Here is a 113,746-nt window from a genome sequence, read left to right on the forward strand (position 1 = left end):
GAACCGCTTTGACCAGCCCCAAGGCCCCCAGCCGACGCGTTCCAGAAGAAGATGCAATTTCCTGTCCATTGCGCCGCCGGTGCTCCCCTTGCTTCTCCCGCCCCGCATTCCGGGCGTTTGCGGATGATGGCACGGCGCGCCGCCGCCCTGCTGGGGCGCTGCGCGCTGGCGTTGCTGCTGGGCGCGCCGCTCGCGGCCGCGGCCCAGACTGCGGGCACGGCCGCAGCCGCCAACACGGCGTCGCTGCGCTTCGGCATCCTGCCGCTGGGCGGCGCCTTCGAATCGCGCAACGACTGGGAGCCGCTCCTCGCAGACCTGAGCCGCGCCATCGGCCGGCCGGTCAGCGTGCTCTCGGTCACTTCCTACGAGGCGCTCGAGCAGGCGATCCAGCGCGACCAGGTCGACATGGCCTTCCTGTCCGGCAAGATGGCGCTCGATGCCGTCACGCAGCGCCGGATGAACGTCGTGGCGCAGGTCACGCGCCACGACGGCCTGCCCGGCTACCGCGCGCTGCTGCTCACGCGCAAGACCGGGAAGTTCACCACGCTGAAAGACCTGCTGGCCCAGCCCGAGCGCTGGCGCCTGGCGCGCGGCGAGAGCCGCTCGGTGTCGGGCTTCATCGTGCCGCAGCTCCAGCTCTTCCTGCCGAACCACATTGCGATGGAGACGCGCTTCGCCAGCGAAGTGGTGGGCACGCACCAGGCGACGGCGCTGGCGGTGGCCAACGGCGAGGCCGACGTGGCCACCAACAACACGGCCGATTTCGAGCGCTTCAAGCTCCAGTTCCCGGCCGAGGCCGATCGGTTGCAGGTGATCTGGGAGTCGGAGCTGATCCCGCACGCGCAACTGGTGGTGCGGCGCGAGTACAGCCCCGAGTTCCAGAAGAAGGTGCAGGCCTTCCTGGTCGACTACGCGCGCGCCAAGGGGCCGCGCGGCGACGCCGAGCGCGCCGTTCTGAAGTCGCTGCACGACCTCGCCGGTTTCGTCGCGGCCGACAACAGTTCGCTGTTGCCGGCCGCCAAGCTCGCCTACCAGCTCGCCAGGCAGAGCGCCATGACCTCGCAGTGGGTCAACGAGGCGGCGCGCCAGGCCCGGCTGCAGCGCATCGAGAGCGGGTATGCCGAGCAGGTGGCGGCCTTGCGCAACGGCGCACCCTGAGCCTCGCATGAGGCGGTGCGTGCTGCGCGCGGCGTGGCGTTGCACCCTGGCTGCCGCGCTGGGCTGGCAAGCCGCTGCTGCGCTCGCACAAAGCCTTCGCGCCGAGCCGCCGCCGGCCATCCGCTTCGGCGTGCTGCCGGTCGGCGGTGCGGTCGAGTCGCGCGGCAACTGGACGCCGCTCCTTAACGACCTGAGCCGCGCGCTCGGCCGGCCGGTGAGCGTGCTCTCCGTGACCTCCTACGAATCGCTGGCCCAGGCCCTCCGGCGCGACGACGTCGATTTCGCGCTGCTGTCGGCCAAACTGGCGCTCGATGACGTCGCAGAACGGCGCATGAACGTGGTGGCCCAGGTGGCGCGGGTCGACGGCCTGCCCGACAGTCGCGCCGTGCTGCTCGCGCGCAAGACAGGCGCCCACAATTCGCTGAAGGAGCTGCTGGCCCGCCCCGAACGCTGGCGCCTGGCGCGCGGCGACAGCCGCTCGGTGTCGGGCTTCATCGTGCCGCAGCTCCAGCTCTTCCTGCCGAACGGCATCGCGATGGAGACGCGCTTCCAGAGCGAGATCGTCGACACGCACCAGGCCACCGCGCTCGCGGTGGCGAATGGCGATGCCGACGTGGCCACCAACAACACGATCGACTTCGAGCGCTTCAGGCAGCAGTTTCCGGCCGAGGCCGATCGGCTCCACGTGATCTGGCAGTCCGAGCCCATTCCTCCGGCCGTGTTCGTGATGCGGCGCGCCCATCCCCTCGCGTTGCAGAAGAAGCTGCAGGACTTTCTGGTCGACTACGGCCGCACCAAGGGGCCGCGCGGCGACGGCGAGCGCGAGGTGCTGAAGTCGCTGCATGCGCCCTTCGGCTACGTTGCGGCGGACAACACGGCGCTGCTGGCGGCGGCCGAGCTGGACTACCAGCTTGCGAAGCGGCGCGCGCTCGCCGCGAAGTGGGTCAATGCAGAAGCGCGCGCGGCCCGGCTGGAACGCATCGAGCGCAGCCATGCGGAGCAGGTGGCGGTGTTGCGCGACGGCAGGCCCTGAGCGCGGCCTCGGCCTCATAACACGAACGACTTAAGCGAGCTTTCACGCGGGATCCCGCCGCTGCGCATTCGGTCACGAAAGCGCGGAGATTCTTGCCGCGCAGCTTGATGCCTCGACCCTGGTCGCCAGAATGCGCGCCTCAGCAAGAAGAAGGGTCGGGGTCAGTGATGGTGTTCAGGGGAGGTCGAGGGCCAAAGGCCCACGAGAAAACGCGCGCCGTTTTTTTGCGCCGGGCACGCTGAGCGTGACCGCCAATGCGCAGCCTGATCAAACGCTGATCAATAACGCCGGCCAGCTCAATGCGGGTCAGCTCGACCTCCGCGCCTCGAACATCGCCAACACCAATAACGGCGAGATCGTCCAGACTGGCACCGGCGCCACCACCATTGCCACCTCGGGCGCCATCGACAACACCCAGGGCCGCATCGCCACCAACGGCCAGGACCTGAGCCTCTCGGCCGAGAGCTTCGCCAACACCGGCGGCAAGATCGAGCACGCGGGCAGCGGCAGCCTGAGCATTGGCGGCGGCAGCTACAGCGGCGCCAGCGGCCAGATCACCGGCAACGGGGCGCTGGTCGTCAACCTTGCGGGCGTCTTCAACCAGGACGGCGGCAGCACTTACGCCAAGCAGATCACCATCGATGCCGGCGCCTTGAGCAACCAGGGCGGCAAGATCGTCCAGGGCGAAGCGGGCGCCACGCGCATCACCGTGGTGGGCGCGTTGAACAACAACGCCGGCACCATCGCCAGCAACGGCAACACCGCCGTCGCCGCGGGCAGCCTGAGCAACCAGGGCGGCACCCTCCGTGCGGCCGAGACTTCGAACCTCGGCCTGACGGTCGGCGCCATGCTCGACAACAGCAACAAGGGCGAGATCGGCGCCGGCGGCAACACCACGCTGAATGCCGGCAGCCTGAACAACAGCGCCGAAGGGCGTATCACCGCGGTCGGCGATCTCGGCGCGACCGTCGCCGGTACCCTGACCAACGTCGACGGTACCCTGGTCGCCAACGGCAACACCACCGTCGAAGCCGCGAGCCTCGACAACACGCGCGGCACCACCGCAGCGGTCAACGGCGACCTGCGCGTCACCACCGCAGGCATCACCGACAACAGCACCGGCAGCCTGCAAGCCGGCGGTGCCACCGTGCTGAGCAACACCGGCCTGGACAACAGCGCCGGCAAGGTGTTCGGCAACAGCCTGAGCGTCGCCACGCACGGCCAGGCGTTGACCAACGTCCAGGGCACCATGGCAGCCACGACCACGGTCGATGTCCAGTCGGGCGCGCTCGACAACAATGCCGGCCTGATCCAGTCGGGCGGCGCGATGACCGTCGACACCCACGGGCAGGCGCTCACGAACACCAACGCGGCGGGCTACGCGACGGGGCAGGGCGGCATCACCAGCGCCGGCACGCTGACGCTGGACAGTGGGGCCCTGAACAACAACGCCGGCTTCATCGGCGCGAAAGATGCGCTGGTCGCCAATACCCAGGCGGTGACCAACGCTGCAGGCGGCATCGTGCTGGGCCAATCGACGGTAGCCATCAACACGCGCGGCGCTACCTACGACAACCGTGGCGGCCAGACCTTGGGCGTGGGCGACCTGAGCATCAACGCGGGTGCAGGCGCCATCGACAACACCGGCGCCCTGATCCGTTCGAGCGGCACGACCACACTCAACGCCGGCAGCATCGGCAATACCGCCACCTCCGGCGCCGAGGAGGGCATCGAGGGCAAGAACGTCGCAATCACCACGGCCAGTCTGACCAATGCATCGGGCGCCATCCGCGCCGACCTGAACGCCACCCTCACGAGCGCCGGCAGCGTCGACAACAGCGCCGGCGGCCTGATCTCCGCCGGCGATACGCTGTCCGTCGTCGACCCGAACGCAGCGAACCCCGGCGCCAAGACCCTCGCCGTCAAGAACACCGGCAGCACGCTCCTGGCCGGCAAGGCGCTCGCCGTCGATGCCGGCGCGCTCAGCTTCGACGGCAAGCTGCTGTCCAAGGGCGACATGCGTCTCGCGCTGAACCAGGACGTCGTGATCGCCGCGGGCAGCGAGACCATCGCCAATCGCAATCTGAGTCTCAGCACCAGCGGCAACATCACCAACAGCGGTCGGCTCGCGGCCGGCAACGAGCTGCTGCTCGCGGGCCGCAACATCGACAACACCGCCACGGGCGACATCCAGGGTTACATCACCACCCTGAACGCGAGCGGCACCGTGACCAACCGCGGCGTCATCGACGGCGTCGTTACACGCATCAACGCGAACACGCTCACCAACATCGGCACCGGCCGCATCTATGGCGATCAGGTCTCGATCGGTGTCGGCACGCTCAACAACCTGGCCGAGACCGTCAACGGCGTGACCAGCGCTGCCACCATCGCCGCGCGCTGGCGTCTGGACATCGGCGCGCAAACGATCCACAACCGCGACGGATCATTGATCTTCAGCGACGGCAATCTCTTCATCGGCGGCAGCCTGGATGCCGCAGGCCATGCCACCGGCGCGGCAGCCACCCTGAACAACCATGCGTCGACCATCGAGGCGACCGGCAACGCCGACATCAAGACAGCGGTACTGAACAACACCAATGGCGGTGTCACCTGGACCTTGCAGCCGGGCCCCAGCGAGCACTTCGTCGAATACATGACTCCCGGCAGCAGCCAGCGCTGGAAGGACAGCGAGGTCCTCTTCGGCTTCGGCGGCTACATCCAGTTCCCTGACACCGGCTGGAACGGCTGGACCGCGGCAGCCGCGTCCAACCCTCTCTTGCCCGGCAGCAGCCCCAACGTCCGTCTGCTGGTGCCTTCGCCCGATTACCCGCTCGAGCGCTTCCGCCCCTACTACCTCCAGAGCCCGGCCAACAGCGCCGATCGCAGCTACCAGACCTGCACGGGCGGCGAAGCCAGTACTTGCGAGACGACGGCCATGCCCGGCGCCTGGTATTCGCGCACCGACCCCATCTGGGCCACCTTCGGCGTCACGCCGCCCGCCGAAGACCTTCCGGCTGATTTCATCGGCAGGGTGCATCCCGACATCACCGTGGGCCAGGAGGGCGTCTGGGTCTCGAACGGCGCCGAGGTCGCGGAGAACGTGCTGGTGCCCTTTGACCACCCGGTCACCCAGGCCGAGTACGACCGGTGGCAGGCCTACCGCCAGGCCCACACGCAGTTGGACGAGGCCACGCTGACCTTCATCCACACCATGACGGGCGTGGTCCGGGGACCCGACGGCGACAAGCCATCGCGCCTCTATTCGATCTACGACGCCTTCGACTACACCGTCACCACGTCCACGCCGGTGCTGCAGAGCTCCGCGCCGGCCAGGATCCTCTCAGGCGGCGCGATGAGCATCCAGGTCGCCGGCGGCACCAACGACATGAGCCAGATCCTGGCCGGCGGCGCGCTCAGCGTGACCGGCGGCACGATCGCCAACGTCGGCCTGACGGTCGATGCGCCCACGGTTCAGACCGGAACGGCCGTTCACAGCTACGTCAAGGAACACACCTTCGGCAGCGACGAGCGGCTCTATCAGGTCGCGCCCTACAACCTCACGACGAACAGCACCGCGACCCTCGCGGCGGCACGCCAGGAAGGCCATGTGGCCATCGCCGGCAGCGGCGCCGGGACCGGCGCTTTGACCCTGGGCCAGACCGGCGCGGCAGCGCAGGGCAGCGGCGGCGTGGTGACTTACGCGCTCGGCGGCGATATCGCGAAATGGCTGCAAAAGCCCATCGACGGAGCGGCGCTTGGTGAGTTCTGAATCGCCTTCCGCTAGCTCGGTGGAACTCAAGCTGAACGGTCCCTGCGACCTTTGCGTCAGTGCTTTTCGCTGACGACAACCCCACCTCTGCCGGGCTTCGTACAGCCTGGCCTATCGATTTCAACAACCAGAAAGTGCATCGAATGAATATCAAGAAGTCAATCACCATCGCCGCGCTGGCATGTGCGGCAGTTGTCCTCACCGGCTGCGCGAGCTTGCCCTCGCCGGAGGCCATGAAGGCTGCGACCGCCAACTACCAGCTTCCGAAGCTGCCCGTCGCGGGCGAGGCAATGGTCTATGTCGTGCGCCCCTCGTCGGTGGGCAGCATGATCCGCTTCAATGTCTTCGTCGACGATCAGGAGCCCGCTTCCGAAATGGGCTTCACGCGAGGCAACCAGTACATCTACTTCACGCTGCCGCCGGGGCAGCACAAGATCTACTCGAAGGCCGAGAACTGGGCAGAAACACCTGTTTCGGTCAAGGCGGGCGAAGTGGTGTTCATCGAGCAGGAGCCGTCCATGGGCGTCATCATGGCGCGCAACAGCCTGGTCAAGCTCGATGAGCTGCCAGGCAAGTACCACGTGAAGAACCTGCCTGTCGGGACCGTCATCAAGACCGCAAAGTAGGTCGTTCTGCGCCCACGGGATTGCATCACCGGGGCGCCATGTGCAACTCAGTTTGTGCAATGGCGGGGCAGGAGCGAAGCCAATCGGCGCCCCTCAAACGCCCTGTATCACCGCCATGATGTTCCCCTCCGTATCCGTGAACCAAGCAGCCTTCGCCCCGCCCTGGTTCACGATGCCGTTCTCGTCCTTCCCCGGCATGTCGTAGTCCTCGAACACGACGCCGCGCGTCTTCAGTTCGGCCACTTCGCTCTCGATGTCCTCGACCTGCCAGAAAGCCTGGCTGGCCTTGGAGGTGCCGGCGTTGGGCGTCGGGTACAGGAAGCAGCTGGTGCCACCTGCGCACTCGTAGACGACACCGTCGTCCACTTCCGCCGTGGGCTTGAAGCCGAGCTTCTGCTCGTAGAACTGCCTCGCACGGGCGACGTCTTGCGCCGGGATGTACGCGTACATCGGTGACTTCTGAAGCATGGTTTTCTCCTGTGATCCGCGGGCCTGAAGACAAGCACCTACCATCGCGCTTTTGGAGCGAAAGCACAACCATGGACATCACCCTCCCGCTGCTCGGCATCGCCGGCGCCATGATCGTCGGCGCCATGAGCCCCGGCCCGAGCTTCGTCATGGTCGCGCGCACGGCCGTTGCGTCGCGCAGCGATGGGCTGGCCGCGGCGCTGGGCATGGGGCTCGGCGGCATCGCCTTCGCGGTCGCCGCGCTGGTCGGGTTGCAGGCGGCCTTTCTGGCGGTGCCGGCGTTGTACCTCGCGATCAAGCTGCTCGGCGGGCTCTACCTGGTGTATCTCGGCATCCGCATCTGGCGCGGCGCGAAGCAACCTTTGGACGTCGCCGAGGCGCAGGCGCCGGGCGGCAACCGGCAGCCCGGCCGGCGTGCGCTGCTGCTGGGCCTGGCCACGCAGATCAGCAACCCGAAGACGGCCGTGGTCTACGCCAGCATCTTCGCGGCCTTCCTGCCGCGCGACGTGCCCCTGTCGCTGGCGCTCGCGCTGCCCGTCGTCATCTTCTGCATCGAGACCGGCTGGTATGCCATCGTGGCCTTGGCGCTGTCATCGGCCGCGCCGCGCTCGGCCTACCTGCGCTACAAGACCTGGATCGACCGCGCGGCCGGCGGCATCATGGCGCTGCTCGGCGCCAAGCTCCTGTCTGCCGCGCGGGAGGTTTGAATCAAGAGAGTGCGCGCCTAGGCCCGATAGAAGTAGGGGTCGAGCACGGTGACTTCCGTGATGGTGTCCACCGGCAGGCTGTTGTCGCCCGCCGTCTCGCGGATCGCCTCCGGGTTCGGGCTGTCGTAGACGCAGAAGGACTTGCGATGGTCCTTGCTCACATAGGAGTGGACCCAGGTCACGCCTCTCTTGGCGTTGTTGGCGATCACCATGCCGCAGGCCCGCGCGCCGACATCGGTCACCGGGATCTCGAGGCCTTCGGGAAAGGTGCGTTCGACCAGATAGCGAGGCATGTCTGCTCCTTGGTTGAGTGGCTACGGCAGGAATGCGCCGTCGGTCTCAGCTTAGCCGGCCATGCCTTTCGCGTCTGCCCGGGACTTGCCTAGCGTTGGCATCGCTCCGAGTTCGGCCTACCTACGTCAACGATGGCCGCGCTCTGACAGGAAGGTTCGCGATTTCGTGACGTCATGGCGCCATGACGCATTCGCTTTCCTTTTCCATATCCGCTTACGGCTGGCGCCATGCGCTCGCAACCATCTTCTGTGCGTTGATCGCAGCCTGCGGCGGGGGTGGCGGCGGGGGCGGGGGCGTGGCGGTGCTGCCGCCGGGCTCTACAGCGTCGACCCAGACCCCGCCGAGCGCGCCGGCCGACGGAGCGCTGCCCTCGACGCTGGTGACTTCCGTCCCCCCCGACACCTACGGCGCTTCTTCGGAGGGCCACCAGGCCTTTGCACTGCTGAACGCGGAGCGCGAGCGCTGCGGATTCGGCCTTCTCGCGCAGAACGCCCAGCTCGATGCCGCTGCCAAAGCGCACGCGGACTGGCAGATCGTGAACAACCAGTTGACCCACCAGGAGACGCCGGGCACGTCCGGCTTCACGGGCGTGAACCCGGCGGACAGGGTCTCGGCCGCGGGCTATTCGGCCGGCGGCGTGGGCGACGAAATCTCCAGCCTGTACTACTCCGGCTCGATCGCGGGCACGGGCGTCTTCGGCGTGCGGGCGCTGCTCGCGCTGCCGTACCACCAGGTCGGCATGCTGGGCGGCTTTCGCGACATCGGGATCGCGCTGCGCGGCAGCGATGAACTCGGCACCACTGCCATCTTCGGCCCGCGCACCGTGCAGCAGTTCAACCTGGGCTTCACGCCGGCCGCCGGCCGCCAGGAGCCTGCCAGCGACCAGGTGCTCACCTATCCCTGCGAAGGGACCAGCGGCGTCTTTTTCGAGATCACCAACGAGACCCCCAATCCGGTGCCGGGCCGCGACCTGCGGGCCAGCCCGCTTGGCCACGGCCTGCTGGTGGCCGTGCGAACCGGACAGACGCTCGCGATCTCCTCGGCATCGATGCAGACGCTGTCGGGGAACGTGCCCGTGGTGCTCCGGCCGGCCATGACCAGTGACAACGATCCGAACGGCGTGTTGGCTGCCAACAAGGCGCTGATCATTCCCGACGCCTCCTTGATGCCGAACACTGCCTACGCGGTGAGGATCGCCGGCACCAACGACGGCGTGTCCTTCGCCAGGAGCTTCAACTTTTCGACCGGCGCCGGCGCGGCCCGGTGAGGCTTGTGAGGCACCCGGCACGATCCTAAGATGGGCCGGGTCGAATTTGCCAACGTCTGGAGAAGACCATGATGCCGATCGAGTCGAACGTCTCTCTTTCGCGGCGCACCGCGTTGCAGCTCGGGCTGGGTGGCCTCGGCGCGAGCATGCTGCCCGGATTCGCCGCCGCCCAGGGCGCCTGGCCCGCCAAGCCGGTCACGCTGGTGGTGGGTTATCCGCCCGGCGGGCAGACGGATTTCGCGGGGCGCATCCTCATCGCCGGCATGCAGAGCAGCCTGGGCCAGAGCGTGGTGATCGACAACAAGCCCGGCGTCAACGGCAACATTGCCACCGACTTCATCTCGAAGGCAGCGCCCGACGGCTACAGGCTGCTGGTGGGCAACGGCAGCAACATGGTGCTCAACCCGCACACCTACCGCAACACGCCGGTGGCGGATCCGCTCAAGCTCACGCCCATCGGCCTCACGCTGACCTCGTCGCTGATGCTGGTGGTGCCGGCCAGCCTGCCGGTCAAGAACCTCGAGGAATTCATCGCCTGGGTCAAGGCGCAGGACAAGGAGGGCAAGACCGTCGATTACGCGTCCGGCGGGCCCGGCAGCCTGGTGCAGACGGCGATGGAGCTGTTCCGCGAGCGCATCGGCAAGCCAAAGATGAGCCATGTGCCGTACAAGGGCAGCAGCCCGGCAATGACCGACCTGATCGCGGGGCGCGTCCCCTGCATGTTCGATGCCTCGTCCGTGGTCGCGCCCTTCCTCAAGTCCGGCCAGCTCAAGGCACTGATGGCGACCGGCCCCAAGCGCGTGCCGGCCTTCCCGGACGTGCCCACGGCCGCGGAGCGAGGCATCAAGGACTTCCAGGTCATCTCCTTCATCGGCCTGTACGGCCCGGCCGGCCTGAATGCCGACATCGTGAAGAAGGTCAACACGGCGATGAACAGCGCCCTCAAGGACCCGGGCGTGCAGAAGACCGTTGCCGACCGCGGCGACGAAGCCGGCGGCGGCACGCCCGAGCAGCTGGGGGCGCTGACGCGCGACTACTACAAGCTGCTGGGCGAGGTGGTCAAGGCCAACGACATTCGCGCCGAGTGAGGCGCCGGGCTTACTGGATCTTCACGATCTCCGCCTGCGGCTGCGCCTCGGGCGCCGCCGCGCCGGCGCGCATGAGCTTCTCGCCTTCGCGGAAGAAATACCAGCAGCCGTCGTCGGGCCTGCGCGCGTCGGTCAGCCGGCTCGGCGGCACGGGGTTGAACCTGGCGCAGAGGCTCCCGTCGTTCTTCAGCTCCCAGCGGCCCGAGCCGTTGCTGCTCGCGTTGCCGATGCTCTGGCTGTTGTAATAAATAAGGCCGCCGCTTCGCATGTCCCAGCGCATCAGGTAGCCCGCTGTGCTGTCCTTGAGGGTGTGCGTCTTGCCGACGAGGAGCTGCTCCACCTCGGCGCGGTCCAGGAACTTGCGCGCTGCCGAGGCGGGCGTGGTGCTGCTCGCGGGGGGCGATAGCGCGGCCACCTGTGGGGCCGGAAGTGCTGGCGGCTGTGCGGCCGGCTTTGCGGCCGGCTGTGGCGGCGGCGCCGGTGGCGGGATGGATGGCGGCGCCGTTGCGCGCCCGGCGTCGAGTTCACGTTGCGCGCGCTCGAGCTGCTTCTCGAGTTCGTTCGGCTCGAAGCGCCGACCCGCGGGCTCGCGAACCTGAGGCTGCCGCGCCGCCTCGCGGCCCGGCTGCTCTTGGGCCGGCGGCGGGTTGCGTTGCGGGTTGAAGCTGAAGTTCGAAGTCAGCGAGGTGTTGACCCAGGGCAGCTGGCGCTCACGGGTGTCGCGCAGCACCTTGACGCGCACGTTCTTGAACATCTGCTCGACCTCGAGGCCGGGGACCATCATCTCCACGGCCAGGTGCTTGGTGTAGACGCTGTTGCGGCCGCTCGGGCCGTCTTCGGCCGGTGCGCCGGGCGCCGAGGCGAACGCGATCAAGGTGCCGCGCGCACCCATCTCCGCCAGCCCGCCGGCGGAGCGGATGTTGCGCGTCTTGCCGGCGAAAGGATTGTCCCGGCAAGCATCGAGGATCACGATGCGCGGGTGCGAGCGTGCCTTCTCGATGCGACTCAGGAACAGCTCCTCGATGTCGACCGACTCGTCCTTGACCTCCTCCTGGTCGCGCAGGTTGATGTCGACCGGCAGCAGGTAGTTGCGGCCGTCGATCTGCACCCCGTGGCCGGCGTAGTACAGCACCGCGATGGCATCGTCCTCCTGCACCCGGCGCGCGAACTCGCGCAGCGCGCGCCTGAACTGCAGCACGTTGACATTGAGCTGCTCGTTGACATCGAAGCCCAGCTTGCGCAGGTTGTTCGCGATCAGCCGCGCGTCGTTCTCCGGGTTGTCCAGCGGCACCTTCGGATAGCGCGCATTGCCGATCACCAGCGCGATGCGCTTGTCGGCCGGCTGGGCCTGCGCAGGGGCGGCCGCCGTCAGTGCAAATAGGACAAACCCCACCACCAGCATCCCGAGCAGCCGGCACACGACCGCGCCCATGTCGGCTGGATCGTCGGCGGCACGTGGGGCGGACATGCCAACGAATATCCGCCCGCGCCATCGCCATGGCAATTCGTATTTCTGCAGGGGCTCGTGCTTCATTGCGCCTAGCCCCTTAGCACTATCCCGGTCGCTGCGCCTAGGCCATTAGCCAGATTTGCCTGGCCTCCGGTGCGCCGGAAACTAGATGTTTCCACCCAGGCGGGAGCCCCCGCCGTCGACGGAGCGCGGATGAGTTGGCGAACTAAAGTGGTTTGGAGCGAGGGGATGCTGCTGCAGCCTCAGCACCTGCAGCAAAGCGAGCGCCATGCCGATCATGCGCGGCATCTTCTGTTGCGAAGCACCACGCCATATGCCTGGGGTTTTGCCGAGCTCGAGATCGACCAGGCCGCGCTCTCGCTGGGCAAGCTGGCGCTGGTGCGCGCAGTAGGCGTGTTCGGCGACGGCACCGTGTTCGACATGCCGTCGGTCGATCCGCTGCCCGAACCCATCGACATCTCGAGCACGATGCGCGACGAGGCCGTCGTGCTGGCCCTGCCGCTGCGCCGCGCGGGCGCGCGCGAGGCCGATGCCGAGGCGTACGACGACCTGGTGCGCCATCGCGTGCTGGAGTCCGACGTGCCCGATTCCAACACCGCCGGCGAACGCACCGCGATGTTGCAACTGGGCCAGCTGCACACCCGCCTGATGCGCGCCGGCGACGCGACCGATGCCTGGACCACGCTCAATGTCTCGCGTGTGGTCGAGCGGCGCGTCGACAACCAGGTGCAGCTCGATCGCGTGCTGCTGCCGCCGCTGCTCGACGTGGCGGGTCATGCCGTCATCCGCGCGTGGCTCGACGAGCTGCTGGGCCTGTTGCGCCAGCGCGGCGAGGCGCTGGCCGGGCGCATGAGCCAGGGCGGCACCGGCGGCGTGGCCGAGATCGCGGACTTCATGTTGCTGCAGACGGTCAATCGCAACGAGGCCGTGTTCGCGCACCTGGCCAAGAGCGCCATGCTGCACCCGCAGCGTTTCTACGAACACGCGCTGGCGCTGGCCGGCGACCTGGCGAGCTTTCGCGATTCGCGCCGCGTCGCGCGCTTCGGCCCCTACATCCACGACGACCTGGCGATGAGTTTCAAGCCGGTGATGGACGACCTGCGGCGCAGCCTGTCGATGGTGCTGGAGCAATCGGCCATCCGCATCGAGCTGCACGACCGCAAGCACGGCGTGCGCGTGGCTGTGATTCCCGATGTCGAGCTGCAGCGCAACGCCACCTTCGTGCTCGCGGTCAACGCCCAGATGCCGAGCGAGGCGCTGCGTGCGCGCTTCCCCACACAGGTGAAGATCGCGCCGGTGGAGCGCATCCGCGACCTGGTCAACCTCGCGCTGCCGGGCGTCACGCTGATGCCGCTGCCGGTGGCGCCGCGGCAGATCCCCTTTCATTCGGGCGCCAACTACTTCGAACTCGACACGCGCAACAGCGATCTCTGGCGCCAGCTCGAACAGTCGGGCGGCGTCGCGATGCATATCGCGGGCGACTTCCCCGGCCTCGACCTCGCGTTCTGGGCCATTCGCTCGTAATCGTCTCGCCCGCGCCCCTGCCGGAGCACCACCATGACCACCCCGGACCCCTTCGCCGCCTTCGAGTCGGAGCGCACGGTCATCAAGCCCAAGCCGCGCGCGCCCGGGGGCAACACGCCGGCCGCGCCGCCCACGTCGATGGGCGGTGGCGCCGATCCGCTGCCGGCCGAAGTGGGCGAGCTGGGCTTGCTCAATCCGCTGGTGTCGTCCGCGGCGAAGCTGCTGGTGCTGATAGGCAAGCTGCGCAATCTGGCGCAAGCGCCCAACGTGCAGTCGCTGCGGGCATCGACGGCCGATGCGGTGAACCAGTTCGACACCGCCGCGCGCCGCGCCGGCATCTCCAACGAAACGGTGCTGGCCGCGCGCTACATCCTGTGCACCGCACTCGACGAGGCGGTGGCCAACACGCCCTGGGGCGTGCAGGGCGGCTGGAACAAGCAGAGCCTCCTGGTGCAGTTCCACAACGAGACCTGGGGCGGCGAAAAGATCTTCCAGCTCCTGGCCAAGCTCGCGCAGGACGTGCCCACGCATCGGCAACTGCTCGAGTTGATCTACAGCGTGCTCGCGCTCGGCTTCGAAGGCCGCTACCGCGTGATCGACAACGGCCGCGCGCAGCTCGACACCGTGCGCCAGCGCCTGGCCGACCTGATCGCCAAGGACCGCCCGCCGGTCGAAGCCGAGCTCTCGCCGCACTGGCGCGGGCAGGGCACGGGCTCGGCGCGCTTGCGCGAGTCGCTGCCGATGTGGGTGTTCGCGGCCGGCTTCGCGCTCTTGCTGGCGCTCGCATGGTTCGGCCTGCGGCTCACGCTCAACCACCGCTCCGACACCACCTACGCGGCGGTCTCCAGCCTGCGCGTGCCCAACTTGCAGATCGCGCCGCCCGCCATTCTGGCCAAGTCGCCGCGGCTCGCGAAGTTCCTCGAGCCCGAGATCAAGCAGGGCCTGGTCACCGTCACCGACGAGGCCGACCGCAGCACCGTGCGGCTGCGCGGCGACAGCTTCTTCGGCTCCGGCAGCGCCGACCCGATGGCGCAGTCGCTGCCGGTGCTGAAGCGCATCGGCGAAGCGCTGGCCGAGGTCAAGGGCGAGGTGCTGATCACCGGCCATTCCGACAACCAGCCGATCCGCTCGATGCGCTATCCGTCCAACTGGCATCTCTCGGCCGCGCGCGCCGATGCGGTGAAGGGCGCGCTCTCCAGCTTCATCGAGCCGGCCCGCATGCGCTCCGACGGCAAGGCCGATGCGGAGCCGGTCGCGGCCAACGACACGCCGGCCAACCGCGCGCGCAACCGTCGCGTCGACATCGTGCTCCTGAGCCCGCCGGACCAGGTGGCCGCCGAACTCGCGGGAGCGAAGCGATGAAAAAGCTCTTCGGATGGCTCTTCCATCCCCTCCTGTTGACCGCGCTGGCCCTCGTCGTCGTCGCACTGCTGATCTGGTGGATCGGCCCGCTGATCAAGATCGGCGCGCTGGCCCCGCTCGAAAGCGAGCTCGCGCGCGCGGTGTTGATCGGCATCATCGTGCTGCTGGTGGTGCTGCGCGCCGTCTACCGCCGCTGGCGCACGCGCAAGGCCAGCCAGCATCTGACCGACGGCCTCATGAAGGCGCCCACCGCGCAGCCCGCGGCGGCCGCCGACAACGGCGAGCAGAAGGTGCTCAACACGCGCTTCACCGAGGCCGTGGCCACCTTGAAGCAGATGCGCCTGCACGCGGCCGGCAAGAAGCCCGGCTGGCGCGACTGGCTCTCGCTCTCGGGCGGCAGCTACCTCTACGACCTGCCGTGGTACCTGTTCATCGGCGCGCCCGGCGCCGGCAAGACCACGGCGCTGATCAACTCCGGCCTCTCGTTCCCTCTGGCCGACAAGTTCGGCCCCGGCGCCATCCGCGGCGTCGGCGGCACGCGCAACTGCGACTGGTGGTTCACCGACGACGCGGTGCTGATCGACACCGCCGGCCGCTACACCACGCAAGACAGTCACCAGACGGAAGACAAGAGCGCATGGGAAGGCTTCCTCGGCCTGCTCAAGAAAGTGCGGCCGCGGCGCCCGCTCAACGGCGTGTTCCTCACCGTCAGCGTGGCCGACCTGCTGAGCCAGGGCACCGAGGCGCGCAGCACGCTCGCGGCCTCGATCCGCGCGCGGCTGCTGGAGCTCGACGCCAAGCTCACGACGCGCCTGCCCGTCTACGTGTTCGTGACCAAGAGCGACCTGCTCTACGGCTTCAGCGAATACTTCGCCGATCTGGGCAAGGAGCAGCGCGCGCAGGTCTTCGGTTTCACGCTGCCGGCCGAGGAGGGCGCGCAGGTCGACGAGAAGGGGCTCGCCACCGCCTTCCAGCGCGAGTTCGGCTTGCTGCACGATCGCGTCAACGACGCCTTGATCCAGCGCATGCAGCGCGAGACCGACGGCACGCGGCGCGCCGCGATCTTCGGTTTTCCGGCGCAGTTCGGCTCCATCGGGCCGTTGTTGTCCGACCTGCTCGAGCAGGTCTTCACCGGCTCGCGCTTCGCGCAGCCGCCGTGGGTGCGCGGCGTCTACTTCACCAGCGGCACGCAGGAAGGCAGCCCGATCGACCGTGTGATGGGCAGCCTCGCGCGCAGCTTCGGGCTCGAACGCGCCATGCTCCCGCCGCAGAAGAGCAGCGGGCGCAGCTACTTCCTCACCTCGCTGCTGCGCGACGTGGTGTTTCCCGAGCAGCGCCTCGCCGGCGCCGACGTCAAGCTCGAACGCCGCCGCAACACGCTGCGTCTGGCCGGCGTGGCCGCGATGACGCTGATCACCGTCGCCCTGCTCGCGGGCTGGGGCTACAGCACCTGGCAGAACATGAATTACCTGAAGGCCGTCGAGGCGCGCGTCGAGCCGGCGCGGCAGACGCTGGCAGCGCTGCCTTCGCGCGTGTCGAACCTGGTCGAGGTCGCGCCGGTGCTGCAGGCGCTGCGCAACATCTGGAAGGCGCCCGAGAACCGCGAAGGCGAGGAGCCGCTGTCGATGACGCTCGGCCTCTACCAGGGCGACAAGCTCGATGCCGCCGCGATGCTGGCGCACCAGCGCGCGCTCAACGAGGCCTTCCTGCCGCAGCTCGCCAAGCGCATCGAGGACCAGCTGCGCACCGCGCAGAAGGACAACCTCGAGTTCAGCTACGAGGCGCTCAAGACCTACCTGATGCTGCACCAGCCCGAGCGCTTCGATGCCGATGCGCTCAAGGCCTGGATCACGCTCGACTGGGCGCGCAGCCTCGACCGCGGCATTCCCGAAGAACAGCGCAAGCTGCTCGAGGACCAGCTGGACGTGCTGATCGCCCAGGGCCCGCCGCGCTCGCCGCTCAAGATGGACGAGAACCTGGTGCGCAACGTGCGCGCGGTGCTCGCGAGCTATCCGCTGGAGCAGCGCGTGTTCAGCCGCTTGAAGCGCCAGCGCCTCGGCAAGGACATCCCGCCCTTCAGCGTCGCGACCGCCGCCGGCCCCGCGGGCCCGTTGGTGTTCGAGCGCATCAGCGGCAAGCCGCTCGCCGACGGCGTGCCGGGCATGTTCACCTACGACGGCTACCACAAGCGCTTCCAGAACGAGGTCACGGTGCTCACCGGCCTGCTCGCCAACGAGGACCCGTGGGTGCTCGGCCAGGAGCGCGGCACGGCCGACCGCCTGCGTGACGCCGCCGCGCTCGGCGCACTGACCGACCGCGTGCGCAGGCTCTACCTCGAGGAGTACGTCAAGGTGTGGGAGGCGCTCCTGTCCGATGTGCGCCTGGTGCGCGCCACCGGCCTGGAGAAGAACATCGAGACCGCGCGCATCCTCTCGGGCACCGGCTCGCCGCTCGCCAGCTTCCTGCGCGCGGTGGTCAAGGAGACCACGCTGACGCCGGCCGAGACCAGCAAGGACGTGGTGAGCAAGGCCACCGAGACCGTGCGCAACACGCGCAAGGGCCTGGAAGACCTGTTCGGCGGCGATCCCAGCAAGCCGGCGGCCGCGCCCAGGCGCATCGAGAGCATCGTCGACGACCGCTTCGAGCCGCTGCGCCGCCTCGTCACCTCGCCCACGCCGAACGGGCCGGCGCCGATCGACGATGCGCTCAAGCTCTTCAATGAGGTCTACGTCTACCTCAACGCAGTCGACACCGCGGTCAAGAGCCGCAGCTCGCCGCCGCCCGGCGACGTGGCCGGCAAGCTCAAGTCCGATGCCGGGCGCTTGCCGGAACCGGTGCGCACCATGGTCGAGAACCTGAGCCAGGCCGGCGCCACGCAGGCGCGCGTGGCCGAGCGCGGCAGCCTGAGCCAGGACCTGCGTCCGGTGACCGAGTTCTGCACCCGCGCGATCGCCGGGCGCTATCCCTTCGTCACCAGCAGCAAGCGCGACGTGCTGCCCGAGGACTTCGGCCAGATGTTCGGTCCCGGCGGCCTGATGGACGACTTCTTCCAGAAGCGGCTGGCTGCGCTGGTCGACACCAGCACGCGGCCCTGGCGCTACAAGCCGGTGGCGGAGCAGGGCGCGATCACGGCGCAGGCGATCGCGCAGTTCGAGCGCGCGGCGCGCATCAAGGACATCTTCTTCCGCGCCGCCGGCCGCACGCCCGCCATGCGGCTGGACTTCAAGCCGGTCGAGATGGATGCCGGCATCACGCAGTTCATCCTCGACGTCGACGGCCAGCTCGTGAAATACGCGCACGGCCCGGTGGTGCCGATGGCGGTGCAATGGCCCGGCCCCAAGGGCAGCAACCAGGTGCGCGTGCAGGTCAGCCCGCCATCGACCAGCGGCAGCTCGGGCATGGCGGTCGACGGGCCGTGGGCCCTGTTCCGCGTGCTCGACGACGGCCAGCTCGAAGCCGGCGACGCGCCCGAGAAATTCTTCATCACCTTCCAGATCGGTGCCCGCAAAACGCGCTTCGAGGTGACGACCAACAGCGTGCAGCATCCGATCCGCTTGCGCGAGCTGCGGGAGTTCGCGTGTCCGGAGGGCTTGTGAATTCGCAACAGGATGCCGCTTCGAACATGGCGCCGGGCTGGTTCGGCAAGCTGCCCGGCATGGGCGACTTTGCGAGCCGCCGTCTGCCCGAGCCCTTCCGCAACGCCTGGGACCGCTGGCTGCAGCATGGGCTCACGCGGCTGCGCGCGCGGCGCGAAGACTGGACCGAGCGCTATCTCCAGGCGCCGCTCTGGTGCTTCGTGCTTGGCGAGGGCGTGATCGGCGCCGGCGGCTGGCTCGGCGTGATGATGCCCTCGGTCGACGGCGTGGGGCGCTACTTTCCCTTCACAATCGCAGCCGAGCTGGTGTCCTCGCGCCCCGAGCTGCATGGCGCTGTGCTGGCGCGCACGCAGCACTGGTGGACGCTGGCCGCGCAGGCCGCGCTCGAAGGGCTGGAGCACGATCTCGATGCGCAGCGCTTCGATGCGCGCCTGCAGGAATTGTTTGCGGGCTTTACGGCCGAGGCGGGCGAGGGCGACGGGCCGTCGCTGGCGCTGCCGGTGGCGCGCCACTCGCTGTGGTTCACCGATCCGGTGGCCGAACGAGGCCCGGGCATGACCAGCCAGGGCCTGCCGCAGGATGACCAGTTCGATGCGCTGTTCGGCTTCGGACCCGATGCCGCGGCGCAGGAAGGGGGGGCAGCATGAGCCGCCGGGCCGCTCCCAAGGTGAATACCGTAGCGCGTAGCGCGGAGGTTGCCTTATGAGCCCCGACGACGACCGGCCGCCAGGCACACCGCCGCAAGAAGGCGACGACCGCACGCAGGTCGTCACCGGCCGGCCTGCTGCGCCCACGCCGGACGAGGGCGCGACCGTCATCTCCGGCGGCGCCGCGCTGCCGGCGAGCGAGATGCCCACCGTGGCCGGCATCACGCGCGCCGAGAAGGCGCCGAGCAACGCCGAGGCCGGGTTGCTGCCGGTGGGCAGCCGGCTCGCCGAATTCGAGGTCACGCGCATCGTCGGGCAGGGCGGCTTCGGCGTCGTCTACGAGGCCTGGGACCCGACGCTCGAACGCGTGGTCGCGATCAAGGAATACCTGCCGACCTCGCTCTCGACGCGGCAGCTCGACGGCACGGTCGCGCCCTTGTCCGAACGGCACCGCGAGACCTTCGAGCTCGGCATGCGCAGCTTCATCAACGAGGCGCGCCTCCTGGCCCAGTTCGACCATCCCTCGCTGCTCAAGGTCTATCGCTTCTGGCAGGAGCGCGGCACCACCTACATGGTGATGCCCTTCTACCGCGGCGACACGCTGCGCCAGGCGCTGGCTGCCATGACGGGAGGCGTCGACGAAGCCTGGCTGATGCGCATCATGGACGGCGTGACGCAGGCGCTCGCGGTGATGCACCACGCCCACTGCTACCACCGCGACATCGCGCCCGATAACATCATCCTGCTCGAAGGCTCGGGCCGTCCCGTGGTGCTGGACTTCGGCGCCGCGCGGCGCGTGATCACCGACAAGACGCAGGCGATCACGGTCATCCTCAAGCCCGGCTACGCGCCGATCGAGCAGTACGCCGAGATGCCCGACATGTCGCAGGGCGCGTGGACCGATGTCTATGCGCTCGCGGCCGTGATGCACGTGGCCGTCTGCGGCCGCGCGCCGCCGCCCTCGGTCGCGCGCCTCCTGGCCGACAGCTATGTGCCGCTGGCAGGCAACGAGGCGCTGCTGCAGCGCTACAGCCCCGGGCTGCTCGCGGCCATCGATGCCGGCCTGGGCGTGCGGCCCGAATCGAGGCCGCAGTCGATGGAAGCGCTGCGTGCGGCGCTGGGTCTGGATGGCGACCGGACGGTGATCCGTGCGCCGGCGCCGGCACCCGCGGCGGCACCGGGTGGACGTACCGGCAGCGCGAGTCCTGCGGCACCCGCGCCCGCGTCGGCTCCCAAGGGCAAGGGCGCGGCCATCGCCGCCGTGGCCTCCGTGGCCGTCATTGCCGCCGCGGGCGGATGGTGGTGGTTCCAGGGCAAGCCGGCCGACACGACGCCGGCCGGCGCAGCGCCGCCGCCGTCCACCGAAGTCGCGCAGACGCCGGCGCCTCCACCTCCACCGCCCCCGCCACCACCCAAGGTGCGCACGCCGGGCGAGTCATTGCAGTCGCTGGCCGAAGGCGCCGCGCCGGGCTTCGAGGTGACGGCGAACCCGCGCAAGGCCGAGGTCGCGATCGGCAAGGACAGGCTGGGCTTCGAAGTGCGCAGCAAGCGCGAAGGCTTCGTCTACGTCTACCTGCTGTCCAGCGGCGGCGAGCTGTTCCTGCTGTTCCCGAACCTGCTCGACAAGTACAACAAGATCGGCGCCGGTGCTGCGTTGTCGCTGCCGCGCGCTTCGTGGCCGATGGACGCGGGCGGGCCGGCCGGCATCAACCAGTTCGCGGTGCTGGTCAGTGAGCACGAGCGCGACTTCAGCGCCTCGGGCATCCAGAACGACGGCGTGTTCCCACAGTTCCCGCTGCCCGTGCTGGCAGCGCTCGAGGCCGCGCGCGGCAGCGGGCCGCCGCCGCTCGCGGGCAAGCCGGTGTGCGCGCCCAACACACCGTGCAACGACGTCTATGGCAGCGCGTTTTTCAAAATCACCGAGAAGTAATCGTCTGTGGGGCAGCGGCCCGTCAGGCCCCGCCCCCCAGACCAGGAGTTCTTTATGAACAAGCCTTCCTCACTGCCCTTCGCTTCACCCGCCCGCTGGGGTGCCGCCGCCGTCGCGATGGCCGCGCTGGCGGCCTGCGGCACGATGCCGGGGGTCAGCTCCACAAGCTCCACACCGGCCACGGCCACGGCCAGTGCCCCCGCCGCCGCGCCCGCGGCAGCCGCGGCTGCGCAGGTCACGCCCGCGCCCTCCGCCTCGCGCCCGGCTTCGACCAGCGCCGGCGCCAGCGTGGCCGGCCAGTCGCGCACCTTCTCGACCCAGCTTGCCACCTACACCTCGGTGGGCTTCGACGCCGTGCCGGGCTGGGGCCGCGACGATTTCGCCGAAAGCTGGCCTGCCTTCCTCGGCAGCTGCAAGGTGCTGACCGGCCGCGGCACCGAATGGCGGCAGGTCTGCGATCGCGCGCGCGCCGTCGACGACAAGAGCAATCCGGCCATCCGCGGCTTCTTCGAGCGCGAGTTCTCGGCCTACCAGATCCGCGACGACGACCGTCGGCCCGACGGCGTGGTCACCGGCTATTTCGAGCCCGAGATCACCGGCAGCCGGCAGTACGCGCCGCCCTTCATCTATCCGGTGTACGGCCAGCCCGAGGACATGCTGTTCGCCGATGCGCGCAAGCTGCCGGCCGGCAGCGGCACGGTGGCGGCGCGCGTCGAAGGCCGCAACGTGGTGGTGCAGAGCGGCCTCAGCACGCGCGACATGGGCGCGCCGGGCCTCTATGCGCTCGACCTCTCGGCCATCACGCGCGACACGCTGGACCGCAAGGTACGCCTTCGCATCGAGGGCAGGCGCCTGCTGCCCTATTACACGCGCGAAGAGATCGAGACCAAGGGCGCGCCCAACGCGCGCGTGCTGGCCTTCGTGAACAGCGCCACAGCGCTCTACGAGATGCAGATCCAGGGCTCGGGCCGAATCCGGCTGCCCAACGGCGACGTGATCCGCGTCGCCTACGCCGAGCAGAACGGCCAGCCCTTCCGGCCGACGCTGGCGCAGTCCTCCTCGGGCAAGACGCGCAGTCCCGTCAAGGTGCGCGGCGGCGCGATCGAGCTCGAACTCGACGACGGCGATGACGACGAGGACAGCAACGACACCTCGGTGATCCGCACCCGCGGCTTCACGCTCGCGCGTCCCGTCAACAGCGGCGCGGTCATGGTGCCGGGGCGGCGCGTGGCCGGGCCGGTGATCGGCACCGGCATCAAGGACCCGAGCTATGTGTTCTTCAAGGAATCGCCGGGCAGCGGCGGCGGGCCGGTCGGTGCCTTCGGCGTGCCGCTGTCGGCCGGCCGCTCGATCGCCGTCGATCCGCGCAGCACGCCGTTGGGCTATCCGGTTTTCGTCTCCACGCGCGCGCCCGGCACCGGCACGCCGATGCAGCGCCTCACCATCGCCCAGGACACCGGCGGCGCGATCCGCGGCGCGGTGCGGGCCGACTATTTCTTCGGCAACGGCCAGCAGGCCGCGACCCAGGCCCGGCGCATGAAGGAGCGCGGCCAGCTGTGGATCCTGCTGCCGCGCGGCCTCGCGGTGGCGGCGGCCGCGACCTCGACCATTCGCACGCGTGGCGCGGCGGTCGGTGCTGACTTGCCGCAATGCCTTGTGCCTGAAGAAGGCGCGTGCGTCGATGACTAGGAACGCCGCAAGGCTGATGGGCGTGTCGGCGGGCGGTATGCCCTGTGCCGCCGGCCGACCCCTCACCCTAGCCCTCTCCCGGAGGGAGAGGGAACAAGGCAGAACGCTTCACGCGCAGGTCTTACTCCCTCTCCCTCTCCCTCCGGGAGAGGGCGGGGGTGAGGGCGCCGGGCCTTCGAAGCGCACGCAGCCGCCGCATACCGGGCGGACAGCCCAACGGGCAAAGACACCGTAGTCGCGAAACACACCATGCAGGAAACCCTGTCCTCGGAACAAAGCGTCGAACTCGTCCGCCTCTGGCGGCGCAGGCAGACGCTGTCCCCCGACGAGATGGGCGAGATGTACCGCATCGTCGGCGACGCGCTGCGCAGTTGCAACCCGCCCGAGCTGCGCGTGCTCAGCGAGGGCCGTCAGGAACTGGTGGCGCAGTTCATCTACGTCAAGGTGCTGCGGCTCGACGCCGATCCGGACGAAGCGGACGATGCCGCGCGCGGCGAGGCCGCAAGCCACAGCGCGCCGTCGAGCGCCTTCGCGCTGTGTGCCTACTTCCGGCGCTACCTGATCGACTGCACGCGCGCGAGCGCCTTCCGCCGCAAGCTCTCGATCGGCGACCAGATCACCGAGAGCCAGCTCGAGGCGCAGGTTGGCGCGGCCGACAACGCGCAAGACGAACTGGCCGAGCACGGCCTCAACGCGCCCTCGGTGCATGCCGCGGCGCGCGCCTTCATCGCGGGTCTGCCCGAGCCCGAGCGCATCCTTTTGTGCGAAGGCTTCGGCCGCGAGGCGGCGGGCGGGCTGTCGGGCGTGGCCTCGCGCCACGCCATCGCCTCCTACCACTACCGCGCCGGCCGGCTCGGCCTCGTGCACAAGCGCGAAGGCCTGCCGGCCGACTATGCGCGCACCACGCTGGGCCAGTGGATCACGCAGACCCTGGGCATCGCGATCGAGGCCGGCAACATGGGCGCGATCCTGCAGGTTTTCAAAATCCTGGGCGCTGAAGCGTCTTATGCCTGAAGACATAAGACTTTCAGGAACACGCACCATGCCCATCGATCTCTGGCCCCCGCTCAGCCTCATCCGCGGCACCCTGGGACGCGGCGGCGATCTCGCCCCTGCGGGCGAAGGCGCGGCAACGCTGGCCGAGCCCGCCGCGATGCCGGCCCGCCAATTCGACGAGACCCTTCTGCTGCCCTTGACCGAGCTCGCCCGCCGCCGCGAGGCCGTGGCCCAGCGCGCCTTTCCGGCCCGCTGGGCGCCGGGCCGCCTGGTGAGCGTGCTGCACGAAGGCCGGCTGCTCGGCGTGCTGCTCGACAAGTGCCTGCACGGCACGCTGTGGCGCGGCTGGATGGCCGCCAGCGAAGCCGACTGGGCCAGCGCCTACGACGTGCTGCTCGAGCCCGGCGACGAACCCTTCGAGCCGATGTTCGGTCTGATCCAGACCTGGAACGTGCTCACGATCGAACAGACGCCGCAGCTCTGCGCCCGCGTGCTCGGCGAGGTGTCGGCCACGCGGCTGGCCGCCATCCGTGCGGTGCACGACGAATGGGCCGTGCAGCAGCCGCTGGCCATCGAGCCCGAGCCCGGCCGCATCGCGCTGCGCACGGCCGGCGGCGTGTTCTCCGTGCTCTCGGGCACGCCGCTGGGCGTGGCCGATCCGCGTGCCGACTATCAGAGCCTCTACCTCGAAGCCGCCGCCCGGCTCGCCACGCCGCTGCAGGCCACGTCGAAGCCGGGCAGCCTGTCCGTCGCGGCGCCGGCCGGGGAGGGCTGGTGGTCGCGTGTGAAGGCCTGGTTCGGCGCCGACCGGGTGGTGCGGCCCGCGCTGGCGCTGCTGGCACTGGTGGTCGTGGTGCAGAACGCGACCCTGATGCGGCCCGGCGCCGGAGACGACTCAGTCCGGTTCCGTTCGGTGCAGGGCCCCGTCACTTCCGCCGCGCCGGCCGAGCTGAGCCTGCGCTGGAAGGCCGGCGTCGGCATGGACGATGCGAACGCGCTGCTGCGCTCGGCCGGCGCCGAACTGGTGGGCGGACCGGATGCCGAGGGCCGCTGGCGCCTGCGCTTCCTGGCCGATGCGGCGCAGGGCCGCGCCATGTTGGCGGGTTCGCCGCTGGTCGAATCGGTGGGGCCGCCGTGACGAGGCGCCGCCTGCGCACCGTGCTGCTGCTGGCCATGCTGGCCGCAGCCACCTGCGCGGGTGCGGCGCAGCGCGCCTTGCTGGTGGGCGTGTCGGAACTGGTCAACCAGCCTGCGTCGCTGTGGCTGCAGGCGCCGCGCAACGACGTGATGCTGATGCGCGAGGCCCTGCTGAAGCAGGGCTTCGCGGCCACCGACATCACGGTCGTGGCCGACGGCGTGAGCGGCGCCGCGCTGCCCGAGGCGCAGCGCATCCACGAGGCGCTGGGGCGGCTGCTGGAGCAGTCGCAAAGCGGCGACTTCGTGCTGCTCTATTTCTCGGGCCACGGCACGCGTTGGCGCGATGCGAGCAAGCGCTACCAGGAGCCGGACGGCTTGGCCGAGAACTTCCTCGCGCGCGATGTGCGCGGCGCGGTGGGCGGCAGCGGCGCCTTGCCGGGCGGCCTGCGCGACGTCGATTTCGACGGCTGGGTGCAGGCTTTCCTGGCGCGCAACGTGTTCGTGTGGTCGGTGTTCGACACCTGCTCGGCCGCCTCGATGACGCGCGGCCGCGCGCCCGCGAGCGCCGAGGTTGTTGTGGGTCCGCCGGACGACGAGGTGCGCTTTCGCGGCATCCGCGCCGACCTGCTCGCGCAAGGCGCGGCCGGCGCCTCCGCCGCCGCACCGACGGCACCCGCGGCCCCGGCCGTGCCTCGAGCCCGCTACGTGGCCTTCTTCGCATCCGAAAGCCACCAGGTCACGCCCGAGCTGCGGCTGCCGCGCAAGGGCCGCGACGCGCAGCCGCAGGGCCTGCTGACCTGGGCCGTGGCCGAGGCGCTGCAGCGCCGGCCCGCGACCTGGCGCGAGCTCTTCGACGGCGTGCTTGCGCTCTACCCGCCGGTGATCTCCGAACTCGAAGCGCGCTTTCCGCAACGCGAGCTGCCATCGCCCGTGGCCGAGGGCAATCTCGATGCGCCGCTGTTCGCCAACGGCCCTCAGCCGCTCGGCACGCGTCCGGTGTGGCGTGCGCAGCGCAGCGGCGCGAGCCTCGCGATCCAGGCCGGCCAGCTCGACGGGCTGGTGCCGCGGCAGGAGCTGCGCGTGCTCGCGAGCCTGGAAGACGGCACCCGGCGCAGCGCGGCCGCTGTGCTGGCGCAACTCGATCCGGCCGGCGCGCAGCTGCCGGTGCCGGCCGCGCTGCGCGATGTGCCGGGCAGCGCGCTGTGGAGCGTGACGCCGCTGGCCGAGCCGGCCGCCTTCGCGTTGCGCGTGCGCGCCGACAAGCCCTTGCCCGCGGGACTGAGCTTCGACTACCCCGCCTCCATTCGCCTGGCGCGCGCGGGCGAGGACGGGAGCGAAGCCGATCTGCGCTGGACCGATCTCGGCCCCGCCGGCCATCGGCTGGAGCTGCTCTCGCCCGCGCTCGGAACCGGCACGGGCCAGGTCGCGGCCGACCCCGCAGCCTTGCGCGAGCGGCTGCAGGGCTTCGCGCGTCTCAAGTGGCTCGGCGAGCTGAACCGGCTGGCCGGCGGCGCGCGCCTCGACGGCTTCGAGGCCGCGCTGGAAACCTGGCGTGCCGACCGCATGCTGCGCAGCGAGCCCCTCGCCCGCAGCGCCACGCCGGGCCCGCTGCTCGCGGGCGAGCGACGCGTGCTGCGCGTGCGCAATACCGGCGGGACTTCGCTCGACATGGTGATCGTCGGCATCGACCCGGAAGGCGGCCTGCGACCGGTGTACCCCGATGCCTCCGGCGCGAGCAACCGTTTCGAACGCGGCACGCGCGAGCTGCCGGCGGCCAAGCATTTCGAACTGCCCTGGCTGGCGGGCCCGGGTGCGCGCCTCTTCGTGCTGGCGACGCCGGCCGCGCCGCACAGCGCGCCGCGCCTGTTCGGCGCGGGCGTCGATCCGGCCCTGGCCGATCTGCGCGTGCGCGGGCAACTCGGTGCACCGAAAGAGCGGCAGGTCTTTGCCGCGATGATTTTTTTCTAGGAGATCGACATGGGCTGGACTTCTGATGGCTCGGTGGACCCGGACGAGGGCCTGCGCCTGCTCGACCTGGTCTCCGAAGAGGCGGGCGACGACTACTGGATGCTGCTCGAATCCAAGGGCAAGGCGATCGAAGGCGATTCGACGCGCCCCTTCGCGGACGGCAAGTCGCGCCTGGAGGTCGGCGGCTTCCGCTACCAGCTGGACGTGTTCTCGCCGCCGGGTTCCACCAAGGGGCAGCTGCGCGCAGCGGCGGTCTTCGTCGTTCGCGATTGCGATGCCGCGAGCGCTTCGATCGCGAGCCTGCTGCGCGACCAGGTGAACGACCTGAAGGTGGTGATCTCGGTGTACAAGGCCGGCGGCGATACCTCCAAAGACCTGCAGCCGCACCTGGAGCTGGAGCTGACCCAGGCGCGCCTGCTGAACCACACGATGCTGACCGCCGCCAAGTCGGCGCGGCCGCGCGAAATCATCCAGATCGAATACCAGGGGCTCGAGATCCGCTCCGCGCCGCAGAGCGAGACGGGCCTGCGCGGCGCCGTACGCACTTGCACCATCAAAAAGTGAGGCCGGACATGACGAACTCTGCCGAATTCCTCCAGGCCGCCGACCCCGCGGCCGCGCTCAAGGCACTGACGGATGAAGTGCGCGCTAAGCCCGCCGACAGCAAGTTGCGCGTCTTCCTGGCCCAGCTGCTGTGCGTGCTCGGCCAGTGGGAGCGTGCGCTCAACCAGCTCAACGTCGCGGCCGAGCTCGATGCGATGGCCATTCCGATGAAGCAGGTCTACGGCGAGGCCGTGCGCTGCGAGGGCCTGCGCGCCGACGTGTTCGCCGGCACGCGCACGCCGATGGTCTTCGGCCAGCCCGACGAATGGCTGGCGCTCCTGATCGAATCGCTGCTGCGCCAGGGTGCGGGCGACGCGCAGCTCGCCGAAGACCTGCGCGAGCGCGCCTTCGACGCCGCGCCCGCCACGCCGGGAACGCTCGACGGCAAGCCCTTCGAATGGCTGGCCGACGCCGACATGCGCCTGGGCCCGGTGCTCGAGGCCTTCGTGAACGGCCGCTACTACTGGATTCCCTATGCCCGGCTGGCACACGTGAAGCTCGATCCGCCCGAAGACCTGCGCGACTGCGTGTGGCTGCCGGCGCATCTGCAGTTCGAGAACGGCGGCGAGACGCTGGCGCTGGTGCCCGTGCGCTACGAAGGCACCGAGAAGAGCGGCGACGGCGCATTGCAGCTCGCGCGCAAGACCGAGTGGCGCGAGCTGCAGCCCGAGGTCTGGGCCGGGCTCGGCCAGCGCATGCTGAGCAGCAGCGATGGCGCCGAGCATGCGCTGATGGACGTGCGCGAGATCCTGTTCTCGACCGGCGATGCCTGAACTCACCGCACAGGAACGCTTGCAGCCCTCGCTGCTCGATCGCCTGGTCGACCATGCGCCCGGCGAGCAGCGCGAGAGCGACGACAAGCGCACGCTGACCCGGCAGGCGCTGCGCCAGGCCGTGCTGCGCGACCTGAGCTGGCTCTTCAATGCCACCGGCCATGGCCTGGCCTTCGACGACAAGCGCTTTCCGAATGCGGCGCGCTCGGTGCTCAACTACGGATTGCCTATGCTGTCCGGCCAGTTCACGTCCTCCGTTCAGCGTGTCAGCATGGAACAGGCTCTGAAGAACGCCATCCTGCAGTTCGAGCCCCGCATCCTGCCTCGCACACTCGAAGTTGAACTTGTCATGGAAGGCTCGGCACTTGATTCCCACAACCGCATCGGCCTTCGGATCCGCGGCATGCTCTGGGCCCAGCCCGTGCCGCTGGAGTTCTTGATGCGCAGCCGGATCGACCTCGAAGAAGGTCGTATCGAGATCGAGGACATGACAAGCCCTCAGCGGTAGCCCAGCCATGGACCCGCGCCTGCTGACCCTGTACGAACAGGAACTGCGCTACTTCCGCGAGAGCTCGGCGGAGTTCGCGCGCGCCTTCCCGAAGATCGCGAACCGGCTGGGCATCGAGGGCCAGGAGGTCGCCGACCCCTACGTCGAACGGCTGATCGAAGCCACCGCCTTCCTGTCGGCGCGCGTTGCCCTGAAGCTCGATGCCGAATACCCGCGCTTCACCGGGCATCTGCTCGACATCGTCTATCCGCACTTCATGGCGCCCACGCCATCGATGGCCGTGGTGTCCATGGCGGTCGACCCCGACGATGCCAATCTCGCGACCGGGCCCGCGCTGCCGCGCGGCAGCGGCCTGCGCGCGCGCCAGGCCGTGGGGCAGAACACGCACTGCGAGTTCCGCACCGCGCGGGCGCTGCGCCTCTGGCCGGTCGAAGTGCTGCGGGCGCAGTACTTCAGCTACGCGCCCGACCTGCCGCTCGCCCAGCATGCGCAGTCGCGCGAGATCCGCGGCGGCCTGCGCATCGCGCTGCGCGCCACCGCCGGCCTCAAGTTCGACCAGATCCTGCTCGACGAACTGCTGATTCACTTCGGCGGCGCCGAGGATGTGGCCTGGCAGCTGCACGAGTGCATGCTCGGCAAAGCCATCGGCGTGATGGTGCAGCCGCTGGCCGCCGGCGGCGCGGCCACGGGTGCGGCCGGCAGCGCGGTGCGCCACCTGCCCGCGAGCGCGGTGCAGCCCGCGGGATTCGAGGACGACGAGGCCTTGCTGCCCGTCACCGCCACCGGCTTCTCCGGCCATCGGCTGGTGCAGGAGTACTTCGCCTTTCCGCAGCGCTTCCAGTTCGCGCGCATCACCGGCTTGCAGCGCGTGCTCGCGTCGATGGCCGTGACCGAGGTGGAGATCGTGGTGCTGTTCTCGCGCGGCGATGCGGCGCTCGAAAAACTGGTCAGCGCCGAGAACGTGCAACTGCATTGCGTGCCGGTCGTCAATCTCTTCAGCAAGCGGCTCGACCGCGTGGCCGTGAATGAGGGCGTGAGCCAGTTCCACCTGGTGCCCGACCGCACGCGCCCGCAGGACTTCGAGGTGCACACCGTGACCGAGGTGGTCGGCCACGGCAACTCGGGCACAGCCGGTGCGGCGCTGGAACAGCCCTTCCTGCCCTTCTATGCGGCCTTCCACGGCGCGCGCCACAGCCACCCGGCCTACTTCACCACCACGCGCGAGCCGCGCATGCTGTCGGTCAAGCAGCGCACCGAAGGGCATCGCAGCAGCCACATCGGCTCCGAGCTCTACATGCAGATCGTCGATCCGCAACAGGCGCCTTACTCCGGTGCGCTGCGGCAGCTGGCCGTCACCGCGCTGGTGACCAACCGCGACCTGCCGCTCCTGATGCCGCTGGGCCGCGAGAGCGACTTCGACTGCATCGACTCGTCCCCGGTGCAGCGCGTGCGCATGGTTCGCGGCCCCTCGCGGCCGGTCTCGCCGGTGGTGGGCCAGGGCCTGGGCTGGCGGGTGGTCGACCACCTGGCTCTCAACTACCTGTCGCTCGCCGACAGTTCGCGCGAAGAAGGCGCCGCCGCGCTGCGCGAGATGCTGATGCTCTATGCCACGCATGCCGACGAGGTGCGTCAGAGCCAGGTGCGTGGGCTGCTGTCGGTGCGCGCCAGGCCGGTGGCGCGCCGGCTGCCGCTGGCCGGGCCGATCGCCTTCGGCCGCGGGCTCGAGGTCACGCTCGAGGTCGACCGCAATGCCTTCCACGGCCACAGTGCCTTCCTGTTCGGGGCCGTCATGGCGCGTTACCTGGCGCGCCACGTGGAGGTCAACCACTTCGTCGAGACCGTGCTCACGGCCTCGGGCAAGGGCGAGATCATGCGATGGAGGCCGCTGTGCGGGGCACGCCCGATCCTGTAGCCGTGCCGGCGGCGCGGCCCGAGAGCGTGGCCGAGCGCCTGCAGGCCTGCGCGGACCAGCCCTGGGCCTACGACTACTTCGCCCTCATGCGGCGGCTGGAGGCGCTCGCGGCGCCGTCGCCGCGCTGGGGCCGCGCGTTGCTGCCCGGCGCCGAGCCGGTGCGCGTGGGGCAGGAGCCATCGCTGTCCTTCGCGCCCGCGAGCTTCAGCCGCTTCGAGCCGGCCGGCGCGCATTCGCCGCCGCGGCTGCGCCAGCATTTCTTCGGCTACCTCGGGCCCAACGGCCCGCTGCCGGTGCACCTGAGCGATTTCATCCGCGAGCGCACGATCAACCATGGCGATCCGACCTGGCTCGCTTTTCTCGACAGCTTCGCGCACCGCTTCAGCCTGTTCTTCTACCGCGCCTGGGCCCAGGCCAGGCCGGCGGTGGGGCTGGACCGGCCGAAGGAGGACGCCTTCCGCCGCCAGGTGGGCGCGCTGGTCGGCATCGGCACCGCCGCGCGGCAGGAGCGCGACGAGATCCACGACGACGCGCGGCTGCACTTCTCGGGCTGGCTCGCACGTCGCGTGCACAACGCCGAGGGCGTGGAGGCGGTGCTGCAGAGCTACTTCGGCGTGCCGGTGCGGCTCGAGCCCTGGGTTGGGCACTGGATGACGCTGCCCGTGGAGGAACTCACGCGCCTGGGCCGCGGCGAAGCTTCGCGCTCGCTGGGCATGGGCGCGATGCTCGGCCGGCGCGCCTGGGATCGCCAGCACCGCGTGCGGCTGCACCTCGGTCCGCTCAGCCTCGAGCGCTACCGCATGTTCCTCCCGATCGGCTCGGCACGGCCCGCGTTGCAGCGCTGGATGCGGCAGCTCTTGGGCGACGAGCTGTACTGGGATGCAGAGCTGATTCTCGAAAAACATGAAGTGCCGCCCACGCGCCTGGGCCGGCAGCGGGGCAACGCGCCCCGGCTGGGCTGGTCCTCGTGGCTCGGCGAGTGCAAGCGCAAGCGCGATGCGCCCGATGTCCGCATCGATGGCGATGCCGCTCTTTCGCGCGCAGCACTTCAATAAAAAAACCCAGGGCCGTTCGTCTTGACTACATACGGAGAAGCTCATGAGTGAAATCAGCCGCACTGCCTTGTTCGGCAAGCTCAATTCGCTGGCCTACAAGGCGATCGAGGGCGCCACGGTGTTCTGCAAGATGCGTGGAAACCCGTATGTGGAGCTGGAGCACTGGTTCGCCCAGCTGCTGCAGTCGCAGGACTCCGACCTGCACCGCGTGATCCAGCACTACCAGCTGGACATCTCCGTCATCGCCAAGGACATGACGGCCGCGCTCGACCGCCTGCCGCGCGGCGCCACCGCGATCAGCGATTTCTCGCCGCACATCGAGAACGCGATCGAGCGCGCCTGGACCTACGCCACCCTGCAGTTCGGCGAGGCGCAGGTGCGCACCGGCTACCTGCTGGTCGGCATGCTGAAAACGCCGAGCCTGCGCAATCCCTTGCTCGGCCTCTCGAAGCAGTTCGACAAGGTCAAGGTCGAAGACCTGGCCGACAACTTCGCCAAGATCTGCGATGCCTCGCCCGAATCGAAGATGCGCGCGCAGGACGGCACCGGCATGGGCAGCGGCGCCCCCGGCGAAGAAAGCGGCGCGATGGCGCCGGCCGCCATGGGCAAGGGCGATGCGCTGAAGAAGTTTGCTGTCGACCTCACGGAGAAGGCGAAGAAGGGAGAGATGGATCCGGTGACCGGGCGGGACGAGGAAATCCGCCAGATCGTCGACATCCTGATGCGGCGCCGCCAGAACAACCCGCTGCTCACGGGTGAGGCGGGCGTCGGCAAGACGGCGGTGGTGGAAGGCTTCGCCCAGCGCCTGGCGCGCGGCGACGTGCCGCCGCAGCTCAAGGACGTGAAGCTGCTCACGCTCGACATCGGCCTCCTGCAGGCCGGCGCCAGCATGAAGGGCGAGTTCGAGCAACGCCTGCGGCAGGTGATCGACGAGGTGCAGGCTTCGCCCACGCCGATCATCCTGTTCATCGACGAGATCCACACGCTGGTGGGTGCGGGCGGCGCGGCTGGCACCGGCGATGCGGCCAACCTGCTGAAGCCCGCCTTGGCGCGCGGCAACCTGCGCACCATCGGCGCCACCACCTGGGCCGAGTACAAGAAGTACATCGAGAAGGACCCGGCGCTGACGCGGCGCTTCCAGGTCGTGCAGGTGCCGGAGCCCGACGAGACCAAGGCCATCCTGATGCTGCGCGGCGTCGCCAGCGTGCTCGAGAAGCACCACCGCGTGCAACTGCTCGACGAGGCGATCGAGGCGGCGGTGAAGCTGTCGCACCGCTACATTCCCGCGCGCCAGCTGCCCGACAAGGCCGTGAGCCTGCTCGACACCGCCTGCGCGCGCGTCGCGGTGTCGCAGCATGCGATGCCGCCCGAGGTGGAAGACTGCCAGCGCCGCATCGAGGCGCTCACGGTCGAGAGCGAGATCATCGGCCGCGAAGAGGCGATCGGCATCGACGTGAGCAAGCGCGCGCCGCAGGTGCAGGCGCTGCTTGCCGAATCCAATGCCGAGCTCGAAAAGCTCAATGCGCGCTGGAAGGAGGAGAAGGGGCTGGTCGACCGGCTGCTCGAACTGCGCGGCAAGCTGCGGGCGGGGAACAAGCCGGTGGATGCGTCGACGCCAGGGGATGGAGACCGCGCCGCCCTGCTCGCGGAGTTGCACGAGCTGCAAACCCAGATCAGCAGCGTGCAAGGCGAGTCCCCTCTGATCCTGCCCTCGGTCGATTCGCAGGCCGTGTCCTCGGTGGTCGCCGACTGGACCGGCATCCCGGTCGGGCGCATGCAGCGCAACGAGATCGAGACCGTGCTCAACCTGCCCAAGCTGCTGGGGCAGCGCGTGATCGGCCAGGACCACGCGATGGAGATGATCGCCAAGCGCATCCAGACCTCGCGCGCCGGGCTGGACAACCCGAGCAAGCCGATCGGCGTCTTCATGCTGGCGGGCACCTCCGGCGTCGGCAAGACCGAGACCGCGATCGCGCTGGCCGAGGCGCTGTACGGCGGCGAGCAGAACATGATCGTCATCAACATGAGCGAGTACCAGGAGGCGCACACCGTGAGCTCGCTCAAGGGTGCGCCGCCCGGCTACGTGGGCTACGGCGAGGGCGGCGTGCTGACCGAGGCCGTGCGCCGCAGGCCCTACAGCGTGGTGCTGCTCGACGAGGTGGAGAAGGCCCACTCCGACGTGCACGAACTGTTCTTCCAGGTTTTCGACAAGGGTTTCATGGAAGACGGCGAAGGCCGCAGCATCGACTTCAAGAACACGCTGATCCTGCTCACCACCAACGCCGGCACCGACATGATCGCCAGCATGTGCAAGGACCCGGAGCTGATGCCCGAGCCCGAGGGCATGGCCAAGGCGCTGCGCGAGCCGCTCTTGAAGATCTTCCCGCCCGCGCTGCTGGGCCGGCTGGTGACCATCCCGTACTACCCGCTCTCCGACGAGATGCTCGGCAAGATCGTCGAGCTGCAGTTGAAGCGCATCAAGAAGCGGGTCGAGGCGCGCTACCAGATCCCCTTCGACTATTCGGACGAGGTGGTCAAGCTGGTGGTCAGCCGCTGCACCGAGAGCGAATCGGGCGGCCGGATGATCGATGCCATCCTCACCAACACCATGCTGCCCGACATCAGCCGCGAGTTCCTGAACCGGATGATGGAAGGCAAGCCGATCGAGCGGGTGCAGGTGGGCGTCGACAACGGTGCGTTCAGCTATCAGTTCTAACAACCGTGAGGTGAACCGTCATGCCACACCATACCAACAAGGTGAAAGTGCTGAGCCCGCTGCTGGCCATTGCGTACTCCGACCTCAACGGCACGCGCGCGAACTATCCGACGACGGCGCAAAAGAACCTGCTGCTGAACGGCGCAGCAGCGGCCAGGCGGATCATGCGCAGTGCCGTCACCGAGATGGACCGCGTCGTGTACCTGCGAAGGCCGGAGGGCCAGCCCTTCACCAGCATCATGAATTACCACTTCGGCCTGGCCGCCAATCGCCTCAACCCGATGCTCAAGAGCAACGTGGTGGACAAGTCGATCAGCCTGAAGGCCATCGCCCAGAAGGACCGGCGAAGCATATTGAACAAGGCCCGAATGGGCATGCTGAGTGTTTCGTTTCACCTGAACACTGGCGTCTATCTGATCGATATCGACGCCGGCGTGAGAACCATCGCTGCCGGTTCTCCCGTTGCGGCAACCTTTTTCGACAACACCGACGAGGGCTATGTGCGGGGCGGTCCTACCCAGCCTCACACGGGCCTTCTATCGGGGTTCAGGAACGGGGAGATCCATATCTCGTTCGCAAAAATGCAGGCCGATGGATACACGGCCGACGCCGTCGCCAGAGTGATCATTCACGAAGCGTTCCACAAGTACTGGGCGGCATTGGACCATTGCTATGCATGGAACCTGGCGACCTACCGTGGGCTCAATTGCGAGCAGGCTGTCGACAACGCGGACAGTTTTGCCTGGGCCGCGTTCTCGCTGGACCAAGGGGCACTCATCGAAGGCGTGGACTCCCACGACACGCACCACCAGGCAGTCGCGGTGCCCTGAACGATGAAGCTTCCACCGGGTTACGAACCTGCCACCCATCTGCGCTTCGACGAAGCGCTGGCATTGGCGATGGCCATGCACCGAGCCAATCGCCTCGACGATGCGGCACAGCTCTATGAACGCCTCCTCGAAGCGGCGCCGGCCAATGCCGACGCGATGCACTTCAAGGGCGTGCTGGCGCACCAGCGCGGCCGCAGCGAAGAGGCGCTCGCGCTGATCCGCGGCTCGATCGCGCTGAATGCCGCGGTGCCCGACTGGCACAACAACCTGGGCAACGTGCTGCTCGAAACCGGCCAGGTCGACGCCGCCGCGGATGCCTACGAAGAGGCCGCGCGCCTGGCGCCTGCGCGCGCCGACATCCACAACAACCTCGGCGTGCTGCGGCGCGAGCAGGGGCGGCCCGAAGAAGCGGAGAGCGCCTACCGGCGCGCCATCGAACTGGATCCGAAGAACGTCGAGGCCCACACCAATCTCGGCCGCCTGCTCAACAGCCTGGGACGCGAAGAGGAATCGATGCGCTGCTTCTGCGAAGCATTGCTGCTGAAGCCCGGCCATGCGCCGGCGCGCGAGGCGCTCGGCCTGGCCTACTACACGCTCGGGCGCTTCGAGGAGGCGGCGCAGGTGTACCGCGACTGGCTGAAGGACGAGCCCGGCAACCCGGCGGCGCGCCATCATCTCGCGGCCTGCTCGGGCGAAGGCGTGCCGGCGCGCGCCGCCGACGACTATGTGGAGAAGGTGTTCGACGGCTTCGCCGACAGCTTCGATGCCAAGCTGGCGCACCTGCACTACCGCGCGCCGGAGCTGATTGCGCAGACCGTGGCCGGGCTGCTGGGCGCACCCCGGCGCGAGCTCGCCGTGCTCGACGCCGGCTGCGGCACCGGCTTGTGCGGCCCGCTGCTCGCATCCTACGCGCGGCGCCTGGAAGGCGTCGATCTGTCCGAGCGGATGCTGGCGCGGGCCCGGGTGCGCCAGGTCTATGACGCGCTGGCCAAGGCCGAACTCACGGCCTTTATCGAAGGCGCGGCGCCGGCCTCCTACGACCTCGTCATCTCGGCGGACACCCTGTGCTATTTCGGCGATCTGCGTGGGGTGGCCCAGGCCACGGCCAGGGCGCTGCGGCCGGGCGGCTGGCTGGTGTTCACCGTCGAAGCGCTCGATGCGCCGGAGGATGTGAAGGAGGCGGGCTTCCATCTGCACCACCACGGCCGCTACAGCCATCGCGACAGCTACCTGCGCGAGGTGCTCGCGGAAGCGGGGCTGGCCGTCGGTGCAGTGACGGCCGCGCACCTGCGCATCGAAGGCGGCAAGCCGGTCGACGGCTGGATCGTGTCGGCGCAGGCCTGCGAAGCGGCGGCCTCCCATTCGTCCTAGAAAACACAGAAAGAATACGCATGGCCGACACGCAATTCATCATCAAGAGCGACTCGCCCGTCAACGACGACCTGATGTTCTGGAGCGTGGTGGGCCAGGAAAGCCTGTCGCGTCCGGCGGCCTACGAGCTGACCGTGCTGTCGGCCAACGAGAAGATCGACGCCAAGGACATTCTCGGCCGCGCCTTCGACGTGGTGTTCGAGTTCCTCGATGCCGACGGCGCCAAGCACGAGCGCCATTGCCAGGGGCATGCGGTGCGCTTCATGCGCAAGGGCAGCGTGGGGCGCTATTTCGAATACCGCTTCACGCTGCGCTCGTGGTTCTGGCTGCTCACCAAGCGCAGCAACTCGCGCATCCTGCAGGACAAGCCGGTGCTGGACCTGCTCGATGCCGTGTTCGAGGACAGCCCGATCAAGCGCTTCAAGAAGATCAAGACCGACAAGGTCATCGGCACGCACGATGCGCGGCGCTACAGCGTGCAGCACCAGGAGAGCGACTACCAGTACCTCTCGCGGCTGCTCGAGGACGAAGGCGTCTACTACTGGTTCGACGCGCACGACGCGCCGGGCACGATGCACCTCGCCGACGCGAGCGACGTGGCGCACAAGAAGCTGCCGGTGACCGACACGCTGAACTACGTGGCCCCGGGCGCGAGCGAAGCGCGCTTCAACGAGATCAGCCTGTGGGTGGATTCGCGCCGCCTCGACACCGGCAGCTTCGCCTCGCGCGACAGCGACTTCAAGGCCATCCGCAAGAAGCTCAGCGCCGACAAGGGGGATCCCGACGTGCACGAGCTGGCCGATTTCGAGGCCTTCGAGTTTCCCGGCGGCTACTTTCGCGAAGCCGATACCGAAGACGCCGCCAAGGTGCGCACCGAAGAGCTGGTCGCGCGCCGTCGCCTGAACTGGGCCATCACGCGCTGGCCCGACGTGGCCGCCGGCATGAACTTCAGCTTCAAGGGCCATCCGGCCGGCGGCGCCGACGGCGACTACCTGATCGCGAGCTGTGCCTTCGTCGTGACGCATCCGGGCTACGAGAGCATGAGCGAGAGCGAAAGCCAGGTCGACCGGCAGGGCCAGCTGCTGCTCGAGCTGCTGCGCGAGGACCCGATCAACGCCAACTGGATCGAAGCGTTGCAGGACATCGTGCGCGGGACGCCGGAGCTGCACCAGCCGGTGCGCGGCAATGGTGTCTTCCTGCTCACCGTGCTGCCGGCAGAAACCGTGTTCCGGCCGCCGCGGCTGACGCCGCGCGTGACCATGCCCGGCCCGCAGAGCGCGATCGTGGTCGGCCCGAAGGGCGAGGAGATCCATGCCGACGACTTCGGCCGCGTGAAGGTGCATTTCCACTGGGACCGCTACGACGAGAGCGACGAGAAGTCCACTTGCTGGGTGCGCGTGTCGCAGCCCTGGGCCGGCAAGGGGTGGGGTGGCTATTTCATTCCGCGCATCGGGCAGGAGGTGATCGTCGATTTCCTGAACGGCGACCCGGACCGGCCGATCATCGTCGGGCGCGTCTACAACGACGACCAGCCGAAGCCCTTCGATTCGCACACGCAAAGCGGCTTTCGCACGCGCTCCACGCCCAAGGGCAGCGCCTCGAACTGCAACGAGCTGCGCTTCGAGGACAAGAAGGGCTCGGAGCAGGTCTTCCTGCACGCCGAGAAGAACCAGGACATCGAGGTCGAGAGCGACGAGACGCACTGGGTGGGCCACGACCGCAAGAAGACGGTGGACAACGACGAGACCAACCATATCAAGAACAACCGGACCGAGACGGTCGGTGTGGACGAGAAGATCGACATCGGCGCCAACCGCACCGAGACCGTCGGCGCGAACGAAGACATCACCATCGCGTCGAACCGGACCGAATCGGTCGGCGCCAGCGAGACCGTCTCGATCGGCGCGGCGCGGGATCACACCATCGGCGCCGACGACACGAAGACGGTGGGCGCCAGCGAGAGCGTCACCATCGGCGCCTCGCGCACCGACACGGTCGGCGGGTCGATGACCCAGACGATCGGCGGCTCGCTCTCGCAGACCGTGGCCGGCGGCATCACCACGACCACGGCCGGCGCCTACACCATCACCGCGACCGGTGGTTTGACGGTCTGCGCGCCGGGCGGCGTGAAATACATCGACAGCTTCTTCAGCCGCCTGGGCGGCAACCTGCTCGAGAACTACAACAACATCGTCAAGCTGACGCCGATGAGCATCGAGGGGACGGGTTTCAAGGCCGAGGCCTGCGGCATCAAGATCGACGAGGGCGGCCTCTTCAACAAGAAGGCCGGGGTGGCGCTGCTGCACCTGGGCAGCTTTCTCGAGAACGCCGGCCCGGTGCTGAAGAAGGCCGCCGTGGTGGTGGACAAGGCCGGCCTGCACCTGATCGGGTGAGCGGGCCGCCCGAGCGTCATGAGAATCGTCAAGCCCAACTGCCTCAGCGTGCTCCCACGATGCATCGAGCACAGGCGGGAGCTGTTCCTTTGCGTGTCGACCTTCGCGATGGTTCCGCTGCGCGAGGCAGCCATGCTGTGCTCCGAGCAGAAGCTGTGGACTGTGCTGCCGCAGGCCTTTCCGGAATTCGTCGAGGCGGGCGCGCCGAAGAAGGGCGGCGAGTTCCTGCTGGCGGGCGCGGTGCATGCGCCGCCAGGCTCGCAGGCGGCGAGCATCTCCTTTGGCATCCGTTTCGCCGGCATCGAGAAGATCGCGCTGGCGCACGGGCGGCGGTTCACCGACGGCCAGGCGATCGTCCATCAGGAGCCGCTCACCCGCGTCGCTCTCGATTGGGCGAATGCCTATGGCGGCAAGGAGTTCCCGCTCAACGTGCGCGGCTGCGGGCATCCCTCGTCCGTGCGGCCCGATGGCTATCTGCCCTTGCCGTGCATCGAGGCGGCGGACAAGCCCTGGCATCGGGATCCGGCGCGCAACCGGCCGATGGCCTTCGGCGTGCTCGACCTCGCGCATCCGGAACGCCTCGCCTGCGCCGGCACCTATGACGAGGCTTGGCTGAAGACCGAGTTTCCCGGCTTGGCGCTCGATGCGGACCTGTGCATCCACAACATCGCGCCCGCCGACCAGCGCAGCGCCTCGCCTTTCGCAGGCAACGAAGGCTACGAACTGGCTCATCTCTCGGCCTCGGAGCCCTTGCTGCGCGGTGCCTTGCCGGGCGTCGCGGTGCGCGCCTTCATCCAGCGCAAGAGCGCGGCGCACGAAATGGAAGAGCTGAGCACCGCGTTGCGCACGGTGGTCTTCCTGCCGGAGGCGGACCGGGTCGTGCTGGTCTGGCAAGGCCTGTGCAAGGTGGCGGAGGACGATGCCGGCGACATCCAGACCGTGATGGTGGCCGCCGAACACATCGGCCGCCCGCGCGCGCGCGGGCACTACAAGCAGGTGCTGCTGGACCGCGTCGAGTCCGAGGACGCAGCATTGCTGTCCTTGATGGACGAGCAGCTGCTGCCCGAGGACTTGCCCTTCGAAGGCCTGCTGCCGGCCGATTTCGATCTCAACCGCAAGCCGGCCGCCGACAGCTACGGCGAGCGCCTGCGCCGGCGTGCGGAAGTGCAGCTGAAGGCGGGCCGCGACGAGGTGATCGCCCTGGGACTCGATCCCGACGCGCATGCGCCCGCGGCCACGCTCGGGGCGCTTCCGCCCATGCCGCCGCTGCCCCAGCTCGGCGAGTTCATGCGCCAGCTCGCGGTGGACGGGCAGAAGCGGATCGAGCAGGGCAAGAAGGCGGCCGCCGCGATGCTGCAGGCCTCGGAGACGGCGTACACGCAACAGGGCCTTTCGTTCGACGTCGTTCGCGACGAGCTGGCGGGCGTCGGGCAGGGCGGGCCGCCCAAGCCGCTGAAGCCACAGACGATGGCCACGCTGAACGAGCTCCAGGGCGTGGCGAAGCGCAGCAACACGCCGCTGGACGAAGTGGACGAGATGCTGGCCGACGAGAAGCTGCACGCACGCTGGGACCGGCAGGATCGCGAGTTGCGCGACATCTATGTCCGCCATGCCCAGCACATGCATCCCGCGCCCGCCGCGACCGGCAGGTTCGCCGAGCGGCAGCATCGCTGGGTGGAAGAGCGGCTCGCGGCCGGCCACGGCCTGCGCGACCTCGATCTCACGGGCGCCGATCTGCGCCGCTTCGATCTGCGCGGCGTCGACTGCACCGGCGCCATGCTCGAAGCGGCGAATCTCCATGGCATGCAGCTCGCCGGCGCCAGCTTCGACGGGGCCGTGCTGGTGCGCGCCGATCTGGGCGAAGCCCTCGCGGCCGGCTGCGACTTCAGCAATGCCAATCTGGGGAAGGCGAACCTGCACAGCGTGGACGCCGCCGGCGCGGTGTTCGCCGGAGCGAACCTGTGGGAGGCGCGCCTCGAGCAAGCCGGGCTGGCACGCGCGATCGTGGGGGCTGCCCAGTTCTATCGCGCATCGTTGATCGGCATCGACCTCTCGCATGCGGAGCTCGCCGAGGCCCAGTTCCTCGAGTGCGACCTGTCGTCGGCCGACTTCAGCCACGCCAACTTCGGCGGCGCCCAGTTCATCAGTTGCAAGGCCGAGGGCGCGCGGTGGCTGCAGTGCACCGGCGGCACTGCCGTGTTCTACAAGTTCGCCTGCCGCGGCGCCGATTTCTCGAATGCCAGCCTGCCAGGCGCTCGTTTCGTCGAGGCGATCGATCTCGCCGGTGCCGTCTTCGCCGGCGCCACGCTGGCCGGCGCCTATTTCGGCCAGGGCAGCGACCTGAGCGGCAGCTGCCTCGACCGCGTGCAGGCGCGCCAGGCGGACTTCACCGCCTGCAACCTTGCCGGTGCCACCTTCAGGCACGCGGACCTGCGCGAGGCCAGCTTCCGCAAGGCGCTGCTGGGGCGCGCCGACCTGAGCGGTGCGAACCTGATGGACGCCATCCTGAGCAACGCCGAAGCCTTCTCGGCACAGCTGTGCGACTGCAACCTGTACGCGGCAGACCTGGCGCGCATCCGCGCCGATGAGCACACCTCCTTCGAGGGCTCGCTCACGAAGCGAGCCCGCATCTATCCGCGCTGGCGCCCACCTGTGCCTTCATCGCCATGACGCCGATGCAGAAGAGCGAACTCATGGCAAAGATCGAGAATGCCGACCCGGTGCAAGGCGCTTCGCTGCAAGGCGTCGATCTGTCCGGCGCCAGGCTGAGCGGCGCCGTGTTCGAGAACGTCGATTTCCGCGGCTGCGCGATGGCCGGTGCCAGCTTTGCCGACAGCATCCTGAGCAAGTGCCGCTTCGACGGCGCCAGCCTCCAGGGCGCGGTGATGACGGGCGCAACCTTCCATGAGTCGAGCGTGTGCGATGTGGATCTGTCGGAATCCGCCTGCGTGGGATTCAATGCGGTCCAGAGCCGCTTCGACGGCAGCAGCTTCAGCAAGGCCGACCTGACGGAAGCGAACTTCATCAAGTCGTCGCTGGCTGGCGCCCGGCTCGCGGGCGCAAGGGCGGTGCAACTGTCGCTGGTCGAAACGCGCACCGAGGCGATCGACCTCTCGGACCTGCTGTTCTTCAAGTCCGTGGTGGTGGAGGCCGATCTCTCGGCCGCCGACCTGAGGGGCTGCCGCATCGATCAATCGGTCATGAGCAAGGTGCGCCTCGCGGGCCAGCGGCTGGCGGGCGCCGACTGGCAGCGCAGCCAGTTCATGGAGGCCGATCTGGACGGCGTCGACCTGTCGGGCGCGCAGCTGCAGCAATGCAACTTCAAGGGCGCCAAGTTGACGGACGCGAACCTGGTCAAGGCCAAGGCCGCCAACACGCTGTTCATCGAATCGCGCTGCGAGCGCATGGACGGCAGCGGTGCGGATTTCTTCCAGAGCATCTGGAGCGATGCGCTGCTCGAAGACGCCCGCTTTGCCGGCACGCGGCTCGAGCAGGCGATGCTCCATCGCGCCAGGTGCCTGCGCGCCAGCTTCGCACGCGCCAACCTGGTCTACGCCGACTTTTCCCATGCCGACGTGTCCGGCGCCGACTTCGACGGCGCCAGCTGGGAACGCACGAAATTCCATCAGGCGCGGCGCATCGGCGTGCGCCTGCCTGCCGGCGCCAGCATCCTGTACGAGGATCCCGAGCTCGCCGCGGCCGAAGCATGGAGCCCCCTCGATCCGCCATCGCAAAAAAGGTGAACGCCATGGAAGTCATCGATCAACGCGAGCCCAAGCTCGCGGCGCCGTCCGCCGCCGCGGCCTACGTGGTCGGCAGCGTCGTGGAGACCGCTGCCGACGTGGTGTACGTCAGCTTCGACCGGCGCGTGCATGAAGCAACGCGCGCATTCAGCTGCATGGTGGTTCCGGAGCCGGGCGACGAGGTCGGCCTGTTTCGCGCGCCGGACGGTCGTCTCTTCATGACCGCGGTGCTCAGCCGGGCCTGCGATGCCCCCTTGACGCTCCATGCCCCGGAAGGCTTCGCGCTGAAGTCGGACAAGGACATCCGGATCGAAGCGCAGCAGGCCGTGCATCTGCAGGGCGCGACTTTCACCGGGCGGTTCGACAGCGCGCACTGGGCCGCGCGCCTGATGCGCGTGACCGGCGTCGAGTTCGTGCTGCGTTCCGCGGCGGCGCGGCTCTTCGCAGAGGCCGCGGAGGCAGTGTTGTCGCGCTTGCAGGTGTCGGCCGATCGCAGCTATCGTCATATTGCGCAGGCGGAGCATGTGCGCACCGGCATCCTCGACGTGAAGGCCGAGCACGTGGCGAACATCCGGGCCGGGACGATGCTGCTTTCCTCGCGCGAGTTGACCAAGGTCGACGGCGCCCAGATTCACGTTGGATGAAAGGATCGCCATGTTCGCGAACACCCAGATGGGCGGCCAGGACACCGGCTTCCCGGATGTCTGCCTGACGCCGACGCCCGGCGGGCCGGTGCCCACGCCCTATCCGAACATCGCCACGCGGCCGATGGCGGTCAATGCGGTCTACACGGTGCTGCTCAGCAACGCGCCGGCACACAACCTGGGAACCACCATCCCCATGACCAACGGCGACAACGCCGGCGTCGCCACCGGCGTGGCCTCCGGCACCGTCATGGGCCCGGCGCGCAACCTGACCGGCGCGTTCACGGTGCTGATCGGCGGCAAGCCGGCCACGCGGCTCAGCAGCGTGGCCTTGCAGAACAGCACGAACTGTCCTGGTGTGTCGATCGCGCCGAGCCAGGTCAAGGTGCTGCTGCTCGCGCCCTAGACAGAGAGTAAAGAGGCCACCAGGTGATACGGATCGCTGTTCTCAACGTCCGGGGCGCGCCGCCCGGGCAGCCGCTCGCCGCCAGCTTCGGTCCGGCCGGCGGCACCATCGGCCGTGCCGACACCAACACGCTGGTGCTGCAGGATCCAGACCGGACGGTATCTCGCATGCATGCGCAGATCTCGTTTCGCAACGGCGACTTCTACATCGCCGATCACGGCAGCAATCCCATGCAGCGCAACGGCCAGCCGCTGGGCTCGGGCAGCGAGGTGAAGCTGGCGGACGGCGATCGGCTGGTGATCGGCAGTTTCGAACTCTCGGTGCAGCACGCGGCGGCCGACGCGCCTGGCGCTGCCTCGCGGCCGGCGCCGCTGCACGTGCCGGCGGCCAGCGACGACGACCCCTTTGCCGACCTGCTCGCGGGGCTGGCGCCTGCAACGCCTGCCGCGCCCGCGGGCCGCGCGGCGCCGGCGGCGAGTGCGCCGGTGCCGCTTCCCGACCCCTTCGGCCCCGGCGCTGCCGGCGGCCGGGCCGCGGACACGGATCCTTTTGCCGACCTGCTGGCGCCCGCACCCTCCGGCGCACCAGCCAAGGCCGCGGCGGGCCTGGGCGCGCTCGACGACTTTTCGGACCTGGCCGCGCCGCCGGCGGGCAAGGCCGCCGGCATCGACGCGCTGTTCGGCGGCAGCGCAGGCCCCAGCGGCCTGGGCGGCGATCCGCTGGCGCTCTCGCCGCTTGCGGATCCGTTGCTGCAGCCGAACACGGCGGGCGGACTCGATCCGCTCGCCGCATTGAAGGGCCGCGCGCCCGCGACGCCGGCACCGCGCAGCGATCACGTGCCGATCGGGCAGTTCGGCTATGTGCCGCCGGTGGCGATCGCGCCGCCGGCAGCCTCGTCGCTGCTGGACGATCTGGATGCGCCGCTCGGCTCGCCGAGCTTCGACGACATGACGGGCGCGCGGATCGAAGCACCCGTACCCCCGCCGCTGGCCGCGAAAGCGCCGGGCTTCGCGCCATCGCCGCCGGCCGCGGCGGTGCCGGCCGATGCGCTGCTGGCCGCCTTCCTGCGCGGCCTGGGCAGCATGCACCCGATGCCCGAGGCGCTCACGCCCGGACTGATGGAACGCGTCGGCGTCCTGCTGCGTTCGGCGACCGAAGGCACGCTGCAACTGCTGCTCACGCGCCAGGAGTTCAAGCGCGAGGTGCGCGCCGAGGTCACGATGATCGCGGCGGAGGCCAACAACCCGCTGAAGTTCTCGCCCACCGTCGAGGTCGCGCTCGCGCATCTGCTGGGGCCCGGCGTGCGCGGCTTCATGCCGGCCGAGGCCGCGATGCGCGACGCCTTCGACGATCTGCGCGCGCACCAGTTCGGCGTGATGGTCGGCATGCGGGCCGCGCTGGCCCACGTGATCGAGCGCTTCGGACCGGAAGAGCTCGAAAAGAAGATCGCAGCCAAGTCGGCACTCGACAGCCTGTTCGCCGCCAACCGCAAGGCCAAGCTGTGGGACCAGTTCATCGCGCTCTATGCCGGCATCGCGAGCGAGGCAGAGGACGACTTCCACACCCTGTTCGGCAAGGCCTTCCTCGAGGCCTACGAAGAGCAGATGGCGCGCCTCAAATCCGGCGGCGGTTGAAGAGAACGAAAGAGGAGGGGCCGTGGACATAGAAATCGTCACCTTGTCGAGGCAAGGCGGCCGCAGCTACAACGAAGACGTGTTCGGCCACTGGAACGACGGCCGCTTCGTCGCCTGCCTGGTGGCCGACGGCGCGGGCGGCCACGGCGGAGGCGACGTCGCGGCGGCCATCGCGCGCAGCAGCGTGCTGGAGGGCTTCGCGGCAAATCCGGGGCTCGATGCCGAGATGCTGCGCCGGCTCATCGCGCGCGCCAACCTCGACATCGTGGCGCGCCAGGCCGAGGGCGGCACGCTGGCGGCGATGCGCTCGACCGTGGTGCTGGCCGCGGTCGACCTGCACGAGAACCAGATTGCCTGGGCCCACAGCGGCGACAGCCGCGCCTACCTGTTTCGCGCCGGCGCGCCGGTGGCGCGCACCGTCGACCACAGCCTGGTCCAGCAGATGGTGGCTGGCGGCATGCTCGACGAGGAGGGCGCTCGCCTTCATCCTCAGCGCAACATGCTGTTGTCGGCGCTGGGCTCGGTCGAAGAGCAGCCGGAGATCGCGGTCTCCGCGCCCATGCCCTTGATGGCGGGCGACGTGCTGCTGCTTTGTACCGACGGGGTCTGGGAGCCGCTCGGAGACGAGCGCCTGCTCGAGATGCTGCGCGCGGCGAAGGACGCGAGCCGATGGGTGGAGGAGATCGACCAGCAGGTCAGGGCCAACGCCAAGCCGGGCTACGACAACTACACCGCGTTGACGCTGTGGGCCCACGCCGACGGCATGGATGACGAGGTCACGCAGCCGCTGCCGCCCTAACCGCATGCGGGACGCTCTCCGAGCGCCCCGCCTCGATCCGGCCGCTCAAGCTTTGACGTTGGCGCGGATATCCCAGGCCGCCGTCTTGGCCGCATCGAGCGTACCGTCGGGCTTCTGCGGCTTGTACTCGTACTTGAACTTCGCGAAGTTGAGCGTGATGTTCTCGGTGAGGCGGTCTTCGCCGCCGCTGCCGCCGGTGGAGACGGCCGACACGAGCACTTCGTTCAGCGTGATCGTGAGGTACTCCTGTGCGTCCTCGCCCGCCTTGCGCACCACGAGCGTCGCATCGGCAAAGTGCTTGCCGTTGCAGCAGGCAAGCAGCAACGCATTGGAAGAGGAGTCGACGTACTTGGTGAAGGACAGGTCCTGGACGCTGACCTTGCCCGCGCCACCTCCGCTCCCCAGGTGCATGCTGCCCGACTGGCTGGCACCCCAGCTCCAGGCCAGCAAGTCGATCTCCTCCTTGTGCTTGCTGTCTTTCGACTCGCCCTTGACGTCGGCGATCTTGATAAACATGTCTACGGCCATGATGCCCACCTTTCAGTTTGTGTGAACCAAGAAAAATCAGCTTCCTCGCAGTGCGCCCCGCGGGCCAGCTCGGCAGCTGTAGAGAGAACGAACGGGTCGCTGCGTTTGCAACGATTTCGCGGAAATTTATTTGCCGCCCTTCGCCGACGGCAGCTTCGAGACCAGGCGCAGCGACACCGTCAGGCCTTCGAGCTGATAGTGCGGGCGCAGGAAGAACTTGGAGCTGTAGTAGCCGGGATTTCCTTCGACTTCCTCGACCACCACCTGCGCCGCGGCCAGCGGCTTGCGGGCCTTGGTCTCCTCGGAGGAGTTGGCGGGGTCGCCGTCCACGTAGTTCATGATCCAGTTGTTGAGCCAGCGCTCCATGTCGGCTCTTTCCTTGAAGCTGCCGACCTTGTCGCGCACGATGCACTTGAGGTAGTGCGCGAAGCGGTTGCAGGCAAAGAGGTAGGGCAGGCGCGCCGCGAGGTTGGCATTGGCCGTCGCGTCAGGGTCGTCGTACTCGGCCGGCTTGTTGAGCGACTGGGCGCCGATGAAGGCGGCGAAGTCGGAGTTCTTGCGGTGGATCAGCGAGAGCAGGCCGGCCTTGGAGAGCTCGGCCTCGCGCCGATCGCTGATCGCGATCTCGGTCGGGCACTTCTGGTCGACGCCGCCGTCGTCGCTCGGGAAGGTGTGCAGCGGTAGGTTCTCGACCGCGCCGCCCGACTCGATGCCGCGGATGCGCGAGCCCCAGCCGTAGAGCTTGTACGAACGGTTGATGTTGGTGGCCATGGCGTAGGCCGCGTTGGCCCAGCTGTACTTGCCGTGGTCGGAGCCCGACACCTCTTCCTCGAAGTCGAACTCCTCGACCGGATTCGTCTTCGCGCCGTAGGGCGTGCGGGCCAGGAAGCGCGGCATGCACAGGCCGATGTACTTGGAATCGTCGGACTCGCGCAGGCTGCGCCAGCCGGCGTACTCGGGCGTGCCGAAGATCTTGGTCAGGTCGCGCGGGTTGGCGAGCTCCTGCCACGACTCCATCTGCATCAGGTTGGGGCTCGCGCCGGTGATGAAGGGCGCATGCGCCGAGGCCGCGAGCTTGGCCATCTCGCCCAGCAGTTCGACGTCGGGCGGGCTCTGGTCGAAGTGGTAGTCGCCGACGATGGCGCCGAAGGGCTCGCCGCCGAACTGGCCGTATTCCTGCTCGTAGACCTTCTTGAACAGCGGGCTCTGGTCCCAGGCGGCGCCCTTGAACTTCTTCAAGGTCTTGTGCAGCTCCTTCTTGGAGATGTCCATCACCCGGATCTTGAGGTTCTCGTCCGATTCGGTGTTGTTCACCATGTAGTGCAGGCCGCGCCAGGCGCTCTCGAGCTTCTGGAACTCCTCGTTGTGCAGGATCTTGTTGATCTGCTCGGTGAGCTTCGCATCGATCGCGGCGATCATGGCCTGGATCGACTTGGTCACATCCTTGCCGATGACCTGCGTGTTGGCCAGCGCCTGCTGCGCCAGCGTGAGCACGGCCGCCTCGACGGCGCTCTTGGCCTCGTCGCTGCGCGGTTTGAACTCCTTCTGCAGGAGCGACGAGAAATCGCTTCCTTCGTAGGCAACGTCTTTCAGAGGGCTCTGCTGCTCGAGTGCTTCAGCCATGTCGGGTTCTCCTCGTGTGCAAAAAATGGGGCGTCAGGCGGCCGGCGCGGCGCCTTCTTCGGGCTTCTTGCTGGCGGCCAGCGTCTGCAGCAGCGCCGGGTCTTCCAGCACCTTGGCCAGCAGGTCTTCGGCGCCGCCCTTGCCGTCCATGTAGGTAACCAGGTTCGACAACTGGGTGCGGGCCTCGAGCAGCTTGTTGAGCGCATCGACCTTCTTGGCCACGGCGGCGGGCGAGAAGTCCTCCATGTTCTCGAAGGTGATGTCGACCTTGAGATCTCCTTCGCCGGTCAGCGTGTTCGACACCGAGAAGGCGGCGCGCGGCTTCATGGCCTTCATGCGCACGTCGAAGTTGTCGGTGTCGAACTCGAGGAACTTGCGGTCGCCCACCGGCGCCAGCGGATCGGCTGGCTTGCCTGAGAGGTCGGCCAGTACGCCCATCACGAAGGGCAGCTGGACCTTTTTCTCCGCGCCGTAGAGCTCCACGTCGTACTCGATCTGGACCCGCGGCGCCCGGTTCCGGGCGATGAATTTCTGGCTGCTCTTGGACATGGACATGCTCCTTGGGGAGGGTGGATGTTGCGATGGGACTTACTCGACCGACTGCTTGCCGGTCACGGTCTCGATGGTGTCGAGCGCGTTCGGAGCGAGATCGGCCATGATTTCGAAGAAGCTGACGCCGATGAGCTTCTTGGCGCGTGCGATCAGAAGCGGTGCCGGGTTGCCCGGCTCGGCCTGTTCGAGATAGCGGATCACGCGGTCGAGGGTCTGGAGCGCGTCCTGCCGGGTCCGGATTTCGCCGGGTGCCGCGGCGCGCGCGGCGGAGGCGCTGCCGGTGCCGGCATCTGCGGCAGCTTCGGCCTCTGCCTCGGCCTGCGCCGTGGTGCCGGCCACGGCGGCGCTGGCCTTGCTCAATACGGTGGCAATCGCGCGCAGCGGCCCGAGATCGATCAGGTCCGTGCGGCCGGTGCGCTCGACGATCAGCGTCTGCAAGTGCGTGACGAGCGTGGGCATTTCCATCAGCGTCTGCAGCACCTCGGGCGTTTCGCCGTGGATGGCCTCGAGCCCGCCGTGGATCTGCGCGGCGGAGTAGCCGGCTTCGGCGCCGGCCGGCGCCAGCGCGTTGTGCGCGATCGCGACGTCGCGCACGCGGATCGGACCGACCCCGCGCGCCACGCCGACGTTGGCTTCGTACAGGTCGCGCAGCACCATGTCTTCGTCGGTCAGCGGCGCGAGCGCATTGAGGCGCATCGTGGGATCGTTGTCGTCGTCGGCATCCAGCTTTGGATGTATGCCTTCCCAGTGGCGGTCGAGCAAGCCGGTCAGCAGCCGCAGGCTCATGACGAAGCCGGCGATGCCTTGCATCCGGGTGCTGGCGCGCAGCAGCAGCACGGCGACCCGGGCATCCTTGGTCCGGCCCAGCAGGGCCTGCGCCTGTTCGGCCACGGAGCGCCACTCGGGCTCCACCGCGGGGATCACGGTGTCCCCGAACTGTTGCTCGGGCTTGCCTTGTGCGGCCGCGGCCAATGCGGTGAATGCAGGGTCGTACTCGAGGTCGTCACCGCATGGCGAGGCTTCGCTGATGGGAGCCTGCAGGGCTTCGACAAGTTCGGGAGTCAGCATGTTGCCTGTTCGAGTTCACTAGGGATAATCAAAGATGCTCCCTGACCGGTCAATGCAACGAAGGAAATAGCATGAGAGACCCTGGTACACGCCGTTCGCCCTATGGACGTCTTCAGGATGCGGGGCTTCGGCGCGTACGGGCGGGCCTGGGCATGCTGCTGGCGATCGCGTTCGTTGCCGGTTGTTCGAGCCCTCCGCCGCCGCCGAAGCCCGTGGTCACGCCGATAGCGATGACGCTGGCGGCAGGTGCCGATGCCAACCCCGATGCGCGCGGACGGGCCTCGCCGCTCACGGTGCGCGTCTATGCGCTCAAGACCAGCGGCGCCTTCGAGGCGGCGGATTTCTTCTCGCTGTTCGAGAAAGACCAGGCCACGCTCGGTGCCGAGATGGCCCAGCGCGAAGAACTGCTGCTGCGGCCCGGCGACAGCAAGAAGCTCGAGATGACGCTGGCCGCCGACATCAAGGCGATCGGCGTGATGGCGGCCTACCGTGACCTCGACCGCGCGCGCTGGCGCGAGGTGCGCGCGATCGAGCCGGGCAAGCCGCTCTTGGTCGGCGTCAACTTCGGCGCGCGCCAGATCCAGATCCGCATCGAACCGGCACCACCGCCACCGCCGCCGGCGAAGTAGCCTTTTCTATCCGCGCGCCAGCGGCTGGTCGGCCGGCAGGAAGCGCTGGAACAGGTCCGCGACGAAGGCGTCGTCCTCGCCGTCCGCGGGAGCGGCCACGACATAGAGGCCGCGCCAGTGCGCCGGCGCGAGCGTGCGGCCGAGGCCGTTGTCGAACATGCGCTCCGCCAGCGTGCGCAACCCCGGCTGCAATGCGCGCAGCTGCTCCACGAAGCTGTGAATCGCCAGCCGGCGCGCCGGCTCCGGCTGACTGCGCAGCAAGCCCATGCGCAAGGCATGCAGGCGGTCGGCCATCGGACCAAAGGGATCGTCCGGCCGCGCGCCGGCTGTCGCGTTGTCGGGCAGGCGGTAGCCGAGCGCCTGGACCAGCGCCTCCGGCGGCAAGGCGGAGCGCAGCACGCCGTAGCCGGCGAGCCGCTCCAGGCCGGTCACGACCAGGTAGACCGGCAGGTGCAGCCGCAGATGCTCGGCCGCTTCGTCGACGCGCTGCCGCAGCCGCGTCGCATCGGATGCCAGCGTCTTTGTGTCGCCGAGCAGACCTGCGGCACTCACGCAGACCACGATGCCGTTGAGTGGCTGGCGCTCGCGTTGATGGGCGAGCGCCAGCAAGGCTTGATACCAAAGGCCTCGCTCATGCCGCGAGGCCGGCTCGCGCACCGCGGCCGGGCTGGTTTCGATCGCGATCATCGAGCGCAGGAAGTGCCAGCGCCAGAAGACATCGCCGGCGGTATCAGGCCCCGTCTGCAGCGGCGGTGGCGAGGCGCGGCGGGCCGCGGCCAGCAGCCCGGGCAGTCCGGCCGATTCGTCGCCGATGAACAGGAACCAGGGCTGGTCGTAGAGCGGATTGCGCACCGCGCGCTGCGCCGGCGAACGAAGAAGCAGCTCGCGCGCCTGCGCGATGGCCTGCCGCAGGGCGGCGAGCGCCGCCTGCTCCGAAGGGTTCGACGGCGGGCCGAGGACTGCGATGCGCCGCCGCAGCATCCGCCGCCGCGCGAAGTAGCGCGAGCCCAGCATGAACCACCAGAGAGCGAGAAGCCCCAGCAGGCACAGCGCGAGCAGGGGCCAGTAGTAAGTGGGCAACGGGTGCAGGGCGTTCATGGAAGAAGCTGGTCGCGGCGCTGTTCAGCGCGAGACGGTTTCGAGGAACACGAAATCGGCGATCGGCCGCCCGCCCGCTTCGTTGGCGGCCAGCGATTCGCGCAGCCGTTGAAGATAGGGTGAGGCCAGTTCGAAAGGAGGTCTGTCCGCGGTTTCGTTGAAGGGCACGGGCGAGGAAAGGGCCGTGACCAGCACGGTGCCGAAAGGCGGACTCACAAGCCAGCTCGATGGGATGTCGCGGCCCAGCTCGACGCTTTCGCCGGCGCGCAGGCGGGCCTGGCCGCGGCCCGCGTTGAGATGCATCACGGCGCCGTCGGCGGTGAAGTAGTCGACCCAGAGATAGCCGTCGTAGTCGGCGTTCGTGGCCTGCACCAGCACCAGGTCGCCCTCGCGCAGCCGGCCGTTCTGCGCGCTGAGTGCGGCGACCTTCAGGCCGTACCGCTTGTCGCGATTGCGCGCCTGGTAGGGCTTGAGGATGGCGACGACTTCGCAATGCGGCCAAACGCGCAGCTGGAGCTGGAAGCTCGCCGCGCTCACGCCCGGCATGGCACGCACTTCGCGCTCCACGCGCGCCATGTCTTCCGGCAGCGAGACGAAGCCGCTCACGCGCGTCGCGCCGTCCGCGCCCACCGTGGCGGCGAGGTCGGCGCAGGCGTAGGTCTGGAGCTGCTGCTCGACCCGCTGGGCCAGCGTGGGCGGCGCTTCGCGCGGGCCGTTCAGCATCGAGCCCAGCAGGTACACCAGCGGAATCAGCAGCGCGAGTGCGCCGGCGGCGCGCAGCAGTGCCCGCTCGCGCCGCTCCGGGATGCGCGGACCCGGCGGGTCGGGCACACTGTAGGGCTGGGGCGTGATGCGCTCTACGGCCAGGGTGCCCGGTGCAAGAGGCTGCACCGGCAGTTGCTGACCATGCAGCTCCTTGAGCTTGCCGAGCTCGCCGCTGTCGCCGTTCTCGAAGTAGTACTGGCCCTTGAAGCCGTGGACCAGCGCGTGCCAGTAGATCTCGCGCACCGCGCCGTCGTCGGCCTGCAGCGCCGACAGGTGATGGAAGAACTCGCTGTGCGCGTTGTTGGAATTGAAGAGCTGCACCTGCAGCGGCGTCACGCCGGTGCTCCAGCCGGGATTGCGCGCGACGATCTCGTCGAGCCAGGCGACCATGGCGAAGGACGCCGATTCGATGCGCTGGGCCGGGATGCCCGCGGCCCGGGCCGTGACCCGGGCCTCCTCGAGCAGGTCCAGGGCGCGGCGCTGCACCCCGTCGGGCGTCCGGCCCATGCGCCCGGCGGCGATTGCCGCGTCGAGTTCGAGGCCGAATGAGAACAGGGGACAGAAGCAGTCGAACAGGCGAGCCATGAAACGCTCGCGCTATTCTTCGGTGGCGGTGGGAGCCTTGGGTTTGCGCCTGCATCGATGGCACATGCCGATCTCCCTGTTCTTCGTTGGATGTGGAATTCATTCTTTCAACGCCCCCCAGGGCCCGCCATATCGCTTGGGGACTATGTCGTTCGTGGAGCGGGCGAGTCTTGCCGCGCGCCGCGATCGCCGTTATCTTTGGTATTCGTTGAGTTCATTCACTACGTTGGGGCCGCCATGAAAATCCTGATCGCCGACGACCACCGGCTCGTCATCGAGGCGGTCAAAGCCAAACTGTCGGAAATCGAGCCCGACATCGAGTTCGTTCTGGCGATGAGCGTCGACGAGCTGCTCGCGGGCGCCTCCGACGACATAGACTTGGCCGTGATCGACCTGAACATGCCCGGCGCCGACGGCCAGGCCCACGTGGACGAGATCCGGCGCCGCCACCCGGCCGTGCCCGTCATCGTGCTCTCGGGCTACGAAGACCCCAACATCATGCGCACTGCGCTCGAGCGCGGCGTGCTGGGTTTCATCCCGAAGGCCTACTCGCCCGAGGTCATGCTGTCGGCCGTGCGGCTGGTGCTGGCCGGCGGCGTCTACGTGCCGCCGATGATGCTGTCGGCTGTGCCGCCCGGCATCGTGGCCGGCGTGCCGACCGCGGACGCCATGCAACGCGGATCGGCCGCCGCGGCGGCGCAGACCCTCGAACACCTGCGCAGCGTGCTGACCGAGCGCCAGGTCGAGGTGCTGCAGCTGCTGTCGCAGGGCAAGCCCAACAAGCTGATCGGGCGCGCGCTCGGCATCAGCGAGGGCACGGTCAAGATCCACCTGGCGGCGATCTTCCGCGCGCTCAACGTGCGCAACCGCACCGAGGCGGTGGTGGCGGCCCAGTCGCTCACCGAAGCCTGAGCCTTCGTCCGGCGGTCGCGCCGGAGTCATTCGCTGGTCATTTCCTGGTCGCTGTTTGGTCAGCACGGCAAGGGCGCGCGTCACGCAGACTGTTTCCAGAGCGCGTTCGCGCGGCAGCTGCCCTCACGGCAAACCAACCATCGAGAGACCATGCCCTCCACCATTCCCTACGATCCGTCGCTGACGCTGGGCGCTATCGTCGACCCCGCCGCCTTCGCTACGCTGAGCGAGATCGCCGAACTCGACGCCGAGATCGACGCTGCGCAGGACACCCTGAACTTGTTCATCTCGATGAAGCGCAGCATCGACATGACGGTTCACGAGCTGATCGCCATGGAAGTCGATCCGCACGACGTCAAGGCAAAGAGCGAGCAGATCAAGAAGGAAATCTCCAAGGCGGCGGCGGACTACGCCGCCATCCGGCTGGAGAACGAGGCCAAGATCCGGCCTTTGAAGGCGTAGGTGCACAGCGTGCATCAAGGCCTCGAAGGCCCCATCGACTTCGAGAAAACGACGCTCAAGATGATGGAAATTTCAACGGATTCTCTCAAGATGGAGTCGCAGTACTTCTCGTTCGAGCAGAACGACGAAGGAATGGCAGCAAGCTTGTCCGCCATCAAGGGTCTCATAGCCGGTTCGTCCAGCCATCTCGGCGTCGACGCTGCGACGGAGATGGCGACCGCCGGCGTCAGCCAGGTCGCCAAGCAGCGCAAGGAGCACAACATTGCCGGGACGCTGGTGATTACGGCTGCCTGCACGCACAAGAAGGCCAACGTTCTGGCGCCGACCGTCATCGAGCCGACAAGGCGGCCAGGATCTGGAATCAGGCATTTCCATCAGACAAGCTGAAGCTCGCCGAACCGGCCAGCATGGTGGCGGCGGCAATCTCCGAGGAAGATGGGAAGAGCAAGGTACTCAACCTGCTCACGGGCGCGACCTATGGGTCCAGCTTCGTCGGCATGGTGCATATTCTGCGGAAGGACGCGACAGATATCGGGAAGGCTGCAGGTTCGGACCTGAGCTTGACGGCAATTGCCGAGAGCATGCAGGAGAAGCTCAGGGTCGCGGCCTGGCTCGAGGGAGAGAGCGGCGGCCTCGGCGTCGATCCTGGGAACAGGTTTTCCCGCGGAGAGAGCTGCCTATGCGGCCTGGCGCAGCGGTCACGTCGTCGACTCCGCCGCGTATGCGGCCTTGCAGGAGGTCTGCAGATTCCTGGTGCAGGATGCGCGCGTGGTCGAGGCCAAGCAGATCCAGGATGTTCACCTGAATCCGGTGGCCTGGAAGATCCAGCAGGCGTCCGACCTGGTGCGCCTGGGTTTTTCGGCCGGATATGTATCCAGACTGAACGCGCAAGCTGCGCTCAAGCGGCTGCAGGAGATAGCCCGCGCGCACTACACGTCCTGGGAGGACTTCTCGCTGTCGGGGTTGATCGCCCTGGGCGTGCGCAGCCCGATCGATAGCTTCGATCTGGTTGACTGGCGCAAGATAGCGCGCAGCCGCGAGGTGTTGCTTCGAGTGCAGTACAGCACGCTCGCGCATGCCGCGCGCTGGAAGGTTTTCACCCCGGTCTCTGTGCCTTCGAACCGCTGGCTCGAACCGAGCCCGCAGCTGGCCGAGGCCTGAGGCCTGCCGTCGCCGCCGCGAGCCCTGATTGCGACGCGGCAGAATCAAGGCGATTCCGGGCTTCCCACCGCGCGCTTTGACCACCACTCGTTTGCACCTTTCAAACTTCGACGCCGCGATCATCGACCTCGACGGCACCATGGTCGACACCCTCGGCGACTTCGTCGTTGCCTTGAACTGCATGCTCGACGGGCTCGAATTGCGCCAAGTCGCGGCCGAAGCCGTCGCGAACATGGTCGGCAAGGGCTCGGAGCACCTGATCCATTCGGTGCTGCGCCACGTGCGCGACGGCCGCGCCGCCGACAACGCGCTCTTCGACGAGGCTTGGCGCAGCTACCAGCATCACTATCTCGCCATCAACGGCCGGCATTCGGATGTCTATCCCGGCGTCGTCGAGGGGTTGACGGTGCTGCGTGCTCATGGCCTGCGCCTGGCCTGCCTGACCAACAAGCCCACCGCCTTCGCACGCCCGCTGCTCGCCGCCAAGGGACTTGACGGCTACTTCGACGTGATGTTCGGCGGCGACGCCTTCGAGCGCAAGAAGCCCGATCCGCTGCCGCTCGTCAAGACCTGCGAGGCGCTCGCCAGCGCACCGGAGCGCACTCTGATGGTGGGCGATTCGAGCAACGACGCGCGCGCGGCCCGGACGGCGGGCTGCCCGGTGGTGCTGGTGAGCTATGGCTACAACCACGGCGAGCCGGTGCGCGGCGTGGATGCCGACGGCTTCGTCGATTCGCTGGCAGAGCTGGGTCGGGTTCTTGATAGTTGACAATTGAATGGTTGAAAAGTAATGTATCTGCGAACCCGTTGATTTGCGGATCGGCGGCCCGTGGCCTACAACTTCTTCTCGACCATGAAAATCGCCATCCTGGGCGGCGGCCACGGCTGTTACGCCGCCGCTGCCGACCTGTCCGAAGCCGGCCACGAAGTGCGGCTCTGGCGCCGCGACGCCGATGCGCTCGCCGCCGTGCGGCTGGCCGGTTCGATCACGCTGAAGGACGCGCGCGGCGCGCGCGAAGTACCGATCGCGCTGGCGACCGCCGACATCGGCGAGGCTTTGCGTGGAGCGATTCTGATCGTGATCCCGACGCCGGCCGTGGCGCAGGAAGACATCGCCCGCGCCATGGCGCCGCATCTGGTCGATGGCCAGGTGGTGTTCCTGCCGCCCGGCACCTTCGGCAGCTTCGTGATGGCGCGCATCGCCAAGGAAGCCGGCAGCCGCGCCGATGTCGCCTGGGCTGAGACCGGCACGCTGCCTTACCTGGCGCGCAAGCACGGCGAGCGCGAGGTCAACGTCACGATTCGCGCCATTCGCCTGCCGACCGGCGTGTACCCGGCGCGCAACGCGCAGCAGGCGCTGGAAGTGATCCGCCAGGCCTATCCGAGCGTGCATGGCTGCGGCGATGCGCTGTCGGGCGCGCTGATGAACGCCGGGCCGGTCATTCATCCGCCCCTGATGGTGATGAACGCCGCGCCGCTGCAGCACTTCGAGCGCTGGGACATCCACAACGAGGGCACGCAGCGCGCGGTGCGCGACGTGACCGATCGGCTCGACCAGGAGCGCATCGCCGTGCGCGAGGCCTTCGGGCAGGGCGCGCCGCACTATCCGCTGGCCGACCACTACAACAACGACCAGTGGATGTACGGCGATGCGCACAAGCAGCTTATCAAGTCGGGCGACTGGCGCGAGAACATCGACCTCTACGCCCACCGCTACATCACCGAAGACACCGAGCTGGGCCTGGCCTTCCTCGCCTCGGCGGCGCGCTATGCAGGCGTCGATGCGCCGATTGCGCACGGCCTGCTGGCCATCGTCGGCGGCTTCCTCGGCCGCGATCTGCGCCGGGGCCCGCGCACCTTCGAGCGACTAGGCCTTGCCGTCCTCGACAAGGCCGAGCTGAAGAAGAGGCTGCATGATGGCGAATGAGACGCCGGCGCCGCGCTTTGCCGCCGTCGGCGCGGGCCGCATGGGCCGCGGCATCGCGATCGCCTTCGCCTATGCGGGCCATCGCATCGCATTGGTCGACCTGCGCCCGCGCAGCGACGAGGCCTGGCAGAAGCTGCGCGCCGAAGCGCGGGCCGAGATCGAAGCCAGCCTCTCGGGGCTCGCACAACTTGGCGTCGTCGAGGCTGCGCAGGTGAGTGCGATTGCCGACCGCGTCGAGCTCGTGAAGGCCGCCGACGCGCCGCGCGCGTTGGGCCAGGCCGAGCTGGTCTTCGAAGGCGTGCCCGAGACGCTGGAGGCCAAGCGCGAGGCCTTCGAGCAGCTCAACCGGCATTGCCGCGGCGACGCGATCCTGACCTCCACCACCAGCAGCATCCTGGTCACGCAGCTCGCGGCGCTGGTGAAGAGGCCGGAGCGCTTCCTGAACATGCACTGGCTCAATCCGGCCTACGTGATCCCTGTGGTGGAGCTGAGCTGTCACCCGGGCACCGATGCCGCGGTGCTGGCGCGCACCAAGCAACTGATGGAGCAGATCGGCAAGCTGCCGGTGGTCTGCGGCGCTTCGCCCGGCTACATCGTGCCGCGGCTGCAGGCGCTGGTGATGAACGAGGCGGCGCGGATGATCGAGGAGGGCGCGGCCACCGCCGAGGAGATCGACAAGGCCACGCGCTACGGCCTGGGCCTGCGCTTCGCGGCGCTCGGCGTGGTGGAGTTCATCGACTTCGGCGGCTGCGACATCCTGCACCATGCGAGCCGCGAGATGTCGGCATCGATCGACAAGGGGCGCTACGCTGCGCCGGCCATCGTCGATCGCATGGTGGCCGAAGGCCGGCTGGGCCTGAAGACCGGCAGCGGCTTTTACGATTACGACGGCCGCGATGTCGCGGCCTACCGGCGCGACGTGCTTGCGCGCACGCTGGGCATGCTCCGGCATACGGGGCTCTGGCAGCCACCGGCCGACAAGACACAGCCATGATGAAGGTCCGCCGCGCGTTCGCAGATCTGTCGGTCGGGCAGGTGCACTACGCGAGCTGCGGCGATCCGCGCGCCGAGACGGTGCTGCTGCTGCACCAGTCCCCGCGCAGCTGGGCCGAGTACCGGCACGTGCTGCCCTTGGTCGGAGAGCGCTTCCGGGCAGTGGCGATGGACACCGCGGGCTTCGGCGACTCCGACGCCGGACCGGCGCCCGCGAGCATCGAGCAGTGGGCGCGCGTCGCGGTCGAGCTGCTCGATGCCCTGGGCATTGCACGCGCGCACGTGGTGGGCCACCACACGGGCGGCGTCATCGCAGTCGAGCTGGCTGCCTCCTTCGCGGACCGGGTGCATGGGCTGGTGTTGTCTTCCACGCCCTACACCGATGCGGCCTTCCGCCGCGCCCGCGCCGAGCGGCCGCCGATCGACGAGGTGGCGCCGAGCACCGACGGCAGCCATCTCGCGGCGCTGTGGCAGAAGCGGCAGTCCTTCTACCCGCCGAACCGGCCCGAGCTGCTGGAAGCCTTCGTGCGCGATGCGCTCAGGGTCGGCGAGCGGCTGGAGGAGGGGCACCGGGCCGTCGCGTCCTATCGGATGGAGGATCGCATCGCGAAGATCGCGCAGCCGACGCTGATCCTGCGCGCCACCGAGGATCCTTTCGCTGCGCCGCACGCAGCCGAACTGCAGGCGCATCTGCCGCATGCGCGCATCGTCGACATCGCCGGCGGCATGGTGCCCCTGCCCGACCAGATGCCCGAAGCCTTCGCCGCGGCGGTGCTCGATTTCCTGGAGACGCTGCCATGAAGGCCGTGCGCATCCACGGCTTCGGTGCGGCGCCGGTGCTCGAAGAGATGGAAGACCCGCAGCCCCGCGCCGGCCGCACGATCGTCCGTATGGCCGCGGCCACTGTGGGGCATATCGATCGCATGGTCTGGAGCGGCGGCTTTCTCCGGCATCCGCCGCTGCCTTACGTCCCGGGCGTCGAGGCCGCGGGGATCGTGGTGGCGAGCGAACGCTACACGGCGGGCCAGCGCGTCTGGCTGCGCGGCGCAGGCCTCGGCACCACCGCCGACGGCACCTGGTGCGAGCTGATCGATGCGCCCGATGAGGCGCTGGGCCTTCTTCCCGACGAGGTCGACATGGCCCTCGGCTCGGCCTTCTTCTCGCCCTGCACCTCGGCCTGGGTCGCGCTGCATGAGATCGCGAAGCTCCAGGCCGGCGAGCGGGTGCTGGTGACCGGTGCCTCCGGCGCGGTCGGGTCGATGGTGTTGCAGCTGGCGCGCGATGCGGGCGCCGAAGTGATCACCGAGGCCGGCGCGCCGGTGACGCTCCTGGTCGATACCGTCGGCGGGCCGGTGCTCGAAGCGGCTTTGCCCGGCGTGGCGCCCGGCGGCCGCGCGGTGCTGGTCGGCTACACGGCCGGCAACACGCTGGCGCTGGACATCGCGCATTTCCTGCAGCGCGACGTGGCGCTGCTGCCGCTCAACATGTTCAGGCGCGAGGCTGCGGGACGGGCCGCTGCGCCCGAACTGCTGGCGCGCCTGGGCGATGGGCGGCTGAAGCTCGATGTGAAGCGCTTCCGGCTCGACGAGGCGGCCACGGCGCTCGAATGGATCACGAAGCGCGGGCATCGTGGCAGAGCGGTCCTGGTGCCGTGAAGTTCACCATCACCACCCGTTCGGGCTGAGCTTGTCGAAGCCGCGCACAAGGCTTCGACAAGCTCAGCCCGAACGGTCAGGGGAGATGGGGCTACTCGTCGTCCGTATCCGTCTCCAGCGGCACGCGCGCATGCAGCTCGATCATCCGCCGCAAGGTGGTCTTCAGCTCCTCGGCGCGCAGCAGGCCGAAGGGCTCCAGCACCCGCAGCTCATGCTCCCTGGCGAGCTCCATCAGGTGCTCCACCGTCTTGGCGCCCTTGCGTGTGATGCGCACCAGCGTAATGCGCCGATCACTGTCATGGGGCAGGCGCTCGACCTGGCCCTTGGATTCCATGCGGTCCAGAAGGCGCGTCACCGTCGGCTGCTTGGTCACCGTGACCTGGGCCAGCTGCCCGATGCTGATCGGCTCGCCGCCCGCCAGCGAGGCCATCACCCGCCACTCGGAGACCGAGAAACCGTGCTGGCGCGCGACCACGTGGAACTCCGTAGAGATCAGCTGGCTGGCCTGCGCCAGCAGCGCCGGCAGGTAGTCGTCGACGAAGCGCAGCGGCTTAGCGGGCTTCGTCGCCATGAAGGGCCCCCGGGTCTGCGGCAGGCACGCAGCTTGCATGTCTAGGGTAATTCATGATTGTGGATACATTCAGTTGTCAACATTATATGGACTGCACGATGAGGCGGCCAATGCCGTCATGAGGAACAAGGCACATCATGGCTGAACGATCGTTCGTCGAGGAGGTCAAGAAACTCCGACTTTCGGAGGGGGAGCTGTTCCGGGGCGAAGGCATTCTGGCCGTCACCAAGGCGCTGCTCGAATCGGGTGTTTCCTATGTCGCGGGCTACCAGGGGGCGCCCATTTCGCACTTGATGGACGTGCTGGCCGACGCCCAGGACATCCTGGCCGAGCAGGGCATCCGCTTCGAGAACAGCGCGAGCGAGGCCACGGCCGCCGCCACGCTGGCCGCCTCGGTCAACTACCCGCTGCGCGGCGCCGTGACCTTCAAGGCGACGGTGGGCACCAATGTGGCCTCCGACGCGCTGGCCAACCTGGCTTCGGGCGGCGTGACCGGCGGCGCGCTGGTCATCGTGGGCGAGGACTACGGCGAGGGCTCCTCGATCATGCAGGAGCGCAGCCACGCCTTCGCGATGAAGTCGCAGATCTGGCTGCTCGATCCGCGGCCCAACCTGCCCTGCATCGTCGACGCCGTGAAGAAGGGCTTCGAGCTTTCGGAGGCCAGCCACACGCCGGTGATGCTGCAGCTGCGCATCCGCGCCTGCCATGTGCACGGGCAGTTCGTGGCCGGCGCCAACCGGCGGCCCGCCTTCACGATCAAGGATGCGCTCGAGAACCCGCAGCGCGACGTCAGCCGCATCGTGCTGCCGCCGGCCAGCTTCTTGCACGAGCAAGAGAAGGTGAAGGACCGCTGGCCCGCCGCGGTGCGCTTCATCGAAGACAACAGGCTCAACGAGTTCTTCTCGGAAGACGCCGACGACATCGGCATCATCGTGCAGGGCGGCAGCTACAACACCCTCGTGCGTGCACTCGAACGCCTGGGCCTGGCCGACGTCTACGGCAACAGCCGGGTGCCGCTCTACGTGATGAACGTGGCCTACCCGGTCATCGAGAGCGAGGTGCTGCGCTTCTGCGAAGGCAAGCGCGCGGTCTTGATCGTCGAAGAGGGTCAACCCAACTTCGTCGAGCAGAACCTCGCGACCATCCTGCGCCAGGCCGGCTCGACCACGGCGCTGCACGGCAAGGACATGCTGCCGGTGGCCGGCGAATACACCGCGGCCGAACTGCTCAAGGGCGCGCGCAGCTTCGGCGAGCGCTACGGCCGGTTGCAGCCGCTGCCGGTGTCCGCGCCGGTGCGCAGGGTGATCCCGCTCATCGAGGTCGCCGACGTCGGTGTCGATGGCGCGCCCGAACCGGCCCTGCCGCTGGACGAGAACGTGCATGCACGCCCGCCGGGCTTCTGCACGGGGTGCCCCGAGCGCCCGATCTTCAGCGCAATGAAGCTGGTGGAGCGCGAGCTCGGGCCCCACCACGTGAGCGCCGACATCGGCTGCCACCTGTTCTCGATCCTGCCGCCCTTCAACATCGGCAACACCACCATGGGCTACGGCCTGGGCGGCGCCGGCGCCGCCGCGCTCAACGCGCCGGCGGGCAAGCGCGCGATCTCGATGATGGGCGACGGCGGCTTCTGGCACAACGGGCTGACCAGCGGCGTCGCCAACGCGGTCTTCAACAAGAGCGACAACCTGACCGTCGTGGTCGACAACAACTACACCTCGGCCACCGGCGGCCAGGACATCCTGTCGTCCACCGCGCACAACGCGACGCGCAGCACCGGCCACGAGATCGAGCGCGCGGTGCGCGGCGTGGGCGTGAAGTGGGTGCGGACGATCCGCCGCACCTACGACGTCGCAGGCATGCGCGACGCGCTCAAGGAGGCGCTGACCACCAAGGAGAAGGGCCCCAAGGTGCTGATCGCGCAGTCCGAATGCATGCTCAACAAGCAGCGCCGCGAGAAGCCGCTGGTGCGCAAGGCCATCGCCGAGGGCAAGCGCGTGGTGCGCGACAAGTTCGGCGTCGATTCCGACACCTGCACCGGCGACCACTCGTGCATCCGGCTTTCGGGCTGCCCGTCGCTGTCGATCAAGGCCAATCCCGATCCGCTGCGCACCGATCCGGTCGCGACCGTGCTCGACAGCTGCGTCGGTTGCGGCAACTGCGGCGATGTCTCGCATGCCGCGGTGCTGTGCCCGTCGTTCTACAAGGCGCAGATCGTCAGCAACCCGAACGGCTGGGACCGCTTGCGCGAACGCGTGCGCGGCGCGGTGATCGGCTGGCTCCAACGTGGCGAGGCGAAACGCCGTGCCGAGTACGCCTTCTGATGGCCACGCGATGACGCAACAACAACCTATCAAGATAGCGATCCTCGCCATGGGCGGCGAGGGCGGCGGCGTGCTGGCCGACTGGATCGTCGACATGGGCGAGGGCAACGGCTACGTCGCGCAGACCACCTCGGTGCCGGGCGTGGCCCAGCGCACCGGCGCGACCATCTACTACGTCGAGCTCTACCCCGAGGCGCAGGCCCAGGCCGACGGCGGCCGGCCGGTGCTGGCGCTGATGCCGTTGCCCGGCGACGTCGACGTGGTGCTGGCCTCGGAGCTGATGGAAGCCGGCCGCGCGGTGCAGCGCGGGCTGGTCACGCGCGAGCGCACCACGCTGGTCGCGTCGACGCACCGCGTCTATTCGATCGCCGAGAAGAGCGCGATGGGCGACGGGCGCGTCGACAGCGCGCAGCTGCTCGCGCATGCGGACAAGGCCGCCAAGCGCTTCATCCGTTTCGACATGGCGCAGGCCGCCGAAGACGCGGGCAGCGTGATCAGTGCGGTGCTGTTCGGCGCGCTCGCCGGCGCCGGCGTGCTGCCCTTCAGCCGCGCGAAGTTCGAGGCCACCATCGAGCGCGGCGGCGTCGGCGTCAAGCCGAGCCTCAAGGCCTTCGGCGCTGCCTTCGTGCGTGCGCAAAGTGCAGCGGTGGAAGAGGCGCCGATGGACCTGCCCGCCGCCGCGCCGCAGCCGAAACATCCCGCCGTGCGCGCACTGGTCGAGCGCGTGCAGCGCGACTTTCCCGCCTCTGTGCACCCAGTGCTGCTGGAAGGCGTGCGCCGGCTCATCGACTACCAGGACCTGGCCTACGCAGCCCTCTACCTCGATCGCGCGGCCGCGATCGCCGCGCTGCCGAGCAACGACGATCACCGCCTGCTGCGCGAGACCGCGCGCCACCTGGCGCTGTGGATGTCCTACGAGGACACGGCCCGCGTCGCGGCGCTCAAGACCCGCTCCTCGCGCTTCGAGCGCGTGCGCGGCGAGGCCGGCGTGAAGGGCGGGCAGGTGCTCGCGATCAACGAGTACATGCACCCCCGCCTGCAGGAGATCTGCGAGACGCTGCCGGCCGGCATCGGGCGCTGGCTGATGAATTCGAGCCTGCCCCGCAAGCTGGTGGAGCGGCTCACGCGGAAGGGCCGTGTGATCCAGACCAGCTCGCTGCACGGCTACCTGATGCTGCGCACCGTCGCCGCGATGAAGCGCTGGCGCCGGTCCACGCTGCGCTATGCCGAGGAGAACCGCCGCATCGAGGAATGGCTGCAGCGCATCGCCGCGACCGCAGTGCGGCATCCCGAACTCGCGGTCGAAGTCGCGCAGTGCCAGCGCCTGGTCAAGGGCTACAGCGACACCCACGAACGCGGCCTGCGCAACTACGACACGGTGATGGCCGCCTTCCAGCGCGCCGGCGCGGGGCTCGCGCCGGCCACCTTGCGCGAACTGCGCGACGCCGCGCTCGCCGATGAACACGGGCACAAACTGCAAGCCGCGCTGGCGCAGCATGCGCTGGCCTGAACAAGGGATGCGAACACCATGACCGCCACCCTCCAACTGCGCGTCGTCGAGGCGCGCGAACTGAATCCGCTGATCCGGATGCTGCGCCTGAAGGCCGACGATGGCAGCGCCTTGCCGGGCTATGCCGCCGGCGCCCACATCCGCGTCCAGGTGGCATTGCCCGACGGCACGCAGGACTGGCGCCACTACTCGCTCATCAACTTCGCGACCGCGCGCAACGCCACCAACGCGCCCGCCGAGTACCGGATCGCTGTGCGCAAGGAGGCCGATGGCCGCGGCGGCTCGCGCTTCATGCACGAGCGCGTGAAGGAAGGTGAGCTGCTCACCATCGAGGCGCCGAAGAACGACTTCCCGCTGCACACCGGCCCTGGCGGCACGGTGCTGGTCGCGGGTGGCATCGGCGTCACGCCGCTTGCGAGCATGGCCGCACGCCGCCGGGCCGAAGGCGCGCCAGTGCGCATGCACTACGCGGGCCGAAGCCAGGAGCTGATGGCCTTCCTGCCGGAGCTGCGGGCGTTGCTGGGCGAAGATCTTCGCGTCCACGCCGACGCCGAAGCCGGCGGACCGCTCGACATCGACGCCTTGCTCGACGACTGCCCGGCAGGCGACCGCCTCTATGTCTGCGGCCCCAAGGTGATGCTCGATGCCGTGCTGGCCCGCACCCAGGCCCGCGGCTGGGAACACGACCGCGTGCACTTCGAACTCTTCACCACCTCGGTGGCCGAGGAGGGCGACCAGGCTTTCGAGGTGGAACTGGCGCAATCGGGCCAGCGCTTTACGGTTCCGGCCGATCAGAGCATCCTCGACTGCCTGATCGAGCACGGCTGCGATCCCATGTTCGATTGCAAGCGCGGCGAATGCGGCGTGTGCACGACGGCCGTGCTCGCGGGCGAGATCGACCATCGTGACTACGTGCTGAGCGCGCGCGAAAAGGCGGAAGGCAACGTCATGCAGATCTGCATCTCGCGCGCCAAGGGGCCGCGGCTGGTGCTGGACATCTGAAGGAGCAGCAGGAACATGACTTCGTACCGAGGCAACCCCGATGCCGTGCGCGCGCTGGTCCAGGCCGACCGCGTGCACCGCGACCTGTACACCAGCCAGGAGCTGTTCGAGCTGGAGCAGGAGCACTTTTTCGCCAACACCTGGAACTACGCCGGGCACGAAAGCCAGCTTCCCAAGCCGGGCGACTGGATCAGCAACGAGATCGCCGGCCGGCCGCTGATCATCGTGCGCCACACCGACGGCTCGGTGCGCGCCATGATGAACCGCTGCGCGCACAAGGGCTCGCGGCTGGTGACGGCACCCTGCGGCAACACCGGCAAGTTCTTTCGCTGCCCCTACCACGCCTGGACCTTCAAGACCGACGGCTCGCTGCTCGCAATCCCGCTCAAGAACGGCTATGAAGGCACGCAGCTGCACGAGTGCGAATCGGCCAAGGGCCTGACCACGATCCGCAATGTGCGCAGCTACCGCGGCTTCATCTTCGTCAAGATCAACGACGTGGGGCCGGATTTCGAGGACTACTTCGGCGACTCGCTGAGCTCCATCGACAACATGGCCGACCGTTCGCCCGAGGGAGAGCTCGAGATCGCCGGCGGCTGCCTGCGCTTCATGCACCAGTGCAACTGGAAGATGTTCGTCGAGAACCTCAACGACACCATGCACCCGATGGTGGCGCACGAGTCATCGGCCGGCACCGCCAAGCGCATGTGGGCCGACAAGCCGGCCGACGAGCCGAAGCCGATGGCCGTCGAGCAGTTCGTGCCCTTCATGTCGGACTACAAGTTCTTCGAGGACATGGGCATCCGCATCTACGACAACGGTCACAGTTTCACGGGCGTGCACTTCAGCATTCACAGCAAGTACAAGGCGATTCCCGCCTACGACGATGCGATGAAGGCGAAGTACGGCGAGGAGCGCACCGCGCAGATCCTCGGCATGGCGCGGCACAACACCGTGTACTACCCGAACCTCACGATCAAGGGCGCGATCCAGGCGATCCGCGTGGTGAAGCCGATCGCGGTCGACAAGACGCTGATCGAGAGCTGGACCTTCCGCCTGAAGGGCGCGCCGCCCGAGCTGCTCGCGCGCACCACCATGTACAACCGGCTCATCAACTCGCCCTTCTCGGTCGTCGGCCACGACGACCTGCAGGCCTACCGCGGCATCCAGGCCGGGCTGCATGCGAGCGGCAACGAGTGGGTCAGCTTGCACCGCAACTACGACCCTGCCGAGCTGGCCGGTGGCGAGATCACGACAGGCGGAACCAACGAACTGCCGATGCGCAACCAGTACAGAAGCTGGGCGCGCTACATGACGGAGACCATGTGATGGCCGTCACCCACCAGGACCTGATCGACTTCGTCGTCCACGAGTCGCGCATGCTCGACGCCAAGCGCTTCGACGAGTGGAATGCGCTCTTCACCGACGATGCCTACTACTGGGTGCCGCTGGTGCCAGACCAGGAAGACGGCATCAACCACACATCGCATCTCTACGAAGACAAGCTTCTACGCGACCTGCGCGTCGAGCGTCTCAAGAGCCCGCGTGCGTTCTCTCAGCAGCCGCCGAGCCGCTGCCATCACCTGCTGCAGACGCCCACGGTCGAGGAGTTCGACGAGGCCGGCAATCGCTATGTGCTGCGCACCGAGTTCCACTACACCGAATCTCAGGGCGACGAACTGCAGTTCTACGTCGGCACCTTCTTCCATCACCTCAGCGTGGTAGACGGCGCCTTGCGCATGACGCAGAAGCGCGTCAACCTGCTCAACTGCGACGCGGCCCTGCCGGCCGTGCAGCTCTTCATCTAGGGACGCGATGCACGCCACCGTCCACAACGTCTTCTCTGCCACCGCGGCGCGCACGCCGGAGGCCGAGTTCCTGTTCACCGAATCGGTGACCGCCAAGGCCTACGGCATCGCCGCCGGTGCCATCCGCTGGGGCGAGGCCGCGGCAGCGGTCGAACGCCTGCGCGTGGCCTATGCAGAGGCGGGCTATGGCCATGGCCACCGCGTCGGCCTGCTGCTGGAGAACCGGCCGGCCTTCCTGTTCCACTGGTTCGCGCTCAACGCACTGGGTGTGAGCGTGGTGCCGATCAACGCCGAGATGCGCTCCGCCGAGCTGGTCTACCTGATCGGCCACAGCGAGATCGGCCTGGCCGTGACCCTGCCTGAACGTGCGGCCGATCTGCGCGCCGCGGCGGCGCAGACCGGCGTCGCTTTCGCAACCATGGGGCCCGATGACGAAGTGCCGCCCGCGCGGACGGCTGCGCCGCGTGTCGCCGAAGCGATCGGCCCCGCTACCGAATGCGGCCTGCTCTACACCTCGGGCACCACTGGCCGGCCCAAGGGCTGCATCCTGAGCAACGCCTACTTCCTGCGCGCCGGCGAGTGGTATGCCGCGCTCGACGGCGTGTGCGGCATCCGGCGCGATGCGGAGCGCGTCATCACGCCGCTGCCGCTCAATCACATGAACGCGATGGCCTTCTCGACCATGGTGGTGCTGGTCGCCGGTGGCTGCCTGGTGCAGCTCGATCGCTTCCATCCGAAGACCTGGCTGGCGAGCGTGCGCGAAAGCGGCGCCACCATCGCGCACTACCTGGGCGTGATGCCGGCCATGCTGCTGTCGGCACCCGAGTCGGCAGCCGACAAGGACCACGCGATTCGCTGGGGCTTCGGCGCCGGCGTCGACCGCAAGAACCACGCGCCCTTCGAGGCCCGCTTCGGTTTCCCGCTGGTCGAGGCCTGGGCCATGACCGAAACCGGCGCCGCCGCCTGCGTGATGGCGAATCGCGAGCCGCGGCTGGTGGGCACGAGTTGCTTCGGGCGCCAGCAGGACTACGTTGAGATCCGTCTGGTCGACGACGAAGGCCAGGACGTGTCTGCCGACGCGCCGGGCGAACTGCTGGTGCGCTCCGCCGGCGAAGACCCGAGGCGCTATTTCTTCTCCGGCTACCTGAAGGACGAGGAAGCCACACGCGAGGCCTGGGCCGGCGGCTGGTTCCATACCGGCGATCTCGTGCGGCGCGATGCGGACGGCAACTTCTTCTTCGTCGATCGCAAGAAGAACGTGATCCGCCGCAGCGGCGAGAACATCTCGGCGGTCGAGGTCGAGAGCGTGCTGAACCAGCATCCGGCCGTGAAGACCTCGGCCGTCGCCGCGACGCCCGATGCGGTGCGCGGCGACGAGGTGCTGGCCTGCATCGTGGTGCGCGAGCAGGTCGACGCATCGGAGCGCGCGCAGATCGCGGCCAGCATCGTCGAGCATGCGCTGGCGCAGCTGGCCTACTACAAGGCACCGGGCTACGTGGCTTTCGTCGACGCGCTGCCGCTCACGGCTTCGCAGAAGATCCAGCGCGGGCAGTTGCGTGAACTGGCGCAGGCGCTGCCGGGGCAGGGCCATTGCATCGACACCCGCGCCATGAAAAAGAGGCAGGCATGACGCGCCGGCAGTCCTACGAAGGCGTCGCGGTGGCCGTGCCCATCACCGTGCCCTATGTGCGCTACTCGACGCGCACCGCGCACTGGTTCATCGGGCAGGCGCTCGAGGCGCTGGTGCAAGCCAGCGGCGTGCCGAAGGAGCAGATCGACGGCTTGTGCCTCAGCAGTTTCTCGCTTGTGCCGGACACGGCGGTGGGTGTGACGCAGCACCTGGGCCTCTCGCCGCGCTGGCTCGACCACATGCCGACCGGCGGCGCATCCGGGGTGATGTGCCTGCGCCGCGCGGCGCGTGCGGTGCAGGCCGGCGATGCCGACATCGTGGCCTGCGTCGGCGCCGACACCAACCACGTCGACTCTTTCCGCCAGACGCTGGGCAGCTTCAGCAACTTCGCGCGCGACGCGAGCTACCCCTACGGCTCGGGCGGGCCGAATTCCATCTTCGCGATGATCACCGCCAACTACATGCGCACCTTCGGCGCGAAGCGCGAGGACTTCGGCCGCATCGCGGTGGACCAGCGCACCAACGCACTGGGCAACCCGGATGCGATGTTCAAGAAGCCGCTCACGCTCGACGAGTACATAGGCGCACGGCCGATCTCCGACCCGATCCACCTGTTCGACTGCGTGATGCCCTGCGCGGGCGCCGAGGCCTTCCTCGTGATGAGCGAAGAGCGCGCGCGCGACCTCGGGCTGGCGCACGCCGTGATCCGCGGCGCGATCGAGCGGCACAACGCCTTTGCCGACGATCCGGTGATGGTGCGCGGCGGCTGGCTGAAGGACCGCGACGATCTCTATGCGCAGGCCGGCGTGCGGCCCGCCGCGCTCGATTTCGTCCAGACCTACGACGACTATCCCGTCATCGTGATGATGCAGTTCGAGGACCTGGGTTTTTGCGAGAAGGGCGAGGGCCCCGCCTTCGTGCGCGCAAACACGATGACCTTCGACGGCAGCTTTCCCAACAACACCAGCGGCGGGCAGCTGTCGGCCGGCCAGGCAGGCGCGGCGGGAGGCTTCCTCGGCATGGTGGAAGCGATCCGCCAGCTGACCGACACGGCCGGGCCGCGCACGGTGCCCGATGCGCAGCTCGGCCTGGTCGCGGGCTTCGGCATGGTGACCTACGACCGCTGCCTTTGCACCGGCGCCGTGATCCTGGGGAGATCGGAATGACCATGCCCCTGATGCGCCCCAAGCGCAAGAACCCGGTCCTGCGCACGCGGCAGATGAACCTGCCGCCCTGGGCGCGCGGCCGCGTCGCGCTGGGCATCACGGCCGCGGCGGCCGAGGGCCGCTTCGAGCTGCAGACCTGCGAGGACTGCGGCACGGTGCAGTACCCGCCGCGCGAGGCCTGCCACAAGTGCCTCTCGCCGCGCCTGCACTGGCGCGAGCAGGGCGGAGAGGGCGAGCTCATCAGCAGCACCACGCTGCATCACAGCAACGACCTGTTCTTCCGCGAGCGCCTGCCCTGGCGGCTGGGCCTGGTGCATCTCGATGCCGGCCCGACGCTGATGGTCCACCTGCACGGCGAGGTCGGCGAGGCGCCGGCGCGCGTGCGCGTCGGCGCCCGGCTCGACCGCGCGGGACAGGCCGTCCTCATTGGTTTTCCGAACGAAGGGAGTGCCCATATGGCCGACGACAAGATGCTGCGCGAGATGACCAGCGACCCGAAGTTCCGCAAGGCGCTGGTCACCGACGGCAAGACCGAAGTGGGGCAGGCCATCGTGCGTGCGCTGGTCAAGGCCGGTGCCGACATCGTGTGGGTCGGCCATGCCGAACCGTGGAAGAAGATGGGCGGCCTGGAAGACATCACGGCGCTGCCGCAGGTCACGCTGGTGCCGCTGGACCTGACCAACGGCCGCTCGGTGAGCGAGCTGGCCGGCGAGATCGGCGGCAAGGTCGACATCGTGATCAACAACGCCGAGGTGCATCGCAACTTCGGCATCGGCGCGCGCCGTGGCACCGACGTCGCCAAGGCCGAGATGGACATCAACTACTTCGGCCTGCTGCGGCTGGCGCAGGAGTTCGGCCCGGCGCTCAAGGGGCGCTCGGCGGACGGCGTGAGCGGTGCGACGGCCTGGGTCAACCTGCTGTCGATCTATGCGCTGTCCAACTTCCCGCCGCACGGCACCTTCAGCGCATCCAAGGCCGCGGCCTACTCGCTCGCCCAATGCCTGCGCGCCGAGATGCGGCCGGCCGGCATCCGCGTGATCAACCTGTTCCCCGGGCCGATCGACGACGAGTGGAACCAGCACATGCCGCCGCCGAAGCTAGCGCCGAGTGCGCTGGCCAATGCGATCGTCAAGGCGCTGCGCGACGGCGTCGAGGACGTCTACCCGGGCGACGTGGCGCAGGAGTGGCTGGAGCGCTGGCGCGACAACCCCAAGGTGCTCGAACGCGAACTCGCAGCTGGAGGATGAGATGACGACCACCACCGAACTGATGTCCACCGCCGAGATCCTCGGCGGCCTCGTGAGCGCGATGGCCACAGGCCGCATCCGCGTGATCGACCTCACGCAGACGCTTTCGCCCGAGTTCCCGCAGATCGCGCTGCCGCCCGAGATGGGCCAGTGCTGGCCCTTCCGCATCGAGGAGGTGTCGAAGTACGACGAGCGCGGACCCGGCTGGTACTGGAACAACTTCTCCTGCGGCGAGCACACGGGCACGCACTTCGATGCGCCGATCCACTGGATCTCGGGCCGCGACCTGCCGAACAACTCGGTCGACACGATTCCGGTGCAGCACTTCGTGGCGCCGGCCTGCGTGATCGACTGTTCCGCCCAATCGGCTACCGATCCCGATTACCTGCTGACGGTGGAAGACATCGAGCGCTACGAGGCCAAGCACGGCCGCATCCCGAAAGGCGCCTGGGCGCTGATGCGCACCGACTGGTCGAAGCGCCAGGACCCCGAGGCGTACCAGAACTTCGACGAGACCGGGCAGCACACGCCGGGTCCGAGCACCGAGGCCGTGCGCTTCCTGGTCGAGCAGCGCGATGTGCTGGGCTTCGGCTCCGAAGCCATCGGCACCGATGCCGGCCAGGGCTACCACCTGCGCCCGCCCTATCCCTGCCACTACTACATGCACGGCGCCGGGCGCTACGGGCTGCAGTGCCTCAGCAATCTCGACCTGCTGCCGCCGGCCGGCGCGGTGCTGATCTGCCCGCCGCTCAAGATCGAGAAGGGCAGCGGCAGCCCCTTGCGCGTGCTGGCGCTGGTGGGGGCGGCACCATGAATCTCACGCATCCCGTCGCCGCCGTGACCGGCGGCAGTGCCGGCATCGGCAAGGCCATCTGTGCGGACCTGCTCGCGCAGGGCTACGAGGTGGTGTCGCTGGCGCGGCGCCGCTGCGAGATCGACCATCCCAAGCTGCACAGCATCGAGGTCGACCTGATGGACCGTGCCGCCACCGCCGAAGCCGCGCGCGAGATGGCGCGTCGCTTCGAGGTGACGACCGTGGTCCACAACGCCGGCGTGATCCGGCCCGCGCTGCTCGCGGACGTGAAGCTCGATGACCTGGACGCGCTGGCCGAGTTGCATCTGGGCTGCGCGATCCAGCTGGTGCAGGCGGCCTTGCCCGCGATGCGCGCGGAACGCTTCGGCCGCGTGGTGCTGCTGTCCTCGCGCGCGGCGGTCGGCCTGGCCACGCGAACGAACTATTCGGCCACCAAGGCCGGCATGCTGGGCATGGCGCGCACCTGGGCGCTGGAGCTTGCGGCCGACGGCATCACGGTGAACGTGGTGGCGCCGGGGCCGATCCGCACCGACATGTTCTACGACGTGGTGGAGGCCGGCAGCGAGAAGGAACGCGCGCTCGCGGCCTCGGTGCCGGTGCAGCGCCTCGGCGAATCCTCCGACGTGGCACGGGCCGTGCGTTTCTTCGTCGACCCGGCCAACAGCTTCGTCACCGGCCAGGTTCTTTATGTGTGCGGCGGCACCAGTGTGGGCAGTCTCGCGCTGTAGCGGTGCATCGCGCGCCAAACGCAAAACCTCTCGTTGTCTCCCTTGTCATTGCACCATCGTCTCGCTAGTATTGTTTAGGTCTAAACATTTCATAAATCATGTTAAGGCTCAGCTCAACCCCTGGAGGATCGTCATGAAAGTTCCAAGCCCCATCCGCGCCCTGGCGGGCATCGTCCTCGGCATCGGTGCATTGAGCGCCGCGAGTGCCTGGGCTGCCGACTACAAGGTCGGCTTCATCACCTCGCTCTCGGGGCCGGTGTCTTCGCTGGGCATTCCCTACGAGAAGGGGATGAAGGCCGCGCTGGCCTACAAGTCCGAAGTGGGCGGTCGCAAGATCCAGCTGGTGCAGCTCGACGATGCGTCGGATCCGTCCACCGCGGCGCGCAATGCGCGCAAGATGATCGACGAGGACAAGGTCGACGTCATCATCGGCACGGCCGGTTCGCCCGGCGCGCTGGCCATCGCGGCCGTGGCGCGCGAAACCAAGACGCCGCTGATCTCGATCGCCAACGCCAACCTGCCCGGCGAGGAGGGCGCCTGGATGGTCACGCTGCCGCAGCCCGCGCCGTTGATGGTGAGCGCGGTGGTCGAGCGCATGAAGAAGTCGGGCGTGAAGACGGTCGGCTACATCGGCTTCTCCGACGCGTGGGGCGACCTGGTCTACGACGCGCTGACGAAGAGCGCGGAGCCGGCCGGCATCAAGGTCGTGTCGAACGAGCGCTATGCGCGCGCAGACGCCTCGGTCACCGGCCAGGTGCTGAAGATCGTCGCGCTGCGTCCCGATGCGGTGATCACCGGCACCTCGGGCACGCCGGGCGCGCTGCCCTACCTCGCGCTCTCGGAGCGCGGCTACAAGGGCCAGATCTACGGCATGCATGCGTTGATCAACCCCGACTTCGTGCGCGTGGGCGGCACCTCGGTCGAAGGGCTCCTGGCGCCCACCGGCCCAGTGATCGTGGCCGAGCAGCTGCCCGACTCCAACCCGATCCGCAAGGTCTCGATGGACTTCCGTGCGGCCTACCAGAAGGCCAACGGCGCGGCGCCGACCGATGCCTTCTCGGCCTACACCTTCGACGCCTGGCTGCTCTTCCTCGATGCGGCGCAGCGCGCCAAGGGCGAGCCCGGCACGCCGGCCTATCGCGTGGCGCTGCGCGATGCCATCGTCAGCACCAAGGAGCTGGTGGGCACGCACAGCGTCTACAACTTCAAGCCCGACAACCGCTACGGCTCGGACGAGCGCTCGCGCGTGGTCGTCAAGCTCGAAAAGGGTCAATGGAAGCTGGTCCCCTGAGATGAAGAACATCGCACGTCTTGCCGGCCTCACGGCCATCGCCCTGGCTGCCGCGCATGCCGCGGCCGCCGATCTCAAGATCGGCTTCATCAGCTCGCTCTCGGGCCCGGTCTCGGCGCTCGGCATCCCCTACGAGAAGGGCATCCGCGCCGCCATCGCCGAGCATCCGATGCTGGCCGGCCGCAAGGTCGAGCTGATCGTGCTCGACGATGCGTCGGACCCCACCACCGCCGGGCGCAATGCGCGCAAGCTGGTGGTGGAGGACAAGGTTGACGTGCTGATCGGCACCTCGGGCGTGCCCAGCGCGATGGCCATCGCGGCCGTGGCGCGCGAACTCAACACGCCGCTGATCTCGCCCACGCCGGTCACCATTCCCGGTGCCGAAGGCGCGTGGACCGTGACCGTGTCGCAGCCCTTCCCGCTGATGGTGGCGGGCGTGGTCGAGCGCATGAAGAAGTCGGGCGTGAAGACGGTGGCCTTCATCGGCTTCTCCGACGCGCTGGGCGACCTGGCCTACGACTCGCTCGTGAAGAGCGCAGACGCCGCCGGCATCAAGGTGGTGGCCAACGAACGCTACGCACGCAGCGATTCGTCGGTGGCGGGCCAGGTGCTGAAGATCGTCTCGAGCCGCCCCGATGCGGTGTTCGCCGGCAACTCCGGCACGCCGGGCGCGCTGCCCTACCTCGCACTCGCCGAGCGTGGCTACAAGGGCCAGATCTACGGCACGCACGGCCTGATCAATGCCGACTTCGTGCGCGTCGGCGGCGCATCGATCGAAGGCCTGCAGGTGCCCAGCGGCCCGGTGCTGGTGGCCGACCAGCTCGCTGCGGACAACCCGATCAAGAAGGTGTCGATGAACTTCCGCAGCGCCTACCAGAAGGCGCACGGCGTGATGCCCACCGATGCCTTCTCCTCCTACACCTACGACGCCTACCTGCTGCTGGCCGACGCCGCCTCGCGCACCAAGGGCGAGCCCGGCACTGCAGCCTACCGCACGGCGCTGCGCGACGCGATTGTCGGCACGAAGGAGCTGGTGGGCACGCACGGCGTCTACAACTTCAAGCCCGACAACCGCTATGGCTCCGACCAGCGGGCAGTTGTCGTGGTGCGGATGGAAAAGGGCCAGTGGAAGCTGGTTCCCTAGTACGACGATGACCAGCTACCGCGACCGGCCCGAAGCGATCCGCGCGCTCGTCCAGGACGACCGCGTGCACCGCGATCTCTACCTGAGCGAGGAGCTGTTCGCGCTCGAGCAGGAGCGCTTCTTCGCCAACACCTGGCTCTACGTCGGCCACGCGAGCCAGGTGCCGAACACCGGCGACTTCTGGTCGCTCGAACTTGCCGGCCGCCCGGTGATGATGGTGCGCCAGCCCGACGGCGCGGTGCGTGTGTTCTACAACCGCTGCGCGCACAAGGGCACTCGACTCGTGACCGACGAGAGCGGCAACACCGGCAAGTTCTTCCGCTGCCCCTACCACGCCTGGACCTACAAGCTCGACGGCGCGCCGCTCGCGATCCCGCTCAAGACCGGCTACGAAGGCACGCGACTGAAGGAATGCGAATCAGGGCAGGGCCTGGCCGAACTGAAGCACACGGTCGTCTACCGCGACTTCGTCTTCACGCGCATCGCCGATCGCGGACCGGACTTCGAGGCCTACTTCGGCGAGGTGCTGCAGGCCATCGACAACATGGTCGATCGCTCGCCCGAGGGCCGGCTCACGGCGGGCGGCGGCGTGATGCGCAACATCGTCCATTGCAACTGGAAGATGTACCTCGAGAACATCAACGACACGGTGCATCCGATGTCGACCCACGAGTCGGCCACGCAGGCGGCCGGTGCGCTGTGGCAAGGGCGTGCGCCCGACGAGTCCAAGCCGATGGCGATGGAGCAGATCCTGCCCTTCGGCTCGGGCTACGACTTCTTCGACAAGATGGGCGGGCGCGTGTTCGCCAACGGCCACAGCGTGCTGGGCGTGAACTTCAGCATCCACTCGAATTACGCGCAGCTGCCCGACTACGAGGCGGCGATGCGCGAGGCGCACGGCGCCGAGCGGGCGATGGAGATCCTGCAGCGCTCGCCGCAGAACTCGGTGCTCTTCCCCAGCCTGTCGGTCAAGGGCTCGCCGCAGGCGATCCGCGTGATCCGCCCGCTGGCCGCGAACCGCACGCTGATCGAGGCCTGGAGCTTCCGCGCCGCCGGTGCGCCGGACCTGCTGCTCGAGCGCGCGATGACCTACAACCGGCTGGTCTTCTCGCCCATGTCGGTGGTGGCGCACGACGACGTGCACCTGTTCGAAAGCATTCAGCAGGGCCTGAAGGCCGAGGGCAACGAATGGGTGAGCCTGCATCGCAACTTCGATTCCGCAGAGCTCGGGCAGGACACGATCACCACGAACGGCACCAACGAGCTGCTGATGCGCAACCAGTTCCGCGCGTGGGCGAAGTACATGGCGGAGCCCGCATCATGACCGACCCCGCAGACTTCATCGCCGCCGAGGCCGCGCTGCTCGACGCCGGCCGCTTCGACGACTGGCTCGCGCTGTTCGCCGAGGACGGCCATTACTGGGTGCCGCTGCAGGGGGCCGCGCAGGCCGATCCGCATCTGCACAACTCGCTGGCCTACGAAGACCGGCTGCTGCTGCAGCTGCGCGTGGACCGCCTGAAGAACCCGCGCGCCCACTCGCAGCATCCGAAGAGCCATTGCCAGCACGTGCTGCAGCGCTCGATCGTGGAGCGCGAGGACGAGGCCACCGGCGAAGTCGCGCTCGCCACGCCCTTCATCTACGTCGAGTCGCGCGGCGAGGAGCAGTTGATGCTCGCCGGCACCTGCCGCCACCTGCTCGCGCGCACGCCCGAGGGCTTCGCGATCCGGCAGAAGCGCATCGACCTTCTCAACGCCGGCCGCGCGCTGCCGGCCATCCAGTTGTTCATTTGAGCGAGTTGCTCACCCTTCCACCCACCAGGAGCCACGACATGAAGAGCTTGATGAAGACCTTGGCGCACAGCGCGCTGGCCACGGCCCTTGCCGCCGGATTCGCGATGACCGCGCTCGCGGCCGACCTCAAGGTCGGCCTGAGCGTGTCGCTCTCGGGCCCCAACTCCTCGCTCGGCGTGCCCTACGCCAAGGGCATGCAGGCCGCGCTGGCCTACAAGCCGGAGGTCAACGGCCGCAAGATCCAGCTGATCGTGCTCGACGACGGCTCCGACCCGACCACCGCGGGCCGCAATGCGCGCAAGCTGGTCGAGGAGGAGAAGGTCGACGTGCTGATGGGCACCTCCGGCGTGCCCGCCGCGATCGCGATGGCGCAGGTGGGGCGCGATGCCAAGGTGCCGATGATCGGGCTCACGCCGATCCAGCTCGACCCGGCCGAGAACGGCTGGGTCTTCACGGTCGCGCAGCCCACGCAGCTGATGATCGACGCCGTGGTCGAGCGCATGAAGAAGGACGGCATCAAGACCGTGGGCTACATCGGCTTCTCCGATGCCTGGGGCGACCTGGTCTACAACGCCCTGATGAAGGCTGCGCCCGCGGCCGGCATCAAGGTGTTGGGCAACGAGCGCTATGCGCGCGCCGACGCCTCGGTCACCGGCCAGGTGCTGAAGCTGGTCGCCATGCGTCCGGATGCCGTGATGACGGGCGGCGCCGGCACGCCGGGCGCGCTGCCTTTCCTGGCGCTGGCCGAGCGCGGCTTCAAGGGGCCGGTGTACGGCCAGCACGGGCTCATCAACCCCGACTTCGTGCGCGTCGTCGGCGCCTCGGGGCAGGGTGCGCTGATGCCGACCGGCCCGGTGATCGTGGCCGAGCAGCTGCCGGCCAACTACCCGACCAAGAAGATCGCCATGGACTTCCGTGCCGCCTTCCAGAAGGTCAACAACGCGCCGACCAGCGACGCCTACTCGGCCTATTCCTTCGACGGCTGGCTGGTGTTCGCCGATGCCGCGGCGCGCGCCAAGGGCGAGCCGGGCACGCCCGAGTTCAGGCTGTCCCTGCGCGACGCGATCGCCAGCACCAAGGAAGTGGTGGGCACGCACGGCGTCTACAACTTCAAGCCCGGCAACCTCTACGGCGTGGACGAGCGCGCGCGCGTGATCGTCAAGCTGGAGAACGGCCAGTGGAAGCTCGCCAACTGAGCCGGCACTAGCAAGAGCGAGACAAAGCGGAGGACTGTTCAATGACACCGGACGTGGCACTGATCCTGGGCATCGATGGCCTGGCGAATGGCGCTGTTTATCTTCTGGCCGGGCTGGGGCTGGTGCTGATCTTCTCGGTCACCCGCGTGGTCTTCGTGCCCTTCGGCGACGTCGCGGCCTTTGCCGCGCTGTCGCTGGCCGCATTCGAAACCGGGCGCGTGCCGCCCACCATCGGCATGGTGGTGGTGCTCACCGCGCTCGCGCTGGCGACCGAGGTCGGCAGCCTGGTGCGCCGCGGCGAAACGGCGCGCATCCCCAAGGCCCTGCTGGGCTGGGGCGTGCTGCCGCTCATTCCCTGCCTGCTGGCCTGGCTGGCAAGCCGGCCCGGCGTGCCGGCGCCGGTGCACATCGCGGTCGCGGTGCTGCTGGTGGTGCCGATCGCGCCGCTGCTCTCGCGCGTGGTGTTCCAGCCGATCGCCGATGCGTCGGTGCTGGTGCTCCTGATCGTGTCGCTCGCGCTGCACTTCCTGCTCTCGGGCCTGGGCCTGTTGTTCTTCGGCCCCGAAGGCTCGCGCACCCAGCCGCTGGCCGGCGGCTCTGTGCCCCTGGGCGACGGCTTCGCGGTGAGCGGACAGGTGATCCTGATGGTCGGCGCGGCGATCGTGCTCAGCGGCATGTTCTTCCTGGTGTTCGAGCGCACGGTGGCCGGCAAGGCGCTGCGCGCCACCGCCGTCAACCGCGTGGGCGCACGGCTGGTCGGCATCCGGCCGGCGCGCACGGCGCTGCTGGCCTATGGCTGCGCCTCGCTGCTGGCCGGGCTGATCGGCGTGCTGATCGCGCCGGTCACCACCATGTACTACGACTCGGGCTTCATCATCGGCTTGAAGGCCTTCGTGGCGGCGATCATCGGCGGGCTGGTGAGCTATCCGATGACCGCCATCGGCGCGCTGGCGGTAGGGGTGGTCGAGAGCTTCGCCTCCTTCTGGAGCGGCGCGCTGAAGGACGTGATCGTCTTCAGCCTGCTGATCCCGGTGCTGATGCTGCGGTCTTTCCTGAGCGTGCATGCGGAAGAGGAAGAAGAGGAGGTGGACCAATGAGCGCCGCGCCCACACCCGAAGTCGTGCGTCCCGTGTTCGATGAAGCCGCGGGTGCCGCGCGCAAGCCCGCAGAGAGAAGGTCGATGAACGCTGCTTCCAAGCGCCTGCTCTGGATCGGCCTCGTCGTCGTCGCGCTGGCCGTGGTGCCGCTGCTCGCCGGCAACTTCACGGTTTCGCTGTTGAACGACATCGGCATCGGCGCGCTGGTCGCGCTGGGCCTGGTGCTGCTCACCGGCATCGGCGGCGCGACCTCCTTCGGGCAGGCGGCCTTCGTCGGCATCGCCGCCTATGCCACGGCCTGGCTCAGCACCACGCAGGGGATGTCGCCCTGGCTGGGGCTGGCGTTCTCGCTGCTGCTGACCGGTCTCTCGGCGCTGGCCATCGGCCTGCTCACCTTGCGGCTGGGCGGGCACTTCCTGCCGCTGTCCACTATCGCGTGGGGCTTGTCGATCGCGATGCTCTTCGGCAACGTCGATGCGCTGGGGCGCCACACCGGTCTGTCGAACATTCCGGCGCTGACCATCGGCACCTGGTCGCTGGCCGATCCGCGCGCGATCTACTACCTGATCTGGGGCCTGGTCGGGTTGGCCTTCCTGTTCAGTCGCAACCTGCTGCAGTCGCGGCCGGGCCGCGCGATCCGCAGCCTGCGCGGCGGTGCGATCCTGCTGGCCAGCGTCGGCGCGGATGCCTATCGCGTGCGGCTCACGCTCTTCGTGACGGCTGCCCTCTTCGCCGGCCTCGCGGGCTGGCTCTATGCGCACATGAACCGCTTCGTGAGCCCCTCGCCCTTCGACGTGCGCGCCAGCATCGAGTACCTGCTGATGGCCGTGGCCGGCGGGCTTGGGCAACTGACGGGCGCGCTGGTCGGAGCGGCGCTGGTGCTCATCCTCAAGAACGGGCTGCAGGACGTGCTGCCCCTGCTGACCCAGCGCGCCGGGCAGCTCGAGGCGGTGGCCTTCGCGACGCTCTTCATCCTGCTGCTGCACTTCGCGCGCGGCGGGCTGATGGGCTTCGTGCGGCGCTGGACGCACCGGTTTTCGGGATCGCAGGCGCCTCGCGAGCCCACGCCGCCCGTTTCGCCGCTGACGCATCGCACGCTGCCCGATCGCGGCGCGCCGATCCTGTCGGTCACCGGCGCGGTCAAGCGCTTCGGCGGGCTGGTGGCCGTCAACGATGTCAGCTTCGACGTGAAGGCCGGCGAGATCATGGGCCTGATCGGCCCCAATGGCGCCGGCAAGTCGACCATGTTCAACCTGCTGACCTGCACGCTGCCGATGACGGCCGGGCAGGTGCGCTTTCTGGGCCAGGACATCGCGGGCATGCCGCAGCGCAAGGTCGCGCGACTCGGCTTGGCGCGCACCTTCCAGCACGTGAAGCTCAGGCCGCACATGAGCCTGCTGGACAACGTCGCGCTCGGCGCCCATTCGCGCACGCGTTCGGGCGTGCTGAAGGCGGGGCTGCGGCTCGACCGCACCGAGGAACGCCAGATCCTGCAGGAGGCGCAGCGGCAGCTCGACCGCATCGGCCTGGGCGACCGCGCGCACGAACTCGCGGGCAGCCTGCCGCTGGGCACGCAGCGCATCCTGGAGATCGCGCGCGCGCTCGCGGCCGACCCGGTGCTGCTGGTGCTCGACGAGCCGGCCGCCGGCTTGCGCCGCAAGGAGAAGATGGCGCTCGGCGACCTGCTGCGCAAGCTGCGCGAGGAGGGCGTGACCATCCTCATCGTCGAGCACGACATGGACTTCGTCATGAAACTGGTGGATCGCCTGGTGGTGATGAACTTCGGCTCCAAGCTGGTCGAGGGCGTGCCCTCGGCGGTGCGCGCGGACGAGCGCGTGCAGGCAGCGTATCTCGGGAGCGTCGTATGACTGCGATGCTCGAGATCGGGGACCTTCACGTTTCGTACGGCCAGGTCGATGCCGTGCGCGGCGTGTCGCTCAACCTGGAGCACGGCCAGATCATCTCGGTGATCGGCCCCAACGGCGCCGGCAAGACCACGCTGCTGGCTGCTGCGATGGGCTTGCTGCCCTGCAAGGGCCTGCTGCGCTTCGAGGGCGAAGACCTGCACGGGCTCGACGTCGAGGCGCGCGTGGAGCGCGGCCTGTGCCTGGTGCCCGAGAAGCGCGAGCTCTTCGGCGAGCTGACCGTGCTTGACAACCTGCAGCTCGGCGCCTTCGGCAGCCGGCTCCGCAGCGATGCCCTGAAGCGCCGGCTGCAGTCGGTGTACGACCGCTTCCCGCGCCTGGCCGAGCGCCGCGCGCAGCGCGCCGACACGCTCTCGGGCGGCGAGCGGCAGATGCTGGCCGTGGGCCGCGCGCTGATGTCGGCGCCGCGCCTCTTGATGCTGGACGAGCCCAGCCTCGGGCTGGCGCCGCTGATCGTGCGCGACATCCTGGCCATCGTGCGCAAGCTGCGCGAAGACGGCGTGTCGATCCTGCTGGTGGAGCAGAACGCGCGCGCCGCGCTGGAGAGCTCGGACCACGGCTACGTGCTGGAGACCGGCGAGATCGCGCTCTCGGGCGCCTCGCAGGAGCTTGCCAGCGATCCGCGCGTGCAGGCCACCTACCTTGGCGGAGGTACCAATGGCGACGGATGAGCGAGCGGCGAGTCCGCTGCCTCCGGGCCAGCGTACGCTGCCCGCGATGCTGCAGCGGCAGGCGGTGCTGTTCGGCGAACGTCCATTGCTGCGCATCGCGGGGCGGTCGTGGTCGCACCGCGATGCGGCGCAGGCCGCGGGCCTTCGCGCTGCGGCATTGGCCGAGGCGGGCGTGCAGCGCGGCGACCGGGTGGCCGTGATGAGCGGCAACCGCATCGAGTTTCTCGAAGTGTTCCTCGGCTGCGGCTGGCTCGGCGCCTCGACGGTGCCGATCAACACCGCGTCGATGGGGCCGCAGATCGAGTACTTCCTTTCCAACAGCGAGGCGAAGCTGCTGGTGATCGAAGAGGCTTTCGTAGAGCGCTTGCAGGCGGCCGACCTCGCGCGCACTTCGCTGCGCGAGATCTGGGTGCTGGGCGAGGACGCCGATCGCGCTGCGTGGCCGGGCATTCGCGTGCTGCCGTATCCCGCCGCAACCGCCTCGCTCGCGCCGGCGAAGGTGCAACCCGGCGATCCGCTCGCCATCCTCTACACCTCCGGCACCACCGGGCCGGCCAAGGGCGTGGTCTGCCCGCATGCGCAGTACCACTGGTGGGGCGTCAACAGTGCCGACGTGCTGGGCGTCGAGGCGGAGGACGTGCTGTGCACCACGCTGCCGCTCTCTCACATCAACGCACTCAACACCTTCGCGCAGGCCGCGATCACGGGTTGCGAGGTGGTGTTCGAGGCGCGCTTCTCGGCCTCGGGCTTCTGGCCCACGATGCGCGCCTCGGGTGCGACGGTGGTCTACCTGCTCGGCGCGATGGTGCCGATACTGCTCGCGCAGCCCGAGGGGTCCGGCGAGCGTGAGCACCGCGTGCGCACCGGGCTCGGCCCCGGCGTGCCGGCCGCGGCGGGCCAGGCCTTCTTCGAGCGCACCGGCGTCCGGCTGCTGGAAGGCTACGGCTCCACCGAAACAAATTTCGCAATCGCCACCGCGCCCGATTCGCCGCGCGGCGGCGTGATGGGGTGGCTGCGACCCGGCTTCCAGGCGCGCGTGGCGGACGAGGACGATGTCGAACTCCCGAACGGCGAGGCAGGCGAGCTGCTGTTGCGCGCTCATGAACCCTACGCCTTCGCGAGCGGCTACCTCAACATGCCCGAGAAAACCGTCGAGGCCTGGCGCAACCTCTGGTTCCATACCGGCGACCGCGTGGTGCGCGATGCCGACGGCGCCTTCCGCTTCGTCGACCGCATCAAGGACGCGATCCGCCGGCGCGGCGAGAACATCTCCTCCTTCGAGGTCGAGCAGGTGCTGCTGAGCCACCCGGCCGTGGCGGGCTGCGCGGTCTACCCCGTGCGTTCCGAACTGGCCGAGGACGAGGTGATGGCCGCACTGGTGGCGCGTGACGGGCAGCGCATCGATCCGGTCGAGCTGCTGGCGTACTGCGAATCGCGCCTGCCTTACTTCGCGCTGCCGCGCTATGTCGACCTGCTGCCCGACCTGCCGCGCACCGAGAACGGCAAGGTGCAGAAGTACAAGCTGCGCGAGCGCGGCGTGAGCGCGATCACCTGGGACCGCGGACCCGCGGCGCGCCCGCCGGCCAAGGGCTGAATCGCATGGCTGCGCACCCGGACGCACCGCTGTTCTCGCTGGCCGGGCAGGGCGCCTTCGTGACCGGTGCAGCGCAAGGCCTGGGTGCCGCGATCGCGCGCGGCCTGGCCGAGGCGGGCGCGCGCGTCGTGCTCGTCGATGTCGACGGCGCGGTCGATGCGGCCGCGGCGGCGCTGCGCGCAGACGGCCATGACTGCATCGCCATGCAGCTCGATGTGCGCGACGAGGCTGCCTTCTGGCTGTGCTTCGATGCGGGCGTGCAGCACTTCGGCGGCATCGATGTGATGGTGAACAACGCCGCCCGCACGCTGTACTCCTCGATCTGGGAGATCACAACCGAGGAGTGGGACGAGGTGCTGGCCGTGAACCTGCGCGGCAGTTTCTTCGGCTGCCGCATCGCCGGGCGCCACATGCGCGAGCGGGGCGCGGGCCGGATCATCAACCTGTCGTCGATCGCCGGGCAGCAGGCCAGCGCGGCGACCGGCGTTCACTACGCCGCGTCCAAGGCGGGCATCGTGGCGCTGACCCGTTCATTCGCGCAGGAACTGGCGCCGCACGGCGTCACGGTGAACGCGCTGGCGCCGGCTGCGGTGCGCAGTCCGGTGCTCGATGCGATGAGCCGGATGCAGCAGCGCACGGTGTCGGCCGGCATTCCGCTCGGCCGCTTCGGCGAGCCGGAGGAGGTGGCCGCGGCCGTGGTCTACCTCGCATCGCCGGCCGCGGCCTTCATGACGGGCGCGACGCTGGACCTCAACGGCGGGCGGCTCATGCGCTGAGGCATGACACGGCGCGCCACTAGAATGATTCAGAACTAAACCATTCAGGCATGCAAACAAATTCACTGACCGGGCGCCATGCCCTCGTGACCGGCGCCGCGCGCGGCATCGGCGCGGAGATCGCGCGCACGCTGGCCGCCGAGGGCGCGGTGCTGACTTTGCTCGGACGCGACCGTGACGCGCTCCAGCGCGTCGTCGATTCGCTCGCGGGCAGCGGCCACGGCGTGGTCGCGGCCGACGTGGCCGATGTACAGGCCGTGCAAGGCGCGTTCGCCCAGGCGCGCGCGGCGCGGGGCCCGATCGCCATCCTCGTCAACAACGCCGGTGCGGCGGAGAGCGCGCCGTTCCTGAAAACTTCGGTCGAGCTCTGGCAGCGCATGCTGTCCGTCAACCTGACCGGCAGCTTCCTGTGCGCCCAGGCCGCGCTGCCCGACATGCTCGGGGCCGGCTGGGGCCGCATCGTCAACATCGCGAGCACGGCCGGGCAGAAGGGCTATGCCTACGTCTCGGCCTACACGGCCGCCAAGCACGGCGTGATCGGCTTGACGCGTTCGCTGGCGCTGGAGATGGCGAGGAAGGGCGTCACCGTCAATGCGGTATGCCCCGGCTACACCGACACCGACATCCTGCGCGACAGCGTGGCCAACGTGGTCCAGAAGACCGGCCGCAGCGCCGACGATGCGCTGGCCGAGTTCGCGGTCGTCAATCCGCAGCGGCGCATCGTGCAGCCTGCGGAGGTGGCCGATGCGGTGCGCTGGCTCTGCGGCGATGGCGCGGCTTCGGTCAACGGCCAGTCCATCTCGGTGTCTGGAGGCGAAGTCACATGAAGCAGAACGACGCCTCGCACGCGCTGCTCAGCGACGCTCAGGAGCTGGGCCACGAAGCGCGGGCCGGCACCGGCGACCATGCGGTGCTCAAGCTCTGGCTGCGAATGCTGGCCAGCACCACCCAGATCGAGGCCGAGATCCGCAAGCGGCTGCGTGAGCGCTTCGACATCTCGCTGGCCCGCTTCGACTACATGGCGCAGCTCTACCGCTACCGCGACGGTCTCAAGATGCGCGTGCTCTCGCGCTACCTGATGGTGACCGGCGGCAACGTCACCGGCCTGACCGACGAGCTGGAGCGCGAAGGCGTGGTGCAGCGCTCGGCCAGCCCGGAAGACCGCAGGGCCTGGATCGTGAGCCTGACGCCGAAGGGCCGCCGCAGCTTCGAGGCCATGGCCAAGGAGCACGAGGAATGGCTGCTCGAGATGTTCTCGGGCCTGGACGCGAAAGCGGTGCAGCAGCTGTACGCGCAGCTGGGGGCGCTGCGCGTGCACCTTGTGCGCTAGCCGGCGAGGCGAGCCCTTCGACAAGCTCAGGGCGAATGGGAGGTAACGAGGACCACGGACCCCCACCCCGTTCGGGCTGAGCCTGTCGAAGCCGCCCCCTAGCCCTTGCCGAGCAGCGCGTCCTTCAGCTTCCAATCGGCCGGGTTCGGGCCGAGCCAGATGCGCATCAGCGCATTGAAGAAGGCCTGCTCCTTGATCGGCTCGCCCTGGGCCACGCCCTTGACCGAAATCACGGTCCCGGTGCCGGGCACCCAGTCGACGGTGAAGGCGTCCCCGGCCTTCAACTGCTTCTGGTCGGCGAACATCTGGCCCATGCGCACCAGGCCGGGAATCAGCTGCAGCATCTCGGTCTTGGGCGAGTTGTCTTCCACGCCGCGCGTGAACAGCTTGCCCAGTTCGTTGGCATCGATGTCGCGCAGCATGGTGATCGCCATGCGCTTGGCGCCGGGCACGGCCAGCACTTCCTCGGTGGTCGAGGCCTTCTTGCCCAGGTAGAGGCCGGCGGTGTAGACCTTGAACACGGCCTTGTAGCGCACGCCGGCCCCGTTGAGCTGCAGCTTGCTGCCCTTGAGATCGAGCGCGTCGTCGAGCTTGACGCCGGCCATCTCGACCGGGGCGGCCGAGGCAGCGAGCGAGGCGAGGGCGAGGGTGGTCAGCGCGAGCGCGCGCCGCAGGGCAGGCTGGGTCATCGGGGTTGTCTCCGTCAGCGAAAAATTTAAAGTGCCTCAATGTATCTTTTTGTACAGGCCTTGTCGCTGGGCTAAACTCACGCTTCCATGTTCATTCATCACGTCATTCAGACAGGTCAAGGCAGCCGGGGAGCCTGGCCTTGGCGCACGCCATCGTCGTTGCCTGTTTGATTGCATGGCGCACGCCGTGCGCCCGCGGCCCGCGGTCATCCCGACCCGGCCACTCACCTGAATGACCCCGCCAGCGACCTCGAAGCGTCACTGGCCGACGGAGACCCCACCGTGATCACCGAACTCGAATTCAAGAGCCTCAGCGCGCAGGGCTACAACCGCATCCCGCTGATGGTCGAGGCCTTTGCCGACCTCGAAACCCCGCTTTCCCTCTACCTGAAGCTCGCCCATACCAAGGAGGGCGGCAAGCACAGCTTCCTGCTCGAATCGGTGGTGGGCGGCGAGCGCTTCGGCCGCTACAGCTTCATCGGGCTGCCGGCGCGCACCCTGCTGCGCGCGAGCGGCTTCGGCGACGACGCGCTGACCGAGGTTGTAACCGGCGGCAAGGTCGTCGAGACGGCCAAGGGGAATCCGCTCGATTTCGTCGCGGCCTACCAGAAGCGCTTCAAGGTGGCGCTCAGGCCCGGGTTGCCGCGCTTCTGCGGCGGCCTGGCCGGCTACTTCGGCTACGACACGGTGCGCCATATCGAGAAGAAGCTCGAGCAGAGCTGCCCGCCGGACACGCTGGGCTGCCCCGACATCCTCCTCTTGCAATGCGAGGAACTGGCGGTCATCGACAACCTCTCCGGCAAGCTCTACCTGATCGTCTATGCCGACCCTGCCCAGCCCGAGGCGTACGCCAATGCCAAGCGGCGGCTGCGCGAACTGCGCGAGCAGCTCAAGTACTCGGTGAGCGCGCCGCAGGTGAGGCCGACGCAGGCACACCCGCCCGAACGCAGCTTCGCCAAGGCCGACTACCTGGCGGCGGTCGAGCGCGCCAAGGAGCTGATCGCGGCCGGCGACTTCATGCAGGTGCAGGTGGGCCAGCGCATCAGCAAGCGCTATACCGAGTCGCCGCTGTCGCTGTACCGCGCGCTGCGCTCGCTCAACCCGTCGCCCTATATGTACTACTACCACCTGGGCGATTTCCACGTGGTCGGCGCCTCGCCCGAGATCCTGGTGCGGCAGGAGCACACCGGCGAGGGCGAGCAGAAGATCACCATTCGCCCGCTGGCCGGCACGCGCCCGCGCGGCGCCTCGCCCGAGCTCGACCGCGCGGCCGAGGCCGAGCTGATCAACGACCCCAAGGAGCGCGCCGAGCACGTGATGCTGATCGACCTGGCGCGCAACGACATCGGCCGCATCGCCAAGACCGGCAGCGTCAAGGTGACGGAGGCCTTCGCCGTCGAGCGCTACAGCCATGTGATGCATATCGTGAGCAACGTCGAAGGCACGCTGAAAGACGGCATGACCGCGATCGACGTGCTCAAGGCCACCTTCCCGGCCGGCACGCTGACCGGTGCGCCCAAGGTGCACGCGATGGAGCTCATCGACCAGCTGGAGCCGACCAAGCGCGGCCTCTACGGCGGCGCCTGCGGCTACATCAGCTATGCGGGCGACATGGACGTCGCGATCGCGATCCGCACCGGGATCGTGAAGGACCAGATGCTGCATGTGCAGGCAGCGGCCGGCGTGGTGGCCGACTCGGTGCCCGAATTGGAGTGGAAGGAAACCGAGGCCAAGGCGCGGGCGCTGCTGCGCGCCGCCGAACTGGTCGAGGAAGGGCTCGAGTGATGGCCGACGAATTTCAGAACAACGACTTCTCGCACGAGATCATCGGCGCCGCGGTCGAGGTGCAGCGGGTGCTCGGCATCGGCCTGCCCGCAGAGGTCTACGCCGCCGCGCTGGAGATCGAACTCGCCGAACGCGAGATCGGCTTCGTGCGGGACGTGCCGGTGTCGGCCAGCTACAAGGGCCGCTCGCTCGGTGAGGTCTGCCGTGCGGGCTTCGTGGTCGAGCAATCGCTCATCGTCGAGGTGAAAGCGGTCGATGCATTGACCGACCTGCATCGCGCGCAGGCGCAGGCGGCGGTGCGGCTGTCGGGGCTGCCGCTGGGCCTGCTCATCAATTTCAACGTGTTCCCGGTGGTCAAGGGCGTGCATCGGATCGGAGCCAAGCCATGAAACTCCTGATGATCGACAACTACGACAGCTTCACCTACAACCTGGTGCAGTATTTCGGCGAACTCGGCGCCGAGGTCGAGGTGTTTCGCAACGACGAGATCACGATCGAAGGTCTGCGCGAGCGCGTTGCCGCCGGCGTCGCGCGGTTGGTGGTTTCGCCGGGGCCGTGCTCGCCGGCCGAAGCGGGGGTGTCGGTGGCGGCCATCAAGGAGTTCGCAGGCCAGCTGCCGATCCTCGGCGTCTGCCTCGGGCACCAGGCGATCGGCGCGGCCTTCGGCGGCAGGATCGTTCGCGCGCAGCAACTGATGCACGGCAAGACCAGCGAGATCACGACCACGCGCGAGGGCGTGTTCGCCGGGCTGCCCGAGAAATTCAGCGTCAATCGCTACCACTCGCTGTCTATCGAGCGCGACTCCTGCCCGCGCGAGCTCAAGATCACCGCCTGGACCGACGATGGCGAGATCATGGGCGTGCGCCACACGGGCTTTGCGCCCGCGGTGCGCATCGAGGGCGTTCAGTTCCACCCCGAATCGATCCTGACCGAGCACGGCCATGCCATGCTCAAGAACTTTCTGGAGTGACCCGCATGAGCACGACGACCCTGGTGGACCTGCGCAGCGACACCGTCACCCGGCCGACCGCCGCGATGCGCCAGGCCATGCTCGAAGCGCCGCTGGGCGACGACGTGTTCGGCGACGACCCGAGCGTCAACGCGCTGCAGTCGCAGATCGCCGAGATGCTGGGCTTCGAAGCGGCGCTGTTCGTGCCGACCGGCACCCAGAGCAACTTCTGCGCGATCCTGGCCCATTGCCAGCGCGGCGACGAATACATCGTCGGCCAGCTGGCGCATTGCTACCGCTGGGAAGGCGGCGGCGCCGCAGTGTTCGGCAGCGTGCAGCCGCAGCCGCTCGAGCATCAGCCGGACGGCTCGCTGGCGCTGAAAGACATCGAGGCTGCCATCAAGCCCGACGACGCGCATTTCGCGCGCACCCGGTTGCTGGCGCTGGAAAACACGATCGGCGGCAAGCTGCTGCCCTTCAGCTATGTCGAAGAGGCGACGCAACTGGCGCAGCGCAAGGGCCTGGGCCGCCATCTGGACGGCGCACGGCTCTTCAATGCCGCCGTTGCACAGGCCGCCCAGCGCGGCACCGAGGCGCGCGCCGAAGCGCGCCGCATCGCACAGTGCTTCGACAGCGTCTCGGTCTGCTTCAGCAAGGGCCTCGGCGCCCCGGTGGGTTCGGCACTGTGCGGCTCGCGCGAGCTGATCGCGCGCGCCCACCGCATCCGCAAAATGGCCGGCGGCGGCATGCGGCAGTCCGGCATGCTGGCGGCCGCTGCTTCTCATGCACTGCAACACCACATCGACCGCCTCGAGCAGGACCACGCGCTCGCGCGCCGGCTCGCCGACGGCCTGGCCGGGATTCCCGGGCTGCAGGTCGAGACGCCGCAGACCAACCTGCTGTTCGTCGACCTGAGGGGCGAGGCGCAGGCGCGCTCGGCCGAGCTGCTGGCGCACCTGAAGCAAAACGGCGTGCTTGCCACCGGCTTGTATCGGCTGCGCTTCGCGACCCATCTCGATGTCGACGCAGCCGGCATCGACCGCGCCATCGGCGCGATCCGGAGCTTCTTCCATGCCTGAACTCCATTCCCTGCTGCTGTTCATCGCCGCCGGCCTGCTGCTGAATCTCACGCCGGGCCCCGATGTGCTCTACATCGTGAGCCGCGCGCTGCGCTCGGGCACGCGCGCCGGCATCGTGGCGGGCATCGGCATCACGGCCGGCTGCTTCGTGCACATCACCGCCGCCGCGGTGGGCGTGAGCGCGCTGATGGCGGCATCGACCACCCTGTTCACCGCCCTCAAGTGGCTGGGCGCGGCCTACCTGCTGTGGGTCGGCGTGCGCATGCTGCTGTCGCGGCCGGACAAAGACCCGTCGGCGCTGGTGCGCGCCGATGCAGATGCGGCGGGCCCCGCCAGCATGAAGAGCGTGTTCCTCGGCGGCTTCTGGACCAATGTGCTCAACCCCAAGGTGGCGCTGTTCTTCCTGGCCTTCGTGCCGCAGTTCATCGCGCCCGATGCCGCGAACAAGCCGCTGGTGTTCTTCCTGCTGGGCGCACTGTTCAACTTCAACGCGATCTTCGTGAACTTCGCCTGGGCATTGCTGGCCGGCTGGACGGCGCGCCGCGTCGGCGCGGTGCAGCGCGGCATGCACTGGCTGGAGCGCGGCGCGGGCGCCCTGTTTGTCGGCTTTGGCATCAAGCTCGCACTGTCCGAGAATCCGCTCGCGGCAGCTCACGCTCACTGAAACAACCGAGGGAGACTTCATCATGCCCATCACCCCCCAGGAAGCCCTGCAGCGCACCATCGAACACCGCGAGGTGTTCCACGACGAGATGCTGCACATCGTGCGCCTCATCATGAGCGGCGAATGCTCGCCGGTGATGATGGCGGCGCTCATCACCGGCCTGCGCGTCAAGAAGGAAACCATCGGCGAGATCACCGCCGCCGCGCAGGTGATGCGCGAGGTGTCGACCAAGGTGCAGGTGGCCGACACCACGAATTTGGTGGACATCGTCGGCACCGGCGGCGACGGCTCGCACACCTTCAACATCTCGACCTGCTCGATGTTCGTCGCCGCCGCTGCGGGTGCCAAGGTCAGCAAGCACGGCGGGCGCAGCGTGAGCAGCAAGTCGGGCAGCGCCGACGTGCTGGAGTCGTTGGGCATCAACATCAACCTTAAGCCCGAGCAGATCGCGCAATGCATCGCCGATGTCGGCATCGGCTTCATGTTCGCGCCGAACCATCATCCGGCCATGAAGAACGTGGCGCCGGTGCGCAAGGAACTCGGCATCAAGACCATCTTCAACATCCTGGGGCCGCTCACCAATCCGGCCGGCGCGCCCAACATCCTGATGGGCGTGTTCCATCCCGACCTGGTCGGCATCCAGGTGCGCGCGCTGCAGCGGCTGGGCGCGGAGCATGCGCTGGTGGTCTATGGGCGCGACGGCATGGACGAGATCTCGCTCGGGGCCGCCACCATGGTCGGCGAGCTCAAGCACGGCGAGATCCTTGAGTACGAGCTGCATCCCGAGGACTTCGGCTTCCAGATGTCGAGCAACCGCGCGCTGCGCGTCGAGACGCCGGAGCAGTCGAAAGCGATGCTGCTCGGCGTGCTCGACAACCAGCCCGGCGCGGCGCGCGACATCGTCGTGCTCAATGCCGGCGCGGCGCTCTATGCGGCCAATCTGGTGGATTCGATCGGCGCGGGCGTGGCGCGCGCGCGCGCCGCCATCGACTCCGGCGCGGCCAAGGCCAAGCTGGCCGAGCTGATCAAGGCGACCGCCGCCAGTTGAGGGAGAGCAGAGAACCATGTCCGACATCCTCGAGAAGATCGTTGCCGTCAAGCGCGAAGAGGTCGCAGCAGCGCAGAAGAGAAGCTCGCTCGAAGCCGTGCGCTTCGATGCCGAAAGCCGGGTGCTCACGCGCGACTTCGTCGGCGCCTTGCGGGCCAAGATCGCGGCCGGCCAGGCGGCGGTGATCGCCGAGATCAAGAAAGCCAGCCCGAGCAAGGGCGTGCTGCGCGAAGAGTTCATCCCGGCCGATATCGCGCAGAGCTATGCCGAAGGCGACGGCAAGGTCAGCGCGGCCTGCCTCTCGGTGCTGACCGACCGCCAGTTCTTCCAGGGCGGCGTCGACTACCTCAAGCAGGCGCGCGCCTCCTGCGATCTGCCGGTGCTGCGCAAGGATTTCATCGTCGATGCCTACCAGGTCTACGAATCGCGCGCGATGGGTGCCGACGCGATCCTGCTGATCGCCGCCTGCCTCGACGATACGCAGATGCGCGACTTTGAAGCGATCGCCATGGGGCTCGGCATGGCGGTACTGGTCGAGGTGCACGATGGCGCCGAGCTCGATCGTGCGCTGACGCTCAAGACGCCGTTGATCGGCGTCAACAACCGCAACCTGCGCACTTTCGAGGTGTCGGTGCAAACCACCATCGACCTCATGCCCAAGGTGCCGGCCGGGCGCCTGCTGGTCACCGAATCGGGCATTTCGACGCGCGACGAGGTCGCGAAGCTGCGCGCGGCGGGGGTGCATGCCTTCCTGGTCGGCGAGGCTTTCATGCGCGCCGACGAACCGGGCGAGGCGCTCGCCGAACTCTTCCAATGAGCGCGTTGGCCAATCAGCTGGCGAGCTGCGATCCGGCCGATTGGCCCGTCGCGCCAGGCTGGCAGCCGCTGGTCGACGGCTTTTTCGGTGGGCCGGTCGGGCAGAAGCTGCTCGGCTTCCTGCGCGAGAGGCTGGACGCCGGTGCGGTGATCTTCCCGCCGCAGCCGCTGCGCGCGCTGGAGCTCACGCCGCCCGAGACGGTGCGCGTGGTGATCCTGGGCCAGGACCCGTACCACGGCCGCGGCCAAGCCGAGGGGCTGGCCTTCTCGGTGGCGCCGGGCGTTGCGCTGCCGCCTTCGCTGCGCAACATCTTCAAGGAGCTCGAACGCGATCTGGGCACCTCTCCGCCCAGGTTCCCGGATCCGGGCGGCAGCTTGGTCAAGTGGGCGACGCACGGCGTGCTGCTACTCAACACCTGCCTCACCGTGGAGGAGGCCCAGCCGGCCAGCCATGCGGGCCGCGGCTGGGAAGTGCTGACCGACGCGGTGATTCGCCACGTGGCAGAGGGCGAGCGCTCGGTCGTGTTCATGCTCTGGGGCTCGCACGCGCAGAGCAAGCGGGCGCTGATCGACACCCGTCGGCACAAGGTGCTGACCGCGAACCATCCCTCGCCGCTCTCGGCGCTGCGCCCGCCCGTGCCCTTCATCGGTTGCGGCCACTTCGGCCAGGCACGCGCCTGGCGTGAATCGCAGGGCCTTTGATTAGCCCGGGTAAAATGCGCGACGCAACCTGCGACGCAGCAACTTTTGGCGGGGGCTGTCATCGACCTGCCCTCCCAACCGTGCTATATTCCGAGGTTCGCCGGAGAGGTGGCCGAGTGGTTAATGGCAGCAGACTGTAAATCTGCCCTCTTACGAGTACGCTGGTTCGAATCCAGCCCTCTCCACCAGCGAAGAAAAGGACAAAGCAGAGCGAAAACTCGAAGCGTTGGCGCGCCGCGAATGCGGGAGTAGTTCAATGGTAGAACCCTAGCCTTCCAAGCTAATGACGCGGGTTCGATTCCCGTCTCCCGCTCCAGAAGTCCAGTTCGACGCAAGGCACAGTTTTTTTGAATTTCGCCCATTTGGCTCAGTGGTAGAGCACTCCCTTGGTAAGGGAGAGGTCGCGGGTCCGATTCCCGCAATGGGCACCAGGTTTTTGGGGTTGCAGTCTTCGGGTTGCAACCCCATATCAGTGTGTTGATCTAGTTATTTTTCGGAGTCGAGAAAATGGCAAAAGGAAAATTCACCCGCACGAAGCCGCACGTGAACGTGGGCACGATCGGTCACGTGGACCATGGCAAGACCACGCTGACGGCGGCGATTGCGACGGTGCTGTCGACGAAGTTCGGCGGCGAAGCCAAGGCCTACGACCAGATCGACGCGGCGCCTGAAGAAAAAGCGCGCGGCATCACCATCAACACCGCCCACGTCGAATACGAAACGGCCAACCGCCACTACGCCCACGTCGACTGCCCCGGCCACGCCGACTACGTCAAGAACATGATCACCGGTGCCGCCCAGATGGACGGCGCCATCCTCGTGTGCTCGGCCGCCGACGGCCCCATGCCCCAGACCCGCGAGCACATCCTGCTGGCCCGTCAGGTCGGTGTGGGCTACATCATCGTCTTCCTGAACAAGTGCGACATGGTGGACGACGCCGAGCTGCTGGAGCTCGTCGAAATGGAAGTGCGCGAGCTGCTGGACAAGTACGAATTCCCCGGCGACGACACCCCCATCATCCATGGCTCGGCCAAGCTCGCCCTGGAAGGCGACAAGGGCAAGCTGGGCGAGGAAGCCATCATGAAGCTGGCTGACGCGCTGGACACCTACATCCCCACGCCCGAGCGCGCGGTCGATGGCACCTTCCTGATGCCCGTGGAAGACGTGTTCTCCATCTCCGGCCGCGGCACGGTGGTGACCGGCGCTGTGGAGCGCGGCGTCATCAAGGTCGGCGAGGAAATCGAGATCGTGGGCATCCGCCCGACGGTGAAGACCACCTGTACCGGCGTGGAAATGTTCCGCAAGCTGCTGGACCAGGGCCAGGCCGGCGACAACGTCGGCGTGCTGCTGCGCGGCACCAAGCGCGAAGAAGTCGAGCGCGGCCAGGTGCTGTGCAAGCCCGGCTCGATCAAGCCGCACACGCACTTCACCGCCGAGGTGTATGTGCTGAGCAAGGACGAAGGCGGCCGTCACACGCCGTTCTTCAACAACTATCGCCCGCAGTTCTACTTCCGCACGACGGACGTGACCGGCGCGATCGAGCTGCCCAAGGACAAGGAAATGGTCATGCCCGGCGACAACGTCAGCATCACCGTGAAGCTGATCAACCCGATCGCCATGGAAGAAGGCCTGCGCTTCGCGATCCGCGAAGGCGGCCGCACCGTGGGCTCGGGCGTGGTGGCGAAGATCCTCGACGTATAAAGGATTGCACAGGGGTATAGCTCAATTGGCAGAGCGTCGGTCTCCAAAACCGAAGGTTGTAGGTTCGATTCCTACTGCCCCTGCCACCTGAGGGTGGTGCTCTCGAACAAATAAGCCCGTCATAGCCTGACGGAAAGGCAGAAAAAGCCCGTCATAGCCTGACGGGCTTCGGCGTCTCAAGAAGACGTATTGAATTGAAGGCCGAAAGGCCGCAGGAATAAAGCCGCAAGATGGCCACTTCTCAAATCGAAACCGTGAGTACGGGCGCAGACAAGGCCAAGCTGGCCGTGGCTGTCGTGCTCGCGGTGGGCGCCATCGTGGCGTTCTATCTGCTCTCGCGCCAAGGTGCGATCGTGCAGTGGGCCGCCCTGCTGGTGGGCCTTGCCGCCGCTGTCGGCGCGTTCGCGAGCTCGGAGAGCGGTCGTCAGCTGTGGGCTTTCGGCCGCGATTCGTGGCGCGAGGTCAAGAAGGTCGTGTGGCCTTCGCGCAAGGAAACGATCCAGATGACGGCCTACGTGTTTGGCTTCGTCGCGATCATGTCCGTCTTCCTTTGGCTCACCGACAAGACGCTCGAATGGGTGTTCTTCGACCTCATTCTGGGCTGGAGAAAATAATGACTGACGACGCTGTCGAAACCACGCCGGAAAGCACTTCCCTGCTGGCACCTCCCGCCAACCCCGATCTGCGCTGGTACGTGGTGCACGCGTACTCGGGCATGGAAAAGGCCGTGGAGCGCAACATCCTCGAGCGCATCAACCGCGCCGGCATGCAGAGCAAGTTCGGCCGCATCCTGGTGCCGACCGAAGAAGTGGTCGAGATCAAGAACGGCCAGAAGCGCACCACCGAGCGCCGCTTCTTCCCGGGCTACGTGCTGGTCGAGATGATCATGGACGACGAAAGCTGGCACCTGGTGAAGCACACCAACAAGGTGACGGGCTTCGTCGGCGGCGCGAAGAACCGGCCGGCCCCGATCTCGCAGAAAGAGGTCGAGGACATCGTCAGCCAGATGCAACAGGGCACCGAGAAGCCGCGCCACAAGGTCGAGTTCGTCGTGGGCGAATTCGTGCGCGTCAAGGAAGGCCCGTTCACCGACTTCAACGGCACGGTCGAGGAAGTCAACTACGAGAAGAGCAAGGTGCGCGTGTCGGTCATGATTTTCGGCCGCGCGACGCCTGTCGAACTCGAGTTCAGCCAGGTGGAAAAGACCTGAAGACAGTTTCGGCCTGGCGCTTCCCGACTCGGCGCTGGGTTTTATTCGAAGAGTCGTCAACCCCGGGGAGCTGCGGCTGAACAAGCCAAGGCGTCATCACCCGCAAGGAGAAAAGCATGGCGAAAAAAATCGTCGGCTTCATCAAGCTGCAAGTGCCAGCTGGTAAAGCCAATCCGTCGCCGCCGATCGGTCCCGCACTGGGCCAGCGCGGTTTGAACATCATGGAATTCTGCAAGGCGTTCAACGCGCAGACCCAAGGCGTCGAGCCGGGCCTGCCGCTGCCGGTGGTCATCACCGCGTTCGCCGACAAGAGCTTCACCTTCATCATCAAGACGCCGCCGGCGATCACCTTGATCAAGAAGGCCATCAAGCTCGAGAAGGGTTCCGCCCGTCCGCATACCGACAAGGTCGGCAAGATCACGCGCGCCCAGCTCGAAGAGATCGCCAAGACCAAGATGAAGGACCTGACGGCAGCCGATCTGGACGCCGCGGTTCGCACCATCGCCGGCTCCGCCCGTTCGATGGGCGTGAATGTGGAGGGCGTGTAATGGCCAAGATCACCAAGAAGCAAAAAGCGCTCGTGGGCAAGGTCGACAGCAACAAGCTGTACCCGCTCGTCGACGCGATCGGCATCATCAAGGAAGCCGCCACCGCGAAGTTCGATGAGTCGATCGACGTGGCCGTGCAGCTCGGCATCGATGCCAAGAAGTCTGACCAGGTCGTGCGCGGCGCCGTCGTGCTGCCCAACGGCACCGGCAAGACCAAGCGCGTGGCGGTGTTCGCCCAGGGCGCAAAGGCTGAGGAAGCCAAGGCCGCCGGCGCCGACATCGTCGGCATGGACGACCTGGCTGCGATGGTGAAGGCTGGCGACATGCCATTCGACGTCGTGATCGCTGCACCGGACGCGATGCGCGTGGTCGGTACGCTGGGTCAGATCCTCGGCCCGCGCGGCCTGATGCCGAACCCGAAGGTCGGCACCGTGACGCCCGACGTCGCGACCGCCGTCAAGAACGCCAAGGCCGGCCAGGTGCAGTTCCGCGTCGACAAGGCCGGCATCGTGCACGGCACCATCGGCCGTCGTTCGTTCGACACCGACAAGCTGCAGGGCAACCTGGCGGCGCTGATCGAGGCGCTTGTCAAGGCGAAGCCGGCCACCAGCAAGGGTGTGTACCTGCGCAAGGTGGCTGTGTCGTCGACGATGGGTGTGGGTGTCCGCGTGGACACGCAAACCATCGCCGCGCAAGGTTGAGTTTGTCGTGAAGGATTTGCCTCATCGCCGGTCAAACGGCGGCGAGGCGATGTGGTGGGTCGGGGCCGGCGTTCAAGCGCTTCCCCGGGCCATCCAAGACCGCTGGTGTGCAGGGCAACCCGCACTTAATCGCCAGCGCAGATGGCGATCCCGCTGCAGAGGAACCTGGTTCCGAAAACAGTTGGTCGCTGCATGAAGCGCGTCTCGAGGCTCTGGCCGAGGGGCGCATTGAAAAGGAGTAGACCTTGAGTCTGAATCGCAGTGAGAAAGAAGCGGTCATCAGTGATGTGACCAGCCTCGCCGCAAAAGCTCAAACGCTCGTGATGGCGGAGTACCGTGGCATCACGGTCGCCGACATGACCAAACTGCGCAACGATGCGCGCAGCAAGGCTGTGACCCTGAGTGTTCTCAAGAACACGCTGGCACGCCGCGCTGTCGCAGGTAGCTCGTTTGAGATCGTGTCCGACCAGATGACCGGTCCGTTGATCTATGGCTTCTCCGAAGACGCCGTGGCTGCCGCGAAAGTGGTGGCCGATTTCGCGAAGACCAACGACAAGCTGGTGATTCGCGGCGGTGCTTTCGGTGGCAAGGCCCTGGACGTCGAGGGCGTGAAGCAACTGGCCAACATCCCTTCGAAGGAAGTGCTGTTGTCGCAGCTGCTGGGCTTGATGCAATCCCCGATCTCGCGCACGGCCCGTGTCCTGGCCGCGCTCGCCGAGAAGCGTGGTGGTGGCGAAGCACAGGCGGAAGCTCCCGCCGCAGAAGGAGTCGCTGCCTAAGCGCGCGACTTTTCACCCAACTTATTTAGGAATCAAAAATGGCATTCGATAAAGACGCATTTCTGACCGCGCTCGACAGCATGACGGTCCTGGAACTCAACGACCTGGTGAAAGCCATCGAAGAGAAGTTCGGCGTGAGCGCCGCAGCAATGGCCGCTCCCGCCGGCGCCGGCGGTGGCGCTGCTGCAGCCGTCGTCGAAGAGAAGACCGAGTTCAACGTCGTTCTGCTCGACGCAGGCGCGAACAAGGTGTCGGCGATCAAGGCCGTGCGCGAAATCACCGGCCTGGGCCTCAAGGAAGCCAAGGACCTGGTGGAAGCCGCTCCCAAGGCCGTCAAGGAAGGCCTGCCGAAGGCAGACGCCGAAGCGGCCAAGAAGAAGCTGGAAGACGCCGGCGCCAAGGTGGAACTGAAGTAATTCGGTTCTCCCGGAGGGCTGGAGTGTGCCGAAAGGCCCTCCAGCCTTTGCCGCTTTCAGAGCGCACCCAAAAGCCGGCTTGGCGCCGGCTTTCCCGGAGACCTTCAGGTCGACGGAAAAGCCAAACCGAGACGATTTTTGAGTGTCTTCTGACCCCGACTGCAGAAGACCCCTTGGTTCGGGTGATGTGCAACGCATCACCGTCCGCCAGGGCTGGTAGTGGCCAGCCACCAAGGAGAGTGGTGCTCAAGCACCCGACCAAGTCGCTGAAGATCTCAAGCTCCGGAGCTCTCATGGCCCAAACGTCCACGTACAGTTACACCGAACGCAAGCGCATCCGAAAGAATTTCGGCAATCGCGACAGCGTCGTCGAAATCCCCTACCTGCTGCAGATGCAGAAAGACGCGTACACCGCGTTCCTGCAGGCCGGCATTGCACCCCAGAAGCGCACCGTGGAAGGCCTGCAGGCTGCATTCGACGCTGCCTTCCCGATCGTCTCGCACAACGGTTTCGTCGAGATGAAGTTCCTCGAGTACAACCTCGCGAAGCCTGCCTTCGACGTGCGCGAGTGCCAGACCCGCGGGCTGACTTTCGCCTCGGCCGTGCGCGCCAAGGTGCAACTGATCATCTATGACCGCGAATCGTCGACCTCGCAGTCGAAGGTGGTCAAGGAAGTGAAGGAGCAAGAGGTCTACATGGGCGAAGTGCCGCTCATGACCGACAAGGGCTCCTTCATCATCAACGGCACCGAGCGCGTCATCGTGTCGCAGCTGCACCGTTCGCCCGGCGTGTTCTTCGAGCACGACAAGGGCAAGACGCACAGCTCCGGCAAGCTCCTGTTCTCGGCCCGCGTGATTCCCTATCGCGGTTCGTGGCTGGACTTCGAGTTCGACCCGAAGGACATGCTGTACTTCCGCGTCGACCGCCGCCGCAAGATGCCGGTCACGATCCTGCTGAAGGCCATCGGCCTGAACCCGGAATCGATCCTCGCGAACTTCTTCGTGAACGACAACTTCCGTCTGATGGACAGCGGCGCGCAGATGGAGTTCGTCTCCGAGCGCCTGCGCGGTGAAGTCGCGCGTTTCGACATCACCGACAAGTCCGGCAAGGTCGTGGTCGCCAAGGACAAGCGCGTCACCGCGCGCCACACGCGCGAACTCGAGCAGACGGGCACCACGCACATCAGTGTGCCGGAAGACTTCCTGGTCGGCCGCGTGATCGCGCGCAACATCGTCGACGCCGACTCCGGCGAGATCCTGGCCAAAGCCAACGACGAGCTGACCGAAGCGCTCCTGAAGAAGCTGCGCGCCGCCGGCGTGCAGGACGTGCAGGCCATCTACACCAACGAACTCGACCAGGGCGCGTACATCTCGCAGACCCTGCGCATCGACGAGACGGTGGACGAGTTCGCCGCCCGCGTGGCGATCTACCGCATGATGCGCCCCGGCGAGCCGCCGACGGAAGACGCGGTGCAGGCCCTGTTCCAGCGTCTGTTCTACAACCCCGACACCTACGACCTGTCGCGCGTCGGCCGCATGAAGTTCAACGCCAAGGTCGGCCGCGACGAGTCGACCGGCCCGATGGTGCTGACCAACGAGGACATCCTCGCCGTGGTCAAGATCCTGGTGGACCTGCGCAACGGCCGCGGCGAAGTGGACGACATCGACCACCTCGGCAACCGCCGCGTGCGCTGCGTCGGCGAACTGGCCGAGAACCAGTACCGCACCGGCCTCGCCCGCATCGAGAAGGCCGTGAAGGAACGCCTGGGCCAGGCCGAGCAAGAGCCGCTCATGCCGCACGACCTGATCAACAGCAAGCCGATCTCCGCCGCGCTGAAGGAATTCTTCGGCGCCTCGCAGCTGTCGCAGTTCATGGACCAGACCAACCCGCTGTCCGAGATCACGCACAAGCGCCGCGTCTCGGCCCTCGGCCCGGGCGGCCTGACGCGCGAACGCGCCGGCTTCGAAGTGCGCGACGTGCACGTCACGCATTACGGCCGCGTGTGCCCGATCGAAACGCCTGAAGGTCCGAACATCGGCCTGATCAATTCGCTGGCGCTCTACGCGCGCTTGAACGAATACGGCTTCATCGAGACGCCGTACCGCCGCGTGATCGACGGCAAGGTCACGAACGAGATCGACTACCTGTCGGCCATCGAAGAAGGCAAGTATGTGATCGCGCAGGCCAACGCCGCGCTCGACAAGGACGGCCGCCTCACGGGCGACCTGGTGTCGGCGCGCGAAACCGGCGAATCGATCCTGGTCAGCGCCGAGCGCGTGCAGTACATGGACGTGTCGCCGGCGCAGATCGTGTCGGTGGCCGCGTCGCTGGTGCCCTTCCTCGAGCACGACGATGCGAACCGCGCGCTCATGGGCGCCAACATGCAGCGCCAGGCCGTGCCGGTGCTGCGTCCCGAAAAGGCCTTCGTCGGTACCGGCATCGAGCGCGTCTCCGCGGTCGACTCGGGCACCGTGGTCACGGCCACCCGCGGCGGCATCGTCGACTATGTCGACGCCACCCGCATCGTGGTGCGCGTGAACGATGCCGAAGCGGCGGCCGGTGAAGTCGGTGTCGACATCTACAACCTGATCAAGTATCAGCGTTCGAACCAGAACACCAACATCCACCAGCGTCCGATCGTCAAGCGCGGCGACAAGATCGCCAAGGGCGACGTGGTGGCCGACGGCGCATCCACCGACCTCGGCGAGCTGGCCCTCGGCCAGAACATGCTGGTCGCGTTCATGCCCTGGAACGGCTACAACTTCGAAGACTCGATCCTGATCAGCGAACGCGTGGTGGCCGAAGACCGCTACACCTCGATCCACATCGAGGAACTGGTGGTGATGGCCCGCGACACCAAGCTCGGTGCCGAGGAAATCACGCGCGACATTCCGAACCTGGCCGAGCAGCAGCTCAACCGCCTGGACGAGTCGGGGATCATCTACGTCGGCGCCGAAGTGCAGCCGGGCGACACGCTGGTCGGCAAGGTCACGCCCAAGGGCGAAACCACGCTGACGCCTGAAGAGAAGCTGCTGCGCGCGATCTTCGGCGAGAAGGCTTCCGACGTGAAGGACACTTCGCTGCGCGTCGACCAGGGCTCGCAAGGCACCGTGATCGACGTCCAGGTGTTCACCCGCGAAGGCATCACGCGCGACAAGCGCGCCCAGCAGATCATCGACGACGAGCTCAAGCGCTTCCGCCTCGACCTGAACGACCAGCTTCGCATCGTCGAAGCCGACGCCTTCGACCGGATCGAGAAGCTGCTGGTCGGCAAGGCCGCCAACGGCGGCCCGAACAAGCTGGCCAAGGGCACCAAGCTGGACAAGGCCTACCTCTCGTCGATCGAGAAGTTCCACTGGTTCGACATCCGCCCGGCGGACGACGACGTGGCGTCGCAGCTCGAGTCGATCAAGAACTCGCTCGAGCAGACGCGCCACAGCTTCGACCTCGCCTTCGAAGAAAAGCGCAAGAAGCTCACGCAGGGCGACGAGCTGCCCGCGGGCGTGCTCAAGATGGTCAAGGTCTACCTGGCCGTCAAGCGCCGCCTGCAGCCCGGCGACAAGATGGCCGGCCGCCACGGCAACAAGGGTGTGGTGTCGAAGATCGTTCCGGTCGAAGACATGCCTCACATGGCCGACGGCACGCCGTGCGACATCTGCCTGAACCCGCTGGGCGTGCCTTCGCGGATGAACGTGGGCCAGGTGCTCGAAGTGCATCTGGGCTGGGCCGGCAAGGGCATCGGCCAGCGCATCGGCGACATGCTGCAGGCCGAGGCCAAGGTGGCCGAGCTGCGCAAGTTCATGGACCAGCTCTACAACGGCTCGGGCCGCAAGGAAGACCTCAGCAAGCTGAGCGATGCCGACGTGCTCGAAATGGCCGGAAACCTGTCGACCGGCGTGCCCTTCGCGACCCCCGTGTTCGATGGCGCTTCGGAAGAAGAGATCCGCGGCATGCTCAAGCTGGCTTATCCGGAAGAGATCGCCAAGGCCAAGGGCCTCACCGACACCCGCACGCAGGCCTACCTGTTCGACGGCCGCACCGGCGACCAGTTCGAGCGTCCGGTCACGGTCGGCTACATGCACGTGCTCAAGCTGCACCACCTGGTGGACGACAAGATGCACGCCCGCTCGACCGGCCCGTACAGCCTGGTCACCCAGCAGCCGCTGGGCGGCAAGGCACAGTTCGGCGGCCAGCGTTTCGGCGAAATGGAAGTGTGGGCGCTCGAAGCCTACGGCGCCGCCTACGTGCTGCAGGAAATGCTGACGGTGAAGTCCGACGACGTGCAGGGTCGTACCAAGGTCTACGAGAGCATCGTCAAGGGCGAACACTCGATCGAAGCCGGCATGCCGGAATCGTTCAATGTGCTGGTCAAGGAAATTCGTTCCTTGGGCCTCGACATTGAACTGGAACGTTCTTAATTGAGAGGGAAAGAGTCAAATGAAATCGCTACTCGACCTGTTCAAGCAATTCACGCCCGATGAGCATTTCGATGCCATCCGCATCGGCATGGCTTCGCCCGAGAAGATCCGTTCGTGGTCCTTCGGCGAGGTGAAGAAGCCAGAGACCATCAACTACCGGACCTTCAAGCCCGAGCGCGACGGCCTGTTCTGCGCCAAGATCTTCGGGCCGATCAAGGACTACGAGTGCCTGTGCGGCAAGTACAAGCGCCTGAAGCACCGCGGCGTGATCTGCGAGAAGTGCGGCGTTGAAGTCACTCAGACCAAGGTGCGCCGCGAGCGCATGGGTCACATCGACCTGGCCGCGCCCTGCGCCCACATCTGGTTCCTGAAGTCGCTGCCCTCGCGCCTGGGCCTCGTGCTCGACATGACGCTGCGCGACATCGAGCGCGTGCTGTACTTCGAAGCCTACGTGATCACCGACCCCGGCATGACCCCGCTGAAGAAGTTCGGCATCATGTCCGAGGACGACTACGACGCGAAGCGCAAGGAATACGGCGACGAGTTCATCGCCAAGATGGGCGCCGAAGGCATCAAGGACCTGCTGATGGGCATCGAGCTCGACAGCGAGATCGAGAAGCTGCGCGGCGACCTGACCGGCTCCGAAGTCAAGGTCAAGAAGAACTCCAAGCGCCTCAAGGTGCTGGAAGCCTTCCGCAAGTCGGGCATCAAGCCCGAGTGGATGGTGCTCGACGTGCTGCCCGTGCTGCCGCCGGACCTGCGTCCGCTGGTGCCGCTGGACGGCGGCCGCTTCGCGACCTCCGACCTGAACGACCTGTACCGCCGCGTCATCAACCGCAATTCCCGCCTGCGCCGCCTGCTCGAGCTGAAGGCGCCGGAGATCATCGCGCGCAACGAAAAGCGGATGCTGCAGGAAGCCGTCGACAGCCTGCTGGACAACGGCCGCCGCGGCAAGGCCATGACGGGCGCCAACAAGCGCGCGCTCAAGTCGCTGGCCGACATGATCAAGGGCAAGAGCGGTCGCTTCCGCCAGAACCTGCTGGGCAAGCGCGTCGACTACTCGGGCCGTTCGGTCATCGTGGTCGGCCCGACGCTCAAGCTGCACCAGTGCGGCCTGCCGAAGCTGATGGCGCTCGAGCTCTTCAAGCCCTTCATCTTCTCGCGCCTCGAAGCCATGGGCATCGCCACCACCATCAAGGCGGCGAAGAAGGAAGTCGAATCCGGCACGCCGGTGGTGTGGGACATCCTGGAAGAGGTGATCAAGGAGCACCCGGTGATGCTCAACCGCGCACCGACCCTGCACCGCCTCGGCATCCAGGCCTTCGAGCCGATCCTGATCGAAGGCAAGGCGATCCAGCTGCACCCGCTGGTTTGTGCGGCCTTCAACGCCGACTTCGACGGCGACCAGATGGCCGTCCACGTGCCGCTGTCGGTGGAAGCGCAGATGGAAGCCCGCACGCTGATGCTGGCCTCCAACAACGTGCTGTTCCCGGCCAGCGGCGAGCCCTCGATCGTGCCGTCGCAGGACGTGGTGCTGGGCCTCTACTACACGACCCGCGAGCGCATCAACGGCAAGGGCGAGGGCCTGATCTTCTCCGACATCGGTGAAGTGCAGCGCGCGCTCGACGCCAACGTGGTCGAGCTCACCGCCAAGGTCAGCGTGCGCATCACCGAGTACACGAAGGACAAGGAATCGGGCGAGTTCACGCCCAAGACCGAACTCGTCGATACGACCGTGGGCCGCGCGCTGCTGTCCGAGATCCTGCCCAAGGGCCTGCCGTTCTCGAACATCAACAAGGCGCTGAAGAAGAAGGAAATCTCCAAGCTCATCAACGTCTCGTTCCGCAAGTGCGGCCTGAAGGAGACCGTGGTCTTCGCCGACAAGCTGCTGCAGAACGGCTTCCGCCTGGCGACCAAGGCCGGCATCTCGATCGCCATCGACGACATGCTGGTGCCGGCCGAGAAGCACGGCATCATCGAGCGCTCGGCCAAGGAAGTGAAGGAGATCGAGCAGCAGTACGTCTCGGGCCTGGTGACTTCCGGCGAACGCTACAACAAGGTGGTGGACATCTGGGGCAAGGCCGGCGACGAGGTGTCGAAGGTCATGATGGCCAAGCTCTCGAAAGAGAAGGTCACCGACCGCCACGGCAAGGAAGTGGAGCAGGAGTCCTTCAACTCCATCTACATGATGGCCGACTCGGGCGCCCGCGGTTCCGCCGCGCAGATCCGCCAGGTCGCCGGCATGCGGGGCCTGATGGCCAAGCCCGACGGCTCCATCATCGAGACGCCGATCACCGCGAACTTCCGCGAAGGCCTGAACGTGCTGGAGTACTTCATCTCCACCCACGGTGCCCGAAAGGGTCTGGCCGACACCGCGCTGAAGACCGCGAACTCCGGCTACCTGACGCGCCGACTGGTCGACGTGACCCAGGACCTGGTCGTGATCGAGCAGGATTGCGGCACGCACGAAGGCGCAGCGATGCGCGCGATCGTCGAAGGCGGTGAAGTCATCGAGTCGCTGCGCGAGCGCATCCTCGGCCGTACTGCGGCCGAAGATGTGCTGCATCCCGAAACGCGTGCCGTGCTGGCCAAGGCCGGCGACATGCTCGACGAGGACGTGATCGAGGTGCTCGAAGCCGAAGGCGTCGACGAAGTCAAGGTGCGCACGGCACTCACCTGCGCGACCCGCTTCGGCATCTGCGCCAAGTGCTACGGCCGCGACCTCGGCCGCGGCGGCCTGGTCAACAACGGCGAGGCGGTCGGCGTGATCGCGGCCCAGTCGATCGGCGAACCCGGCACGCAGCTCACGATGCGCACCTTCCACATCGGTGGTGCGGCTTCGCGTGCGGCGGTGGCTTCGAGCGTCGAGGCCAAGTCCAACGGCGTGATCGGCTTCAACGCCACGATGCGCTACGTGACCAACAGCAAGAACGAGCTGGTCGTGATCGCGCGTTCGGGCGAGATCGTCATCCATGACGAGCACGGCCGCGAGCGCGAACGCCACAAGGTGCCGTACGGCGCCACGCTGGCGGTCAAGGCCGACCAGCAGGTCAAGGCCGGCCAGGTGCTGGCCAACTGGGATCCGCTGACGCGCCCGATCATCACGGAGTTCGCCGGCAAGACCAAGTTCGAGAACGTCGAGGAAGGCCTCACGGTCGCGAAGCAGGTCGACGAGGTCACGGGCCTGTCGACGCTGGTGGTGATCGATCCGAAGCGCCGCGGCGCAGCCAAGGTCGTGCGTCCGCAGGTGAAGCTGGTCGACGCCACGGGCAACGAGGTCAAGATCCCCGGCACCGACCACTCGGTGACCATCGGCTTCCCGATCGGTTCGCTGGTGCAGATCCGCGACGGCCAGGACGTGGGCCCCGGCGAGGTGCTGGCGCGCATTCCGGTCGAAGGCCAGAAGACCCGCGACATCACCGGCGGTCTGCCGCGCGTGGCCGAGCTGTTCGAGGCGCGTTCGCCGAAGGACAAGGGCATGCTGGCCGAGATGACCGGTACCGTGTCGTTCGGCAAGGAGACCAAGGGCAAGATCCGCCTGCAGATCACCGACCCCGAAGGCAAGGTCTGGGAAGACCTGGTGCCGAAGGAGAAGAACATCCTGGTGCACGAAGGCCAGGTGGTGAACAAGGGCGAAAGCGTGGTCGACGGCCCGGCGGATCCGCAGGACATCCTGCGCCTGCTGGGTTCCGAAGAACTCGCGCGCTACATCGTGGACGAAGTGCAGGACGTGTACCGCTTGCAGGGCGTGAAGATCAACGACAAGCACATTGAGGTGATCGTTCGCCAGATGCTGCGCCGCGTCGTGGTCGAGAACCCGGGCGACACCAACTACATCGCCGGCGAACAGGTCGAACGCAGCGAAATGCTCAACACCAACGACGCCCTGCGCGCCGCTGACAAGCTGCCCGCCACGTTCACCAACCTGTTGCTCGGTATCACGAAGGCATCGCTCTCGACCGACAGCTTCATCAGCGCCGCATCGTTCCAGGAAACGACGCGCGTGCTGACCGAAGCCGCGATCATGGGCAAGCGCGACGAGCTGCGCGGCTTGAAGGAAAACGTCATCGTCGGCCGCCTGATTCCCGCGGGCACCGGCATGGCGTATCACCAGGCACGCAAGGTCAAGGACGCGATGGACGAGGCCGAGCGCCGCGCGATCGCCGAGGCGGAAGCCGCCGACCTGGCCGCCAGCCCTTCGACCGACGATGCGACCACGGCCGACGCCAGCGAAGGCGCCGCGACCGAATAAATAACTGGTTAGCATCACCGGCATGACCGGTACCCATCGCCCCCCTTCCGCCCGCGGATGGGGGGCTTTTTCATGAGCGACATGCCCGATTCGCTGCCGTATTGGATCGTCGGCGCGGTGGCGCTGTTCTGGTTCGTCGGCGCCTACAACCGCATCGTGCGCCTGCGTTCGGCGGCGCTGCAGGCCTATGCGGCGCTCGACGCGGCGCTGGTGCGGCAGCTCGATTTCGTGCAGGCGCGCGTGGCCGAAGCGGTGCCTGCGCCTGCGCCGGCAGTGCCCAAGGGCGCGACGGCCGACGCCTCGCTGCAGGCGGCCGCCAGCCAGCTGGTGACCCTGCTTGCCGCCACGCGCCTCAAGCCGCTCGATCCGGCCGGCATCGGCGCGCTGGCCACCGCCTTGCATGTCATGCTCGGCGCCTGGCAGCGGCTGCATCCCGATGCGGTGGTCAGTTTCGAGGCCGACGGTACCCTGTCGCGACCCGCGCCGCTCGCGGCCAGGGAAGACGCGGCCGCCGGCTCGGCGCCGATCGCCTGGCCCGAGCCCTCGGCTGCGGCCGAAATCGCCCGCAACCAGTTCAACCTGGCCGTGACGCAGTACAACGCGGCCATCGCCCAGTTCCCGGCGCTGCTGGTGGCGTGGATCATGCAGCTGCGACCGGCAGCGCCCTTGCGCTGATCCTGCGTTCTTTCCTCATCGACACCAAGTTGGCAGACCTTCCAGACCCCATCCGCGCTCCGTCGCCCGTTTCGCCGCCGTTGTGGCGCCAGTTGCAGCTCACCGCCGTCGCGCTCGCCTCGATCCGCAGCGGCGTCTCGGGCTCGGTGGCCTTCGAGGCCGTCGATCCGGCCTTGCGGCCGGGCGTCCAGGCGCTGGGCTTCCAGGTGCTGCGCTGGCTCGGCCGGGCCGAGGCCCTGCGACGCCAGCTGGCCAAGCGCACGCCGCCGCCGGCGGCCGATGCCTTGCTCTGCACCGCGCTCGCGCTGGCCTGGGATGCCGCGCTGTCGCCCTACGAGCCGTTCACGCTTGTCGATCAGGCGGTCGAGGCCGCCAAGCGCAACCCCGGCACGCGTGCCCAGGCCAGCTTCATCAATGCCTGCCTGCGCCGCTTTCTGCGCGAACGCGATGAGCTGGTTGCGGCCACCGAGCGCGAGCCGGTCGCGCAATGGAACCATCCGCGCTGGTGGATCGAGCGCCTGCGGCGCGACCATCCGCGCGACTGGCAACGCGTGCTGGCGGCTGACAACACCCAGGGGCCGATGACGCTGCGCGTCAACACGCGCAAGACCGATGTGGCCGCCTACCGGCGCGCCCTGGAAGCCGTGAACCTGCAGGCCGTTCCCGTGGCGGCCAGCGGCCTGCAGTTGCTGGGCGCGCGGCCGGTCCAGGCGCTGCCGGGCTTTGCCGAGGGCGAATGCTCGGTGCAGGATGCGGCGGCCCAGCTGGCCGCGCCCCTTCTGCTCGAAGGACTGCAAGGCGCCGCGCCGCTGCGGGTGCTCGACGCCTGTGCGGCGCCGGGCGGCAAGACCGCCCACCTGCTCGAAGTGGCGGGACCGGATGCGATCGAGCTCACGGCACTCGAAATCGATGCCGGGCGCAGCCGGCGCATCGACGAGACGCTGGCCAGGCTCGGCCTGGCTGCCAAGGTCCTCGTCGCCGATGCCGCGCGGCCGAAGCAGTGGTGGGACGGCCAAGCCTTCGACGCCATCCTGCTCGACGCGCCTTGTACCGCCTCGGGCATCGTGCGGCGCCATCCCGACGTGCGCTGGCTGCGGCGCGAGAGCGATACCGAGCAGCTGGCGCTCCAGCAGGCGATGCTGCTGGCCGCCCTGTGGCCCCTGGTCCGGTCGGGCGGACGTTTGTTGTACTGCACCTGTTCGGTCTTCCGCGAAGAGGGGACGCACCAGATCGATGCGTTCCTTGCACACAACACCGACGCCCGTTTGCTGCCCTCGCCGGGGCATTTGCTGCCGCAAAGCGGGGGGATTGCCCGTGGCGTCCCGGACAATGCCTTGGGTGACCACGACGGATTTTTCTACGCCTTGCTCGAAAAGCAGCCGCGCTGAACGGCGGGGTTCGGTCTGGCTCGCCGCGCTGGCGGTCCTCGCCCTCCTTCTGGCGTGGATGCCGGCCCTGGCGCAGTCGCGCAGCGCCACGGTCAGCCAGCTCCGGCTCGAGCAGGCCGACGACGGTGTCTACCTCAGCGCTCAGGTGCAGTTCGAACTGCCGGGACTGGTCGAGGAGGTGCTCGACAAGGGGATCGCGATCTATTTCGTGGCCGACGCCGAGCTCTACCGGGAGCGCTGGTACTGGACCGACCTCAAGGTGGCGCAGGCCACGCGCCACATGCGGCTCGCCTACCAGCCGCTCACGCGCCGCTGGCGGCTCAACGTCTCTCCGGTGCCGATCACGAACGCGGGCTTCGGCGTTTCGCTGAACCAGAATTTCGACACCCTCGAGGACGCGCTCGAAGGCGTGCGGCGTGTGGGCCGGCTGCGGCTGGGCGACATCGCCGAGATCGGTGACGATCACGTGCATCCCGTGAGCTTCCGCTTCCGGCTCGACACCTCGCAGCTGCCGCGGCCCTTCCAGATCGGCGTGGTCGGCCAGGCCGACTGGAACATCTCGGCCGAGCGCAGCGCACGCCTGCCGCTGGAGAAGGCCAAGTGAGTACCGATCCACGCGGCGGCGCAGCAGGGGCGCCGCCACCGCGCCGCCGTTCCCGCGCCATGCGCTGGGCGATCGGGGTCGGCGCCTTCCTGGTCACTGCCATCGGCCTGGTGCTGATGTTCCTGCTCGCGCAGTCCACCAACAACCGTGCCTTCTACGAGGAGAACTACGCGCGTCTGTTCGGCATCAACGTGGTGGTCGCGGTGGTGCTGCTGCTGGTCCTCGGATGGGTCGCGTTCCGGCTGCTGCGGCGCCTGCGCCAGGGCAAGTTCGGCAGCCGCCTCCTGATCAAGCTGGCCGCCATCTTCGCGCTCGTGGGCGTGGTGCCCGGCGCGCTGGTGTACCTCGTCTCCTACCAGTTCGTTGCGCGCTCGATCGAGAGCTGGTTCGACGTCAAGGTCGAAGGCGCGCTCGACGCCGGCCTGAACCTGGGTCGCGCCACGCTGGACTCGCTGTCCGACGACCTGGTGAGCAAGGTGCGCAGCGCGAGCAACCAGCTGGCCGAAGTGCCCGACGCGAGAGCGGGCCTGGTGCTCGAACGCATCCGCGACCAGCTCGGCGCCACCGACGTGGTGCTCTGGACCGGCAACGGCCAACTGGTGGCCGGCGCGGGCGCTTCCCGCTTCCAGCTCAATCCCGAACGGCCCACGCCGCAGCAGTTCCGTCAGGTGCGCGCCGACCGCGCGATCGCGCACATCGAAGGCCTCGACGAGACGCCCGCACCCGGCGCCGCGCCGCCGCCGCCCGCCAGCGTGCGGGCGCTCGCGCTGGTGCAAAGGCCGGGCTTCGAATTCAACACCGAGCCGCGCTTCCTGCAGGTCACGCAGCCGCTGCCGCCGGCGGTGGTGGCCAACGCGCTGGCCGTGCAGGAAGCCAACCGCGAGTACCAGGAAAGAGCGCTGGCGCGCGAAGGGCTGCGCCGCATGTACATCGGCACGCTCACGCTGACGCTGTTCCTCGCCGTGTTCGGCGCGGTGCTGCTCGCGGTGCTGTTCGGCAACCAGCTCGCCCGCCCGCTCCTGGTGCTGGCCGAGGGCGTGCGGCAGGTGGCCGGTGGCGATCTGCGCCCCACCGCGGTACTGCAGGGCAAGGACGAGCTGGGCGGCCTCACGCGCTCCTTCGCCGTCATGACGCAGCAGCTGGCCGATGCGCGCGGTGCGGTCGAAAAGACCATGGGCGAACTCGATGCGGCGCGCGCCAACCTGCAGACCATCCTGGACAACCTGACCTCGGGCGTGATCGTGCTCGATCCCCAGGGCACCATCCTGTCGACCAACCCGGGCGCCACGCGCGTGCTGCGCGCGCCGCTCGCGGCCTACGAAGGCCAGTTGCTGGCCGACGTGCCCGGCCTCGCCGAGTTCGGGCAGAGCGTGCAGCAGCAGTTCGACGAGTTCCAGGTCGAGCGCCTGCAGCACGGCCTCGACCACTGGCAGCATGCCTTCGAGCTGCATGCGAGCGGGGAGGGCATGTCGCAGGACGCCATCAACATCGTCGCGCGCGGCGCGGAGCTGCCGGGCGATGCCAGGCTCTTGGTGTTCGACGACATCTCCGAGATCGTGTCGGCCCAGCGTGCCCAGGCCTGGGGCGAGGTGGCGCGGCGCCTGGCGCACGAGATCAAGAACCCGCTGACGCCGATCCAGCTCTCGGCCGAGCGCCTCGAAATGAAGCTCACCGGCAAGGTCCCGCCGGCCGAGGAAGCGGTGCTCGCCAAGTCGGTCAAGACCATCGTCGACCAGGTGGACGCGATGAAGCGCCTGGTCAACGAATTCCGCGACTATGCGCGCCTGCCCGCGGCCGACCTGAAGCCGGTGGACCTCAATGCGCTGGTGGCCGACGTGTTGCAGCTCTATGGCGGGGAGAACGCGCCCATCGCGCTGCGCTCCGAACTGGACGAGCGCTGCCCGCCGATCCGCGGCGATGCGCAGCAGATCCGGCAGGTCGTTCACAACCTGTTGCAAAACGCGCAGGACGCGGCCGAGGCTGCCGCCAGCGGCAGCGAGCGGGCCGGCGAGGTCGTCATCCGCACGCGGCTCGGCGACTCGGGCCAGCGCGTGCGCCTCACGGTGCAGGACAACGGGCCGGGTTTCGCCGAGAACATCCTCAAGCGGGCCTTCGAGCCCTACGTCACGACCAAGACCAAGGGCACCGGGCTCGGCCTCGCGGTGGTCAAGAAAATCGCCGACGAGCACGGCGCCCGCATCGAACTTTCGAATCGCATCGTTGATGGGGCTGTGGCTGGCGCACAAGTCTCGTTATCATTCGCGCTGGCAGGCGAGGCGCAGGGAGCGCTCGCACACACCGAAGATTCGAGGTCGCCGTCCGCCTGAGCGCTCCTGCAGTGCGCGCGGGCCGGCAAGCGAGCCCTCTCTATCTACACAGGCGCACAACACAAGCATTCATGGCAAACATCCTCGTGGTCGACGACGAGCTGGGCATTCGGGACCTGCTCTTCGAAATTCTCAATGACGAAGGCCACAACGTGGAACTCGCCGAGAACGCGGCCGAAGCGCGCGCAGCACGGCAGCGCGCGCGCCCGGACCTGGTCCTGCTCGACATCTGGATGCCCGACACCGACGGCGTCACGCTGCTCAAGGAATGGTCCACCGCCGGTCTGCTGAGCATGCCGGTCGTCATGATGAGCGGGCACGCCACCATCGACACCGCGGTCGACGCCACGCGCATCGGCGCCTTTGCCTTCCTCGAAAAACCCATCACCTTGCAGAAGCTGCTGAAAGCGGTCGAGCAGGGACTTGCGCGCGAAAGCGCACGCCGCGCCGCGGCGAGCGTGGTGCCGGCCGCCGCCAACAATCTCTCCGCGGTGGTCACCACGATCGGCGAGAACGCGCTGGTTCCATCGGCGCCGCAAATACCTGCGGTCGACACCGGCCCGCAATCCACGCAGAGCTTCGACCTCGACCGTCCGCTGCGCGACGCGCGCGACGGATTCGAGAAAGCGTACTTCGAATTCCATCTCGCGATGGAGAACGGCTCGATGACGCGCGTGGCCGAGAAGACGGGCCTCGAACGCACCCACCTCTACCGCAAGCTCAAGCAACTTGGCGTCGACCTGTCGAGAGGCCGCCGAGGCACTGTATAATTGCGGGCTGCACACCAAGGCCCGGTACTCAGTTGAGTCACACAAGACCAGCTGATCAGCCGCAAGTCGAGGCGTACATGGCCCGGTAGCTCAGTTGGTAGAGCAGCGGATTGAAAATCCGCGTGTCGGTGGTTCGATTCCGCCCCAGGCCACCACCCCCTCTTCTCGTACGATCCCAAGACAGCTCAAGAGTCCTTGTAAATCGAGGACTTAGCCTGAAAAGGCGGCTCAGGCGGTATCGTCAAATCCCACAGCGTCCCGTTTCTTGCGCAGCGAGAGCCTAAAGCATCAATGTTGTCTTGCGAAGCGCCGACGTGAACGCGCATTGGAGAGCAGTTGACGTCGCTGCGGCTGGCTGAGCGCAGCAGCTAGGGTTCGGACCGTAGAGGGCCGTCGCGATTCCTGGGCCCACTGCCGTCGGTCAGCCATCGAAATTGGCTGGCTCAAAGCGTCATTGCAACGGGCCGGCTACCTGGGAAGGATGCGACACGGATTGCATTGGCGGCGTTAAGCCGCGGATGCGTCTCCTCGCCCC

The 113,746-nt window shown here is 68.0% G+C and carries 96 protein-coding genes and 5 tRNA genes; 90 read left to right on the top strand and 11 right to left on the bottom strand.

Translation table 11 applies throughout. The features are described 5' to 3' along the window. Nucleotides 1-126: 126 nt before the first annotated feature. From phnD to ACSQ86_RS03680, 4 genes are all read left to right on the top strand, one after another. The gene (phnD, locus tag ACSQ86_RS03665; protein WP_436310253.1) at nucleotides 127-1,158 is read left to right on the top strand and encodes a phosphate/phosphite/phosphonate ABC transporter substrate-binding protein; all 1,032 of its coding nucleotides are present in this window, start codon (nucleotides 127-129) and stop codon (nucleotides 1,156-1,158) included. A 7-nt stretch (nucleotides 1,159-1,165) separates the two neighbouring features. Continuing rightward, complete coding sequence (locus ACSQ86_RS03670) at nucleotides 1,166-2,191, top strand: phosphate/phosphite/phosphonate ABC transporter substrate-binding protein (protein WP_436308510.1); 1,026 nt, start codon at nucleotides 1,166-1,168, stop codon at nucleotides 2,189-2,191. Between the two features lie 244 nt (nucleotides 2,192-2,435). After that, nucleotides 2,436-5,963 (top strand): beta strand repeat-containing protein, encoded by a 3,528-nt coding sequence (locus ACSQ86_RS03675; RefSeq protein ID WP_436308511.1) that lies wholly within the window; start codon nucleotides 2,436-2,438, stop codon nucleotides 5,961-5,963. 143 nt (nucleotides 5,964-6,106) lie between these two features. Continuing rightward, complete coding sequence (locus ACSQ86_RS03680) at nucleotides 6,107-6,589, top strand: DUF2846 domain-containing protein (protein ID WP_436302717.1); 483 nt, start codon at nucleotides 6,107-6,109, stop codon at nucleotides 6,587-6,589. 93 nt (nucleotides 6,590-6,682) lie between these two features. Here ACSQ86_RS03680 and ACSQ86_RS03685 read toward each other — a convergent pair whose 3' ends face one another. After that, nucleotides 6,683-7,057 (bottom strand): VOC family protein, encoded by a 375-nt coding sequence (locus ACSQ86_RS03685; RefSeq protein WP_436302718.1) that lies wholly within the window; start codon nucleotides 7,055-7,057, stop codon nucleotides 6,683-6,685. 71 nt (nucleotides 7,058-7,128) lie between these two features. On the opposite strand from ACSQ86_RS03685, the gene ACSQ86_RS03690 reads away from it, so the two are divergent. Continuing rightward, nucleotides 7,129-7,764, top strand: a complete 636-nt coding sequence (locus tag ACSQ86_RS03690) for a LysE family translocator (protein WP_436295300.1) — start codon at nucleotides 7,129-7,131, stop codon at nucleotides 7,762-7,764. Between the two features lie 17 nt (nucleotides 7,765-7,781). On the opposite strand, the gene ACSQ86_RS03695 is transcribed toward ACSQ86_RS03690, so the two are convergent. Further along, the gene (locus ACSQ86_RS03695; protein WP_093110740.1) at nucleotides 7,782-8,057 is read right to left on the bottom strand and encodes a DUF4242 domain-containing protein; all 276 of its coding nucleotides are present in this window, start codon (nucleotides 8,055-8,057) and stop codon (nucleotides 7,782-7,784) included. A gap of 182 nt (nucleotides 8,058-8,239) precedes the next feature. Here ACSQ86_RS03695 and ACSQ86_RS03700 point away from each other — a divergent pair, with 182 nt between their 5' ends. Together ACSQ86_RS03700 and ACSQ86_RS03705 are read left to right on the top strand one after the other, a co-directional pair. Next, nucleotides 8,240-9,325, top strand: coding sequence for a CAP domain-containing protein (locus ACSQ86_RS03700; protein WP_436302719.1), 1,086 nt, complete (start codon nucleotides 8,240-8,242; stop codon nucleotides 9,323-9,325). 68 nt (nucleotides 9,326-9,393) lie between these two features. After that, entirely contained in the window at nucleotides 9,394-10,413 is a 1,020-nt protein-coding gene (locus tag ACSQ86_RS03705) for a Bug family tripartite tricarboxylate transporter substrate binding protein (protein ID WP_436295301.1), read from the top strand. A 10-nt stretch (nucleotides 10,414-10,423) separates the two neighbouring features. On the opposite strand, the gene ACSQ86_RS03710 is transcribed toward ACSQ86_RS03705, so the two are convergent. After that, complete coding sequence (locus ACSQ86_RS03710) at nucleotides 10,424-11,881, bottom strand: caspase family protein (protein ID WP_436308512.1); 1,458 nt, start codon at nucleotides 11,879-11,881, stop codon at nucleotides 10,424-10,426. 195 nt (nucleotides 11,882-12,076) lie between these two features. On the opposite strand from ACSQ86_RS03710, the gene tssK reads away from it, so the two are divergent. From tssK to ACSQ86_RS03830, 24 genes are all read left to right on the top strand, one after another. After that, complete coding sequence (tssK, locus tag ACSQ86_RS03715; RefSeq protein WP_436302721.1) at nucleotides 12,077-13,408, top strand: type VI secretion system baseplate subunit TssK; 1,332 nt, start codon at nucleotides 12,077-12,079, stop codon at nucleotides 13,406-13,408. Between the two features lie 33 nt (nucleotides 13,409-13,441). Continuing rightward, the gene (locus ACSQ86_RS03720) at nucleotides 13,442-14,770 is read left to right on the top strand and encodes a DotU family type VI secretion system protein (protein ID WP_436308513.1); all 1,329 of its coding nucleotides are present in this window, start codon (nucleotides 13,442-13,444) and stop codon (nucleotides 14,768-14,770) included. Continuing rightward, nucleotides 14,767-18,366 carry a type VI secretion system membrane subunit TssM gene (tssM, locus tag ACSQ86_RS03725; RefSeq protein ID WP_436302723.1) on the top strand — a complete coding sequence of 1,200 codons (3,600 nt, stop codon included), beginning with the start codon at nucleotides 14,767-14,769 and terminating at the stop codon, nucleotides 18,364-18,366. Before ACSQ86_RS03720 ends, tssM begins: the two co-directional genes overlap by 4 nt. After that, entirely contained in the window at nucleotides 18,363-19,013 is a 651-nt protein-coding gene (gene tagF, locus ACSQ86_RS03730; RefSeq protein WP_436302724.1) for a type VI secretion system-associated protein TagF, read from the top strand. The genes tssM and tagF overlap by 4 nt, the downstream gene beginning before the upstream one ends. A 55-nt stretch (nucleotides 19,014-19,068) precedes the next feature. Further along, complete coding sequence (locus ACSQ86_RS03735; protein ID WP_436302725.1) at nucleotides 19,069-20,943, top strand: serine/threonine protein kinase; 1,875 nt, start codon at nucleotides 19,069-19,071, stop codon at nucleotides 20,941-20,943. A gap of 54 nt (nucleotides 20,944-20,997) precedes the next feature. Beyond that, nucleotides 20,998-22,632, top strand: a complete 1,635-nt coding sequence (mltA, locus tag ACSQ86_RS03740; RefSeq protein ID WP_436302726.1) for a murein transglycosylase A — start codon at nucleotides 20,998-21,000, stop codon at nucleotides 22,630-22,632. Between the two features lie 249 nt (nucleotides 22,633-22,881). After that, the gene (locus ACSQ86_RS03745; RefSeq protein WP_436308514.1) at nucleotides 22,882-23,646 is read left to right on the top strand and encodes a hypothetical protein; all 765 of its coding nucleotides are present in this window, start codon (nucleotides 22,882-22,884) and stop codon (nucleotides 23,644-23,646) included. A 28-nt stretch (nucleotides 23,647-23,674) separates the two neighbouring features. Further along, nucleotides 23,675-24,766, top strand: coding sequence for a hypothetical protein (locus tag ACSQ86_RS03750; protein ID WP_436302728.1), 1,092 nt, complete (start codon nucleotides 23,675-23,677; stop codon nucleotides 24,764-24,766). Continuing rightward, complete coding sequence (locus ACSQ86_RS03755; RefSeq protein WP_436302729.1) at nucleotides 24,763-26,733, top strand: caspase family protein; 1,971 nt, start codon at nucleotides 24,763-24,765, stop codon at nucleotides 26,731-26,733. The genes ACSQ86_RS03750 and ACSQ86_RS03755 overlap by 4 nt, the downstream gene beginning before the upstream one ends. A gap of 9 nt (nucleotides 26,734-26,742) precedes the next feature. Next, entirely contained in the window at nucleotides 26,743-27,297 is a 555-nt protein-coding gene (locus tag ACSQ86_RS03760) for a hypothetical protein (protein ID WP_436302730.1), read from the top strand. Nucleotides 27,298-27,305: 8 nt separating this feature from the next. Next, a complete protein-coding gene (locus ACSQ86_RS03765) occupies nucleotides 27,306-28,109 on the top strand; it encodes a type VI secretion system accessory protein TagJ (RefSeq protein WP_093110764.1) in 804 nt (267 codons plus the stop codon). Then, entirely contained in the window at nucleotides 28,102-28,617 is a 516-nt protein-coding gene (gene tssE, locus ACSQ86_RS03770) for a type VI secretion system baseplate subunit TssE (protein ID WP_093110766.1), read from the top strand. The genes ACSQ86_RS03765 and tssE overlap by 8 nt, the downstream gene beginning before the upstream one ends. Before the next feature lie 7 nt (nucleotides 28,618-28,624). After that, complete coding sequence (gene tssF / locus ACSQ86_RS03775) at nucleotides 28,625-30,529, top strand: type VI secretion system baseplate subunit TssF (protein ID WP_436302731.1); 1,905 nt, start codon at nucleotides 28,625-28,627, stop codon at nucleotides 30,527-30,529. Next, nucleotides 30,493-31,584, top strand: coding sequence for a type VI secretion system baseplate subunit TssG (tssG, locus tag ACSQ86_RS03780; protein WP_436302732.1), 1,092 nt, complete (start codon nucleotides 30,493-30,495; stop codon nucleotides 31,582-31,584). Before tssF ends, tssG begins: the two co-directional genes overlap by 37 nt. A gap of 43 nt (nucleotides 31,585-31,627) precedes the next feature. Continuing rightward, entirely contained in the window at nucleotides 31,628-34,300 is a 2,673-nt protein-coding gene (gene tssH, locus ACSQ86_RS03785) for a type VI secretion system ATPase TssH (protein ID WP_436308515.1), read from the top strand. Between the two features lie 20 nt (nucleotides 34,301-34,320). Next, entirely contained in the window at nucleotides 34,321-35,130 is an 810-nt protein-coding gene (locus ACSQ86_RS03790) for a hypothetical protein (RefSeq protein ID WP_436302734.1), read from the top strand. Between the two features lie 3 nt (nucleotides 35,131-35,133). Further along, on the top strand, nucleotides 35,134-36,501 hold the full coding sequence (locus tag ACSQ86_RS03795; protein WP_436302735.1) for a tetratricopeptide repeat protein: 1,368 nt from the start codon (nucleotides 35,134-35,136) through the stop codon (nucleotides 36,499-36,501). A 20-nt stretch (nucleotides 36,502-36,521) separates the two neighbouring features. Beyond that, a complete protein-coding gene (locus ACSQ86_RS03800) occupies nucleotides 36,522-38,894 on the top strand; it encodes a type VI secretion system Vgr family protein (protein ID WP_436302736.1) in 2,373 nt (790 codons plus the stop codon). Nucleotides 38,895-38,912: 18 nt separating this feature from the next. Beyond that, complete coding sequence (locus tag ACSQ86_RS03805; RefSeq protein WP_436302737.1) at nucleotides 38,913-41,564, top strand: DUF2169 family type VI secretion system accessory protein; 2,652 nt, start codon at nucleotides 38,913-38,915, stop codon at nucleotides 41,562-41,564. A gap of 23 nt (nucleotides 41,565-41,587) precedes the next feature. Next, on the top strand, nucleotides 41,588-42,637 hold the full coding sequence (locus ACSQ86_RS03810) for a pentapeptide repeat-containing protein (RefSeq protein WP_436302738.1): 1,050 nt from the start codon (nucleotides 41,588-41,590) through the stop codon (nucleotides 42,635-42,637). Between the two features lie 5 nt (nucleotides 42,638-42,642). Then, nucleotides 42,643-43,281 carry a DUF3540 domain-containing protein gene (locus ACSQ86_RS03815; protein WP_436308516.1) on the top strand — a complete coding sequence of 213 codons (639 nt, stop codon included), beginning with the start codon at nucleotides 42,643-42,645 and terminating at the stop codon, nucleotides 43,279-43,281. A 10-nt stretch (nucleotides 43,282-43,291) separates the two neighbouring features. Further along, nucleotides 43,292-43,687 (top strand): DUF4150 domain-containing protein, encoded by a 396-nt coding sequence (locus ACSQ86_RS03820; protein ID WP_093110786.1) that lies wholly within the window; start codon nucleotides 43,292-43,294, stop codon nucleotides 43,685-43,687. Nucleotides 43,688-43,710: 23 nt separating this feature from the next. Further along, nucleotides 43,711-45,321, top strand: coding sequence for a type VI secretion system-associated FHA domain protein TagH (gene tagH / locus ACSQ86_RS03825; RefSeq protein ID WP_436302741.1), 1,611 nt, complete (start codon nucleotides 43,711-43,713; stop codon nucleotides 45,319-45,321). A gap of 22 nt (nucleotides 45,322-45,343) precedes the next feature. Beyond that, nucleotides 45,344-46,120 (top strand): PP2C family protein-serine/threonine phosphatase, encoded by a 777-nt coding sequence (locus ACSQ86_RS03830; protein WP_436302742.1) that lies wholly within the window; start codon nucleotides 45,344-45,346, stop codon nucleotides 46,118-46,120. Nucleotides 46,121-46,165: 45 nt separating this feature from the next. Here ACSQ86_RS03830 and ACSQ86_RS03835 read toward each other — a convergent pair whose 3' ends face one another. The 4 genes from ACSQ86_RS03835 to tssA form a co-directional block, all read right to left on the bottom strand. Beyond that, a complete protein-coding gene (locus tag ACSQ86_RS03835) occupies nucleotides 46,166-46,648 on the bottom strand; it encodes an Hcp family type VI secretion system effector (RefSeq protein WP_436302743.1) in 483 nt (160 codons plus the stop codon). Nucleotides 46,649-46,774: 126 nt separating this feature from the next. Beyond that, nucleotides 46,775-48,271 (bottom strand): type VI secretion system contractile sheath large subunit, encoded by a 1,497-nt coding sequence (gene tssC, locus ACSQ86_RS03840; protein WP_093110792.1) that lies wholly within the window; start codon nucleotides 48,269-48,271, stop codon nucleotides 46,775-46,777. 33 nt (nucleotides 48,272-48,304) lie between these two features. Next, nucleotides 48,305-48,826, bottom strand: a complete 522-nt coding sequence (gene tssB / locus ACSQ86_RS03845; RefSeq protein ID WP_212733719.1) for a type VI secretion system contractile sheath small subunit — start codon at nucleotides 48,824-48,826, stop codon at nucleotides 48,305-48,307. A gap of 33 nt (nucleotides 48,827-48,859) precedes the next feature. Then, entirely contained in the window at nucleotides 48,860-49,891 is a 1,032-nt protein-coding gene (gene tssA, locus ACSQ86_RS03850) for a type VI secretion system protein TssA (RefSeq protein WP_436302745.1), read from the bottom strand. 71 nt (nucleotides 49,892-49,962) lie between these two features. Between tssA and tssJ the strand changes: the two genes are divergently transcribed. Further along, entirely contained in the window at nucleotides 49,963-50,520 is a 558-nt protein-coding gene (gene tssJ, locus ACSQ86_RS03855; RefSeq protein WP_093110798.1) for a type VI secretion system lipoprotein TssJ, read from the top strand. 6 nt (nucleotides 50,521-50,526) lie between these two features. Here tssJ and ACSQ86_RS03860 read toward each other — a convergent pair whose 3' ends face one another. Next, entirely contained in the window at nucleotides 50,527-51,618 is a 1,092-nt protein-coding gene (locus ACSQ86_RS03860; protein ID WP_436302746.1) for a type VI secretion protein IcmF/TssM N-terminal domain-containing protein, read from the bottom strand. A gap of 24 nt (nucleotides 51,619-51,642) precedes the next feature. Next, the gene (locus ACSQ86_RS03865; protein WP_436302747.1) at nucleotides 51,643-52,968 is read right to left on the bottom strand and encodes a DotU family type IV/VI secretion system protein; all 1,326 of its coding nucleotides are present in this window, start codon (nucleotides 52,966-52,968) and stop codon (nucleotides 51,643-51,645) included. A gap of 237 nt (nucleotides 52,969-53,205) precedes the next feature. On the opposite strand from ACSQ86_RS03865, the gene ACSQ86_RS03870 reads away from it, so the two are divergent. The 9 genes from ACSQ86_RS03870 to ACSQ86_RS03910 all read left to right on the top strand — a co-directional run bounded on the left by ACSQ86_RS03870 (nucleotide 53,206) and on the right by ACSQ86_RS03910 (nucleotide 60,078). Beyond that, the gene (locus ACSQ86_RS03870; protein WP_093110804.1) at nucleotides 53,206-53,880 is read left to right on the top strand and encodes a response regulator transcription factor; all 675 of its coding nucleotides are present in this window, start codon (nucleotides 53,206-53,208) and stop codon (nucleotides 53,878-53,880) included. A 150-nt stretch (nucleotides 53,881-54,030) separates the two neighbouring features. Beyond that, entirely contained in the window at nucleotides 54,031-54,342 is a 312-nt protein-coding gene (locus tag ACSQ86_RS03875; protein ID WP_436302749.1) for a hypothetical protein, read from the top strand. Between the two features lie 9 nt (nucleotides 54,343-54,351). Then, nucleotides 54,352-54,729 carry a hypothetical protein gene (locus ACSQ86_RS03880; RefSeq protein WP_436302750.1) on the top strand — a complete coding sequence of 126 codons (378 nt, stop codon included), beginning with the start codon at nucleotides 54,352-54,354 and terminating at the stop codon, nucleotides 54,727-54,729. Between the two features lie 183 nt (nucleotides 54,730-54,912). Next, complete coding sequence (locus tag ACSQ86_RS03885; RefSeq protein ID WP_436308517.1) at nucleotides 54,913-55,503, top strand: DUF1266 domain-containing protein; 591 nt, start codon at nucleotides 54,913-54,915, stop codon at nucleotides 55,501-55,503. Between the two features lie 91 nt (nucleotides 55,504-55,594). Then, nucleotides 55,595-56,272 carry a phosphoglycolate phosphatase gene (locus ACSQ86_RS03890; protein ID WP_436302753.1) on the top strand — a complete coding sequence of 226 codons (678 nt, stop codon included), beginning with the start codon at nucleotides 55,595-55,597 and terminating at the stop codon, nucleotides 56,270-56,272. An 84-nt stretch (nucleotides 56,273-56,356) separates the two neighbouring features. Continuing rightward, entirely contained in the window at nucleotides 56,357-57,430 is a 1,074-nt protein-coding gene (locus tag ACSQ86_RS03895; RefSeq protein WP_436302755.1) for an NAD/NADP octopine/nopaline dehydrogenase family protein, read from the top strand. Then, nucleotides 57,420-58,424: a 3-hydroxybutyryl-CoA dehydrogenase gene (locus ACSQ86_RS03900; protein WP_436306250.1), complete on the top strand. Its 1,005-nt coding sequence runs from the start codon at nucleotides 57,420-57,422 to the stop codon at nucleotides 58,422-58,424. The genes ACSQ86_RS03895 and ACSQ86_RS03900 overlap by 11 nt, the downstream gene beginning before the upstream one ends. After that, on the top strand, nucleotides 58,424-59,224 hold the full coding sequence (locus ACSQ86_RS03905; RefSeq protein ID WP_436295340.1) for an alpha/beta fold hydrolase: 801 nt from the start codon (nucleotides 58,424-58,426) through the stop codon (nucleotides 59,222-59,224). Before ACSQ86_RS03900 ends, ACSQ86_RS03905 begins: the two co-directional genes overlap by 1 nt. Next, complete coding sequence (locus ACSQ86_RS03910) at nucleotides 59,221-60,078, top strand: quinone oxidoreductase family protein (RefSeq protein WP_436308518.1); 858 nt, start codon at nucleotides 59,221-59,223, stop codon at nucleotides 60,076-60,078. Before ACSQ86_RS03905 ends, ACSQ86_RS03910 begins: the two co-directional genes overlap by 4 nt. A gap of 91 nt (nucleotides 60,079-60,169) precedes the next feature. On the opposite strand, the gene ACSQ86_RS03915 is transcribed toward ACSQ86_RS03910, so the two are convergent. Beyond that, the gene (locus tag ACSQ86_RS03915) at nucleotides 60,170-60,649 is read right to left on the bottom strand and encodes a MarR family winged helix-turn-helix transcriptional regulator (RefSeq protein ID WP_436310254.1); all 480 of its coding nucleotides are present in this window, start codon (nucleotides 60,647-60,649) and stop codon (nucleotides 60,170-60,172) included. Between the two features lie 137 nt (nucleotides 60,650-60,786). Here ACSQ86_RS03915 and ACSQ86_RS03920 point away from each other — a divergent pair, with 137 nt between their 5' ends. The 22 genes from ACSQ86_RS03920 to ACSQ86_RS04025 all read left to right on the top strand — a co-directional run bounded on the left by ACSQ86_RS03920 (nucleotide 60,787) and on the right by ACSQ86_RS04025 (nucleotide 85,690). Further along, a complete protein-coding gene (locus ACSQ86_RS03920) occupies nucleotides 60,787-62,970 on the top strand; it encodes a thiamine pyrophosphate-dependent enzyme (protein ID WP_436308519.1) in 2,184 nt (727 codons plus the stop codon). A 10-nt stretch (nucleotides 62,971-62,980) separates the two neighbouring features. Beyond that, nucleotides 62,981-64,480 (top strand): indolepyruvate oxidoreductase subunit beta family protein, encoded by a 1,500-nt coding sequence (locus ACSQ86_RS03925; protein WP_436302759.1) that lies wholly within the window; start codon nucleotides 62,981-62,983, stop codon nucleotides 64,478-64,480. An 18-nt stretch (nucleotides 64,481-64,498) separates the two neighbouring features. Then, nucleotides 64,499-65,482: a PDR/VanB family oxidoreductase gene (locus ACSQ86_RS03930; RefSeq protein ID WP_436302761.1), complete on the top strand. Its 984-nt coding sequence runs from the start codon at nucleotides 64,499-64,501 to the stop codon at nucleotides 65,480-65,482. 15 nt (nucleotides 65,483-65,497) lie between these two features. After that, entirely contained in the window at nucleotides 65,498-66,811 is a 1,314-nt protein-coding gene (locus ACSQ86_RS03935) for an aromatic ring-hydroxylating dioxygenase subunit alpha (protein WP_436302762.1), read from the top strand. Beyond that, a complete protein-coding gene (locus ACSQ86_RS03940; protein ID WP_436295331.1) occupies nucleotides 66,811-67,290 on the top strand; it encodes an aromatic-ring-hydroxylating dioxygenase subunit beta in 480 nt (159 codons plus the stop codon). Before ACSQ86_RS03935 ends, ACSQ86_RS03940 begins: the two co-directional genes overlap by 1 nt. A gap of 7 nt (nucleotides 67,291-67,297) precedes the next feature. After that, entirely contained in the window at nucleotides 67,298-68,920 is a 1,623-nt protein-coding gene (locus ACSQ86_RS03945; protein WP_436308520.1) for an AMP-binding protein, read from the top strand. Further along, nucleotides 68,917-70,086 carry a thiolase family protein gene (locus tag ACSQ86_RS03950; RefSeq protein ID WP_436308521.1) on the top strand — a complete coding sequence of 390 codons (1,170 nt, stop codon included), beginning with the start codon at nucleotides 68,917-68,919 and terminating at the stop codon, nucleotides 70,084-70,086. Before ACSQ86_RS03945 ends, ACSQ86_RS03950 begins: the two co-directional genes overlap by 4 nt. Then, entirely contained in the window at nucleotides 70,083-71,333 is a 1,251-nt protein-coding gene (locus ACSQ86_RS03955; RefSeq protein WP_436308522.1) for an SDR family NAD(P)-dependent oxidoreductase, read from the top strand. Before ACSQ86_RS03950 ends, ACSQ86_RS03955 begins: the two co-directional genes overlap by 4 nt. Before the next feature lies 1 nt (nucleotide 71,334). Continuing rightward, the gene (locus ACSQ86_RS03960) at nucleotides 71,335-72,147 is read left to right on the top strand and encodes a cyclase family protein (protein ID WP_093110835.1); all 813 of its coding nucleotides are present in this window, start codon (nucleotides 71,335-71,337) and stop codon (nucleotides 72,145-72,147) included. Beyond that, nucleotides 72,144-72,875, top strand: coding sequence for an SDR family NAD(P)-dependent oxidoreductase (locus tag ACSQ86_RS03965; RefSeq protein ID WP_436302766.1), 732 nt, complete (start codon nucleotides 72,144-72,146; stop codon nucleotides 72,873-72,875). Before ACSQ86_RS03960 ends, ACSQ86_RS03965 begins: the two co-directional genes overlap by 4 nt. A 133-nt stretch (nucleotides 72,876-73,008) precedes the next feature. Continuing rightward, a complete protein-coding gene (locus ACSQ86_RS03970; protein WP_093110839.1) occupies nucleotides 73,009-74,166 on the top strand; it encodes an ABC transporter substrate-binding protein in 1,158 nt (385 codons plus the stop codon). A gap of 1 nt (nucleotide 74,167) precedes the next feature. After that, a complete protein-coding gene (locus tag ACSQ86_RS03975; RefSeq protein ID WP_436308523.1) occupies nucleotides 74,168-75,310 on the top strand; it encodes an ABC transporter substrate-binding protein in 1,143 nt (380 codons plus the stop codon). Between the two features lie 7 nt (nucleotides 75,311-75,317). Continuing rightward, nucleotides 75,318-76,634: an aromatic ring-hydroxylating dioxygenase subunit alpha gene (locus ACSQ86_RS03980; protein WP_436308524.1), complete on the top strand. Its 1,317-nt coding sequence runs from the start codon at nucleotides 75,318-75,320 to the stop codon at nucleotides 76,632-76,634. Further along, nucleotides 76,631-77,101 (top strand): aromatic-ring-hydroxylating dioxygenase subunit beta, encoded by a 471-nt coding sequence (locus ACSQ86_RS03985; RefSeq protein ID WP_170855765.1) that lies wholly within the window; start codon nucleotides 76,631-76,633, stop codon nucleotides 77,099-77,101. The genes ACSQ86_RS03980 and ACSQ86_RS03985 overlap by 4 nt, the downstream gene beginning before the upstream one ends. A 38-nt stretch (nucleotides 77,102-77,139) precedes the next feature. Beyond that, nucleotides 77,140-78,297 (top strand): ABC transporter substrate-binding protein, encoded by a 1,158-nt coding sequence (locus ACSQ86_RS03990; protein WP_436295337.1) that lies wholly within the window; start codon nucleotides 77,140-77,142, stop codon nucleotides 78,295-78,297. 41 nt (nucleotides 78,298-78,338) lie between these two features. Continuing rightward, complete coding sequence (locus ACSQ86_RS03995; RefSeq protein ID WP_436302771.1) at nucleotides 78,339-79,394, top strand: branched-chain amino acid ABC transporter permease; 1,056 nt, start codon at nucleotides 78,339-78,341, stop codon at nucleotides 79,392-79,394. A gap of 83 nt (nucleotides 79,395-79,477) precedes the next feature. Next, entirely contained in the window at nucleotides 79,478-81,262 is a 1,785-nt protein-coding gene (locus ACSQ86_RS04000) for a branched-chain amino acid ABC transporter ATP-binding protein/permease (protein ID WP_436310255.1), read from the top strand. Then, the gene (locus ACSQ86_RS04005; RefSeq protein ID WP_093110848.1) at nucleotides 81,259-81,990 is read left to right on the top strand and encodes an ABC transporter ATP-binding protein; all 732 of its coding nucleotides are present in this window, start codon (nucleotides 81,259-81,261) and stop codon (nucleotides 81,988-81,990) included. Before ACSQ86_RS04000 ends, ACSQ86_RS04005 begins: the two co-directional genes overlap by 4 nt. Continuing rightward, on the top strand, nucleotides 81,977-83,584 hold the full coding sequence (locus tag ACSQ86_RS04010; RefSeq protein ID WP_436308525.1) for an ATP-dependent acyl-CoA ligase: 1,608 nt from the start codon (nucleotides 81,977-81,979) through the stop codon (nucleotides 83,582-83,584). Before ACSQ86_RS04005 ends, ACSQ86_RS04010 begins: the two co-directional genes overlap by 14 nt. A gap of 5 nt (nucleotides 83,585-83,589) precedes the next feature. Then, entirely contained in the window at nucleotides 83,590-84,360 is a 771-nt protein-coding gene (locus ACSQ86_RS04015) for an SDR family NAD(P)-dependent oxidoreductase (RefSeq protein WP_436308526.1), read from the top strand. 50 nt (nucleotides 84,361-84,410) lie between these two features. Next, nucleotides 84,411-85,187 (top strand): SDR family NAD(P)-dependent oxidoreductase, encoded by a 777-nt coding sequence (locus ACSQ86_RS04020; RefSeq protein WP_436302775.1) that lies wholly within the window; start codon nucleotides 84,411-84,413, stop codon nucleotides 85,185-85,187. Continuing rightward, nucleotides 85,184-85,690 carry a MarR family winged helix-turn-helix transcriptional regulator gene (locus tag ACSQ86_RS04025; protein WP_093110856.1) on the top strand — a complete coding sequence of 169 codons (507 nt, stop codon included), beginning with the start codon at nucleotides 85,184-85,186 and terminating at the stop codon, nucleotides 85,688-85,690. The genes ACSQ86_RS04020 and ACSQ86_RS04025 overlap by 4 nt, the downstream gene beginning before the upstream one ends. A 98-nt stretch (nucleotides 85,691-85,788) precedes the next feature. Here the strand turns inward: ACSQ86_RS04025 and ACSQ86_RS04030 are convergent, their stop codons facing one another. Next, nucleotides 85,789-86,379: a chalcone isomerase family protein gene (locus tag ACSQ86_RS04030; RefSeq protein WP_093110858.1), complete on the bottom strand. Its 591-nt coding sequence runs from the start codon at nucleotides 86,377-86,379 to the stop codon at nucleotides 85,789-85,791. Nucleotides 86,380-86,661: 282 nt separating this feature from the next. Between ACSQ86_RS04030 and trpE the strand changes: the two genes are divergently transcribed. From trpE to ACSQ86_RS04165, 27 genes are all read left to right on the top strand, one after another. Continuing rightward, on the top strand, nucleotides 86,662-88,164 hold the full coding sequence (gene trpE, locus ACSQ86_RS04035) for an anthranilate synthase component I (protein WP_093110860.1): 1,503 nt from the start codon (nucleotides 86,662-86,664) through the stop codon (nucleotides 88,162-88,164). Further along, on the top strand, nucleotides 88,164-88,553 hold the full coding sequence (locus ACSQ86_RS04040; RefSeq protein WP_436302777.1) for a GxxExxY protein: 390 nt from the start codon (nucleotides 88,164-88,166) through the stop codon (nucleotides 88,551-88,553). The genes trpE and ACSQ86_RS04040 overlap by 1 nt, the downstream gene beginning before the upstream one ends. Beyond that, nucleotides 88,550-89,134: an aminodeoxychorismate/anthranilate synthase component II gene (locus tag ACSQ86_RS04045; protein WP_093110864.1), complete on the top strand. Its 585-nt coding sequence runs from the start codon at nucleotides 88,550-88,552 to the stop codon at nucleotides 89,132-89,134. The genes ACSQ86_RS04040 and ACSQ86_RS04045 overlap by 4 nt, the downstream gene beginning before the upstream one ends. A 5-nt stretch (nucleotides 89,135-89,139) precedes the next feature. Further along, a complete protein-coding gene (gene ltaE, locus ACSQ86_RS04050; protein ID WP_436308527.1) occupies nucleotides 89,140-90,192 on the top strand; it encodes a low-specificity L-threonine aldolase in 1,053 nt (350 codons plus the stop codon). Further along, a complete protein-coding gene (locus tag ACSQ86_RS04055) occupies nucleotides 90,185-90,856 on the top strand; it encodes a LysE family translocator (RefSeq protein ID WP_436302779.1) in 672 nt (223 codons plus the stop codon). The genes ltaE and ACSQ86_RS04055 overlap by 8 nt, the downstream gene beginning before the upstream one ends. A 22-nt stretch (nucleotides 90,857-90,878) precedes the next feature. Continuing rightward, nucleotides 90,879-91,904: an anthranilate phosphoribosyltransferase gene (trpD, locus tag ACSQ86_RS04060; protein WP_436308528.1), complete on the top strand. Its 1,026-nt coding sequence runs from the start codon at nucleotides 90,879-90,881 to the stop codon at nucleotides 91,902-91,904. Between the two features lie 16 nt (nucleotides 91,905-91,920). After that, a complete protein-coding gene (gene trpC / locus ACSQ86_RS04065; RefSeq protein WP_436302780.1) occupies nucleotides 91,921-92,721 on the top strand; it encodes an indole-3-glycerol phosphate synthase TrpC in 801 nt (266 codons plus the stop codon). After that, nucleotides 92,718-93,422, top strand: coding sequence for a uracil-DNA glycosylase (locus tag ACSQ86_RS04070; RefSeq protein WP_436295935.1), 705 nt, complete (start codon nucleotides 92,718-92,720; stop codon nucleotides 93,420-93,422). The genes trpC and ACSQ86_RS04070 overlap by 4 nt, the downstream gene beginning before the upstream one ends. A 102-nt stretch (nucleotides 93,423-93,524) precedes the next feature. Next, nucleotides 93,525-93,610 (top strand) — tRNA-Tyr (locus ACSQ86_RS04075). 54 nt (nucleotides 93,611-93,664) lie between these two features. Then, a tRNA-Gly gene (locus ACSQ86_RS04080) sits at nucleotides 93,665-93,738 on the top strand. 40 nt (nucleotides 93,739-93,778) lie between these two features. After that, nucleotides 93,779-93,853, top strand: a tRNA-Thr gene (locus ACSQ86_RS04085). A gap of 76 nt (nucleotides 93,854-93,929) precedes the next feature. Further along, nucleotides 93,930-95,123, top strand: coding sequence for an elongation factor Tu (gene tuf, locus ACSQ86_RS04090; protein WP_436296086.1), 1,194 nt, complete (start codon nucleotides 93,930-93,932; stop codon nucleotides 95,121-95,123). A gap of 10 nt (nucleotides 95,124-95,133) precedes the next feature. Next, nucleotides 95,134-95,209: transfer RNA gene (locus tag ACSQ86_RS04095), tRNA-Trp, on the top strand. A gap of 144 nt (nucleotides 95,210-95,353) precedes the next feature. After that, complete coding sequence (secE, locus tag ACSQ86_RS04100; protein ID WP_436295417.1) at nucleotides 95,354-95,737, top strand: preprotein translocase subunit SecE; 384 nt, start codon at nucleotides 95,354-95,356, stop codon at nucleotides 95,735-95,737. Continuing rightward, complete coding sequence (gene nusG, locus ACSQ86_RS04105) at nucleotides 95,737-96,333, top strand: transcription termination/antitermination protein NusG (protein ID WP_093111291.1); 597 nt, start codon at nucleotides 95,737-95,739, stop codon at nucleotides 96,331-96,333. The genes secE and nusG overlap by 1 nt, the downstream gene beginning before the upstream one ends. A gap of 116 nt (nucleotides 96,334-96,449) precedes the next feature. Further along, nucleotides 96,450-96,881, top strand: coding sequence for a 50S ribosomal protein L11 (gene rplK, locus ACSQ86_RS04110; RefSeq protein ID WP_028252759.1), 432 nt, complete (start codon nucleotides 96,450-96,452; stop codon nucleotides 96,879-96,881). After that, on the top strand, nucleotides 96,881-97,582 hold the full coding sequence (gene rplA / locus ACSQ86_RS04115) for a 50S ribosomal protein L1 (RefSeq protein WP_093111293.1): 702 nt from the start codon (nucleotides 96,881-96,883) through the stop codon (nucleotides 97,580-97,582). The genes rplK and rplA overlap by 1 nt, the downstream gene beginning before the upstream one ends. Before the next feature lie 245 nt (nucleotides 97,583-97,827). Continuing rightward, the gene (gene rplJ, locus ACSQ86_RS04120) at nucleotides 97,828-98,361 is read left to right on the top strand and encodes a 50S ribosomal protein L10 (RefSeq protein ID WP_093111295.1); all 534 of its coding nucleotides are present in this window, start codon (nucleotides 97,828-97,830) and stop codon (nucleotides 98,359-98,361) included. A 38-nt stretch (nucleotides 98,362-98,399) separates the two neighbouring features. Beyond that, nucleotides 98,400-98,777 carry a 50S ribosomal protein L7/L12 gene (gene rplL / locus ACSQ86_RS04125; RefSeq protein ID WP_093111297.1) on the top strand — a complete coding sequence of 126 codons (378 nt, stop codon included), beginning with the start codon at nucleotides 98,400-98,402 and terminating at the stop codon, nucleotides 98,775-98,777. A gap of 293 nt (nucleotides 98,778-99,070) precedes the next feature. Further along, nucleotides 99,071-103,195 carry a DNA-directed RNA polymerase subunit beta gene (gene rpoB, locus ACSQ86_RS04130; protein ID WP_093111391.1) on the top strand — a complete coding sequence of 1,375 codons (4,125 nt, stop codon included), beginning with the start codon at nucleotides 99,071-99,073 and terminating at the stop codon, nucleotides 103,193-103,195. Nucleotides 103,196-103,214: 19 nt separating this feature from the next. Further along, on the top strand, nucleotides 103,215-107,447 hold the full coding sequence (gene rpoC, locus ACSQ86_RS04135; protein ID WP_436302781.1) for a DNA-directed RNA polymerase subunit beta': 4,233 nt from the start codon (nucleotides 103,215-103,217) through the stop codon (nucleotides 107,445-107,447). A gap of 72 nt (nucleotides 107,448-107,519) precedes the next feature. Then, complete coding sequence (locus tag ACSQ86_RS04140; protein ID WP_436302782.1) at nucleotides 107,520-108,122, top strand: lema family protein; 603 nt, start codon at nucleotides 107,520-107,522, stop codon at nucleotides 108,120-108,122. A 29-nt stretch (nucleotides 108,123-108,151) separates the two neighbouring features. Continuing rightward, the gene (gene rsmB / locus ACSQ86_RS04145; RefSeq protein WP_244504094.1) at nucleotides 108,152-109,510 is read left to right on the top strand and encodes a 16S rRNA (cytosine(967)-C(5))-methyltransferase RsmB; all 1,359 of its coding nucleotides are present in this window, start codon (nucleotides 108,152-108,154) and stop codon (nucleotides 109,508-109,510) included. 58 nt (nucleotides 109,511-109,568) lie between these two features. Beyond that, nucleotides 109,569-110,114 carry a DUF4390 domain-containing protein gene (locus tag ACSQ86_RS04150; protein ID WP_436295420.1) on the top strand — a complete coding sequence of 182 codons (546 nt, stop codon included), beginning with the start codon at nucleotides 109,569-109,571 and terminating at the stop codon, nucleotides 110,112-110,114. 59 nt (nucleotides 110,115-110,173) lie between these two features. Further along, nucleotides 110,174-112,441 carry an ATP-binding protein gene (locus tag ACSQ86_RS04155; protein WP_436310256.1) on the top strand — a complete coding sequence of 756 codons (2,268 nt, stop codon included), beginning with the start codon at nucleotides 110,174-110,176 and terminating at the stop codon, nucleotides 112,439-112,441. A 71-nt stretch (nucleotides 112,442-112,512) separates the two neighbouring features. Then, nucleotides 112,513-113,211 (top strand): response regulator, encoded by a 699-nt coding sequence (locus tag ACSQ86_RS04160; protein ID WP_436302783.1) that lies wholly within the window; start codon nucleotides 112,513-112,515, stop codon nucleotides 113,209-113,211. 79 nt (nucleotides 113,212-113,290) lie between these two features. Continuing rightward, nucleotides 113,291-113,366 (top strand) — tRNA-Phe (locus ACSQ86_RS04165). Nucleotides 113,367-113,746 lie beyond the last annotated feature (380 nt).

The sequence above is a fragment of the Variovorax sp. LjRoot130 genome (genome assembly GCF_964253755.1).
Lineage (GTDB): Bacteria > Pseudomonadota > Gammaproteobacteria > Burkholderiales > Burkholderiaceae_C > Variovorax.

Excerpts from the sequence above, each read along its gene's own strand:
- phnD (WP_436310253.1), top strand. The coding sequence starts at position 127 with ATGGCACGGCGCGCCGCCGCCCTGCTGGGGCGCTGCGCGCTGGCGTTG.
- ACSQ86_RS03670 (WP_436308510.1), top strand. The coding sequence starts at position 1,166 with ATGAGGCGGTGCGTGCTGCGCGCGGCGTGGCGTTGCACCCTGGCTGCC.
- ACSQ86_RS03680 (WP_436302717.1), top strand. The coding sequence starts at position 6,107 with ATGAATATCAAGAAGTCAATCACCATCGCCGCGCTGGCATGTGCGGCA.
- ACSQ86_RS03685 (WP_436302718.1), bottom strand. The coding sequence starts at position 7,057 with ATGCTTCAGAAGTCACCGATGTACGCGTACATCCCGGCGCAAGACGTC.
- ACSQ86_RS03690 (WP_436295300.1), top strand. The coding sequence starts at position 7,129 with ATGGACATCACCCTCCCGCTGCTCGGCATCGCCGGCGCCATGATCGTC.
- ACSQ86_RS03695 (WP_093110740.1), bottom strand. The coding sequence starts at position 8,057 with ATGCCTCGCTATCTGGTCGAACGCACCTTTCCCGAAGGCCTCGAGATC.
- ACSQ86_RS03700 (WP_436302719.1), top strand. The coding sequence starts at position 8,240 with ATGACGCATTCGCTTTCCTTTTCCATATCCGCTTACGGCTGGCGCCAT.
- ACSQ86_RS03705 (WP_436295301.1), top strand. The coding sequence starts at position 9,394 with ATGATGCCGATCGAGTCGAACGTCTCTCTTTCGCGGCGCACCGCGTTG.
- ACSQ86_RS03710 (WP_436308512.1), bottom strand. The coding sequence starts at position 11,881 with ATGTCCGCCCCACGTGCCGCCGACGATCCAGCCGACATGGGCGCGGTC.
- tssK (WP_436302721.1), top strand. The coding sequence starts at position 12,077 with ATGAGTTGGCGAACTAAAGTGGTTTGGAGCGAGGGGATGCTGCTGCAG.
- ACSQ86_RS03720 (WP_436308513.1), top strand. The coding sequence starts at position 13,442 with ATGACCACCCCGGACCCCTTCGCCGCCTTCGAGTCGGAGCGCACGGTC.
- tssM (WP_436302723.1), top strand. The coding sequence starts at position 14,767 with ATGAAAAAGCTCTTCGGATGGCTCTTCCATCCCCTCCTGTTGACCGCG.
- ACSQ86_RS03735 (WP_436302725.1), top strand. The coding sequence starts at position 19,069 with ATGAGCCCCGACGACGACCGGCCGCCAGGCACACCGCCGCAAGAAGGC.
- mltA (WP_436302726.1), top strand. The coding sequence starts at position 20,998 with ATGAACAAGCCTTCCTCACTGCCCTTCGCTTCACCCGCCCGCTGGGGT.
- ACSQ86_RS03745 (WP_436308514.1), top strand. The coding sequence starts at position 22,882 with ATGCAGGAAACCCTGTCCTCGGAACAAAGCGTCGAACTCGTCCGCCTC.
- ACSQ86_RS03750 (WP_436302728.1), top strand. The coding sequence starts at position 23,675 with ATGCCCATCGATCTCTGGCCCCCGCTCAGCCTCATCCGCGGCACCCTG.
- ACSQ86_RS03760 (WP_436302730.1), top strand. The coding sequence starts at position 26,743 with ATGGGCTGGACTTCTGATGGCTCGGTGGACCCGGACGAGGGCCTGCGC.
- ACSQ86_RS03765 (WP_093110764.1), top strand. The coding sequence starts at position 27,306 with ATGACGAACTCTGCCGAATTCCTCCAGGCCGCCGACCCCGCGGCCGCG.
- tssE (WP_093110766.1), top strand. The coding sequence starts at position 28,102 with ATGCCTGAACTCACCGCACAGGAACGCTTGCAGCCCTCGCTGCTCGAT.
- tssF (WP_436302731.1), top strand. The coding sequence starts at position 28,625 with ATGGACCCGCGCCTGCTGACCCTGTACGAACAGGAACTGCGCTACTTC.
- tssG (WP_436302732.1), top strand. The coding sequence starts at position 30,493 with ATGGAGGCCGCTGTGCGGGGCACGCCCGATCCTGTAGCCGTGCCGGCG.
- tssH (WP_436308515.1), top strand. The coding sequence starts at position 31,628 with ATGAGTGAAATCAGCCGCACTGCCTTGTTCGGCAAGCTCAATTCGCTG.
- ACSQ86_RS03790 (WP_436302734.1), top strand. The coding sequence starts at position 34,321 with ATGCCACACCATACCAACAAGGTGAAAGTGCTGAGCCCGCTGCTGGCC.
- ACSQ86_RS03795 (WP_436302735.1), top strand. The coding sequence starts at position 35,134 with ATGAAGCTTCCACCGGGTTACGAACCTGCCACCCATCTGCGCTTCGAC.
- ACSQ86_RS03800 (WP_436302736.1), top strand. The coding sequence starts at position 36,522 with ATGGCCGACACGCAATTCATCATCAAGAGCGACTCGCCCGTCAACGAC.
- ACSQ86_RS03805 (WP_436302737.1), top strand. The coding sequence starts at position 38,913 with ATGAGAATCGTCAAGCCCAACTGCCTCAGCGTGCTCCCACGATGCATC.
- ACSQ86_RS03810 (WP_436302738.1), top strand. The coding sequence starts at position 41,588 with ATGGCAAAGATCGAGAATGCCGACCCGGTGCAAGGCGCTTCGCTGCAA.
- ACSQ86_RS03815 (WP_436308516.1), top strand. The coding sequence starts at position 42,643 with ATGGAAGTCATCGATCAACGCGAGCCCAAGCTCGCGGCGCCGTCCGCC.
- ACSQ86_RS03820 (WP_093110786.1), top strand. The coding sequence starts at position 43,292 with ATGTTCGCGAACACCCAGATGGGCGGCCAGGACACCGGCTTCCCGGAT.
- ACSQ86_RS03835 (WP_436302743.1), bottom strand. The coding sequence starts at position 46,648 with ATGGCCGTAGACATGTTTATCAAGATCGCCGACGTCAAGGGCGAGTCG.
- tssC (WP_093110792.1), bottom strand. The coding sequence starts at position 48,271 with ATGGCTGAAGCACTCGAGCAGCAGAGCCCTCTGAAAGACGTTGCCTAC.
- tssB (WP_212733719.1), bottom strand. The coding sequence starts at position 48,826 with ATGTCCATGTCCAAGAGCAGCCAGAAATTCATCGCCCGGAACCGGGCG.
- tssA (WP_436302745.1), bottom strand. The coding sequence starts at position 49,891 with ATGCTGACTCCCGAACTTGTCGAAGCCCTGCAGGCTCCCATCAGCGAA.
- tssJ (WP_093110798.1), top strand. The coding sequence starts at position 49,963 with ATGAGAGACCCTGGTACACGCCGTTCGCCCTATGGACGTCTTCAGGAT.
- ACSQ86_RS03860 (WP_436302746.1), bottom strand. The coding sequence starts at position 51,618 with ATGAACGCCCTGCACCCGTTGCCCACTTACTACTGGCCCCTGCTCGCG.
- ACSQ86_RS03865 (WP_436302747.1), bottom strand. The coding sequence starts at position 52,968 with ATGGCTCGCCTGTTCGACTGCTTCTGTCCCCTGTTCTCATTCGGCCTC.
- ACSQ86_RS03870 (WP_093110804.1), top strand. The coding sequence starts at position 53,206 with ATGAAAATCCTGATCGCCGACGACCACCGGCTCGTCATCGAGGCGGTC.
- ACSQ86_RS03875 (WP_436302749.1), top strand. The coding sequence starts at position 54,031 with ATGCCCTCCACCATTCCCTACGATCCGTCGCTGACGCTGGGCGCTATC.
- ACSQ86_RS03895 (WP_436302755.1), top strand. The coding sequence starts at position 56,357 with ATGAAAATCGCCATCCTGGGCGGCGGCCACGGCTGTTACGCCGCCGCT.
- ACSQ86_RS03900 (WP_436306250.1), top strand. The coding sequence starts at position 57,420 with ATGGCGAATGAGACGCCGGCGCCGCGCTTTGCCGCCGTCGGCGCGGGC.
- ACSQ86_RS03905 (WP_436295340.1), top strand. The coding sequence starts at position 58,424 with ATGAAGGTCCGCCGCGCGTTCGCAGATCTGTCGGTCGGGCAGGTGCAC.
- ACSQ86_RS03910 (WP_436308518.1), top strand. The coding sequence starts at position 59,221 with ATGAAGGCCGTGCGCATCCACGGCTTCGGTGCGGCGCCGGTGCTCGAA.
- ACSQ86_RS03915 (WP_436310254.1), bottom strand. The coding sequence starts at position 60,649 with ATGGCGACGAAGCCCGCTAAGCCGCTGCGCTTCGTCGACGACTACCTG.
- ACSQ86_RS03920 (WP_436308519.1), top strand. The coding sequence starts at position 60,787 with ATGGCTGAACGATCGTTCGTCGAGGAGGTCAAGAAACTCCGACTTTCG.
- ACSQ86_RS03925 (WP_436302759.1), top strand. The coding sequence starts at position 62,981 with ATGACGCAACAACAACCTATCAAGATAGCGATCCTCGCCATGGGCGGC.
- ACSQ86_RS03930 (WP_436302761.1), top strand. The coding sequence starts at position 64,499 with ATGACCGCCACCCTCCAACTGCGCGTCGTCGAGGCGCGCGAACTGAAT.
- ACSQ86_RS03935 (WP_436302762.1), top strand. The coding sequence starts at position 65,498 with ATGACTTCGTACCGAGGCAACCCCGATGCCGTGCGCGCGCTGGTCCAG.
- ACSQ86_RS03940 (WP_436295331.1), top strand. The coding sequence starts at position 66,811 with ATGGCCGTCACCCACCAGGACCTGATCGACTTCGTCGTCCACGAGTCG.
- ACSQ86_RS03945 (WP_436308520.1), top strand. The coding sequence starts at position 67,298 with ATGCACGCCACCGTCCACAACGTCTTCTCTGCCACCGCGGCGCGCACG.
- ACSQ86_RS03950 (WP_436308521.1), top strand. The coding sequence starts at position 68,917 with ATGACGCGCCGGCAGTCCTACGAAGGCGTCGCGGTGGCCGTGCCCATC.
- ACSQ86_RS03955 (WP_436308522.1), top strand. The coding sequence starts at position 70,083 with ATGACCATGCCCCTGATGCGCCCCAAGCGCAAGAACCCGGTCCTGCGC.
- ACSQ86_RS03960 (WP_093110835.1), top strand. The coding sequence starts at position 71,335 with ATGACGACCACCACCGAACTGATGTCCACCGCCGAGATCCTCGGCGGC.
- ACSQ86_RS03965 (WP_436302766.1), top strand. The coding sequence starts at position 72,144 with ATGAATCTCACGCATCCCGTCGCCGCCGTGACCGGCGGCAGTGCCGGC.
- ACSQ86_RS03970 (WP_093110839.1), top strand. The coding sequence starts at position 73,009 with ATGAAAGTTCCAAGCCCCATCCGCGCCCTGGCGGGCATCGTCCTCGGC.
- ACSQ86_RS03975 (WP_436308523.1), top strand. The coding sequence starts at position 74,168 with ATGAAGAACATCGCACGTCTTGCCGGCCTCACGGCCATCGCCCTGGCT.
- ACSQ86_RS03980 (WP_436308524.1), top strand. The coding sequence starts at position 75,318 with ATGACCAGCTACCGCGACCGGCCCGAAGCGATCCGCGCGCTCGTCCAG.
- ACSQ86_RS03985 (WP_170855765.1), top strand. The coding sequence starts at position 76,631 with ATGACCGACCCCGCAGACTTCATCGCCGCCGAGGCCGCGCTGCTCGAC.
- ACSQ86_RS03990 (WP_436295337.1), top strand. The coding sequence starts at position 77,140 with ATGAAGAGCTTGATGAAGACCTTGGCGCACAGCGCGCTGGCCACGGCC.
- ACSQ86_RS03995 (WP_436302771.1), top strand. The coding sequence starts at position 78,339 with ATGACACCGGACGTGGCACTGATCCTGGGCATCGATGGCCTGGCGAAT.
- ACSQ86_RS04000 (WP_436310255.1), top strand. The coding sequence starts at position 79,478 with ATGAACGCTGCTTCCAAGCGCCTGCTCTGGATCGGCCTCGTCGTCGTC.
- ACSQ86_RS04005 (WP_093110848.1), top strand. The coding sequence starts at position 81,259 with ATGACTGCGATGCTCGAGATCGGGGACCTTCACGTTTCGTACGGCCAG.
- ACSQ86_RS04010 (WP_436308525.1), top strand. The coding sequence starts at position 81,977 with ATGGCGACGGATGAGCGAGCGGCGAGTCCGCTGCCTCCGGGCCAGCGT.
- ACSQ86_RS04015 (WP_436308526.1), top strand. The coding sequence starts at position 83,590 with ATGGCTGCGCACCCGGACGCACCGCTGTTCTCGCTGGCCGGGCAGGGC.
- ACSQ86_RS04020 (WP_436302775.1), top strand. The coding sequence starts at position 84,411 with ATGCAAACAAATTCACTGACCGGGCGCCATGCCCTCGTGACCGGCGCC.
- ACSQ86_RS04025 (WP_093110856.1), top strand. The coding sequence starts at position 85,184 with ATGAAGCAGAACGACGCCTCGCACGCGCTGCTCAGCGACGCTCAGGAG.
- ACSQ86_RS04030 (WP_093110858.1), bottom strand. The coding sequence starts at position 86,379 with ATGACCCAGCCTGCCCTGCGGCGCGCGCTCGCGCTGACCACCCTCGCC.
- ACSQ86_RS04040 (WP_436302777.1), top strand. The coding sequence starts at position 88,164 with ATGGCCGACGAATTTCAGAACAACGACTTCTCGCACGAGATCATCGGC.
- ACSQ86_RS04045 (WP_093110864.1), top strand. The coding sequence starts at position 88,550 with ATGAAACTCCTGATGATCGACAACTACGACAGCTTCACCTACAACCTG.
- ltaE (WP_436308527.1), top strand. The coding sequence starts at position 89,140 with ATGAGCACGACGACCCTGGTGGACCTGCGCAGCGACACCGTCACCCGG.
- ACSQ86_RS04055 (WP_436302779.1), top strand. The coding sequence starts at position 90,185 with ATGCCTGAACTCCATTCCCTGCTGCTGTTCATCGCCGCCGGCCTGCTG.
- trpD (WP_436308528.1), top strand. The coding sequence starts at position 90,879 with ATGCCCATCACCCCCCAGGAAGCCCTGCAGCGCACCATCGAACACCGC.
- trpC (WP_436302780.1), top strand. The coding sequence starts at position 91,921 with ATGTCCGACATCCTCGAGAAGATCGTTGCCGTCAAGCGCGAAGAGGTC.
- ACSQ86_RS04070 (WP_436295935.1), top strand. The coding sequence starts at position 92,718 with ATGAGCGCGTTGGCCAATCAGCTGGCGAGCTGCGATCCGGCCGATTGG.
- tuf (WP_436296086.1), top strand. The coding sequence starts at position 93,930 with ATGGCAAAAGGAAAATTCACCCGCACGAAGCCGCACGTGAACGTGGGC.
- secE (WP_436295417.1), top strand. The coding sequence starts at position 95,354 with ATGGCCACTTCTCAAATCGAAACCGTGAGTACGGGCGCAGACAAGGCC.
- nusG (WP_093111291.1), top strand. The coding sequence starts at position 95,737 with ATGACTGACGACGCTGTCGAAACCACGCCGGAAAGCACTTCCCTGCTG.
- rplK (WP_028252759.1), top strand. The coding sequence starts at position 96,450 with ATGGCGAAAAAAATCGTCGGCTTCATCAAGCTGCAAGTGCCAGCTGGT.
- rplA (WP_093111293.1), top strand. The coding sequence starts at position 96,881 with ATGGCCAAGATCACCAAGAAGCAAAAAGCGCTCGTGGGCAAGGTCGAC.
- rplL (WP_093111297.1), top strand. The coding sequence starts at position 98,400 with ATGGCATTCGATAAAGACGCATTTCTGACCGCGCTCGACAGCATGACG.
- rpoB (WP_093111391.1), top strand. The coding sequence starts at position 99,071 with ATGGCCCAAACGTCCACGTACAGTTACACCGAACGCAAGCGCATCCGA.
- rpoC (WP_436302781.1), top strand. The coding sequence starts at position 103,215 with ATGAAATCGCTACTCGACCTGTTCAAGCAATTCACGCCCGATGAGCAT.
- ACSQ86_RS04140 (WP_436302782.1), top strand. The coding sequence starts at position 107,520 with ATGAGCGACATGCCCGATTCGCTGCCGTATTGGATCGTCGGCGCGGTG.
- ACSQ86_RS04150 (WP_436295420.1), top strand. The coding sequence starts at position 109,569 with ATGCCGGCCCTGGCGCAGTCGCGCAGCGCCACGGTCAGCCAGCTCCGG.
- ACSQ86_RS04155 (WP_436310256.1), top strand. The coding sequence starts at position 110,174 with ATGCGCTGGGCGATCGGGGTCGGCGCCTTCCTGGTCACTGCCATCGGC.
- ACSQ86_RS04160 (WP_436302783.1), top strand. The coding sequence starts at position 112,513 with ATGGCAAACATCCTCGTGGTCGACGACGAGCTGGGCATTCGGGACCTG.